We start from the raw sequence: 115,343 nt of genomic DNA on the forward strand, positions 1-115,343 counted from the left end.
AATAGATCAGCTGTCAGGGGAAATGATCGAGTCCGGGCCAGGCTCAGCAGCCAGTTTCAACCGGTCAGCTTTACTAATGTATTTAGACTTACTGGCCGGTGCCAATTTGGCACTGGCCTTTTTTGCGTGAGCCTTTAACAACTGCTGTATTTTTTTACGACGATTCATGTTTTCTGCTCGGTTTGTAAACTCTTCAATGATGGCAGAGGTTGGTGCACGAAGCCTAGGGCGTGAAACAGGGCTTCACTGCGTCTTCCATGACTAAGATGACATCGGCCAGCGAATATCCGCTGGCCCGATGGGGCTACGTACGTTCGAGCTTGTGTCTCTCAGGCAAACGCAGCCTCGACAAATGCCTCCAACGCCTTGTCTTCCAGGATCTCTATAGAGAAGTGCCCGAAGCGCTTGGGCAACCAGATGATGCGTGTCCCGGACGGGGATAGCAGGTTCTCGCGGGCCAACGGCGCTCCGTTTTCATCTTCTGGCTGAACGCCGGCGACCATCAATTCGTCATAGGCCTTCTCGATGTCCGGTGTCGAGTAGCAGTGGCGATAAATCATCCCCTCGCCCGAGGCGTCCAACAGTTCCTTCAGGTTCCCCGCCAACGGCTGAACCAACATGAAACGCTCTTGGCCGATCAGCGCAATCGCGTAGCGCACATGCAGACCACCTCGCTCCCAGACGAGCGTTTTGGAGATTCTGGCTTTCAGTATCTGTGCGTAGTAAGCACAGGCTTCCTCCAGATTCTTGACCAATATATCGACGTGACTGAACTTCAATTCCATTGCATGCCTCCTGCCGGCCCTGCGCCCTGTTGATCCATGGGTACTGATCCTGGGATTGCCCAGTCACAGACTGAGGTGAGCATGCCATTAACGCCCTCTCTTGCGTTGCAATGATCCTTTAAAAAATCGCAGCCTGGCGAGAGCAAGCGCCCTCGCCACAGAGTCAACGTCACGCGTAACTAGCAATCAGCTTCCAGCCTGTCTATTCAACGCCGCTTCCGCCGCCGCGATTTCAGCCTGACGCTTGATGATCATGTCGCCTATCGGCGGCCCCTGGAAGCGTCGCGTTTCAAACCCGAACCAGACAATCGCCGTCAGCACCAGAAAACCGAGGGTGATGTACAGCGCCCAATCGTTTGGTGGCTGGATACCGATGACGAAAATAATCACCATCGAGAGGATCGAGAGGAGGGCGAACACTGTGTACCAGAAGCGTCCCATGTTCCACGGCCCCATGGTCGGCCATTTCGAAGTCCCGTAGGTAAACAGGCCCAGCACGATGGGAATGATGAAAGAGAAGAACAGGAAGATCACTGTGCAAGACACCACGATGGTATAGACCGGCGTTTCACCGATGGATATCACTGACGATCCCCAGACAAACAACACCGCAAGCGTGGCACCGGTCCAGATTGCTGCCACCGGGCTGCGAAGGGTCGGCGAGACCGAGGACAGCGCTTTGGAGAAGGGCAGGCCGCCGTCCCGGGAGAACGCGAAGATCATGCGCGAGACCGAGGTCACGGTCGCCAACCCGCAAAGGAATTGCGAGATGAAAATCGCCACGTACAGCGCCACTTTTACCGTCGGATTGACCTGGGTGTCCATGGCCCAGAAGAACACGCTCCAGCCTTGCTTCGCCGCCTCGTCCATGCTCGGCAGCATCAGCACGAACGAACTGAGCATGACCCAGCCGAACAGCAACGACCAGACCACCGACATGACCATGCCGCGGGGCACCGACATGGCGGCATTTCGGGTCTCTTCCGAGGTATGCGCGGAGGCGTCATAGCCAGTGATGGTATAGATCGGCAAGAGCAGGCCGAGCATGAAAACCCAGCCGTTCGACACCTGTGGCCAAACGCTGCCGCCAGCCTCGCCGGAATAGTTGCTGAAGGTCCATAACCGGGCGAACTCATAGCTGGGCGCCGAGATCAGGCAGACGACAGTCAGCGCGAGCGCCGTGGCGAAGATCAGATAGCCCGAGAAATCGGTGAGCTTCGCCGTCAGGCCGATACCCAGGTGATTACACAAGGCCTGGATGCCGGTCAGGATCGCCAGGAAAATCACCCGGGTCGTGGTGGTGTCTTCCATTCCCAGGGCGGGTCCGAAGGCACCGAAAAAGAAGTAATAGGTGCCGACGTTGATTGCACCGAGCACGGTAATCAACCCGAGTAAGTTGAACCATGCGGTCAGCCAGCCGGTGAAGCGGTTACCGAGAATCGAACCCCAGTGATAGAGGCCGCCAGCGGTGGGGTAGGCCGAGGAAATCTGCGCCATGGCCATGGCGAAAAATCCGGAGATCAGGCAACCGATCGGCCAACCGATGCCGATTGACGCACCGCCTGCACCTGAGGTCCCCTGAGCGAGTGAGTTGATACCACCCGAGAGGATGCAGATGATCGAAAAGGAAATGGCAAAGTTGGAGAAAACGCCCATGCGTCGCGAGAGCTCCTGGGCATAACCCATGCTGTGCAGCAGCTTGACGTCATCGTCTTGCGGCGCGCTCGTGCCAGGCTGGCTTGTTGGCTTCATGTTGTGTGCCCCTTCAGGTTTTGATACGCATCCACCCAGGTTTTCGGTGCCGGATGGGCTGGCCTTCAACCCCTTGTCGTACTGCTCCTTTTTCTAACGGATAAACCCCGTCCATGCTGCGCGTTCGCACTTTGGCCATGGACGGACAACTGCTCCTACAAACGGCCGTGGTATGCCGCTTCGAAAATTTCTGCCGCGCCATTTCGGGTCAGGGGCAGCGGGTTGCCACTGGCGCAGGGGTCGACAATTGCCATGTCCGCGATCAGGTCGGCCTGCCGGTCATCCACTCCCAGCTCAATCAGCGTATGGGGCACACCGATGTCCTTGCGCAACTTGAGGACGAAGGCCAGAAAACTGTCGAAGCCGGGCGAGGGCAGACGCAAATAAGCCGCCAGGCGGGTGATGCGTTCCTCGATGGCCGGGCGATTGAATTTCAGGACATAAGGCATGAAGGTGGCGTTGGTCATGCCGTGATGGGTGTCGTACAGGGCGCCCACCGGATGTGAGAGGGCGTGCATCCCGCCCAGGCCTTTCTGGAAAGCGGTAGCACCCATCGCAGCAGCTGCGAGCATTTCCGCTCGCGCCTCCAGGTCCGAGGGTGTGTGTACGGCTCGCACCAAGGCGTTGGCGACCAGGCGCATGCCTTCCACCGCAATCCCTTCGGCCATGGGATGGAAGCCGGGGGCGCAGTACGATTCCAGGCAATGCGCAAACGCATCCATGCCGGTACCCGCGGTGACCTTGGCCGGCATGCCGACGGTCAGGGCCGGGTCGCTGATGACCACACGCGGCATCATCTTCGGGTGGAAGATGATGCGTTTGGTGTGCGTACGCTCATCGATGATCACCGCGGCACGGCCCACCTCGGAGCCGGTACCCGCCGTGGTCGGCACCGCGATGATCGGGGCGATGCTGCCTTCGTCGGCGCGGGTCCAGTAGTCGCCGATGTCTTCGAAATCCCACACGGGTCGGGTCTGGCCGCTCATGAAGGCAATGAGTTTGCCCATGTCCAGGCCGCTGCCGCCGCCGAAGGCGACCACGCCATCGTGTTTGCCGGCGCGCCAGGCGTCGAGTCCGCCCGCCAGGTTGGCTTCGACCGGATTGGGTTTAAGGTCGCAAAACAGCGCGACGCCCAGGCCGGCGGCGCGCAAGGCGTCCACTGCCGAGAGGGTGATCGGGGCACGCGCCAGGCCACTGTCGGTGACCAGCAACGGTCGCTGGATCCCTTGGCTGCGGCAGATCTCGGCAAGTTCGGCGATGCGGCCGACACCGAAGCGGATGCTTGTGGGGTAATTCCAGTTCGCGGTCAGGCTCATGGCTTAGATCTCATGGCGCAAATGGAAGGATTTCGCGCGGGTCAGATGTTCATAACCCAAGCGCGACAGCGTGACGCCGCGCCCGCTGTTCTTCACTCCGGTCCAGGCCAGGGCCGGGTCCAGGTAATCGCAGCGGTTCATGAACACGGTGCCGGTGTCGATCTCGTTGCCCAGGCGTTCGGCGGCGCCAAGGTCTTGCGTCCAGATGGAAGCACTGAGCCCGAATTCACTGTCGTTCATCAAGGCAATGGCTTCATCGTCGCTGGCCACCGGCATGATGCCGACCACGGGACCAAAGCTCTCCTCGCGCATCACCGACATTTGATGGGTGACGTCGACTAACACTTGCGGCGCGAGGTAGGCGCTGCCCGGTGCGTCGGCGGGAAAGGTCTTTGTGTCGATCAGGGCCGTTGCGCCTTTTGACAGCGCATCGGCGATCTGCCCGCGGACGAAATCAGCCGCGCCCGGATTCACCAGCGGGCCAAGGGTGGTGGCTTCGTCGAGGGGGTTGCCCAGCACGTATTGGCGAGTCAGCGCGACGAAGCGTTCGACAAACGCCGGGTATATTTTTTCATCGACATAGATGCGTTCAACTGCGCAGCAGCTTTGCCCGGAGTTGAAATAGCTGCCATCCACCAAGTTTTCCACTGCGTGTTCGAGGTTGGCGTCTGCCCGTACGTAGGCCGGGTCTTTGCCGCCGAGTTCCAGGCCCACGCCGAGGAACCCCCCGACGGCAGCATGTTCCATGGATTTACCGCCCTCGACCGAGCCGGTGAAGTTGACTTGCTGCACGCGTCCAGAGGCAATGATCGCTCCGGTATAGAGATGACTCAGCAGCAGGTTCTGGAACAACCCTTCGGGCAGATGGGCGCGGCGAAAGGCCTCGGCGAACCGTTCACCCACCAGCAGCGTTTGCGACGCGTGTTTGAGGATCACGCTGTTGCCGGCCATCAGCGCCGGGATAATCGTATTCACCGCCGTCAGATAGGGGTAATTCCAGGGGGCGACGACCAGCACCGTACCCAACGGTTCGCGTTTGATATGGCGTCGAAAACCGGCAATAGGCGTGGGTTCAATCGCTGCCAACGCTTCAGGCGCAATGGCGATCATATGCCGGGCACGCTCTTCGAAACCGCGCAGTTCGCCAGCACCAAAGCGCACCGGACGGCCCATCTGCCAGGCCAGTTCCGGCACGATGTCAGCCTTCATGGCCAACATCGCGTCCACCGCGGCGTTGCAAAAAGCCGCGCGTTCGCTCAGTGGCCGGCGTTTCCATTGCGCCTGGGCGGCTTCGGCCGCCGCCAGCGCCTGGTCGATTTGCGCTGCATCGGCGCAGCGGCGTTCGGCATAGACCCGGCCATCGACCGGTGAGATGAGTTGAATCGTTGAAGTCATGATGGCGGTCTCAGTAACGTTCAAACCCGCGCTGCAATTCCCAGTCGGTGATCCGCCGGTCGTACTCTTTCTGTTCCCATTCGGCGGTGTGCACGTAGTGGTCGATCACTTCATCGCCGAACGCTTCGCGCAACATGGTCGAGCCCTGAAGTGCGGCGCAGGCTTCGCGCAGGGTCTTCGATACTTCAGGCAAGTGTTCGTCGACGTAGGCATCGCCTTCGAAGGGCGGCGCAAGGCTGAGTTTTTCGTCAATACCGGCCAGCCCCGCAGCGATCAACGCGGCGAAGGCCAGGTAAGGGTTGAGGTCGGCGCCACCAATGCGACATTCGATGCGGATGGATTTGCTGCCTTCTGCGCACAAACGAAAGCCCGCGGTGCGATTGTCCCGACTCCACACGGCCCGGGTCGGGGCAAAGGTGCCAGCCTGGAAGCGCTTGTACGAATTGATATAAGGCGCGAGAAAGCAGGTGATGTCGTTGGCGTACTTGAGCTGCCCGGCCACCCAGGAGCGCATCAAATTCGACATGCCGAACTCGGCCTTGGTGTCGAAGAACAGCGGCTTTTTACCGTTCTTGTCCCACAGCGAATTGTGGATGTGGCTGCTGGAACCGGCAGCGTCATAGCGCCACTTGGCCATGAACGTGATCGCCTTGCCCTGCAATTGCGCGATCTCTTTGCAGGCGTGCTTGATGATGACGTGGTGGTCTGCCATGGTCAGCGCATCGGCGTAACGGATGTTGATCTCTTCCTGGCCCGGCCCCCATTCACCCTTGGAGTTTTCCACGGGAATGCCGCTGGCCTGCAGATGTTTGCGAATCGCCCGCAGCACTGGCTCTTCGCGGGTGGTCTGCAGGATGTTGTAGTCCTCGATGTAGTGACCGGCTGTTTTCGGCTTGTGGTAGTTGCGCTCGTGGATCGCCTCGTAGCTCTCGTCGAACAGATAGAACTCCAGCTCCGAGGCGAACATGCCGGTGTAGCCGCGCTCGCGCAGTCGCTCAACCTGCTTTTTCAGAATCGCCCGCGGGCTGTGCGGCAGGTCGCGCCGATGGTGATGATCGAGCACATCGCAGAGCACCAGCGCCGTGCACTCGAGCCAGGGCACCCGCCGCAACGTGGCCATGTCGGGTTTGAGCACAAAGTCGCCATAGCCTTTGCTCCAGCTGGCCGCGGCGTAACCCGGCACCGGCTCCATGTCGATGTCGTCGGCCAGCAGGTAATTGCAGCAATGGGTTTCTTCATGGCCGCTGTCGATGAAAAACTCGACCTGGAATCGTTTGCCGACCAGCCGGCCTTGCATGTCGACCATGCAGACCAGAACGGTATCGATCTCGCCAGACGCGGCGGCACGCTTGAGTTGATCAAAACTGAGGAGGGGCTCGGTCATCACGTAGTCCTGCGTGAATGGTTTGGACCTGTCTGAAATAGCTGTTGCAGACGCTCTCCAGAACCAACCAAAACCTGCAGACGCGAGCATCGTGTGCAATGAGCTGCTGTAAGCGTAGCCTACTGTTGCAGTGTGCAAGTTTCGCAAATCGCAGCCTGATGACTCGGGCGCACAGGCGAGAACTGATCGCCCTCCAACGCGAGGAAACAAACATGACAAAGAAGAAAGCGCACAACACCTACCAGCGTCTCGAACAGCAGTACCCGGATTACCTGGCCGCCGTGGAGGCCTTGGGTACGGCGGTGCGTCATACCGGCCCCCTGGAAGAGATCGTTGTCCAGCTGATCCAGCTCGGTGCCGCGGCGGCCATTCGCTCTGAGGGCGCGGTACACAGCCATACCCGACGGGCACTGGAGGCGGGGGCCACGCCAGAGCAGATCCGTCACACGCTGATCTCACTGACCAGCACGATCGGTTTTCCTACCGTCGTTGCGGCCATCAGTTGGGCGGATGATGTGATTGAGACGTGATGATCCTGCTCGACTGTTTGGTGCACCGCCAACTCTATTTGGCAACAGACGAGCAACCTCACTATCAAGCCAGGTACCGCCGAAACCACCCCAGCGTCCGGTCCCACGCCAGCTTGGCTGCGGCCTCATCGTATCGAGGCGTGGAGTCGTTATGAAAACCGTGATTAGCGCCGGGGTAGATGTACGCTTCATAGGCCTTGCCCGCGGCTTTCAGCGCCTTTTCATAGGCGGGCCAGCCTTCGTTGATGCGCGTATCCAGTTCACCGTAGTGCAGCATCACTGGCGCCTTGATTCGGGCGACATCCTTGGCTTCGGGCTGGCGACCATAAAAGGACACGGCAGCCCCCAGTTCCGGATAAGCCACGGCCGCCGCATTGGCGACACCACCGCCGTAGCAGAACCCGGTGATACCGACTTTTCCGCTGCTCGCGTCATGCTTCATCAACCACTCGATGGCGGCGAAAAAGTCGTTCATGAGCTTTTCCGGGTCGACGGTCGCCTGCAACTCCCGGCCTTTGTCATCGTTGCCGGGATAACCGCCCACCGAGGTCAGGCCATCCGGGGCTAGGGCGATGAAGCCTGCCTTGGCCACACGCCGCGCGACGTCTTCGATATACGGGTTGAGCCCGCGATTTTCATGCACGACCACCACCGCCGGCACCTTGCCGGTGGCTTTCGCCGGGCGCACCAGATAGCCACGGACCTGGCCGTTGCCCTTGGGGGATGGATAGGTGATGTACTCGGCAACGATGTCCGGGTCGGTAAATTCAACCTGCTCGGCGAGCGCATAATTCGGACTCAGGGCGGCGAGCAGCGCGCTGGCGGTCAAACCACCCAAGGTGAACAACGCCGCCCGATCCAGAAACTCACGCCGGTTGATTTTGCCGTGGGCGTAGTAGTCGTACAGTTCGAGCAGTTCCGGAGCAAAGTCTTTGGCAGTGAGACGGGCCATCTGTGCGCTTCCTCTTGGGCAGGTGGGTGAGCGATACCTATCGAGCGTAGCCGCTCACCAAAAAAAGAGGTCGGCGCCTAATGCCGGTCAGTTAAGTAATCTGCGCAACAACTCATTCTTGTAGCAGCTGGCGAAGCCTGCGTTCGGCTGCGGAGCAGTCGTAAATCCGACATCCACGGTCTGCCTGGCACACCATGTGTTCTGAATTTGCGACTGCTTCGCAGCCGAACGCAGGCTTCGCCAGCTGCTACGGATTGTGTTGTTTCTTAACTGACCGGTATCCGGGGGGCGTGTGACTCAAGCAAACGCCTGAGATGGTTTGGGGCGCTTGCTTTTGGGGTGGGCAGACGAAAGAAGCTTCCGGCAAATGGGTGCAATCAAACAATATGAAACAAATAGCCGGTTGAGTTGTGATGCTCAGTTCATTTCAAGCATTGCGCACCGGCCTTGGCCACTTGCGCATCCTGCTCGGCTTTGACCCCGGACACGCCAACCGCACCGATCACCTGACCGTCGACAATGATCGGCACCCCGCCCTCAAGGGACGTCAGCAATGGAGCGGACAAAAAGGCGTAGCGCCCGCCATTGACCATCTCTTCATAACCTTTGGATTCGCGCCGGCCGAGGGCCGAAGTGCGGGCCTTTTCGGTGGCGATGTAGGCGCCAATCGGAGCGCAGCCGTCGAGGCGTTCGAGGGCCAGGGGATGGCCGCCGTCATCGACAATCACGATGGTCACGGCCCATTGGTTTTTCTGTGCTTCGGTGCGTGCAGCCGCGAGGATTTGGCTGACTTCGGTCTGGCTCAGTACGGCTTTGCTTTTCATGGGGACTCTCCAGTACTCGGTTAGGGCAAGGCGGCTTCGACCAGTTCGATCCAGTGCCTGACAGGGGTTCGGCCCGCACCGTCGAGGTGGGACTGACAGCCGATATTGGCGGTGACAATGACTTCGGGGTGTCCGCTTTCCAGCGCATTGAGCTTGTTGTCGCGCAGTTGCCGGGACAGTTCCGGTTGGGTCAGCGAATAGGTGCCCGCCGAGCCGCAGCACAGGTGACTGTCGGCAACCGGCGTGAGGTTGAACCCAAGACTGGTCAGAATCGCTTCCACCGCACCGCCCAGTTTCTGCGCGTGCTGCAAGGTGCAGGGGCAATGGAAGGCCAGGCGTTGGGCGCTGTGGATGCCGAGTTTTTCCAGCGGTTCGTCGCGCAGCACTTCGACCAGATCCTTGGCCAGCGCACTGACCTTTTTCGCCTTCTCGGCATAGGCCGGGTCGGTGCGGAGCAAGTGACCGTAATCTTTGATGAAGGCGCCGCAACCGCTGGCGGTTTGCACGATGGCTTCGGCACCGCTTTCAATGCTCGGCCACCACGCGTCAATGTTGCGCCGGGCGCGATCCAGGCCGGCCGCCTGAGCATCGAGGTGATAATCCACCGCGCCGCAGCATCCGGCCTCGCGGGTTGCAATGACGCTGATCCCCAGTCGATCCAGTACCCGCGCGGCAGCCGCGTTGGTATTGGGTGACAGACTCGGTTGCACGCAGCCTTCGAGCATCAGCACTTGCCGGGCATGGCGAGTGACCGGGCGTGGCTTGGCCGGATAGATGCGGCGCGGCAACTTGATCTGCAAGGTGTTGGGCAACAACGCCCGGAACACCTGGCCACTGCTGACCAGCCCTTTGAACAATGCAGGATTGGGCACGACGCTGCGCAATCCCTCGCGCAACAAGCGCTGACCGAGCGGGCGCGGCACCGCCGCATCGACCACCGCCCGGCCGATGTCCAGCAAGTTGTGGTAATCGACACCGGAAGGGCAGGTGGTTTCGCAGTTACGGCACGACAGGCAGCGATCCAGGTGCTGTTGGGTCTTTTGCGTGACTTCATTGCCCTCCAGAACCTGTTTGATCAGGTAAATGCGGCCCCGCGGTCCGTCCAGTTCATCGCCGAGCAATTGATAGGTCGGGCAGGTGGCATTGCAGAAACCGCAGTGCACGCAGGTGCGCAGAATGCTTTCGGCTTCTTCGGCGCGGGGCAGGTGGCGGGCTTGTTCGCTCAAGGTGGTCTGCATGGGTCAAAGCTCCGCGTACAGGCGCCCGGGGTTGAAGATGCCCCGGGGATCGAGTTGTTGCTTCAGGCTCCGGTGGTAGCGCATCAATGCGCCAGGCAACGGTTGAAACGGACTGTCGATCAGGCCATGGGTGTAGCAGGTCACATGCCCGCCGACTTCTTCGACGATCGAGCGGATGAACGCTGCCTCCGCGTCGGATTTGAGCCAGCGCTGCGCGCCGCCCCAATCGAGTAGCTGACGGCCAGGCAGGGAAAGCCGAGGCGTGTTGTGAGGGACGGACAGGCGCCAAAGTGCCTGGTCCTCATCGAAGAAGCTCAATCGATGTTCGTTGAGATCATCCCAGTACGAGGCGTCGAGCAACTCGCCGCCCAGTCGGTCATGTGCCGCAGCCACCGAGCCTTCGCCACCCTCAAGTCGCAGGTGCAGGCGCTGCCCATCGTGGCACGCAGCACTGATCGGCAACGGCTGCTGGCCCCATTCGGCGAGGCGCAGCAAGGCGCGGTCACTGTCCATTTCCAGGCTGATGCTTAACGCTTGACGCGGCTTGGGCAGGACCTTGAGCGAGACTTCGGTGACCACGCCGAGCGAGCCGTAGCTGCCGGCCATCAAGCGCGACAGGTCGTAGCCGGCGACGTTTTTCATGACTTCGCCACCAAAGCGCAAATGCTTGCCGTGGCCTGTAATGACGCGGGTCCCGAGGACAAAGTCCCTGACGGAGCCCGACCAGGGACGCCGTGGACCCGACAGCCCGCTGGCGATCATGCCGCCGACCGTGGCGCCGTCGCCGAAGGAGGGCGGTTCGCAGGGCAGCATCTGCTGCGCCGCGTCCAGCACTTCGGCCAGTTCTGTCAAAGGAGTGCCGCAGCGGGCGGTGATCACCAATTCGGTCGGGTCGTAGCTGACGATGCCTCGGTGGCTGCGCGTGTCGAGCACTTCGCCCGCCACAATGCGCCCAAGAAACGCCTTGCTGTTGGAGCCTTGAATGCGCAACGGCGTGGCGTTTTGCAACGCCTGGTTGACTTGCTCCAGCAGCGAGGCGCTGTCGTCGTTATCGTGTTCGCTACGCATCAGAAACGCTCCAGTTCAGGGAAGGGCAACTGACCCATGTGAACGTGCATGGCGCCAAACTCGGCGCAGCGGTGCAGCGTCGGGATGTTCTTGCCGGGGTTGAGCAAACCACTCGGATCGAAGGCGGCTTTGACGGCATGGAACACGGTCAACTCATCGCTATTGAACTGCGCGCACATCTGATTGATTTTCTCCCGGCCCACGCCGTGTTCACCGGTGATGCTGCCACCAACCTTCACGCACAATTCGAGGATCTTGCCGCCCAGGGTTTCAGCGCGATCGAGCTCGCCCGGTTGATTGGCATCGAACAGAATCAGCGGGTGCATGTTGCCGTCACCGGCGTGAAAAACATTGGCCACCCGCAGGCCGTACTCGGCTGATAACGCGGCGATCGCCTGCAGCACGCCGGGCAACTCGCGGCGCGGGATCGTCCCGTCCATGCAGTAATAATCCGGCGAGAGGCGACCCACCGCCGGGAATGCATTCTTGCGCCCGGCCCAGAAACGCACGCGTTCGGCTTCATCGCGGGCCTGGCGCACTTCGGTGGCGCCGGCCTGTTCCAGCACTTGGCGCACGCGGTCGCAGTCATCATGAACGTCGGCTTCAACGCCATCGAGCTCGCACAGCAAAATGGCTTCGGCGTCGACCGGATAGCCAGCGTGGATAAAGTCTTCGGCGGCGCGAATGGCCAGGTTGTCCATCATCTCCAGGCCACCGGGGATGATGCCGGCGGCAATAATGTCACCCACCGCGCGGCCCGCCTTCTCGACGGAATCGAACGCCGCCAGCAGCACTTTAGCGGTCTGGGGTTTGGGCAGCAGTTTGACCGTGACCTCGGTGATGATACCGAGCATGCCTTCGGAGCCGGTGAACAACGCCAGCAGATCGAAGCCCGGAGAATCGAGCGCCTGGGAACCCAGGGGCAGGTGTTCGCCGTCGACGGTGAGGATGTCGACCTTAAGCAGGTTGTGCACGGTCAGCCCATATTTCAGGCAATGCACGCCACCGGCGTTTTCCGCCACATTGCCGCCGATTGAACAAGCGATCTGCGAGGAAGGGTCCGGCGCGTAATACAAGCCAAACGGCGCTGCAGCCTGGGAAATCGCCAGATTGCGCACCCCCGGCTGTACCCGAGCCGTACGGGCGGCGGGGTCGATGTGCAGAATAGAGTTGAAGCGCGCCATTACCAGCAGCACGCCTTTTTCCAGCGGCAAGGCCCCGCCGGACAAACCGGTGCCGGCACCGCGGGCGACCACCGCGACTTGCCGCTCATGGCAGAGTCGAAGCACACCTTGCACCTCGTCAACGTTGCGTGGCAGCACCACCAGCATGGGCGTGGTTCGGTAAGCAGAAAGCCCGTCGCATTCGTACGGTTTGAGTTCTTCCTGTTGATGCAGGACTTCCAGATCCGGCCACTGTGTTTGCAGGGCTTGCAGCAAGGCAGTTTTGTCGACATCGGGCAGGGCGCCATCGACGCGTTCATCGTAAAGAATGTTCATAGGCGGTTGACGACCCTCAGTTGTTTTTATAGGAGGTCTGTGTCCGTTTACCACTGACTTGCATCATTGGCCTGAGGCGCTCTACTGTCTATGTGTTGTTTGGCTGGTCGAACCAGTTTTTTATTCGATGGTTTTTTATTAAGTTAAAAAAGATGTTCTAAAACATAAATATAGCCTGGTGGTTGAACATCTGTTGTTTTGGCGGTGAGGCTGGTCATACCAGTTGGAGAGTCGATGGAAAGGGCAGAAACGAGCCGTAATCCACAAGTCGCAGACGTGGTCTGTGAGCGTATTGAGCGTCTGATCGTCGACGGGGTACTCAAGACCGGGCAATTGTTGCCGTCGGAACGTCGTCTGACCGAAAAACTTGGCGTTTCCCGCACGGCACTTCGCGAGGGCCTGAAGTTGTTGCGCGCTCGCGGGATTATCAAGACAGAACAGGGCAAAGGCTCTTTTGTGGCCGATCTTTCGGGACACGGTGCCGCGTCGCCGTTGATGCACTTGTTCAGCTCACAACCGCGCACACTCTACGATTTGTTCGAGGTCCGCAGCCTGCTCGAAGGCGAGTCCGCACGCCTGGCGGCGTTGCGCGGAACCGATGCCGATTTCGTCCTCATCACCCGCAGCTATGAGGCGTTGTGCAACGCCCATAGCCGTTCGCTGGAGGCGAGCGAACACGCCCGGCTCGATCACGCGTTCCACCTGGCGATTTGCGAGGCTTCGCACAACCCGGTGCTGGTGCAGACCTTGCGCTCGCTGACGGACTTGCTGCCGAGCACGGTGTTTGCCTCGGTCAATAACCTTTACCACCGCGAACCGCAAAAGCGTCAGATCGACCGTCAACATGCGCGGCTCTACAACGCCGTCACCGGCCGTATGCCCGAACAGGCGCGCAAGGCGGCCATCGCGCATATCCAGAGCATTTGCGAGAACCTCAAGGAAATCGAAAGCGAGGAACAACGTCTGGTCAGGGCCACGCTGCGACTTGAGGGATGGGCGTAAGGCCCGGGTCCCCCTTCGCGAGCAGGCTCGCTCCTACATTTGATCTGCGTTGACTTCAAACCATCAGTTCAGAGGCGTGATTCTGCCGAGCATCACTGGCAATCAGCTGCCCGATCTGTACAAACAACTCATCACTCTCTGCTTGCGTACAGTCCTCGCCATAACGCTTGCGCAACCCGTAATGGCTAAGAATCAGATGCACATCCGCGCGCAGGCCATGCTGCTTCAGGCAATTTTCAACACATTGCAACGGGCAACCATCCAACGCAAAAATCCGCCGCCCCGAACGTGCCTTGTTGACCAGCGCCGCCACATGCCCGCCGACCCCGACGATGCAGGACATTTCCGCCAGGCCGCTGCGATCCAGCCGCACGGCCAGGGTGTTGGCCAGTTGGGCGACGTTGGAGCAGCCTGAGCAGGAGTAAATCAGGGGCAAGGTTGAACGGGACATGAGCGCTCTCCATGGATGGACTTCTTCAGTGTGCAAGGCCGCTGGCATTGCGCATTGACTGCGGTCAATTCCGTCTATTGGAAGGCCGCGAGGTCCTCTTCGGCGAGGATGCTGATATTGCGCCGTTCCATGGCAATCAGGCCGCTGTCCACCAGACGGTGCAGGATCCGCGAAAAGGTTTCCGGCTGAATACCCAGCTTCGAGGCGACCAGGCGTTTGGACACCTGCAAGACAATCAAGCCGCTGACCGGGTTGCGTTCCTGGAACAGAAAATTGATCACCCGCCGGCTCGCACTGGCCATGGTCAAGGTGTCGATGTCGCGCAGACGCAGGTGCAAGTGCACGCTCATACTCGCGAGGATCGCCAGGCAAACTTTTGGCTGGTCTTCCAGGGCATTGCGGTAATGGCTGCCCTCGATACTCACCAGCACGCTGTCCTTCAGCGCAGTGGCGCTCACCGGGTAGAGACGGGCCTGGCTGAACAGCAAGGCTTCGGCAAAGGTCTGGCCGGGGTGAATGATCTCCACCAGGTTCTCCTGGCCTTCACCGGTCAGCCGGTACAACTTGATCTGGCCGCTGACCAGCAGAAAAAAACGCTTGGCCGGGTCGCCCTGGTGCATGAGCGTGCTGTGACAGGCCAGGCGCTTGAGCATGGCCAGGCCGCAGACTTCCTCGAAGATTTTCTCCGGCAACTGGCTGAACAGATGATGACGACGCAACGTTAAAACGATGGAAGGGTGGGTCAGCATGGCGTACCTCCGCTGACGCTCATAGTAGAGAGCGCCGGCCGGATGACCTATGCCTCTGCCGGCCTACCTCCAAAGAGGCATGCCTGTCAGCCGGCATTGCGCAGATGCTCCATGGCCCACACCGCCGCCTCGACCCGCGAGCGCAAACCGAGTTTGTGCAGCAGGTTTTTCACGTGAACCTTGACCGTGCCTTCGGTGATGCCCAGCTTGTGCCCGATGACCTTGTTGCTGAAACCGCTGGCGATGGTTTTCAGCACCTGACGCTCACGCTCGGTCAGTTCCACCACAGTTTGACGCTGCGGTGAGCGCAGGGCCTGGGCCATGACCTGGGTCAGCCCCGGGCTGATCACCAATTCGCCGTTCAAGGCATTGCGGATGTACTGAATCAACAGTTCGGGCTCCATGTCCTTGAGCAGGTAGCCGTCGGCATCCAGACGCAGTGCGTCGCGAATATCGTCTTCGGCATCCGAGACCGTAAACAGCAACACCTTGCCGGTGTAGTGCATCGCCCGTAATTGGCGCAGGGTTTCAATGCCATTCATCAGCGGCATGTTGTTATCGAGCAGCACCAGATCCGGTTGCAGCGGTTCGATCATGCTGAGTGCTTCTTCACCGTTATTGGCTTCGCCGACGATCAGGAAATCATCTTCAAGTTCGAGCATCTGACGGATGCCGTGACGCATCATCGGGTGGTCGTCGACCAGCAGGATGGTGTGTTGCAGGGACGGGTTCATGTGACGCTACCTTCTGTTTGCTGCCCGAGAAACTCCGGTTGGAATTCCAGTTGGACGCGGGTGCCTTGCGGCTCCCTGGACACTATTTCGAGTTGACCGCGCAGGCTGCGGGCGCGCTCATCCATGATTTTCAGACCGTGGTGTTCGCGTTGGTCGACGTTACCGCTGAAGCCACGCCCGTCGTCTTCGACGATAAGCCTGACGGTTTCACCGTCCTGACGCAGTTGCAGCCAGGCGTTTTGCGCATGGGCGTGGCGCAGGCAGTTGGAGAGCGCCTCGCGGGTGATCTGCAAAATGTGGATCTGTTCGCTGGCCGATAACTGAAAGGCCAGCGCGTCGACGTGCAGGTGCACCTGGAATTCCCCTCGTCGGGAAAACTCCTCGGCGGTGTCCTTGAGTTCCTGTACCAGCCCCGCATCGTGAATCTGCAAGCGAAAGGTGGTCAGCAATTCGCGTAACTGGCGATAGGCATTGTTCAGCCCTTCGCGCAGTTCGGCGGTGACGTTTTCCAGGGTCTCGACCGGTTCGCCACGGCGCATCAGGGTCTGCAGGCGGCTGACTTGCAGCTTCATGTAGGACAAGGCCTGGGCCAGTGAGTCGTGCAGCTCGCGGGCGATGATCGTGCGTTCTTCGAGAAGAAGCAGGCGATGATCCTGTTCCCGCTGGCGTTTGAGCGACAGCGAGGTACCAATCAGGTTGGCCAGGGCCTGGATCAGTTGGGTTTCCCAGGCTTGCGTCGGGTGCCCGTCGACAAAATGCGCCTTGAGTTCACCCAGTTCACTGCCCTGATTGCTGATGCTGAAGGTTTGCGGGCTGGCTTTATGGTGCTTCTGGCACGTGGCGCAATCGCTGCTGGCGCAGACTTCCCGGATGTTCGCGCCATGCAGGGCGAGCAACTGCTGGGACGGTGCCTGCATTTGTCCTTGCAGGCACAGCGACAAGCGCAAGCCGGGCAAGCGTTGCTGGAAGCGCCGGATCAACTCGTCCAGGCCTTCGGCATTGGCCAGGCGCGTGGCCAGGCTGCGACTGCTTTGGTACAGCAACTCAAGAGCGGCATTGGCTTGTTGCAGGTTCAGGGTTTTTTGCTGGACCTGACTCTCAAGGGTGCGATGGGAGTCTTCGATCGTCTCGGCCATGGCGTTGAAACTCATGGCCAACTGGCCCAGTTCATCCTGGGACTGATGGTTGACCCGCACCTTGAAATCGCCGCGACGAAAGCGCTGGGTCGCGTCCACCAACTCTTTCAAGGGCATGACGACCCCGTACTGCAACTCGTAGAGCCCAATCAGCAGGACGAACAGGGTGGTGAACAAGGCCAAGCCCTGGATCACCTGTTGCCAGCCTTGCTTCTGTTCGCTTTGGCGCTGCAACAGGTTGACGAACTGGTTCAGTCGTTCAATGAAGGGCAGGGCCTGGACCTGAAAATAGGCGGCATCGCCACGCTCCAGTGCCGGGCGCAAATCCTCCTTCCATTGTTGCTGGATTTGCTCGTAGCTGAGTTGCAGCGCGGTGGTCGGACCATCTTCCAGTACCGCCTTGAGTGACTGGCTGTTGAGCCGGGTTTGCAGGCTGTCGCTGACGGCGATGATTTCTTCGCCGGTTACCCCCGCGGCCAGTTTCCAGCTCAGGTGGTAGGTCTCCATGCGCACCGAGCCGGCGGTGTTGATGGCGGCCGCATCGCCTTGGCTGAACCAGGCGATCAGTCCGGCGCTCAACGAACTGGCGAGGGCGAGGACGGCGATCAGGATCACCGCCAGCCCGGCGCGAGCGGGCAGGGAGCTGCGCAACCAGCGGATCATCAGCGCAGGTCCCGGAAGAAATCAGCAAAACAGCACACGTGGAGCTCCAGGAAGGGGGTTTGCCGCCGATCCCGGGCGCGCTACCTCTAAAGAGTTGTCGACTGATCCTTGTCAGCAAAAACCTTTGAAGAAAACCTCAAGACACTGATAAATCAATGGTTTCAGGGTTTTCCTGTACTACCTCCTTAGAGGTAGACCGCGCAAGCATAGGCCTATGCCCCCCGGGGCTTCGTTGATATGGATCAAGTTTTTGCGGGGTTGGCCTCTCTAGTCTGCCGCCATGGCTAACTGACTGGAGAGCATTTGTGAACCAACCTCGTGTACGACAAGGCTTGGTGCTGGGCATGAGCACACTGGCCTTCACTGTGTGTTTCATGGTCTGGATGATGTTTGCCGTGCTCGGTGTACCGATCAAGGACCTGCTCCAGCTCAACGAAACCCAATTCGGTCTGCTGGCTGCGACCCCGGTGCTGACCGGCTCACTGGTGCGTTTGCCACTGGGTCTGCTGACCGACCGCTTTGGCGGGCGCAGCGTGTTCTTCCTGTTGATGCTGGCCTGTGTGGCGCCGCTGTACCTGATCAGTCACGCCACCGCCTACTGGCAGTTCCTGGGGCTGGGCTTGTTCGTCGGCCTGGCCGGCGGCTCGTTCTCGGTCGGGATTGCCTACGTCGCCAAATGGTTCGACAAGGAGAACCAGGGCTTCGCGATGGGCATCTTCGGTGCCGGTAACGCCGGGGCCGCGGTGACCAAGTTTCTCGCCCCGGCACTGATCGCTGCCGGCAGTTGGCAGTTGGTGCCGAAAGTCTTCAGCGCGATCCTCTTTATTACCGCGCTGCTGTTCTGGTTTCTCAGTGCCGAAAACAAGGACCACCGCAGTGCCTCCGGCGCTACCTTGCGTGAGCAATTGAGCTCGCTGAAGGACCCGGCAGTGTGGCGCTACTGCCAGTACTACTCGATCGTCTTCGGTGGCTACGTCGCCCTGGCCCTGTGGATGACCAAGTACTACGTGCAGGAATATGGTTTCAGCCTGCAAAGCGCGGCGCTGCTGGCGGCCTGTTTCTCCCTGCCCGGTGGTGTGCTGCGTGCGGTCGGCGGCTGGATGTCGGATCGCTGGGGTGCGCAAAGCGTGACCTGGTGGGTGTTGTGGGTCAGCTGGATCTGCCTGTTCCTGCTCTCGTATCCCCAGACCCAACTGCAAGTGCAGACCATCAACGGCCCGATAGATTTCCACATCGGCCTGAACCCGGCGCTGTTCACCGTGCTGCTGTTCGTCATGGGCATCGCCTTCGCGTTTGGCAAGGCCTCGGTCTTCAAATACATCGCCAACGACTACCCGAAAAACATGGGCGCGGTGTCCGGCATCGTCGGCCTCGCCGGTGGCCTGGGCGGTTTCGTGCTGCCGATCCTGTTCGGCGCCCTGGTGGACCTCACCGGCGTGCGCTCTTCCTGCTTCATGTTGATGTACGGCGTGGTCTGGGTCTCCCTCACCTGGATGTACTTCAGCGAAATACGCAAAAGCGCGGTGCTGGGTAAAACGCCGCTGCTGACCCCGTCCCCGATTTCCAGCATTGCCCTAGGAGAAGAACATGTCCGTTCTGCAAAAGCCTGACAAAGGCCCGGTCATTCATGACTGGCGCCCCGAGGACCCAGCATTCTGGGGAAGTAGCGGCAAACAGACCGCCACGCGCAACTTGTGGATTTCCATTCCTGCGCTGCTGTTGGCCTTCGCGGTGTGGATGGTCTGGAGCACGGTAATCGTGCGTTTGAACGCCATCGGCTTCACCTTCAGCACCGACCAGTTGTTCTGGCTGGCGGCGTTGCCGGGCCTGTCCGGGGCGACCTTGCGCGTCTTCTACTCCTTTATGGTGCCGATCTTCGGTGGCCGTCGCTGGACCGCCCTGAGCACCGCGTCACTGTTGTTGCCCTCGATCTGGATGGGCTTCGCCGTGCAGGACCCGAGCACCTCTTACGGCGTGTTCGTATTGATCGCCTTGCTCTGCGGTTTCGGTGGCGGCAACTTCGCCTCGAGCATGTCCAACATCAGTTTCTTCTATCCCAAGTCGCAGCAGGGCACGGCCCTTGGCCTCAACGCCGGGCTGGGTAACCTGGGCGTTTCGGTGATGCAGTTCTGTGTACCGCTGGTGATTACCTTCGGCGTGTTCGGCTTCATGGGCGGCTCGCCGCAAGCATTGCCGGATGGCGGCCAGTTGTGGCTGCAGAACGCAGGCTTCATTTGGGTACCGTTCATTGTCCTGGTGACGGTGCTGGCCTGGTTCGGCATGAATGACCTGTCCAGTGCCCGCGCTTCTTTCAGCGAGCAGGCGGTGATCTTCAAACGCAAACACAACTGGCTGATGTGCTGGTTGTACCTGGCGACTTTCGGTTCGTTCATCGGCTTCTCCGCCGCGTTTCCGCTGCTGATCAAAACCTCGTTCCCTGATGTTATCGCCTTGAAATTCGCCTTCCTCGGCCCATTGGTCGGTGCGCTGGTACGCCCATTGGGCGGCTGGCTGGCGGACAAGCTCGGCGGCGCGAAAGTGACCTTGTGGAACTTCGTGGCGATGATCGCGATGGTCTTCGCCGTGATGCACTTCCTGCCGCAAAACGGTCAGGGCGGCAACTTCTACGGCTTCCTCGGCATGTTCATGCTGCTGTTCATCACCACTGGCATCGGCAACGGCTCCACCTTTCGGATGATCCCGGTGATCTTCCGCACCCAGCATGAAAAAGCCTCGGTCGGAAAACCACCGGCCGTGCGCGAACAAGCGCTGAAAAATGCCGGCAAAGAGTCAGCCGCCGTCCTGGGCTTCAGTTCGGCCATGGGCGCCTTCGGTGCGTTCTTTATCCCCAAATCCTTCGGCTCTTCGATGGCCCTGACCGGCGGCCCGGAGATGGCCTTCTACATGTTCGTCGGCTTTTACCTGAGCTGCATCGTGGTGACCTGGTGGTGGTACGCGCGCAAAGGCGCCGCGACACCCTGCTGAGAAGGCCCGAATTCAATCATTGCGTGGGCGGGGCACAGACTCCGCGACAAAGCCTGAGAGGACTACACCGTGAGTCATTTACTGGATCAATTGCGGTTTTTCAATCGCAAGCAAAACGAGTTTTCAGACGGTCATGGCGAGACCCGCAAAGAGTCTCGCGATTGGGAGAACGTCTACCGTTCGCGCTGGCAGTACGACAAGATCGTGCGTTCCACCCACGGGGTGAACTGCACCGGGTCGTGCTCGTGGAAAATCTACGTCAAGAACGGCCTGATTACCTGGGAAACCCAGCAGACCGACTACCCGCGTACCCGTAACGACCTGCCGAACCATGAGCCCCGTGGCTGCCCGCGTGGTGCCAGTTACAGCTGGTACATCTACAGCGCCAACCGGCTCAAGTACCCGAAAATCCGCAAGCCGTTGCTCAAGCTCTGGCGCGATGCGCGGCAAACCATGGCGCCGGTCGAAGCCTGGGCCAGCATCGTCGAGGACAAGGCCAAGGCCGACTCCTATAAAAGCAAGCGCGGCATGGGTGGCTTCATTCGTTCCAACTGGGAAGAAGTCAACGAGATCATTGCCGCGGCCAACGTCTACACCATCAAGCAATACGGCCCGGACCGGATCGTCGGCTTCTCGCCGATCCCGGCCATGTCGATGGTCAGCTACGCGGCAGGCTCGCGTTACCTGTCGCTGATCGGCGGCGCCTGCCTGAGTTTCTACGACTGGTACTGCGACTTGCCACCCGCCTCGCCGATGGTCTGGGGCGAGCAGACCGACGTGCCGGAATCGGCCGACTGGTACAACTCCAACTACATCATTGCCTGGGGCTCCAACGTCCCGCAGACCCGTACCCCGGATGCGCACTTCTTTACCGAAGTCCGCTACAAGGGCACCAAGACTGTGGCGATCACTCCGGATTACTCGGAAGTCGCCAAGCTCACTGACCTGTGGCTGAACCCTAAACAAGGCACCGATGCGGCGCTGGCCCAGGCGTTCAACCATGTGATCTTCAAAGAATTCCACCTGGACAAACCGAGCGCCTATTTCACTGACTACGCCAAGCGCTTTACTGATTTGCCAGTGTTGGTGCTGCTCAAGCAAATGGTCGACAAGGCCCCAGGCGCCGGTTATCAGCCGGACCGCTTCCTGCGCGCCAGCGACCTGACCGACAACCTCGGCCAGGAAAACAACCCGGAATGGAAAACCATCGCCCTCGATGTCAGCGGTGAACTGGTGTCCCCTCAGGGTTCCATCGGTTATCGCTGGGGCGAGAAGGGCAAGTGGAACATCCTGCCTCGTGAAGGCGGCGAAGGCCGTGAGATCGATCTGAAGCTGAGCCTGATCGGTGACGACGTTGCCGAAGTGGCATTCCCGTATTTTGCCGGCGAATCCCACGAGCACTTCCAGCACGTGGCCGGCGATGCCGTGCAATACCGTCGCGTGCCGGTGCACAACGTGGTGCTGGCGGACGGCAGTGTGGCCAAAGTCGCCACCGTGTTCGACCTGTCGGCCGCCAACCTGGCGATCGATCGCGGCCTCGGCGGCGCAAACGTGGCCAAGGATTACAACGACGCCTCGGTGCCCGGCACCCCGGCGTGGCAAGAGCAGATCACCGGCGTCAGCCGTGAGAAAGCCATCCAGATTGCCCGTGAATTCGCCGACAACGCCGACAAGACCAAGGGTCGCTCGATGATCATCGTCGGCGCGGCGATGAACCACTGGTACCACATGGACATGAACTACCGCGGGCTGATCAACATGCTCATGCTCTGCGGGTGTGTCGGTCAGACCGGTGGCGGTTGGGCGCATTATGTCGGTCAGGAAAAACTCCGTCCGCAATGCGGCTGGCTGCCCCTGGCATTCGGCCTGGACTGGAACCGTCCGCCTCGTCAAATGAACGGCACCAGCTTCTTCTACGCCCACAGTTCGCAATGGCGCCACGAGAAGATGAGCATGCACGACGTGCTCTCGCCGCTGGCCGATAAATCGCAATTCCCCGAGCATGCCCTGGACTACAACATCCGCGCCGAACGCGCCGGCTGGTTGCCCAGCGCACCGCAACTCAACACCAACCCTTTGCACATTTGCCGCGACGCCGCTGCCGCCGGCATGGACCCGAAAGACTACGTGGTCAAGTCGCTGCAGGACGGTTCGCTGCGTTTCTCCTGCGAACAGCCGGACAGCCCGGTCAACTTCCCGCGCAACATGTTCATCTGGCGTTCCAACCTGCTGGGCTCCTCGGGCAAGGGCCACGAGTACATGCTCAAGTACCTGCTCGGCACCAAGAACGGGGTAATGAACGAAGACATCGGCCAGGTCGGCGACTGCAAACCCGAAGAAGCCGAATGGGTGGACGAGGGCGCCATCGGTAAGCTCGATCTGGTCACCACCCTGGACTTCCGCATGTCTTCGACCTGCGTCTATTCCGACATCGTGTTGCCGACTGCAACCTGGTACGAAAAAGACGACATGAACACCTCGGACATGCACCCATTCATTCACCCGTTGTCGGCCGCCATCGACCCGGCGTGGGAATCGCGTTCCGACTGGGAAATCTACAAAGGCATCGCCAAGGCGTTTTCCAGCATGGCCGAAGGGCACCTGGGCGTTGAAAAGGACCTGGTGACCATCCCGTTGATGCACGACAGCGTCGGTGAACTGGCCCAACCGTTTGGCGGCACCGACTGGAAAAGCGACGGCGTGGCACCGGTGCCGGGCAAGAACGCACCGAACCTGCATGTGGTGGAGCGTGACTACCCGAACATCTACAAGCAGTTCTCGTCCCTCGGGCCATTGCTGGAGAAAAACGGCAACGGCGGCAAAGGCATCAACTGGAACACCGAAGACGAAGTGAAATTCCTCGGTGAACTCAATCACAAGGAAGGTGACGCCGGCATCAGCCAGGGTCGGCCAAAAATCGACACGGCCATTGACGCTGCTGAAGTGATTCTGTCGCTGGCACCGGAAACCAACGGCCAGGTCGCCGTCAAGGCCTGGGCCGCACTGTCGGAATTCACCGGCATCGACCACAGCCACCTGGCGCTGTCCAAGGCCCACGAGGCCATCCGTTTTCGCGACATTCAGGCACAGCCGCGCAAGATCATTTCCAGCCCGACCTGGTCGGGTCTAGAAGACGATCACGTCAGCTACAACGCCGGCTACACCAACGTTCACGAAGGGATCCCATGGCGCACCATCACCGGTCGCCAGCAGTTCTACCAGGATCACCCGTGGATGCAGGCGTTCGGCGAGCAACTGATGAGTTATCGCCCGCCCGTCAACACCCGCACCATCGAAGGGGTGAAAGGCAAGCGCAGTAACGGCCACAAGGAAATCGTCCTGAACTGGATTACCCCGCACCAGAAGTGGGGCATCCACAGCACCTACAGCGACAACCTGCTGATGCTCACCCTCAGCCGTGGCGGGCCGATTGTCTGGCTCTCGGAGAACGACGCGAAAAGCGCCGACATCGAGGACAACGACTGGATCGAGTGCTTCAACGTCAACGGTGCACTGACCGCCCGTGCGGTGGTCAGCCAACGGGTCAAGGACGGCATGGTGATGATGTATCACGCACAGGAACGGATCGTGAACGTGCCCGGTTCGGAAACCACCAAGACCCGTGGCGGCCATCACAACTCGGTCACCCGCGTCGTGCTCAAGCCGACCCACATGATCGGCGGCTATGCCCAGCAGGCCTACGGTTTCAACTATTACGGCACCGTCGGTTGCAACCGCGATGAATTCGTCGTGGTGCGCAAAATGTCCAAAGTCGACTGGCTCGATGGTTCAAGTGGCGATGACCTGCCACGTCCGCTGCCGACCGATATCGAGGAAAACTGAGATGAAGATTCGCTCACAAATCGGCATGGTTCTGAACCTGGACAAATGCATCGGTTGCCACACCTGCTCGATCACCTGCAAAAACGTCTGGACCAGCCGCGAAGGCATGGAATACGCCTGGTTCAACAACGTCGAATCGAAACCCGGGATCGGCTACCCGAAAGAATGGGAAAACCAGGACAAGTGGAAGGGCGGCTGGATCCGCAACGCCAACGGCACGATCAACCCGCGCATCGGCGGTAAATTCCGCGTGTTGGCGAACATTTTCGCCAACCCGGACCTGCCGAGCCTCGACGACTACTACGAACCGTTCGACTTCGATTACCAGCACCTGCACACCGCACCGCTGGGCGAGCATCAACCCACCGCGCGTCCGCGTTCGCTGATCTCCGGCAAGCGCATGGAGAAAATCGAGTGGGGCCCGAACTGGGAAGAGATCCTCGGCACAGAATTCGCCAAGCGTCGCAAGGACAAGAACTTCGACAAGATCCAGGCGGACATTTACGGCGAGTACGAAAACACCTTCATGATGTATTTGCCGCGCCTGTGCGAGCACTGCCTCAACCCGACGTGCGCAGCGGCGTGCCCGAGCGGGGCGATCTACAAGCGTGAAGAAGACGGCATCGTCCTGATCGACCAGGAGAAATGCCGGGGCTGGCGGATGTGCATCAGCGGCTGCCCGTACAAGAAGATCTATTTCAACTGGAAGAGTGGCAAGTCCGAGAAGTGCATCTTCTGCTACCCGCGTATCGAAGCCGGGATGCCGACCGTTTGCGCGGAAACCTGCGTCGGGCGCATCCGTTACCTCGGTGTGCTGCTGTATGACGCCGACCGCATCAGCGAAGTGGCGAGCACCGCCAATGAGCAGGACCTGTACGAGAAACAACTGGAGATCTTCCTCGATCCGAATGACCCGGCAGTGATTCGTCAGGCCCTGGCCGATGGCGTACCGCAATCGGTGATTGATTCAGCCCAGCGTTCGCCGGTCTACAAAATGGCCGTGGACTGGAAACTCGCACTGCCGCTGCACCCGGAATACCGCACCTTGCCGATGGTTTGGTACGTACCGCCGCTGTCGCCGATCCAGAACGCTGCCACTGCCGGCACCGTCGGCATGAACGGAGTGATCCCGGACGTCGACAGCCTGCGTATTCCACTGAAGTACCTGGCCAACCTGCTGACGGCGGGCGATGAAAAACCGGTCAAGCGTGCGCTTAAGCGCTTGCTGGCGATGCGCGCCTACAAACGCTCCGAGCAAGTCGACGGCGTTCAGGATCTGCAAGTACTGAAGGATGTTGGCCTGAGCGTGGCCCAGGTCGAGGAGATGTATCGCTACCTGGCGATCGCCAACTATGAAGACCGCTTTGTGGTGCCGAGCGCGCACCGTGAAGACGCCATGAGCGACGCCTTCGCCGAACGCTCCGGTTGCGGCTTCAGTTTCGGCAGCGGCTGTAGCGGCAGTTCCGACACCAACATGTTTGGTGCCAAGAAAGCCAACCGCCGCGACATCCTGAAAACCGTGCAGTTGTGGGAGGAATGAGCATGCAAATTCTCAAAGTGATTTCGCTGCTGCTCGATTACCCGACCGAGACGCTGATTGGCGGTCGCGACGAACTGGAGCAAGCGATTATCCAGTCCCGGGAAATCAGCCCGACACAGCGCGGTGCGTTGTTCGAATTGCTCGAGCTGATCTGCGCCAATGACCTGATGGACGGGCAGGAGCACTACGGTGCGCTGTTCGGTCGGGGTCGCTCGCTGTCGCTGCTGTTGTTCGAACACGTGCACGGTGAATCCCGCGACCGTGGCCAGGCGATGGTCGACATGATGGCGCAGTACGAAGAAGCCGGTTTTGCCATCGGCGTCAAAGAGCTGCCGGACTATATCCCGCTGTACCTGGAGTTCCTCTCCACCCGCGAAGACATCGAGGCTCGCGAGGGCCTGGCGGATGTTTCGCACTTGCTGGCCTTGCTCGCCGCACGTCTGGAAGAGCGTGAAAGCGCCTATGCCAGCTGCTTCCGGGCGCTGCTGCAAATCGCCGGGGCCGAGCCGCATCAGGCGGTCGCCGACCTGCGGGCGCAGGTGGCGGCGGAACCGCGTGACGACTCCCTCGAAGCTCTCGACAAGATCTGGGAAGAGGAAGCCGTGGACTTTCTCCAGGCCGAACAGCAAGACCGTTGCAGTTCGCTGCCAAGCGCACCGGGCAAGGCCCGTGAGGAAAGCGCAGTGCCGTTGCACTGGGTGGATTTTCAGCATGAAGGGCTGGCCGCCGCGCCAGCCAAGGAGGTAGGCAATGTCTAAATGGAACCTGTTGTTGTTCGGGGTCTATCCCTATGTCGCTTTGGCCATTTGCCTGATCGGCAGTTGGGCGCGCTTCGACCTGTCGCAATACAGCTGGAAAGCAGGTTCGAGCCAGATGCTCAATCAGCGCGGCATGCGCGTGGCGAGCAACCTCTTCCACGTCGGTGTGTTGTTTGTGCTGGCCGGACACTTCGTCGGCCTGTTGACCCCGGCGTCGATTTATCACCACGTGATCAGCACTGAGAACAAACAGTTGCTGGCAATGGTCTCGGGCGGGTTCTTCGGCCTGCTGTGCCTGATCGGCCTGCTGATGCTGGTTAACCGGCGGCTCAACGACCCTCGGGTCCGCGCTACTTCCAGTCCTTCGGACATCCTGATTCTGCTGGTCCTGCTGGCGCAATTGCTGCTCGGTCTGCTGACCATCGTCGCGTCCACCGGCCACATGGACGGCTCGGTGATGGTGATGCTCGCCGATTGGGCGCAGAACACCGTGCTGTTGCGGCCAGTGGAAGCAGCGGCGGCCATCGCCCCGGTCGGGTTGATCTACAAGTTGCATGTGTTTCTCGGCTTGACCCTGTTTGTGCTGTTCCCCTTCACCCGTCTCGTACACATGATCAGCGCACCGATCTGGTACCTGGGGCGTCGTTATCAAATCGTTCGTCAGAAGTACTGAGGAGACAATCATGTCAGGTGGATGTGGATGTGGTGGCGGTAATGGGGGCAGCGGTGGCTGCGGTTCTTCAAAAAAGGCCGAGGCTGTTCTCGACATTGCGCCGGTCGCAGCGGCGCAGTTCGAAGCCCTGCCGGTTGAACCCGCAGGGGCCGATAACGCCCCGGCGCAGTTGATCGCCAGCAGTGAACAGGAGTGGCCGATCATCAGCGTCAACGAGGTCTCGATCACCCCGGAAGCGATGGCCCAGGAGCTGCAATATCACCCGGCCGAAAGCCGCGAGGAGGCAGTCTATCTGGCCGCCCGGGCGCTGGTGATCCGCGAATTATTGCAGCAGCGCATCGCCGAGCTCGGCGTGTCGCTGGAGATCAGCGCCGGTGAGAACGAAGAAGAAGCGGCCACGCGCTTGTTGCTCGAACGTGAGGTGAAAGTGCCGCAGTGCGACGAGGAAACCAGCCTGCGTTACTACGAAAACAATCGCGGACGCTTCCACAGCGCACCGTTGCTGGCGGTGCGGCACATCCTGCTCGAATGCGCGCCGGACGACGTTGAAGCCAGGGAACTTGCGCAGGGTCAGGCCGAAGTCCTGCTGCAGCAACTGGATGAATTCCCCGGCAGTTTCGCCGAGCTGGCCGTGAAGTATTCGGCCTGCCCGTCGAAGGCTCAAGGCGGTTCTTTGGGACAGATCAGCAAGGGCCAGACCGTGCCCGAACTGGAACGTCAGCTGTTCACCCTGGCACCGGGCCTGGCCAGCAAACCGCTGGAAAGTCGCTACGGCTGGCATGTGATCAGCGTCGATCAGCGGATCGAAGGCATGCCGTTGCCCTATGAAGTGGTGTCGACGGCGATTCGCACGCAGTTGCAGCAAGGCGTCTGGCAAAAAGCGCTGGTGCAGTACCTGCAAACCCTGATCGGTGCGGCGGATATTCGCGGTATCCACTTGCAGGGCGCCGACTCACCGCTGGTGCAGTGAGCCTCGAGGCAAACCGGGAGATGTGATGAACGCTGTAATGCAGGATGGCTTTGGACGGCAGATCGATTATCTGCGGATGTCGGTGACGGACCGCTGTGATTTTCGCTGTGTGTATTGCATGGCGAAAAACATGACGTTCCTGCCGCGTCAGCAGGTGCTCACCCTGGAAGAGTTGCAGCGTTTGGCGACGCTGTTCGTCGGGTTGGGCGTACGCAAGATCCGCCTGACCGGTGGTGAGCCGCTGATTCGTCCGGGCATTGTCGAACTGTGCCGCAACATCGCCGCGCTGCCCGGTTTGCGCGAACTGGTGATGACCAGCAACGGCTCGCAACTGAGCCGCCTGGCCCGGCCGTTGGTCGACGCCGGGGTCAAGCGGATGAACATCAGCCTCGATAGCCTGGACGGACAGAAATTTCGCGCGATCACCCGCATCGGCGATCTCGACCAGGTGCTTAACGGCATTGAAGCGGCGCGGGAGGCGGGGTTTGAGCGGATCAAACTCAATTGCGTGGTGATGAAGGGGCGCAACTTTGATGAGGTCCCGGCGTTGGTGCAGTACGCCATCGACCAACGTATCGACATCAGTTTCATCGAAGAAATGCCCTTGGGCGACGTCGGTCGTTCCCGGGGTGAATCGTTTTGTTCCAGCGACGAAGTGCGCACGCTGATCGCCAGCCAGCATCGATTGCTCGACAGCACCGAAAACAGCGGCGGACCGGCGCGCTACGTGCGCCTGGAACGTCATCCCGAGACACGGATCGGTTTCATTTCGCCCAACAGCCACAACTTTTGTGGCAGCTGTAATCGGGTGCGGATGACGGTTGAAGGGAAGTTGTTGCTGTGCCTGGGGCAGGACGATGCGCTGGATTTGCGTGGATTGCTGCGGCGATATCCGTTGGATGACCAACCGGTGATCAACGCGGTGCAGAAGGCCTTGCGCGGCAAGCCATTGCGCCACGATTTCAGCCCCGACCGGGAGGTACAGATTGTGCGGTTCATGAATATGAGTGGCGGTTGAACTGACCTTTAAAACACAGCAAATCCAATGTGGGAGCGGGCTTGCTCGCGAAGACGGAGTATCAGTCGACATCAATGTTGACTGGTAAACCGCCTTCGCGAGCAAGCCCGCTCCCACATTTAGATCTTCGCCGAATTCCGGCATTTTTTTCACCGGCAAATCTTGATATCGATCAATTGCAGATCAGCACTTTGTCCGTAGCCTTCACTGCATGTTGTGGTTTTAAGTTTATTTAAGTCTATATGTAGTGTCTGGAGGCCAAATGCAGAGCACGCTGATCGCAGTAGGAAGTAACCGCTTGCACAAGCGCGATGGCAGTCAGGTCGCCTTCGATGCCGACAAGATCCGTCAGGCATTGATCGCCGCCGGCAAGGCGACGGGGGAGTACGGTGAGGTTGAGGTTGAAGGCTTGCTAGACGCGGTATTGGCCAGGCTCGAAGGGTTGCCGAGGCTGCATGTCGAGCAAATCCAGGACCGTGTTGAACGGGTGTTGATGGACGCCGGTTTTTTCCTCGCGATGCGCGCCTACATCGTCTACCGCGAACAGCACGGGCGCTTGCGGCGTGACCGCCGGACCATGGTCGAAGTCGCGACCTCGATGAACGAATACCTGGACCGCGAAGACTGGCGGGTCCAGGCCAACGCCAATCAAGGCTACTCACTGGGCGGGCTGGTGTTGAACGTATCAGGCAAAGTCACCGCCAACTACTGGCTGGACGAGGTGTACAGCGAGGCCATCGGCCAGGCCCACCGCGAGGCGGATTTGCATGTGCACGATCTCGATATGCTCGCCGGTTACTGCGCCGGCTGGTCGCTGCGCACCCTGTTGCACGAAGGGCTCAACGGTGTGCCGGGGCGTGTCGAAGCCGGTCCGCCGAAGCACTTGAGCAGCGCCCTGGGGCAGATGGTGAATTTCCTCGGCACGTTGCAAAACGAATGGGCCGGCGCCCAGGCGTTCAGCTCGTTCGACACCTACCTGGCGCCCTATGTGCGCAAGGATCAACTGAGTTATCAGGAGGTGCGCCAGGCGATCCAGGAGTTCATCTACAACCTTAATGTTCCCTCGCGCTGGGGCACCCAGACGCCGTTCACCAACCTGACTTTCGACTGGGTGTGCCCGCAGGATTTGCGTGAGCAGATACCCGTCATCGGCGGTGAGGAAATGCCGTTCGCCTATGGCGATCTGCAAGTCGAAATGGAGCTGCTCAACCGCGCTTACATCGAAGTAATGCAGGCTGGCGATGCGAAAGGGCGGGTGTTCACCTTTCCGATCCCGACCTACAACATCACCCACGACTTTCCGTGGGACAGTGAAAACGCCGATCGCCTGTTCGAGATGACTGCGCGTTACGGCCTGCCGTATTTCCAGAACTTCCTCAATTCGGACCTGCAACCCAATCAGGTGCGCTCGATGTGCTGCCGTTTGCAGCTGGATGTCCGCGAGTTGCTCAAGCGTGGCGGCGGATTGTTCGGTTCAGCGGAGCAAACCGGATCGCTCGGCGTCGTCACCATCAACTGCGCGCGGTTGGGCTATGTGTTCAAGGGGAATACCAGCGGTTTGCTGCAGCGCCTGGACACGCTGATGGAACTGGCGATGGAAAGCCTGGAGGTCAAGCGCAAGGTGATTCAGCACCACATGGATGCCGGTTTGTACCCGTACACCAAGCGCTACCTCGGAACCCTGCGTAACCATTTCTCCACCATCGGCCTCAACGGCATGCATGAAATGCTGCGCAATTTCACCGGTGACGAGGAGGGCATGCACACCGAGAAGGGCCGGCAGTTTGGCCTGAAGATGCTCGATCACGTGCGCGCCACGTTGCTGCGATTCCAGGAAGAAACCGGCCACATGTACAACCTGGAAGCGACGCCGGCCGAGGGCACGACCTACCGCTTCGCCAAGGAAGATCTCAAGCGCTACCCCGACATTCTCCAGGCGGGCAGCGTGCAAGCGCCGTACTACACCAACTCCTCGCAACTGCCCGTGGGCTACACCGAAGACCCCTTCGAGGCCCTGGAACTTCAAGACGAATTGCAATGCAAGTACACCGGCGGCACGGTCTTGCACCTGTACATGGCCGAGCGGATTTCCTCGACCCAGGCCTGCAAGCAACTGGTGCGCAAAGCCCTTGGCCGCTTCCGCCTGCCGTACCTGACCGTGACCCCGACGTTCTCCATTTGTCCGGTGCACGGCTACCTCGATGGCGAGCATGAATTTTGCCCCAAGTGTGACGAGGCACTGCTGCTGAAAGAGCAAAAGCTCGGCAGCGTTCATTGATTTCGATCCACTCAACCGCAAGGAGCTTCACCATGACTGCATCGCAAACACTGCCCCAGGCTCAACGTCAACGCTGCGAAGTCTGGACCCGGGTAATGGGTTATCACCGCCCTGTGTCGGCGTTCAATCCGGGTAAACAATCGGAACACCGCGAGCGGGTGCACTTCACTGAAAGCGCGGCACTGGCCGGGCGCCAATGAGTCGAACGCTTCGGGTCGGGGGCATGGTGCCCCTGACCACTATCGACTATCCGGGACAGCTCGCCTGCGTGCTGTTTTGCCAGGGTTGCGCCTGGCGTTGTCGTTACTGCCATAACCCGCAGTTGATCCCGCCTCGTGGCACAGACGAAGTGGATTGGCGGCGGGTGTTGGCGTTTCTGCAACGGCGTCAGGACCTGCTCGATGCGGTGGTGTTCAGCGGCGGTGAGCCGACCTTGCAGGACGGTTTGCTCGGCGCCATGGATGAAGTGCGGGCGATGGGATTTCGCATCGGTTTGCACAGCGCCGGGATCAAGCCTGCTGCATTTGCCAAGGCGCTGACCGGGGCCGATTGGGTCGGTTTCGATGTCAAGGCGTTGCCCGAGGATTGCCAGGCGATCACCCGGGTCGAAGGCAGCGGAACAGCCAACTGGCGCAGCCTTGAGCATCTGCTGGCCAGCGGTGTCGACTACGAATGTCGCACCACCGTGCATTGGCATCTGTTCGAGCCGGCGCGACTGCTGATCCTCGCCACGCGCTTGAGCGAACTTGGCGTCAAACGATTCGCCGTGCAACTGGTTCGCACCGAGCGGATGTTCGATCCGTTGCTGCCAAGTGTTTCGGCACAAGCCTTGCTTCCTGAGTTATGGGATGCCATGCGCGAGTTGTTTCCAGCCTTTGTATTACGGGGGTAACCGAGGCTGAGGTTTAACGTTTGACAGGGATATCCAACATTAGGTTTTCAAATGCGCTGCCAATCGGCAGGTATCAAACGGGGAGCATTTGATATGGCCAAATTAACCACGGCACAACGTATCGTCATCGGCTTTGCAATCGCGCCGCTGGCCTTGATGGGCATGGCGTTTTACGCGTTGCACGATCTGGCGACGCTCAAGGAACAGGCGGTCGTCATCGTCAAGCAGGACTGGCCGAAGATCGACCCGATCATGGTCATCGCCACCGGTGTGCGCGATAACGCCCGGAACACCCGGGATTTGCTGATCGATAAAGACAATCAGCAAGTGCAGCAGTCAATCGACGCCACCAAGAAACGCATCACCCAGGCACTCGAAACGCTTGAACCTTTGTTCTATTTGCCGGAGGGCAAAAGCGCTTATGCCGCGCTGAAGAAGAATCGCGAAGCCTACGTGGCGGCGTTCACTCAAGTGCAGGTGCTGATCCGGCAAGGTGCTTTCGATGACGCCATGGCACAGCTGAAGCAAAAGGTCGTGCCGGCCGAGCGCGAGGTTTATGCCAGCCTGGACCAGTTGATGGCGCTGCAAGGCAAAATATTCGCCGACCGGGAACAGTCGGCTCAGGAACTGTACAGCGATGCCCGGCGCAACATGCTCGGGTTGTTTTTGTTCTGTGTGGCACTGGTCATCGCCGCGGCGGTGATCGTCACGCGCAGTGTGACCCGGCCATTGGGCGGCGAGCCGGATGATGCCGCACGATTCTTGAGTCAGATCGCTCAGGGCGACCTGACGATTCAGGTGCCTGTGAGCTCAAGTGCCGGCGGCAGCGTGATGATGAACATGCACCAGATGCAGCAAAGTCTGAATGCCATGGTCAAGCACATCGCGACGTCGGTGGACCAGGTGGCCAGTTCCTCCGAAGAGCTAAGTGCGGTCAGCAGCCAGACCAGCAGCAACCTGCAATTGCAGGGGCTGGAGATCGAACAGGCAGCCACCGCGGTGAACCAGATGACCGCGGCGGTCGACGAAGTGGCGCGCAATGCGGTCAGCACTTCCGAGGCCTCGCGGCAGTCCGAGCAAACCGCACAGCGCGGGCGTGAACAGGTTCAGGAAACCGTGGTTTCAATCGGCGCATTGGCCGATGGCGTCACCGACACCTCACAGCGCATCGAGCAACTGGCGGGCCGGGTGCAGGACATCAGCAAGGTGCTGGACGTGATTCGCAGCATCGCCGAGCAGACCAATTTGCTGGCCCTCAACGCGGCCATTGAAGCGGCCCGTGCCGGGGATGCCGGACGCGGTTTTGCCGTGGTCGCCGATGAAGTGCGCGCCCTGGCCCATCGCACGCAAGAGTCCACCCAGGAAATCGAGCAGATGATAGGCAACATTCGTCTCGATACCGGCCATGCCGTGACGGCCATGCAAAGCAGCAGCAACCTGGTCCGGGCCACCCTTGAAGTGGCGCAACGCTCGGGCGATGCATTGGACGAAATCACCCGGTCGATCTCGCAGATCAACGAGCGCAACATGATGATTGCCAGCGCCACTGAAGAGCAGGCGTTGGTGGCGCGGGAGGTGGATCGTAACCTGATGGGGATTCGCAACTTGTCCGAGCAGGTCTTGCTGGGTGCCCAACATACTCACACGGCGGGCCACGACTTGGCGCAGATGGCCGGGGCGCTGCACCAGACGGTGGCGCGGTTCAAGGTCTAGTTGATCCGCTGGTGGTTGCGTCGGGGGCTCAGTTCCAGCCCCAGAACTGCAACCACCAGCCGAAGCCTACCAAGCCGATGGCGAGTAACAGGCAAGTGCTGCCCAACCCGCGCCGCGCCAGGGAAAGGCCTTCGCGGTCTAGCCGTTTCCATCCCAGCAACAGGCTCCAGCCAATCGCGGCCACTAACAGACAGGCCCTGGCGGGTTGTACCCATTCCAGCAACAGCCCTTCGTAGCGCAGCAATTTCACCGTTGTGGCCGACAGCCCGAGAAACAATCCTGCACCACCCAAGGGCGTGAGTGTCAGCGCCAGGGGCCAATACAGGGCAGGATCTTGCGCCAGTCGCGCTGTCAGGCGCAGAAGGATCATCAGCGCCGTGCCCAACACCATCGAACTCAAACCCAGATAAACGACGATGCTGAAACCGTCGAGCCAGCTGAAACTGTCGTTGAGCTGTGGGTAATGGGTGAGCAGCCACCAGGGCGCGTTGTCCTCCAGGGCCCAGAGTTGGTCGTGCTCGACCAGCCATTGGGCGAGGGTTTGTTTGAGGGCGACGAACCATGGGCTGACCGTCCACTGAAACGCGCCCATGGCCAGGCCGATCACGCCGAACAGCAATAAGCGCGCGTCCCACGGTGAAAGTGTCTGCGCCGTCGCGTGAAGAATTTCCTGATTGCTGGAGCGAGCGATCAGCTGAACTGCGCCGCGTTGTCCGCTGCAGCGTCCGCAGGCATGACAGTCACTGGCACCTTGCATGCGACGGATATCGAGCAAAGGCGCGCAGTTGGGCGGCGGCAGGCGCGGTGCGGAGTTTTCAATCCAGCGTTGTTCGTCGACCTGAAAATGTACGGGAGCCAGGCGAGCGAGCAGGGCGAAGACGCCGCTGACCGGGCACAGGTAACGGCACCAGATCCGCTTGCCCCGGGCGAACAGCAACCCGACAACGACCGCGGCGACGGTCGAGCCGCCCAGAATCAACAGCGCCGCTTGGGCGTAGTCATAGACGCTGATCAACTGGCCGTAGAGGGTCGTCACGCAGAACGCGAGGGTTGGCCAGCCGCCCCAGCGCAACCAGCGCGGCACACCCAAACCTTTGCCGTAATGGCTGGCCCATTCGCTGAGTGAACCTTCCGGACAGAGAACCCCACACCAGAGGCGGCCGAACAGCACGATCGACAGCAGCACGAACGGCCACCAGATCCCCCAAAACAAAAACTGCGCGAACAGAGTCAGGTTATCGAGCATCCGTGCCTGGCTGTCCGGCAGCGGCAACACCGCCGGTACCACCAACAGCAACGCATAGAACAGTACAACGGCCCACTGCACAGCGCGAATGACGGGAGCATGGCGGCGCATGCCGTCGCCCAGGCGCTGCAGCCATCGATTGTGCCGACTCAGTTCAGGCATGGGACTTTTTCCGCAGCACGTTGACGCAGCCATCCGCCGACGGTCAGCCAATAACCTGCCAGCACCAGTAATGTGATGCCGCTGGGCGTCGCGCGATAACCGGCAAAACCGGCAAGGAAACCACCCAGTCCATGGCTGTCGCTGAGCACGGCACTGCTGTCCCAAAGCGCATCACCAACGAGGCTGTACATCACTTCCGGCAAATCCATGGCGAGTAATTGACCGCCGATTCTCTCGGTGCCACTGACCAGCATTGCCGCGCCGAGCAACAGCAAAACGGCTTCGCTGATGGCGAAGAATCGCTGCCACGAAATGAACTGTCGACTGCTGTGCAGCAGGGCAATGGTCAGTACCGACAGCACCAGTCCCATTGCTCCGCCAATGGCGAACAAGCCGAGTTGCGGCCCTCGTAACTGAGCACCGGCGCCATAGAGAAACACCACCGTTTCACTGCCTTCGCGGCTGACGGCAAGCATGGCTAGCAGCAACAGGCCTGCACCGCCTTGCCGGGCCAGGTGGCTATCGGCGTGTCGCTGCAAATCGTGCTTGAGGGTGCGCCCGTGGCGATGCATCCAGCCGACCATTTGCACGATCAGCAGGCTGGCCACCAGCGCGAGTGCGGCCTGGAACCACTCGCTGGCTGAACCGCTCATCGCCTCACCGGCAAACAGAATCAACACTGCCAGCAGGCCCGAGAGCACCAACCCCAGCACGACGCCTGCCCACAAGTATTTCGCCAGTCGATCAGCCTGAGGCTGCTGGCTGACCCAGGCCTGGAGAATGCCGATCACCAGCAGCGCCTCGACGCTTTCGCGCCAGACAATGAACATTGATTGATTCATGAAAACTCCGTGTTGGAACGGGTTATTTCGCGAGGATGCCGCCCTCGGGCAGTTGCGGATTGAACTCGTCGAAGAAGGGGTAGTGGCCGGGCCTGAGCGGGTGAATGACCACGAAGGTTGTCACGCCCGGCGACAGTACTTTTTCAACCCGCAAGGGCGTGCTCTCGAATTCGGCCGGGCCTTGGCCGATATTTTTCAGGATGATCTTGAAGCGCTGACCGGCCGGAACCTCCAGCAAGGCAGGGGAGAAGTGGCCATCGCGCAGGCTCAGTTCATAGCTCGGTAATTCGGCATAGGCTGTGAACGGTGCTACTGCTCCGGCAAGCATCAGCCAGGCAATCCGCAAACGCTTCATTCAATAGCCGCCTTTTTTACCGATACCGGCGTAGATGAACTCGTAGTGCAATTCGCAGCGTTCAAACCAGGGGGCTACGCCGGTTTCCTTATCGGTATGGCGGCCAAGGGAACCATGACCGCCGGGTGGCTGGACGGTGAAGGTCAGCTGATATTTGCCGGGGCCGAGCAGCTTTACATTGTCGCCATAGTGCGGGCCGTCATTGGCGACCATGGCGTGGAAATCGCCTTTGAGTTCGTTTTCGTTGCCCTGTTTTTTCAGGTTGAACGAGACATTGAGGTAAGGCACGAAACTGCCTTCCTGAAAGCCCTGCCGATTGTCCGCCGTGGCGCGAATGTCGGCTTCCAGGTGCACATCGGAATCCGCGGTGGCCCGCATCATGCCGGCAGGCGCCATCTCGATCGGCTGCAAATACACCGCCCCGACTTCCAGCCCCGGACACAGTTGAGGTTCCCCGATCGGGTATTCCTTGGCCTGAGCCAGCGGTGTGAGCAAGAGCAAGGCGAGTGACAGCGAAAAGGTCGTACGCATGATGTCTTCCTGGGCACTAACGAGTGGGAGCCCGAGTGTAGGAAGCTTTCCTGCGAATAATAATGATTGTTATCAAGTTTGCAGTGATTAAGCCTGGGACGACGGGGAGCGCTTTCGAAATCGCTCGGCACGGTCGACGCAATCGTTCATCTGCGCCGCCGCGTGAATCGTCAGAGGATGCTGGGTGAAGCCGGGCCGGGGTGAAATGTAGGCGGCCATTTCGCGGGCGACGGCCAATTGTTGGTCCGAACCTTGTGTCAGTAACGCGATGACCAGGTTTTCCAGGGCAATCACCCGGACACGAAGGTGGACCAGTTCTGCATTGGTCAATTCGGGGGAGAGGCAAATGCTTCTGCATCGAGTGATTTTTCCGTGACTTCATCATCCCAGGTCGACAATTGGACAGGGCTTTGGTCTTCGGCAGGTGTTTTTTTACCAGGCATAAGAAGCTTCTCCAGGTGTTTTTATTGGCCGCCCAAGGGGGGAAAGCGGCTGATTCCCCAGCAGAGCAAAGCTTAGCCATACCTTGATCCGTATCAAGGTCGTTTTTGCGCGAGCGATGTAGGTTGGGGGCACATCCTACAGGCAAGCCGGGGATCGACATGGCCAAGAATTTTCCCATCAGCCCCAAGCACCCCGAGCGCATTTGCTGGGGCTGTGACAGGTACTGTCCAGCAAACTCCCTGGCGTGCGGCAACGGCTCCGACCGCACAATGCATCCGGCTGAAATGATTGGAGACGATTGGTATCTGCATGGCGACTGGGGCATTGATCCGTTGATCGCGGTAAAAGACGTGACAGACGAACCCGGCCTGAAGGGTTGAGCACCCCTTTAAACATCGAAACCACCTGACGGAATTTTTTTTGAAATCAAGGGGTTGCCAGCCTCGGGAAATCAGTACATAATTCACGCCATCGAAAGCACTGATCGCTGAAAAAGCTCAATGTTTTCAAGGAGTTAGATCACGAATCTTACTCCAAGTTTGTACGCGTTTGATGTTGTGCTACATGACATCAGATGTTTGAGGCCGAGTAGCAAAATGGTTATGCAGTGGATTGCAAATCCACCTACGCCGGTTCGATTCCGACCTCGGCCTCCACTTTAAACAAGCTCCGTAGATCTATGATTTACGGAGCTTTTTTATTTGCACTGTCCGGCAAGATTTAATCTTGAAAGGGCAGTCGCGAACCTGCTTCACCGGAGCGGGAGTTTCTCCAGCACCCATCTGCGCACGCTTCCCCCCTCCGTAAAATATTTTCAAAGTCCCCCCAAATCAACGCTTGGGAGCTAATTGTGAGCCGCAGCTCTCAATAGACCCATCTCCCGCAAGCTCTGCACCGCCTTGCCAAACTCTCGTCAAGAATTACTCGAATAGCGATTTGCACAACCGAATGTCGCATTTCAAATGCGAATGCAAATACGTATTAAAAGCGTATTTTTTTGTATACCATGCGCGTCGATTTGTTGGCATGTATGTCATCCCATTTGGCTATTTTCTCAAGGTTTCTTCGATGCGTCGTACTCTGGTTTCTATCTGTGTGCTTCAGGCGTTTTCCGTTTCTTCCTGGGCTGAGGAAGCGACAATCGATAAAGCCAGCCTGGAGCTGCAAGCGACCGACATCGTTGGCACTGCTGATTTTGAAACGGCCTTGGGGCCGGTGGATGGGTATCGTGCGACGCGTTCGGCCAGTGCGACGCGTACCGACACGTCGATCCACGAAACACCACAATCCATAACTGTGGTGCCCAAGGATGTGGTAGAGGACATCAGTGCCACCCGGCTGCAGGACGCGCTCGACTATGCCGGCGGCGTCGGGCGGGCCAACAACTTCGGTGGCCAGGGTTTGACTACTTTCACGGTGCGTGGATTTACCACCGGCGAGTTCTACCGCAACGGCTTTCCGATCAACCGTGGTTATCCGAACATGCCGGATGCGAACACCATCGAGCGGCTTGAAGTGTTGCGAGGGCCGGCGACCATGCTCTATGGCCGAGGCGACCCAGGTGGCACATTCAACGTCATTTCCAAACAACCCCTGGCCGTGCCCGTTGTGACCTTGGGTAGCCAACTCGATGACCAGGGAATGAAGCGTGGCACGCTGGACGCCTCCGGCCCGCTGGATGATGAAGGCCGCCTGGCCTATCGCCTGAATGTGGTAGGTGAGGGCGGCGATACCTTCCGTGATCATGTTGAAACCGAGCGCTACGGCGTAGCGCCGGTACTAAGCTGGCAGGTCACCGATGAGACCAAAGTGATCTTCGAAGGTGATTTCATGCGCAACAACCACCCGCTTGATCGCGGCGTGACGCGCTATCCGAATCAGATTGGCACCGCGTCTCGCGATACCTTCTTCGGCGAAAAAGACGTTGGCAAGTTGCACAACGACAACAACATGGCGCAGCTGCGTTTCGAGCACCTGCTAAGCGATAACTGGACGTTGGGTGGTGGTTTCCAATGGCTCGATGGCACTCTTGAAGGCAATGCCGTTGAGGCCAATGGTGTCGCGGCCGACGGTCGCACCTTGGGCCGCAACTTTAACTACCGCAAGCTGGAATGGACGGATAAAGACACTCAGCTCAACCTCACCGGACATTTCACGGCGGGCGGTTTTGATCACACCTTGCTGACCGGTGTCGAATTCGAAGACTACGACTACAAGTCGATCATTCAGCGCTCCAGCGGCGCGGTGAGTGCGTACCCGATTGATATCTTCAATCCGGTGTATGGCCAGCCTCGACCAGCCTTGACCCGAACCCCGACCAACGATCAAGAAAACCTCAAGACCTACGCCGCTTTCCTCCAGGATCAAGTGGCATTGACCGAGCGCTTGAAACTCCTGGCCGGTGCCCGCTTCGAGCGCTTCGAACATGACTACGAAACCTTTGTACCGGGCGGTAAAAGCTGGGAAGCCAGCGACAATGCCGTGACCCCGCGCATAGGGCTGACCTACGATCTCACCGACACCGTGGCGATCTATGCCAATACGGCTCGCTCGTTCAAGCCCAACACGGGTGCCAGTCGTCAAGGCGGTGGTTTCGAACCGGAAAAAGGCAAATCCTATGAGTTGGGTTTCAAGTGGGAAGCGCTGGACAGTCAATTGAGTGTCGACGCGGCGATCTACCAGATTGAAAAGCGCAACGTACTCACCACCGATCCTGTGGACTCTACCTTCAGTGTGGCGGCAGGCGAGGTGCGCAGCCGTGGTTTCGACCTGAACGTTGCCGGCAACCTGACTCCGCAATGGCGGGTGATTGGCGGTTACGCCTATGTCGATGCGGAAGTGACCAAGGACAACGTCATCAAGTCCGGCACCCGACTGATGAACATTCCGCAGAACAGCTTCAGCCTGCTCAACGTCTACGAGTTCCAGGATGGCGTATTTAAGGGCTTGGGTCTGGGCACAGGTCTGAAGTACGTAGATGAGCGCGAAGGGCAGACAGCCAACACAGCATTTTCAATGGGCAGCTACACCGTCGTCGACCTACTCAGCTATTACAAGGTCAACGAAAGGATCAGGATCAACCTGGATGTGAAAAATCTAACTGACGAAGACTATGAGGAAGGAGCGTTTGGTAACGTTTACGCCTATCCAGGGGCCCCAAGAACGGTACAGGTCGGCATTTCATACACGTTGTAATCCAGTTGAATGTCCAAACCTTCAAAAACGGAAGGCTCAGTACGGCTCCGCGACCATTGAGTCCTGGCTGACAAAGTGATTTTGGTTTGAGTACAAAAGGGCCGTTGAAGGGCCCTTTTTATTTGCAGATATCGACCTCAGTAACCAAATCCTCAACAGTTGATTCCGACTATCTGCTACATCTCCATTATGCATTTCGCAAACCTTCAAAAGGGCCAGGACGATGAATTCAAGTTGGGCAGGGCAGGTGGCGCTTGTGAGCGGTGCGGGCAGTCAGATCGGAATCGGTATGGCAATTGCCCATCGTCTTGGGGCTCAAGGGGCCAAGCTGATCGTCACGGCAAGCAGCGCACGCATCACTGAGCGGGTTGCGGAGTTACGTGCCGCCGGCTTCGAAGCAGAGGGTCGACCGGTAGACTTAACTCAGGAAACCCAGGTTAGTGAGTTCGTCGCTTGGGCTGAGGCCGTCTGGGGCCGCATCGATATTCTTGTAAATAATGCCGGTATGGCGATGCAAGGGAGTCCTGAACCGTTCGCCGAGTTCACGAATACGAGCCTCGAAACCTGGAATCTTTCCATCGCTAGAAATCTGACTACTGCGTTCCTGTTAACTCAAGGGGTGTTGCCTGGGATGCGGGCTAGAGGATATGGCCGCATAGTGAACATCAGCTCAACTACAGGCACCCGAGCCAGTAATCCAGGAGAGGCTGCTTATAGTGCAGCTAAGGCCGGAATGGTAGGGATGAACATGAGCCTTGCCCTTGAGGTTGCTCAATTTGGTATCACGGTGAATTCGGTTGCGCCGGGTTGGATTGCTACAGGATCGAGCACTCCTGATGAAATCAGAGCAGCACGCTCTACACCCCTTGGAAGGGCGGGTCGGCCAGAGGAAGTGGCCGCTGCCGTTGTATTCTTGGCTTCACCTGAAGCGAGTTACATCACAGGTGAGTTGCTCGTGGTGGATGGAGGCAATTGCTTGGTTGAGAACAAAGCTTATTAAGACTTTTTTAATCCCTTCTGCGACCGTTGACTCCTGCGCTGGACAATATTGTCTCAACTCAAAAAAGCAGGAAGATTGAGGTCATTTCTCCCATTGCTCCAGCAGTATTGAGACGAATTTTTCTGCTGCTGGAGAGAGTGAGGCGCCTCTTCGATAAACCAGTCCCAACGATCGGTTCACAATAGGCTCTATCAAAGGAACGCTCACCAATGTTGGATGATCCACAGCAGGCATTGCGAGGCTCGGCATTGCCGAAACGCCTAAGCCAGCTTCCACCAGGCCCAGCGATGTAGATAGGTGTTGCACCTCATAGAACCATTGCGGACGCCAGCTCAAGCCGGACAAAGCGTGGTCAAGCAGCATGCGGTTACCGCTTAGGCGACCGACCCCGATAAGGCGGTAGTTGCTAAGTTCAGACCAGGTTACCTCGCTACGCTCGGCCAGTTCATGATCGCGTCGACAAGCCAAAACAAAAGGCTCGTTGACCAACGGCACGAACTCTATGTCTGGGTGTTGGCCGCTCATCATGTTGATGCCAAAGTCGGCTTCGCCACGCAGTACAGCCTCCAGTCCTTCGTTCGCACTGAGATCAAGCAAGCGAATGCGAATTTGTGGATAGCGCTCGTTGTAGAGGCGGATTACTGAAGGGAGGAAGTAAAAGGCTGCGGTGGGGATACAGGCAAGGGTTACACGGCCGCTCTGCCGCTCCGCCAGCTCTCGGATGTTAAGTATCGAGTCGTCGAAGTCATCCAGTAAGCGTCGCGCCTTGGGCAGGAAGTCTCGCCCAACGCTGGTGAGGCTTACCCTTCTTGTCGTGCGATCCAGAAGCGCTGTCCCCAATCCCTCTTCAAGCTTTTTCATTCTCCGACTCAATGCGGGTTGAGAAAGATGCAATGCATCGGCAGCTTCATGGAAGCTTCCAAGTTCTGCGATCTTCACGAAAGATCGGATGTCATTGAGCTCATAATTCACTTTTTCGTCTCACAATCCGAGAGTTGTTAAGCCCAGTCAGCCTAAATCCATCATTCGTGAAACGCAATAATCAGGCTGATATTTGCATTGGAAACAATTTTTAAAGCCTGCGACTCTTGCTCACAAGACATCAATTACCCCGATTGATCAACAAGAGTCAGTATTCATGCAACGAATTCCCTGTGTGCTAATGCGCGGTGGTACTTCCAAAGGCCCAGTGTTCCTTGCCTGGGATCTACCTGTTGCGATCGAAGACCGTGACGAACTGCTGCTCAACGTTATGGGTTCTGGCCATGAGCTGGAAATTGACGGTATCGGTGGCGGTAGCCCGCAAACCAGCAAGGTGGCGATCGTTAGCCCGTCGCTGCATCCTGAGGCGGATGTCGACTATCTGTTCGTCCAAGTCATGGTTTCCCAGCGTCGAGTCGACACCGCGCCTAATTGCGGCAACATGCTTTGCGCCGTTGGCCCGTTCGCCATTGAGCAGGGGCTGGTAAAAGCTTCCAAAGACCTGACCCGTGTGCGTATTCGTAACCTCAACACGGGGACTTTTGTGAACGCCGAGGTACAGACGCCCGGTGGGAAGGTCAGCTATGAAGGTGACACCGCCATCGATGGCGTGCCGGGTACCGCCGCTCCTGTGCAACTGACCTTCCTGGATGCTGCGGGCAGCAAGACCGGCAAACTTTTCCCTACTGGGCAAACGCAGGATTTGATCGACGGTATTCCAGTAACCTGCATCGACATGGCGATGCCGATGATGATCGTCGAAGCCGGCCAACTGGGTAAGCGCGGCGATGAAAGTCCTGCTGAACTGGATGCCGACAAAGAGTTCCTGCGTCGCCTGGAGTCCTTGCGACTGCAAGCCGGCTTGGTAATGGGCCTGGGTGACGTCAGCGACAAAGTGATTCCCAAGCCAGTACTAGTGTCACCGGCCAAGGCTGGCGGCACAATCCAGGTGCGCTATTTCATGCCACACAACTGCCATCGGGCCTTGGCGATCACCGGTTCCATCGGCCTAGCCACCGCTTGTGTCACTGAAGACAGTGTGGTCGCGCAATTGCTCGGCGGGATTAGCGAGCCGCGCATGAAGCAAGTACGCATTGAACATCCAAGTGGCGGGATAGATGTCGTACTGTCCTACACCGGCGCTCAGGGTGAGACAATTCGTGCCTCAGTGGTGCGTACATCGCGCAGGCTGTTCTCCGGTTTTGTCTACGCCACGGCTTCCCAACGACTTGCCGGATAATCTCCCCTGGTCATTGCCGTTCTTGCATCAGCACAATTCTAAAAATGGGTGATGCCATGAAAGTTGTAAAATCGCTCTACTTCCAGATTCTCCTCGCCGTGCTGTTGGGTGTGCTGGTCGGGCATTTTTGGTCGCAACAGGCCATAGCCTTGAAACCGCTTGGTGACGCCTTCATCAAGTTGATCAAGATGATGATCGCTCCGGTAGTGTTCTGCACGATCGTCACCGGTATCGCCGGCATGAGCGACAAACGCTCACTCGGGCGTCTGTTGAGCAAGACCATGCTGCTGTTCCTGGCGCTGACCGTGATCAGCCTGATCATCGGCCTGGTATCGGTCTACCTGTTCAAACCCGGTGTGGGCATGAACATTGACCCTGCCCACTTGAGCACCGAGGGACTGTCGCAGTACACCGATTCCGCCGCGAAGCTGGGAGTGGTCGAGTTTTTCATGCACATCATCCCGGAAACCTTCATTGGTGCTTTCAATAAGGGTGAAGTGCTGCCGGTGTTGTTCATCGCGGTGCTTTGCGGTTTTGCGCTGTCGGCCATCGGCGAGCGCGGCAAGCCGGTACTGGATGTACTGGAATCTGCCTCGCACATGGTGTTCAAAATATTCTCCTATCTGATGCGCTTCGCTCCGATCGGTGCATTTGGCGCTTTGGCGTTCACCGTAGGCCAGTACGGTATTACATCGTTGGGCTCCTTGGCCAAGCTGATCATGACCTTGTATGTAGCCTGTGCCTTCTTCGTCTTTGTGGTGCTGGGAAGCATTTGCCGGGCCAATGGCTTCAGTCTCTGGAAGTTGCTGCGCTACTTGCGCGAAGAGTTCCTGGTAGTGCTCGGGACTTCCTCCACCGAGCCGGTGATGCCGCGTATGTTGGAAAAGCTGCAAGCCCTGGGTTGCAAGAAAGGCGTGGTGGGGTTGGTGCTGCCAACGGGATACTCGTTTAACCTCGACGGTACGGCGATCTACCTCTCCCTCGCAGCGGTATTCATTGCTCAGGCCTGCAACATCGAGCTAAGCCTGACACAGACCGTGACCATGCTGGCCATCATGCTGTTGTCCTCGAAAGGGGCCGCAGGTGTGACCGGAGCCGGTTTTGTCGCACTGGCTTCGACACTGACTGTGATCCATGACATTCCCTTGGCCGGCCTTGCCTTGCTGATCGGAATCGACCGCTTCATGTCGGAAGCCCGGGCCTTGACCAGTCTGGCAAGCAATGCGGTGGCTACCGTGGTGATGTCCATCTCGGAGAACGCTTGCGATCGCGAGACACTGATGCGGACTCTTGACGGCGAACCGTCGTCCGCCCTGGCCCAGACCCAGTGTGAAAACTGGGATGGTCGCAAGATCACAGAACACGTCTGACCGGACACGGCTAAAAAACCCAGCAATTATTTCATTCAATTCCCCGCCAGGTTGATCCTCCCGTCTGGCGGGTTCGAGGCCGTGCGCCTGCGCATCGGCCACGCTACTGATAAGAACAAGAGAACTGACCTATGCTCGCATTTCTTGGTTTGGCCATGGTGGTGGTTTTCACCTACCTGATAATGTCGAAACGCCTATCGCCGATTGTCGCCCTGACTGTTGTGCCGATTGTGTTTGCGGTGATTGGCGGTTTTGGCGGCACTACGGGCAAGATGATGCTCGACGGCCTGAAGATGGTTGCGCCTTCGGCTGCGCTTCTGCTGTTCGCCATTCTGTTCTTCGGACTGATGATTGATGCCGGGTTGTTCGACCCGTTGATTCGCAAAATCCTCAAGCGTGTAAACGGCGATCCAATGAAAATCGCTATCGGCACCGCGCTGCTGTCACTGGTGGTCGCCCTCGACGGCGACGGCACAACCACCTACATGATCACCTGCGCGGCAATGCTGCCGTTGTATAAGCGTATCGGCATGAACCCGATGATTCTGGCGACCATCGCCATGTTGTCCTTGAGCATCATGAGTGGCATGACCCCATGGGGTGGGCCCGCAACAAGGGCGATCGCGGCGCTGGGCCTGGATGCCGGCGAGTACTTCGTTCCCTTGCTGCCGACCATGATCGGCGGCGCGATGTGGGTGGTGTTCACTGCTTTCCTCCTGGGCCGTGCCGAGCGTAAACGCATCGGCAATGTGCAGCTACAGAGCGGTGGCGGTAATTGCTACATCGACGCGATCCTGGGCGATACCCCACACAAGCGGCCTAAACTTGCATACGTGAACCTGTTGCTGGTGATCGCGGTCATGGTCGCGCTGGTAATGGGGCTCATGCACTCGGCGATCCTGTTCCTGATCGGCTTTGTGCTGGCACTGATGATCAACTACCCGCAACTGGATATTCAGAAAGAGCGCATTCTCGCCCATTCGGGCAACGCCATGACCGTCGTACTTTTGGTGTTTGCTGCCGGTATCTTTGCCGGGATCTTCTCGGGCACCAAGATGGTCGACTCCCTGGCGCAAACGCTGGTGGACTGGATTCCGCCATCCTGGGGTCACCTGTTCCCACTGGTGGTGGCGATCACCAGCATGCCGTTGACCTTTGTTCTTTCCAACGATGCTTACTACTTTGGGGTGGTACCGATTCTGGCTAACGCGGCCGCAGCCTATGGCATCGACCCGGTTGAAATCGCCCGGGCCTCGATACTCGGACAACCTGTGCACCTGATGAGCCCTCTCGTGGCTTCGACGCTGTTGCTGGTGGGGATGGTTGATCGCGATATCGGCGATTTCCAGAAAGCCACCGTCAAATGGGCTGTGCTGACTTCCCTGGTGATCACGGCGCTAGCTCTATTGACCGGTGCGATTAGTCTCTTCACCTGATTCAACCACGCCACCTGTTTCTCCTGACGCGCCTCACCAGTGAGGCGTGCGCTGTTCTGCACTCCAAATAACAACAATGAGTAGTTCGCTATGACCACTTTGTTTACCCAACGGGCGCTGTTTTCCTTTCTCGGTTTGTTGCCGCTGACCAGCGCCAGTGCAGAAGGGTTTATCGATGACAGCAAGCTTAAGCTGCAATTGCGCAACGTCTACTTCAATGAGAATTTCCGCGACGAGCATGGTTTAAGTCCCAGATCAGCAAGGACGGCGAAGAGCGAACGAACCGAGTGGGCCCAGGGATTTCTGTTGGATTACCAGTCGGGATTTACGCCTGGCACTATCGGGTTTGGTGTTGATGCCCTCGGCCTGCTCGGGGTCAAGCTCGATTCCGGCCGTGGTCGCAGTGGCACTGGCTTGTTGCCCGTGCATGATGACGGTCGTGCGGCTGACGAATTCGCAAGTCTGGGTATGACTGCCAAAGCCCAATTGGCCAAGACCACGGTTAAATACGGCACCTTGTTACCCAAGACACCAGTGCTGATCTACAACGATGCGCGTCTGTTGCCGCAAACGTACCAAGGCACACAGATCAGTAGCGTCGACATCGAAAACCTCACCCTCACCGGGGGCTACCTGGATCGATTCAAACTGCGAGATTCCAGCGACAGCATGCCGATTGTGCCCGACGGTTACGGCGGAGATAAATCAGGCGACTTCAGCTATGCAGGCGCCGAATACAAGCTGGGGAAGAGCATTCGTTTGAGTTACTTCTACGGCGAACTGGAAAACTTTTACCGACAGAATTTCGCAGGTATCCAGCACGACCTACCCCTGGGAGGCGGCGTACTGACCAGTGACTTGCGCTATTTCAACAGTGTCGATACCGGCTCTGCCTACGGTGGCAAGATCGACAACAACATGCTGAGCGGGCAGCTGTCCTACGCCATCTCTGGTCATACCTTCGGTGGCGGATACCAGACCCTCGATGGCGACGCCAGTTTGCCCTATATCAGCGGTGCAACGGTTTACTCGTTCAGCAACGCCGGTATAGGCAAGTTCATCGAGGAGGACGAGAAGACATGGATGCTCAACTACGGCTACAACTTTGTCGCTCTGGGCGTACCCGGTTTGACGTTTTCCACCCGGTATCTGAGCGGCAACGACGGTAAGTCCACCACCACGGTAAAAGAATGGGAACGTGACGCCGAACTGGCTTACGTCGTGCAACAAGGCACCTTCAAAGGTCTGGGTGTGCGGTTGCGTAACTACGTTTACCGCTCTGAGTATTCCCGTGGCCGAGATAGCAACCGGATCTACTTTACCTATGACATCGCCCTCTGGTGATCCCCTGATTGCTGCCTCCCGATTTTCCCAGGCCGCCTTTTCAGTGGCGGCTTCATAGGATTGGGTGAAGAGGGTCGGCTTTGCGGTCCGGACACCTCAGATCGTACAACGTGGACTTGGTAAAATTGATTTTCATGGCCATAAGGGTGCCTCATTTCCTAAGTGATTGATTCTGGTTTTGTTTTAGGGTTAAATCGGCGCCTGCTTTTGCATTTCCCATGCCCCGATGGTGAAATTGGTAGACACATCAGACTTAAAATCTGCCGCCGCAGGGCGTGCCGGTTCGATTCCGGCTCGGGGCACCACTTCAAAATCCGCTGCATTTTTCCAATCCCATCCCTGTCACTAGCGTCTAACCGACTCTGGTGTTTTTTTGCTGCGGTCTGAACGGAATCAAAGAGCGCGAGGGATTTTACTACGTTTATCCTGCCGCCACCGTTCTGGTGGTTGATGACACGCCAGACAATCTACTTACTCTGGATCTTGATCGACGGTCACTTCCTTCCAACTGTTATCCGGATCAAACAGCTTCATCGATTTCGCCAGCTTGTCACTGTCGGGGCCTAGGTCCTTCTCGAACACTTGGCCTTCATGGCTGATCAGGAAGCTCATCACGCCGGTGTCATCGTATTTCGCCGGCCAGGCGACCAGCGCGAAGCCGCGGCTCATTTTGTCCCCGATCATATAGCTGTAGGCACCCCCCGGCGCCGAGGGGCCTTGTCCCTTGAGAATGCGAAAGTGGTAACCGTGCCAGTCGTCACCGCCGGCGGCCTCGCCGAACAATGGGCCAAGCGGGCTGACCTGACCACTATCGTCGTCCGCCCAATAGAGTCCGTCGTGTGTGCCGGGTGTACTCAGGATGTTCTGTGCGTATTCGAGCGCACCGTCATCGTCATTGTCCACCGACGCATAGTCCATCTGGGCATCGTGATAGGTCAGCACAGATTGCACCGTGTAGAGTTCGTTACGGCCGATACGGCGTGCGCGGATTTCATTGCTGCCGGCCTTCATGTCGAACTGCCAACCGTTTGCCCCTTTGACCAGGGGGATAGGCAGGGTCCAGCGGTCACTGCCGACCGACAGAATTGCCTTGCGGTCATTGGTTTTTTCGATGCGGTGTTGCTCGTGATACTGCTTCAAAAACTCATCGACATCGCTGCGTTGTACACCTTCGCGGGGAATAACCAGGCGCCAGTCTTTTCCCAGCAACTCTGTCAGGCGTACCTGATCGGCCTTTTCCTTTCCCAGTGCCATGACGAACGCTTCAACAGCCTTTTCCGGCGTTGAGAATGCCTGCTGCGCCGTCGCCATGCACGACCACGCCAAGCCCGCGATGATCGCCAAAGCCGAAGGCAACAGATTCATGAGTACTCTTCCTCGACGTTGGCTTTTCACCGACGACCCCCCCTCGAACGCGCTGGACTGGATGGCCGACTGATTTGATTGCCGGCAGAACGCATGCTGCTCGGGCGCTGAGCGGAAGCCTGGCTAGTGCGCCCACGAGAGGCTTGGGCATTGGACTGGGACGGTGAACGCACCCCAGCGAATGCATTGTTTTTGGCACTGCCTGGGCTGGCAGCCGGTCGTTTTGTCGTACTCTGACGCGCCTGGGAGGTGTCCTGCCTACGTTGATTCACTTGGGCAGTCTGTTTGCGAGGCTGCTCGTTTTCGCGGATATTTCTGGCGTTACCCTGGCTTCTGTCAGCCGTTTTCGGTCTGTCCGCGCCTGCCTGCGTTCGATTGCCTGCCGAGATTCCCGATTGCGCCTGGCGTGCTTGTTCACGGGCTTGTCGGTTGCTGGTGGCGGGTCTCTCGACACCGCTCCTGTCCATGGCGCTACGCGCATTCTCACGGGCCTGGGCGCGCTGGGCATCGTCCCCCCGATAAGCCTGGCGCTGGTTGGCACCGTTGAGTTGACGACCATATTCCTGCCGGCTTCTGTTGTCTCGATAGGGAACGCCATCGCGATGCACTGCGTTGTGCTGCCACTTGTTCTGATTGTTGGTTATCTGGTTGTTGCGATTGATGTTGTTGTATCGATCGACGTCGATGTCGATGTCGTTATTGCCCCAGTCACAGTCACCCCATAGCGAGCCGATTATCGCTACGCCGGTGCCGAACGCCAACCCGGCCAGCAAAGCCGAGCCCGGGTAGTAGGCGGGTGGCGGTGGATAGTAGACAGGTGGCGATGCTGGATAAGCCCAAGTGCCGTAGGTGGTTGTCGGGTTGTAAGTGGGAACGTACACCACCTGCGGATCTGCGGGCTGGATGATGATGGTGGAGGAAGCGCTGGCCGGGGCCGAGGATGCGGCCGTCGATGGCGATGCAGTTGTTGGGGCGGGAGCGGTCACATTTTGAACAGTCACATTCTGATACTGATTGCTCTGCAGGTTGCCGGCGGCCTGCGCTTGACGCCGCAAGCGTTGCACGCCCTCCATCACCTCATCGGGCTGCGCCAGAAAAGCATCGCCCAGTCGCTGAACCCAGACAAGATCCTGCCCCACGGTCGCCAGCAATTGGGGGAAGGCGACCAGCGCTTGAACGCTTGGGTCCCAGGGTTGGGTTGCCACTTGTTTGACCGCATCATCGCCTTTGGCTTCAGGATGCGCTTTAGACCAGTTAACGGCCTCGGCGACCTCCCCAGGGTAGGTGCTGGCCATCAGCATCTGTGCAAGAAGCGGGTCCGGATAAAGCGCAATGGGGGCCAGCATCTGATCCAGTTGCTCTTGAGTAAAGACTGCGTCCTTGACTGCCGCTGCAGCGGGTGGCGTTTGGGCAGCGGTGGCATTCGATGGCTGCGCCTGGGCGGCAGAACCATGCAAAAACAGTACAGCTGACATCGCGTAAAACAGAGGAATGCGCATTGCGCCCTCCATGTGCCAGACAGGCTGGCGAAGATCGGATTAGGCTGCGTCATCATCAAAAAGACAGATATTGTCATTTGATCTGTCATCTCGAACTGAAGCCCTGTTTTTCGAGGCCAAGGCTTATCCGCGTATACCGCTTGGTTTCATAGCGTTGCGTTCCTTGAATAGTTGTATACGAGCCAAGGCTGTTGTGGGTCCTGGGAGTCCCGTACTTTTCGGCAGTTATTGATCCTGGCTGCTAATTCCTGGATTTGCGCCGCGTCGATCTTCGCCTGAAGGGTTGCCGATATTGAGAAGGCGTCTCTCGACCAAGACATTTTGGAGGGCCTGGCGGGCTTCAGCGTCCAGCTGGTGCTCTCTCTCCTTGAGTTCAAGCAGGATTGGGCTGGACCAGGTGCGATAGGTTTTCTCGGTCTTGCGAATTGATGTCATCTGTCCCCTCCTTGATGAGTGCCCGCCAACACCGTTGGTGTAATTTGGATTCGATAGAATCCTAGTTGAAGAATCTGTTCGCCGCCAAAAAATAGCAGAGCGATGTAAAGCCCCCATCGCTGGCATCGCTATTATTCTTATCGTTAAAAAATATATTGATCAGTTCGGGAAGAACTATTCTTAAATGTTGCGTTGCCTGTATATAAGCAATTATCAGTGGCGGCCATTGCTATACGTTCTTTCTGGACGCCAATGCCCCATGCCTGCCTGCCTGCCGGGCGAAGCGATTGCAGGGAGGACATTCATCAGGTGTTGAAGGGGCGTGATCTCAACAGGGAAATCGTCAAAGACAAGCCGCTCTAGGAAATATTGAGTGCTGGCAGAGCAGTGTTAATAAAAAACCGCTAACTACAAATGTTTAGAATAATTGTAAGTTGCAGGTGATGTGATCTACGTCACCTATAAAGCGAGGGGAAGTCATGCGCAGTGACGGGGTTTCAGTTTGTCTTGCAGATCAATTACTAAGACAACTAACAATAAACTCAGTATCCAATGTCTATTTCTTGTGCGCCCGAGGCAGGGTTAATTCTCGTCGAAGCTTTCAAGTGTTGGATGTCATGCGCCAGCGGCTGGCCCGAATGACTTCGATTCAGCCGCCGATGCTGTCAGCTAAACGAAAGGCTGACCGGTAAAACCACGAGGCAATCGTTGCAGTCCTTTCATGGCAGTGAGCCGTTCGACCCAGGCCGCTCGCCAGTCATTGGCGCTATGCGTAACTTTGGCTTTGCGTGCGGCGCGGCGTGCAGCGTTGCGCTGGTCTTTGCGTGCATCCTTGAACGCATCGGTGTTGCGGCAGCTTCTGCATTTCACCCGGGTCAGTTCGCTGGTTGAAACGAGTTTGCTGCCTTTGTGACCGCAGGCCAAATGCCCGCCTACTTTGAAGTGAGTAACCATCAGACGCCTCCTTGGTGACGTGTGATCATTTGACCTCAAGCGTACGGTGACGTTCGTTGCCTGCGCAATGAGCAAAAAAAAGGCCCGCGTGCGGGCGGGCCAGGGGATTCTTCAAAGGAGTCCGGTCAATGTAAAGCCTGAGATGTGAATGCCGTGTGAAATGGATTGCCCAGGCATAAAAAAACCCGGCGCCAGGCTGGGTTGGGGATGTAGCAAGAAACGCTCAGGCAAGGACGCACCCGGTGACGATAAGGTCGCCGTTCATGCGTCCTGAAGCAGGCCGTGTCCTTGAGGATGTCCAGATCGAATCATCTGAACCGCGGCAGGGGGCGGTCGACAGGTTTGAGCGACGACAGCGTATTGCGAATCAGTGGTGTGTCCTTCTCGATGTCGTTCAGGCGATCACGGATTCTGAGGGCTGTCGGGTGCCCGCCTTGATGATCGACCCAGTCGGCGATTTCCTTGCATGCCGCTGCCAGGCGAACCTGACGGGAGTCGAGCAGGGTGAGCAGGGTGGTGATGGACTCTTTTTCGGACATGGCAAACACCTCCGTTCAAGAAACCTGTTACTGGCAGCAAAAAGCCCGCAGGGGAGCGAGCTGTTTGCTGATGGGGTCGCTGATCCTTCAGCTGTTTTTCAGTATAGACCCGCGCAAGGCAGGTAGCATCAGCCTTCCCGGGCCGTCACTTGCGATCTGGCATTCAGCTGCCGGCATTCGCGCCGGGCGTCTTCTTCACGATCGAAACCGTCGCCGATGAAGCCGCGGGTTCGAGTATCGGCGATGCGATACCAGACGGCGGCGGCAGGTGGTGGATGATCGGTTTCTCCGGCTCGGCGACCATGGATGATGATCTTGTTGCATCGTTTCACAACGAAAATGTCTTCCATGGCGTCACCGTAGCTAATTCAGGTTCACAACAACTATAGAAGCCATTTGCGATCGTGCAAAAAATAGACAGGTCAGTTCGTCGCTTCAACGCTAGCGATCATCTTCTCCAAAAACACCGCGAGCCCGACTTCCTCCGCCTTGAGCCCTTTACGCGCTCGAGGTCTGGGCAGGTCAGCCAACGCTCCCAAAAGAAAACCATCGAGCACCGCCGGGTGGATGTAGCACTTGCGGCAAACGGCCGGGGTGTTACCCAGTTGTTTTGCGACGTTCTTGACCATCTCCACCACATGCCGCTTCGCGTCCGACTCGGACTCCCACTGCAGTTCCCGCAGAACCGCCAGAGCCAACGCGCTGCCGGCCCAGGTTCGGTAGTCCTTGGCGGTGAAGTCGGCACCGGTGAGTGTCTTCAGGTAGGCGTTGACGTCGGAGGAACTGACGGTGTGTCGCTCGCCGTTTTCATCCAGGTACTGAAACAGGTTTTGCCCGGGAATTTCCAGGCAGCGTTTGATGACCCGCGCCAGGCGTCGGTCTTTTACGGTGATCTGGTGCTCGACACCGCTCTTGCCACGGAACTGGAACTGGATTGCGTTGCCGTTGATCTCGACGTGACGGTTACGCAGGGTGGTCAAACCGTAAGACCGATTGTCCCGAGCGTATTGGGAGTTGCCGACCCGGATCAGCGTCGCATCGAGCAAGGTGATGACCGTGGCCATGACTTTGTCGCGACTGAAGCCGGGAGCCGCCAACAGCGTTTCAAGCTGTTTGCGCAGTTTCGGTAGCGCTAACCCAAAGTCCCGCAAACGTGAATATTTGTCGGCATCGCGCACTTCTCGCCAGCGCGGATGATAACGGTATTGCTTGCGACCTCGGGCATCACGACCGGTAGCTTGCAGATGGCCGCGCGGGTCGGCGCAGATCCATACATCCGTGTAGGCCGGGGGCACCGCGAGGGCATTGATGCGGTTGATCTCATCCTGATCGGTAATGCGCTGGCCCGAAGGGTCGAAATAGCAGAACTTGCCGCGCGGTTTCTTGCGGGTGATGCCGGGCTGGGTGTCATCGACGTAATGCAGGTCGGATGGCAGCACATCGGGCAGCGCGCTATCGGGCATGGCAATAGTCCTTGGCGGGGGATCAGGGGCCGTTACAGCCATTGACCGCACGTTGTTGCAGTCGTGCCAGCGGATTTACGCCAGTACCGCCACTGCCTTGATCTGTGCCCAGAGCTGCTGGCCAGGGTGCACGCCCAATTGGTCCCGGGAGTAGCGGGTGATCCGCGCCAGCAGCGGTGTGCCGGCAGCGTCCAGGCGGATCAGCGCGTGGGCGGCGTTGTCCGCTCCCATTTCACTGATCACGGTGACCGGCAGGCGATTGAGGATGCTGCTTTGCTCGACACTTTGCAGGCTCAGGCTGACATCCCGCGCCTGAACCTTGCAGCGCAGCGCCTGACCCGGGGTCATCAGTGAGTGAGCCACGCGAATGTTCAGGGTCGTGTTCGGCAGTTGCAGGGTCAGCAACTGATAGTCGGCGTCATAGGCAATGACGTGCCCCTCGATCACCACGCCGGCGTCGTCGCCCAGCGCCAGGGGCAAGTCGAGGCGCGCCAGCGTTTCGCCGATAGCGCCGCTGGCCAGTGCCTTGCCATTGCTGAGCAGAACAAGGTGATCGGCCAGCCGCGCGACTTCATCCTGCGAGTGGCTGACGTACAACACCGGGATGTCCAATTCATCATGCAGACGTTGCAAATAAGGCAGGATTTCGTTTTTGCGCTGGCTGTCCAACGCCGCCAGCGGCTCGTCCATCAGCAACAGCTTCGGGCTGGTGAGCAGGGCACGAGCGATGCCGACCCGCTGCCGTTCACCGCCGGAAAGGTGCTGCGGGTGGCGATCCAGCAAATGGCCGATTCCGAGCAGTTCAGTCACGTGTGCCATGTCGACCCGCCGCTGGTGGCGAGGAGTGCGCTTGAGGCCGAACTGCAGATTAGCCAGCACCGACAGATGGGGAAACAGGCTGGCTTCCTGAAAGACGTAACCCAGCGCCCGCTTGTGTGGCGGCACGAAAATCTTCCTGTCGCTGTCCTGCCAGATCTCATCGTTGACCTGGATGAAGCCCTCATCGGCCTTCTCCAGGCCGGCAATGCAGCGCAGGCAGGTGGTCTTGCCCGAACCGGAATGACCGTAAAGAGCAGTGACACCGCGGCCGGGCAATTGCAGGTCCACCTCCAGGGCGAACCCTGAGTACTTCAGTTTCAGACGCGTATGAATCATCGGTCAGCTCCAGCCTGCTTTGGTTTTACGGCTGGAGTAGAGCGCCAGCAACACAATAAAAGAGAACACCAGCATCGCCCCGGCCAGCCAATGAGCCTGGGCGTATTCCATGGCTTCGACGTGATCGTAGATCTGCACCGAGACCACCCGGGTCTTGTCGGGAATGTTGCCGCCGATCATCAGCACCACACCGAATTCCCCGACGGTGTGGGCGAAACCGAGAATGGCAGCGGTGATGAACCCAGGGCGGGCCAGCGGCAGGATCACGCTGAAAAACGTGTCCCAGGGATTGGCACGCAAGGTCGCAGCCACCTCCAAGGGGCGAGTGCCGATGGCAGAAAAAGCATTTTGCAGCGGCTGGACCACGAACGGCATCGAGTAGAGCACCGAGCCGATCACCAGCCCCGCAAAACTGAAGGTCAGGGTCCCGAGCCCCAGTGATTGGGTGAAGTGGCCGACAAACCCGTTAGGGCCGAGCGCCAGCAACAGATAGAAGCCAATCACCGTCGGCGGCAGCACCAGGGGCAGGGCGACGATCGCCCCGACCGGGCCGCGCAACCACGAGCGGGTGCGCGATAGCCATAACGCAATCGGAGCGCCGATGACCAGCAGGATAACTGTAGTCAGGGACGCCAGTTTCAGGGTCAGCCAAATGGCGGAAAAGTCGGCACTCGATAGCGTCATTAGAGTTGGTAACCGTAGGATTTGATGACAGCGGCGGCTTTCGGACCTTTGAGGTAGTCAACCAGCGCCTTGGCAGCCGGATTGTCCTTGCCTTTATTGAGGATCACCGCGTCTTGTTTGATCGGATCGTGCATGTCGGCTGGAACGATCCAGGCCGAGCCGCCGGTGACTTTGCCGTCTTTGTAGATCTGCGACAAGGCCACAAAACCGAGTTCGGCATTACCGGTGGAGACGAACTGGTAGGCCTGGGTGATGTTCTGGCCTTCAACGATCTTGGTCTTGACCTTGTCGGTCAGGTCCAGCGTGGCCAGCACCTGCGTGGCGGCGAGACCGTAAGGCGCGGCTTTCGGGTTGGCGATGGACAGGTGCTGATACTGGTTGTCGCTCAGCACTTTGCCCTTTGCATCGACATAACCTTCTTTCGCCGACCACAGGGCCAGGGTGCCGATGGCGTAAGTGAAGCGCGAGCCTTTGACGGTGTCGCCTTCGGTTTCGAGTTTTTGCGTGGTGGTGTCGTCCGCCGAGAGGAACACTTCGAACGGTGCGCCGTTCTTGATCTGGGTGTAGAACTGGCCGGTTGCACCAAAAGATGTCACCAGTTTATGCCCGGTGTCTTTTTCGAAATCAGCGGCGATCGCCTGAATCGGTGCCGAGAAGTTGGCGGCGACAGCGACCTGGACTTCGCCCGCCTGGGCGGACACGAAAGCGAACACTGCGAGCAGGGTTGCCAGGCAGGTGGGGGCAAAACGTGAGGCACGAATGATCATGAAACGGCTCCGTTGTAGGCAGGTGCAACGAGGAGGGAAAACGCTATATAACAGAATATATAGCGAAATGCCTGCAAACGGAACGTGTTGAATGCGCGTTATTGAGGACACGCAGGTGAGTGCGTTACCGACGAACTAACCTGGCCAATCCTTCCTCAGCCAGCTTCCGCGTCAATTCAGCCGTGGTCATTTCAACACCCAGCGTAAATGCCTGACCCGCCCAGAGATTGCTGAAATCCGCTTCTCCCTTGGCGCGCAACGGCATCAGCGCACCACCCGCCAGCGGGAAGGCTGGTGCATTGGCGCTCATAGGCCCGAGTTCGCGCATTACCCGATTGAGAATTCCGCGTGCCGGGCGCCCGGTAAAAATGTTAGTGATGGCCGTTTCACTTTCCTTGGCCGTACGCAACGCCTTGTGGTGAGACGCGCTGACCTTGGCCTCCGGTGTGAACAAGTACGCCGTGCCCACTTGCACCGCCGAAGCCCCCAACAGGAATGCCGCCGCGACGCCTCGTGCATCGGCAATCCCGCCGGCAGCAATCACCGGCACTTTCACCGCATCGACGATCTGCGGCACCAACGCAAAGATCCCTACCTGGGTGCTCAGATCATCACTGAGAAACATGCCCCGATGGCCACCGGCTTCATACCCCATGGCAATGATTGCGTCACAACCGTGCTGTTCGAGCCAAATGGCCTCTTCAACCGTGGTAGCCGAAGAGAGCACTTTCGCTCCAGTGGCTTTCACGCGGTCCAGCAGGGATTTTTCCGGCAGGCCGAAGTGGAAACTCACGACCTCAGGGCGAAACTCTTCGACCACTTCGCAGGCCGCATTATCGAAGGGGGCTCGATTGGACACCGGCGTGGGCGCGTCGAAGTCCACGCCAAGTTCCCGATAGTAGGGCTCCAGCAGATTCTTCCAGTCTTGAGCGCGTTGCTCATCGGCGGCGGGTGGCTGATGGCAGAAGTAGTTGACGTTGATCGGGCGTTGAGTGTGTTGACGAATCATTTTCAGCTCTTCGCGCAACTGATCGATGCTCAACATGGCTGCCGGCATCGAGCCCAGGCCTCCGGCGTTGCTGGCGGCGATAACCATGGCCGAGTTGGTCGCGCCGGCCATGGGCGCCTGGATGATCGGCAGCTCAATGCCGAGTAGGTCAAGAATGCGGGTATCTGGCCATTTGCTCATTTGAAGGGTTCTCCGACGTCATAACAGGGCAGGGACGGTAGGACCGATTTTGTAACAGCTATGCCTGACATAAGGCCAGTCGAGTTTTTGTTCCATGTGCCACTCTTGGCTTAAAGTCGAGTACGGTGAAATATTGCTGTGTGGTATTTCAACTGCACGACAACTGAGATGATTCCATCTGGAGGCAGCAATGTTCCAAGGCATTTTGATCGACAAAGACGACAGCGGTTACCGGGCCACACTGCAAGAGATCAATGACGATCAACTGCCCGAGGGCGATGTGACAGTGCGTGTTGCGTACAGCACGCTGAACTTCAAGGATGGCCTGGCGATCACCGGCAGCAGCCCGGTGGTGCGAAAGTTCCCGATGGTGCCGGGGATCGATCTGGCAGGCACTGTCGAATCCAGTGAGCATCCGGATTACAAGGTCGGCGATCAGGTCGTACTCAATGGCTGGGGTGTTGGCGAAGGGCATTGGGGCGGACTGGCGCAGAAGGCTCGCTTGAACGGCGACTGGTTGATTCCGCTACCCAAAGAGTTCTCTGCGGCGCAAGCGATGGCCATCGGCACGGCGGGTTACACGGCGATGCTGAGCATCCTGGCGCTGGAACATAATGGCGTGACGCCTGATCAGGGCGACGTATTGGTCACCGGCGCCAATGGCGGTGTAGGCAGTTTCGCCATTGCACTGCTGAATAAGCTCGGCTATCGAGTGGTCGCGTCCACCGGCCGCACCTCCGAACACGATTACCTCAAGCAACTGGGCGCCAGCGAAATCATCGACCGCGCCACGCTGTCCGAGCCGGGCAAACCCTTGGCCAAGGAGCGCTGGGCGGCGGTCATCGACTCGGTCGGCAGCCACACGTTGGCCAACGCCTGTGCCAGCACCAAGGCCAACGGCACTGTCGCCGCGTGTGGCCTGGCGCAAGGCATGGACTTCCCGGCTTCAGTCGCACCGTTCATTTTGCGCGGCGTGACCCTGGCCGGGATCAACAGCGTGACTCAGCCCAAAGCCAAGCGGATACTGGCCTGGAATCGTCTGGCCAAGGATCTCGACTTCGCCTTGCTGCCGTTGATCAGTCACGAAATCGGTTTGAGTGAAACGATCGAGGCCGCACCGCGTTTGCTCGCTGGTCAGTTACGTGGTCGGGTGGTGGTCGACGTCAATCGTTAACTGTTCACCCATAATTCAAACAGACAAATGACAGAGACAAGGACTATTGACCATGGATGTAAAGCAGCGTGAAGTGCGCCCCTTTAGCGTCTCGGGCCTGCAAGTGCGCACCTGCAATGCCTCAGAGCAGCAGCCAGGCACTGCGCGCATCGGCCCGATGTGGGAACGATTTTTCGTTGAGGACATCTTCGACAAGATCCCCCACAAAAAGCCGGATTCCTTCATGTACGGCGTCTATTCAAACTACGAGTCCGACGCTTCTGGCCACTTCGATGTGACCGCGGGTGCGGCGGTCACCGCGCCCTCGGAGGACTTTGCGCAGATTCAAGTGGAGGGAGGCGACTACCTGGTGTTCAGTGCGAAAGGGGCGATGCCGGACTGTGTCATTCAGGCATGGGGCCTGATCTGGGCTTACTTTAAGGACAACCCGCAGGTTTGCCGCTCGTTCGCCACAGACTTCGAGGTCTATACCAGCCCGGATTCAGTGTCGGTCTATATCGGCATTCAGGACTCAGACGGGTTTTCGCGCTCAAGCAATTGACGCTTGCGCTCCACACCCCAGCGATAGCCCGACAGATTGCCGTCGCTGCGCACCACGCGGTGGCACGGAATCGCCACCGCCAGGTTGTTCGCGCCGCAAGCTTGAGCCACGGCGCGCATCGCTTTTGGCGCGCCGATTCGTTGAGCGATATCGGCATAGCTGGCGGTGCAGCCGACGGGAATTTCCCGCAGGGCTTGCCAGACACGTTCCTGAAAAGCGGTGCCACGAACATCCAGCGGCAAGTCGAGGCCAAGGGCCGGCGCTTCGATAAAACCAACCACCTTGGCGATCAGTTGCTCGAACGCTTGGTCGGCGCCAATCAGATTGGCACGCCGAAATTTGTCCTGTAGATCGCAAACCAGTTGGTGCGGGTCATCGCCCAGCAGGATCGCGCAAACACCCCGTTCACTCTGCGCGACCAGAATCGCTCCCAGGGAACATTGGCCGACGGCAAAACGAATGTCGTTGTTCTGACCGGCGGCGCGGTAATCACCGGGTTTCATGCCCAATAGCTGATCGGCGGCTTCATAGAAACGGCTGTTTGAGTTGAAGCCGGCGTCATACAGCGCATCGGTCACTGAGTCTCCGTCCGCGAGGCGCTCACGGACCCTGCGTGAACGATGGGCCGCAGCGTAACCTTTAGGCGTCAGACCGGTAATCGCTTTGAACACCCGATGGAAGTGAAAGCTGCTGAGGCCCGCGGCAACAGCCAGTTCGCTCAGGACAGGCAGACTCTCCGCGGTTTCGATCTGGCGGCAAGCGGCCGCCACGGTCGCAGCATGTTGCGCGGCGATGTCGCTTTGATCCTTCGCGGCGCGTTTGCTGGGGCGATAACCCGCCGCCTGGGCCTGCTCGGCGGTGTCGAAGAACTCGACGTTCTGTGGTTTTGGCAAACGCGCCAGGCTGCTGGGGCGGCAGTAAATGCCGGTGGTTTTCACGGCATATACAAACTGCCCGTCTGCCCGGGGATCACGCGCGATAACGGCGGCCCAGCGAGGGTCGTTCTCGGTGGCAATCTTAGTCGAATGGCTTGTCATGGCTTCATGTCCGTTGATCCGTTTCATGCAGATTAACCAGCCGACAGGGGCGCCGCACTCCGGGTCTTGCGGTCGAATTCGAAGGCTTCATCCGGCGGTGCGAAAGGTGAAGTTGATCCGCTGTTCGCCCAGTCGCGGGTGTTGGCCATCCTTGATCGGCAGGACCCCGTGATAACGCAAACGATCCACGCCACCCCAGACCACGATGTCGCCATGCAACAGCGGCACGCGTTGGCTTTTATCGCTGCGCTCGAAGCCGCCGAACAGGAACATCGCCGGCAGTCCAAGGGACACTGAAACAATGGGCGCTGCGTAGGAAACTTCGTTTTTGTCCTGATGCAACGACATCTTGGCTCCGGGAACATAGCGGTTGATCAGGCAGGAATCCGGCAGGAAATCCGCAAACCCCGCTTCCCGCGCCGCCGCTTGTGCCAGTTCAAGAAACACCTCGGGCATTTTCGGCCAGGGTTGCCCGGTCAGCGGATCCTCGCGGGTATAGCGATAACCGCTGCGGTCGGTGGTCCAGCCCAGCAATCCGCAACTGCTCAAGGCGACCGACATGGTAAAGCCCCCGGGCGTGATCATCTGCCGAAACGGTGCGGCCGCCAGAACCGCGTCCAGCGCGGGCAGCAACTGATCCAGCCAGGGCAGGGCAAAGCCTCTGAGGACGCAGGACTGGTCGCCGATACGATCGAGCCTGGGTTGCTGCTCGGGTTCCGCGTCGGCAAACAAGTCGAAGGTGGTCGGGTTCATGGGGTCATAACGCGTCGTGAAAGATGATTCCAAGGGTATGCCGTATTCCGCTGTGCAGGCGACTCACGCCGTGGCGCAGGGTCACTCGGTAATAGCCACGAACGCCTTTGACCGGTCGTTGGTTGACGGCAAAGATCAGAGCATCGCCTTTCTTCAGGCCGATGACTTGGGGGCGCGACTGCATTCGCGGGCGCTGCTCCGTCAGCACGAACTCGCCGCCGGTGAAGTCGTCTTCCGGCTCTGACAGCAGAATCGCCACTTGCAGCGGGAACACGTGTTCACCGTACAGGTCCTGATGCAAGCAGTTGTAGTCCTGCGGTCCATATTGCAGCAACAGCGGCGTCGGGCGTTCCTGACCGGCGGCATGACAGCGGTCGAGAAATGCTTCATGGGTTTGCGGGAAACGGGTTGGCAGGTTCATGTGCTCGTACCAGCGATTGGCAATGGGCACCAATCGAGGATAGAGCGCACTGCGCAAACGGGCGACGACATTTGGTAACGGGTATTTGAAGTATTTGTACTCGCCACGGCCAAAGCCGTGACGCGCCATGATTACTTGCGAGCGAAACGGTTCGGAACGGGCATACAGAGCGCTGATTTCATCGCAGGTCTGATGGCTTACAAGCGACTTGATAACCGCGCAGCCATCCTGATCGAGCTGCTGCTCTAGCATGACCCAGTCCAGTCCATCGAGAGAGCGCTCGCTCATCGCTGCGCCTCACGATCCAGCAATTGCCGTTTACGCTCCAGCCCCCAACGGTAGCCGCCAAGGCTGCCAGCCGAAAGATCGCGCTCCAGCATTGTGAGGTCATCACCGATCAGCAGCGCACACAAACCCTCGGCGCTGAACGCCAGCAGCAAGACGCCAAGGCTGGAAGTGCCGCTGATGAAGCGAATCGAGGAAGTAGGCATGTTCTGACTCCTTAACCAAAGGTTGAGGTGGCCAGTCTGGGGAGCTGGGATTGCGTTGACACTCCGGCGCTTGCGGTTGAATTCCGGAGGCAGGAGCAGACGTCCATGTTGTCGCTCCGGATCCCGTTACAGCGCTTTGCTGACGTTGATGTCGCTAATGACATCGTCGCTCGAACCATGAAGAGCATTCAGCGCAGCCTTGGCTTCTTCTTCGGTGCCGTTTTCAAGCTGGGCAAATTCGAAGCGGCGCTCACCGTTGAGTTTGTATTTGATGACGTACTTGGTCGTTTGGGCCACGGTCATACCTGCTTTTCCTGGTGTCTGGATGTCACTCAGCTCAGTTTCGTGCTGGAGCGGCGGATGATCTTGATGGTGTGAGTCAGGGTCGGTTTGCGAGTAACGCTGATCGGCCGACGGTTCACCGTGTCGATGGTGATGTTCCAGAAGCCGGTGCTCGGCGCGGTAATCCGGGCCGGGAAGGTGTCGAACGCACCGCCGTGGTAAGTGTGGCGGCCGCCATTCTTGAAGCTGCGAAAATTGGCGTCGTTCATCAAACGGATGTTGCATGTTTGGGAGCATTGAATGACGACGATGTCGTCTTCGTTGAGGTGCTCGCGCTGGTGGATAAATTTCATGAGGCGCCTCCAGAAGGGCTTTTTCTACAAAATCAAAACGATAGCATGTGCGATTGGCGCAGTTTATCAGCCCGAACGGGTTATTATCCGGCCGTCGAGGTCTGGTTTGACAATTAAAAACAGTTATACGGAATTCTATGAGCGATAAACGCAGCATGCCTCGGAGAAAAACAGCATTTGGACTGTCGGAGTGTCTTTATCGGAGGTGTTGTATGAAGTGGGGTGTGCTGTTCCTGCCTATGGCGATAGCGATGAGTGGTTGTGCGAATGTCTCGGAGATCAATGAGTCACTACCGACCATGAGCGTGATTTCTGGCAAGAAGCCTCACGAGTACGCGCAATGCCTCACCGAAAAACTGTCCAGCAGCCGGGGAGCGCTGCAAGTCGAGCCGCACAAGGACGGTGTGCGAGTCATCGTGCCGCAGAAATTCTCCTCGGGGCCGGCCGCGGTATTTGATATTGAAGACCGCTCCACTGGCAGCAGCATCAAGTTGCACGAGCGCATTTCCAATGTGCCGTTGCGCCCCATGGATGTACGCAATGCCGCTACGGCGTGCATTTCTGGCTGATAGACTGTCGCCCGTCAGCACCGATGCCGCCAAAGCAGCGCTTTGGCGGCATTGTCATTTCTGGAGTCGAGCATGAAGCGAGAGCAGGTACAGGAGCGCCATGCAGAGGGTCACATCTCTGCCACCCACGTGATTCAGAATCCGGCGAATCCGGGAGAGTGGATCGTGTTTTTCAAGAAAAGCGCCGGGCGCAGTTATTTTCTGGTCGATGAGAATGATGAAGTCGAATCCTTCAGCAGCCTCGACGATTTGATCGAGACGGTACGCGGCCTCGGGATCAAGTTCGCCGAAATTCACATGTAGGGCAGGGCGCCTTACTTGCAGACCACCACGACGCTGCGGTTCTTGAAGTTGCCGACGTCAACGCCCAGGGTCTTGTCGCTTTCCTTGGTCGACGGTGTTCCGTCGGTACCTACGATCCGATAGCCGGTGCCAGCGCAAGAGGCATCGGCTTTTTCGTAGCAGGTGGCCCAGGAGTTGGCTTCCCCGGAACAGTCGATGGCCAGGCCTTGCTCGCCGTTGTTCAGGTAGGTCGTTTCGGAAGTGGCGCAGCCGCTCAGGGCCAATGCCGCAATCAGGGGCAAAAATTTATTCATGTCGTTGTCGTCGTCAGGATGAGGGGGCTGAGCCTATGACAGCGCTGGCATCAAAAGGTTATAGCGAATGGCCACTTCGTGGCAGGAAATCACAAAAAAGCCCTGCGCAAGGCAGGGCTTGGGTCGAGTCCGGTGCTTCTCAGGACTTGTCCTTGCCGCGACGCTTCGGGGCGGGGTGTTCGAGCTCCAGAACGGATGCCACTTCAATCGCCGACGCTTCGGTGGGAAAAGGCCCGGCGATATTTTCGCCGCCTGCACTGTCTACCCACCACTGACCGTCTTTCGCCTGATTGATCAGGAACCCATTGACACTTTTTGCTTCCGACATCTATCTGCCTCGTTGACTGGTTCAATCGCGCAATGATAGCGCCAAATGCACTCAACGGGTGCTGATGGTGTAGGATTCGCAGCCGTGCAGAACTGATGGTCTGTGCTATCTATAAGGCTGCGGAGTTATCTCGGGAACTATCCGCGAGAATATTTCTCTATGATGGCATCGGTTAGCCAGCGCGGGGCATTGTAAGGTGCACGCCGCCTGATTAGACTGCGCCGAAACTCGTACACACAGCCCTATCAAGGACTTTTATGATCAAGAAATGCTTGTTCCCAGCAGCCGGTTACGGTACTCGCTTCCTGCCAGCGACTAAAGCCATGCCCAAAGAAATGCTGCCGGTGGTAAACAAGCCACTGATCCAGTACGGCGTCGAAGAAGCACTGGACGCAGGGTTGACCGAAATTTCCATCGTTACCGGTCGCGGCAAACGCGCTCTTGAAGACCACTTCGACATCAGCTACGAGCTGGAAAACCAGATCAAAGGCACCGACAAGGAAAAATACCTGGTCGGTATCCGCAAACTGTTGGACGAGTGCTCGTTTTCCTACACCCGCCAGACCGAAATGAAAGGCCTGGGCCACGCTATCCTGACTGGCCGTCCACTGATCGGTGACGAACCGTTCGCGGTAGTGCTTGCGGACGACTTGTGCGTCAACCTCGAAGGCGACGGCGTCCTGACCCAGATGGTCAAGCTGTACGAGCAATACCGCTGCACCATCGTTGCGATCCAGGAAGTGGATCCGATGGAAACCAACAAGTACGGCGTGATCGCCGGCGAGCTGATCGCTGATGATTTGTACCGCGTTCGCAACATGGTCGAAAAACCAGCTCCGGAAGACGCACCGTCGAACCTCGCGATCATCGGTCGTTACATCCTGACGCCGGATATTTTCGAGCTGATCAAGCAAACCGAGCCAGGCAAAGGCGGCGAGATTCAAATCACCGACGCCCTGATGAAGCAGGCGAAAAACGGTTGCGTGATTGCCTACAAGTTCAAGGGGCAGCGTTTTGACTGCGGTGGCGCTGAAGGCTACATCGAGGCGACCAACTTCTGCTTCGAGAACTTCTACAAGACTGGCAAGGCTTACTAATAGCCTCTGACCCACTTGTATTGAAAAGCCACCTTCGGGTGGCTTTTTCATTTTCCGTCCCCATATCGTTCGCAGCGCTTGCCCAACGGACGTCTGCGGGTATGCTTGTGGACTGCCGAGGAGATTGAAAATGGCCTACGATTTTGACCTTTATGTGATTGGCGCCGGTTCCGGCGGTGTGCGGGCTGCGCGTTTTGCTGCCGGTTTTGGCGCGAAAGTGGCTGTGGCCGAGAGCCGCTACCTGGGCGGCACTTGTGTGAATGTTGGCTGTGTGCCGAAGAAACTGCTGGTCTACGGCGCGCATTTCGCCGAAGACTTCGAGCAGTCGCAAGGTTTTGGCTGGACGCCGGGCGAAGCGAAGTTCGATTGGGCGACACTGATCGCCAACAAGGATCGCGAGATCAATCGCCTGAACGGCATCTATCGCAATCTGCTGGTTAACAGTGGCGTGACCTTGCATGAGGGGCACGCCAAAATCGTTGATCCGCATCAGGTCGAGATCAATGGCGAGCGCTACACCGCCAAAAACATCCTGATTGCTACGGGTGGCTGGCCACAGATTCCGGAAGTTCCGGGACATGAGCATGCAATCAGTTCCAACCAGGCGTTCTTCCTTAAAGAGTTGCCCAAGCGCGTTCTGGTGGTAGGCGGTGGTTACATCGCCGTCGAATTCGCCGGGATCTTCCACGGTCTGGGCGCTGAAACCACGTTGCTGTATCGCGGTGAGCTGTTCCTGCGCGGCTTCGACGGTGCGGTGCGTAAACATCTGCATGAGGAGTTGACCAAGCGCGGCATGAACCTGCAATTCAACGCCGACATCGAGCGTATCGACAAGCAGTCCGATGGCAGCCTGAAGGTGAGCCTCAAAGACGGCCGTGAGCTGGAGGCGGATTGTGTGTTCTACGCCACCGGTCGACGTCCGATGCTCGACAATCTTGGGCTGGAAAACACCGGCGTCAAACTCGACAAGAAAGGTTTTGTCGAAGTTGACGAGCAGTATCAGACGGCTGAACCGTCGATCCTGGCGCTTGGCGATGTAATCGGTCGGGTTCAGCTGACGCCGGTCGCGCTGGCCGAAGGCATGGCCGTGGCGCGACGTTTGTTCAAGCCTGAGCAGTATCGCCCGGTGGATTACAAGATGATCCCGACCGCGGTATTCAGCTTGCCGAACATCGGCACGGTCGGTTTCACCGAGGAAGAGGCCCGGGAGGCCGGTCACGATGTGGTGATCTTCGAAAGCCGCTTCCGTCCAATGAAGCTGACCCTGACCGAATGCCAGGAGCGCACCCTGATGAAGCTGGTGGTGGATGCCAAGACCGACAAGGTTCTGGGCTGTCACATGGTTGGTCCGGATGCTGGAGAAATTGTGCAGGGCTTGGCAATCGCCTTGAAGGCGGGTGCCACCAAACGCGATTTCGATGAAACCATCGGCGTGCATCCAACTGCCGCCGAAGAGTTCGTCACCATGCGCACGCCGGTCGCGGGTTAATCGTCCTTTTGAGGCTCTGATGCGTCTGGCGCTGTCGCAACGACGGCTGCCAGGCGCACGGTCTCATCAAGGCTCGCCTGAGTCTTGATCAGCTCAATTTCCAGCGCTTTGTTTATCTGCGACTGTTCATCGACGTTCTGTTTCAGTGACTGGCTTTCCAGCAGGGCAGCGCGCAAGCGTTCCTGGAGGAGGGTGCGTTCGCTGTCGATGCGGTTGACCTGTTCCAGCAGCTGATCCTGTCGAGCGTTGGTTTGCTTGAGTTGATCTTGCAGCAGGCTCAACTCTCTCAGGGTGCCACGGTTCTCCGTCAACAAACGTTCGTTGTCGCGGTGCAGTTGCGTGATCTCATCCTGGCGCACCAATGCGCTTTGCTGGGCCTGGCGCAACTCCATTTGAATCTGCTGCACCTGGCTTTCGTGGCGGCGCTGCTCCTGCTCGCGCTGTTCTTTGACGGCATTGCGGTAATGCTCCAGGGCATCGCGAGCGTGCAGGTGCTTTTCTTCCAATGAGCGGATCTGCTCATCCTTGTCTTGCAAGCGTAATTCGAAATCGGCCAGCGCCTGGTTCAGTCCGGCGTTGCGGGTTTGTTCGGTCTGCAGCATGGCGCCGGTTTCTTGCAGGGCCTCGGACTCTTGCGTCAGTGCCAGGCTTTGAATCTCGTACTGCTGCTGCAATTGCGTGTTGGCCTGCTGGGCTTCATGCAGCTGCGTATCCAGCGCTTTCTTTTGTTTGTCGAACTGCTCGCGAGCCTGATCGATGGGCTCCTGAGCCTGCTCCTTGAGTCTTTGTGCCAGCCGCGAGACCAGACCCGCCAGCTCGTCATCAATGGGTTCTGGCGGCACTTCGGCGCGTTCGGCGCCGTCATCCAGCTCCTTCAAATAGCGATGAATCGTGGTTTTCGAGCCCGTGTTGCCCATCTCGATCCGTACTGCATCGATGCTTGGGTTTTCACCGCGCGCCAGAATTGCCAGGCGCGCCGCTTGCACCACCGCTTTGTTTACACCGCCACGAGCCATGAGTTCTCCTACGATTTCGTGCTGTGGTACATGCCACCTAAGTACATAATGTACCACGCCACAAAAAAACTTAAAATACGACAAGTATTCATGCGGGATATACTGGTATTACCCCGTGTGATGAGCCCTGTGGTGCGTTTTCACCCGCCAAAGCGGTACGTTTTAGAGAGTTGAGCCCATGACTGAGCTGGATCGTTACCTGCAAGCCGCCACCCGCGACAACACCCGTCGCAGCTATCGGGCGGCCATCGAGCATTTTGAAGTCAGTTGGGGCGGTTTCTTGCCGGCGACCAGTGACAGTGTGGCGCGCTACCTCGTTGCTCATGCGGGAGTGCTGTCGATCAACACTTTGAAGTTGCGTCTGTCAGCGCTGGCGCAATGGCACAACAGTCAGGGGTTTCCTGACCCCACCAAGGCGCCGGTGGTGCGCAAGGTATTCAAGGGCATTCGCGCGCTACACCCGGCTCAAGAAAAACAGGCCGAGCCTTTGCAGCTTCAACATCTGGAGCAAGTGGTTGCCTGGCTGGAGCAAGAAGCGCAAACCGCAAAATCTGAACAGGATCAACCTGCTCTGTCGCGGGCCAGGCGCGACAAGGCGTTGATTCTCTTGGGCTTCTGGCGCGGTTTTCGTAGTGATGAGTTGTGCCGGTTACAGATCGAGCACGTGCAAGCGGCTGCCGGCTCAGGCATCACGCTCTATTTGCCGCGAACCAAGAGTGACCGCGAAAACCTTGGCAAGACTTACCAGACGCCAGCGTTGCAGCGCCTGTGCCCGGTGCAGGCGTACATCGACTGGATCACCGAAGCCGCGCTGGTTCGCGGGCCGGTATTCCGGGGCATCGACCGTTGGGGCCACCTGAGCGAGGAGGGGCTGCACGCCAACAGCGTGATCCCGTTGCTGCGCCAGGCGCTGGAGCGCGCCGGCATCCCGGCCGAGCATTACACCAGTCACTCCTTGCGGCGCGGCTTTGCCACGTGGGCGCATCAGAGCGGGTGGGACTTGAAGTCGTTGATGAGTTACGTGGGCTGGAAGGATATGAAGTCCGCCATGCGCTATGTTGAAGCCAGCCCGTTTCTCGGGATGACACCGCTCGCGGAAAAAACCATTGGCGCTGCTAAGTAAGTTTTCTTCTATTAATACGTTCGGCTAATAGCGAAAAACAATGAGCAGCATGAGCTTTGCCAATGAGCCATCTGGCAATCGAGTCGGTAGGATTCACGCCATCAACTTCTCAACCAAACTTTTCAACCCTGACGGAGAGTCATCGATGCCTATCATCAACAGCCAAGTTAAACCGTTCAAAGCTACCGCCTACAAAAATGGCGACTTCGTACAAGTGTCGGACGCTGACCTGAAAGGCAAGTGGTCTGTCGTGTTCTTCTACCCAGCCGACTTCACCTTCGTTTGCCCGACCGAACTGGAAGACCTGGCTGACAACTACGACGCGTTCCAGAAGCTGGGCGTCGAGATCTACAGCGTTTCCACCGATACCCACTTTGCCCACGCTGCCTGGCATAACACTTCGCCAGCCATCGGCAAAATCCAGTACACCATGATCGGCGACCCGACTCACGCCATCTCCCGCAACTTCGACGTGCTGATCGAAGAAGCTGGTCTGGCTGACCGTGGCACCTTCGTGATCAACCCTGAAGGCCAGATCAAAATCGTTGAGCTGAACGATGGCGGCGTTGGCCGTGACGCTTCCGAGCTGCTGCGCAAAATCAAGGCTGCTCAGTACGTCGCCGCTCACCCAGGCCAGGTTTGCCCAGCCAAGTGGAAAGAAGGCGAGGCCACTCTGGCTCCGTCCCTGGACCTGGTCGGCAAGATCTAAGTCTGTGGATCGCATCATCAGGGCGGGTTTCCGCACCTAAGTAAGCTGCAACCGCCCAATAAAAACGCCCGGGCGAGATTCGCTCGGGCGTTTTTTTTACGAAATGAAAAAAGGAAATCGCCCGTATGTTGGACGCCAATCTTAAAGCCCAGTTGAAGTCGTACCTGGAACGGGTCACCCAGCCGATCGAGATCATCGCCTCCCTCGACGACGGTGCGAAATCCCAGGAAATGCTCGCTCTTCTGGAAGACGTTGCCAGTCTTTCCAGTCAAATTACCTTGCTCGATAACGGTGACGATGCACGTAAACCATCGTTCTCGATCAACCGTCCGGGTGCCGATATCAGCCTGCGTTTCGCCGGCATCCCGATGGGTCACGAATTCACATCCCTGGTGCTGGCCTTGCTGCAAGTCGGCGGTCACCCTTCGAAAGCCAGCGTTGAAGTGATCGAACAGATTCGCTCGCTCAAAGGCGAGTTCAGCTTCGAGACTTACTTCTCGCTGTCCTGCCAGAACTGCCCGGACGTGGTCCAGGCACTGAACCTGATGGCCGTGCTGAACCCGAACATCCGCCACGTCGCCATTGACGGCGCGCTGTTCCAGGCTGAAGTCGATGACCGTCAGATCATGGCCGTGCCAAGCGTTTACCTGAACGGCGTGAACTTTGGCCAGGGTCGTATGGGCCTGGAAGAAATTCTCGCCAAGATCGACACCAGCGGCATCGAGCGTCAGGCCGAGAAAATCAGTGCCAAAGAAGCCTTTGACGTGCTGGTCGTCGGCGGTGGCCCGGCCGGTGCTTCCGCCGCGATCTACGCTGCCCGCAAAGGCATTCGTACCGGTGTGGCGGCTGAACGTTTTGGTGGGCAGGTGCTCGACACCATGGCCATCGAGAACTTCATCTCCGTGCAGGAAACCGAAGGGCCGAAACTGGCTGTGGCGTTGGAAGAACACGTCAAGCAATACGACGTCGACATCATGAACCTGCAACGCGCCGACAAGTTGCTGCCGGGCAAAAATGGTGAGTTGCACGAAGTCCACTTCGCCAGCGGCGCGACCCTGAAAGCCAAGACCGTGATCCTGGCGACCGGTGCGCGGTGGCGTGAAATGAACGTCCCGGGAGAGCAGCAATACCGCAACAAAGGCGTGGCGTACTGCCCGCACTGCGACGGTCCGTTGTTCAAAGGCAAGCGCGTGGCGGTGATTGGTGGCGGTAACTCCGGCGTCGAAGCCGCTATCGACCTGGCGGGCATCGTGTCCCACGTAACGCTGCTGGAGTTCGACGTGCAACTGCGCGCCGATGCGGTCTTGCAGCGCAAGTTGCACAGCTTGCCGAACGTCACCGTGATCACCAGTGCGCAAACCACTGAAGTGTTGGGCGACGGCCAGAAGGTCAACGGCTTGCGTTACAAGGATCGTCAGTCGGACGAGTCGCGTACCGTCGAGCTGGAAGGGATCTTCGTGCAGATCGGTTTGTTGCCCAACACCGACTGGCTCAAAGGCACCATCGAGTTGTCGCCTCGCGGCGAGATCATCGTCGATGCCCGCGGTGAAACGTCGATGCCGGGCGTGTTCGCTGCCGGTGACGTGACCACCGTGCCGTACAAGCAGATCGTGATTGCAGTGGGCGAGGGCGCAAAGGCTTCCCTGAGCGCATTCGATCACCTGATCCGGACCTCGGCTCCGGCATAAAACCTCGGTGCTGAAAACACAAAAACCCCATGAGCGATCATGGGGTTTTTTGTGTCTTGCACATTCCCAATGTGGGAGCGGGCTTGCTCGCGAATGCGGTTTGTCATTCAGCAGTGATGTCGCCTGACAGTCCGCATTCGCGAGCAAGCCCGCTCCCACAGGGGGTCTGCAGTGGGGCTTACATCGGTGCGGGCTGGATGATCTCGACCCAGTACGCATCCGGGTCTTTGATGAACGCCAGGCTCTTCATACGGCCGTCATTCAGGCGTTTCTGGAAGTCGCAGCCCAGCGCTTCGAAACGCTCGCATGCAGCGACGATGTCCGGCACCGAGATGCAAATGTGGCCAAAACCACGTGGGTCGGTGTTGCCGTTGTGGTAAGCGAAATCCGCGTCGTTCTCGGTGCCGTGGTTGTGGGTCAACTCGAGAATGCCGGGAATCGACTTCATCCACTCGGTGCGAGCAGCAGCGTCGGCCGGGATCTGGTTTTTATCAACCAGCGCCAGGAAGTACAGGCTGAACTCGGCTTCCGGGAAGTCGCGTTTCTCCACCAGCGAGAAACCCAAAATGCGCGTGTAGAAATCCAGGGACTTGGTGATGTCCTTGACTCGCAACATGGTGTGGTTGAAGACGAACTTCTGGGTGGCGGTGTCAGGTTGTGCAGTCACGCCTGGGAAGGTGTTCAGTTCGTGCAGGCTCATGGGCCCTCCGGAAAATATGTGGGGCTAACGAATGGCGACAATGATACGCAAGGGCTCTGACATCACCAAACCCAAACAGTCGGCTCTTGCCTGACCGACGGGCGAGGCTCAGACTTTGCGGTTCAATCCGTGAGTGTTCATTGCAATGATGCGTATCTGTAAATCGATGTTCGTCCTGATCTGCGTGCTTGCAGGTGTTAACAGCGCTCAAGCAGACGAGCCAATCATGACCTGGCCCGACGGCTGGGAGGTTGAAGCTGTCCCGCAAGATGTCGCCAATGCCCAGGTATCCCGTCAGCGCGCGGTGAAAAACGATCAGGGCGGCACGCCGGTGATGGTGATGGAGTTGACCATGTCTCGGGTGGAAAGCGGTCATCAGGTGAATCTACAAGGCGTGTTGCTGGAGATACGCAAGTCGGTGCAAAAGGATTTCTTTCAAGGCGGTTATCAAAGTGTCTGCAACAAGATTCACCCGGCGACCTTGAGTCGCTTATCAGCGCTGGAAACTACCTGCACGATCACACAGAACGGAAGGCATGTGCTCTCTCAAACATTGGTTGCCGCCGTGGACGGCGATAAGGCCTATGTTCTTTCCTACGCGGGGCAGGCAGAGGTTTATAAGGCAAGTCAGGATGAAATAGAGGCGGCCCGTAACAGCCTGAAACTTTAGTTAAAGATTTCAATGGCTGCCGCTTTCAGCACATTCGGAAATTTTTAGATACCCAAACGGATTAAGCACAAAGTTATTCAACAAGTAGCGAGTTGATCGACGCCAATCGTTGCATTTAGAAGGCGTCCATGAAAAAGCCCTGCATTGGCAGGGCTTTTTTGTCACCGCGAGTGCTTAGCCACGCAGCCAGGAATCAACGGTAGCTGCACCGTACTGTTCCTTCCAGGCTTTCAGGCCGCGGTGGTTGCCACCCTTGGTTTCAATCAGTTCACCGGTGTGCGGGTTCTGATAAACCTTTACCACGCGAGCGCGGCGGGTTTTGGGTGTTGCCTGTTGCAGACCGGATTTTGCCGGGTTCGGATCGAGAATGGCGATGATGTCGCGCAGGCTCTTGCCGTAGGTTTTCATCAGCCCCTGGAGCTTTTCTTCGAATTCGATTTCTTTCTTGAGCCCGGCATCATTCTTCAGGGTTTCCAGCTGTTTTAGCTGCTCTTGAAGGGCCTTTTCAGCTGCACGAAATTCAGCGAGTCTGGACAATATCTTTACTCCAATAGTGTGTTTGGCTGATACCAACCGCAAACAAAGCTATAAGCCAAGAGCCTTGAAGCGACCCGGTGATAATGGCTCACCTGCCAATCTAGCGCAGGCATGAAAAATTGTAGTAGTTAATTGGCCAAGAGTAAATCCTGTCTTTTTCTTCATGTAACAACAGTAGTCTTTTGATTCAAATTGGTGCGTGATTTCTTGTCAGCGTCGCTGAGCGCCACTAGTTAATGGTGACTTAATGCGTTAATGAAGACCGTGCCAGCATCGGCCGGCCGAACAGATAACCTTGCAAGAAGTTCACGCGGTGAGCGGTCAGATAATCGGCAGGACCGGACGCCTTCCAAAAAGAGTTCAGGTAGAGGCCATGATAGTTGGCCCTCGGTAAGTGTGCCGCTTAGCGGTAGTTCAGACGTTCGGCCAGCTTGATGAAAGCCAGCGCCGCAGGGGATGACTGGCGTTGATCGAGGACTGCCAGACCGACCTGACGGGCGACCGCTGGCGACAGCGGTTTTTTCACGTAGCGATTGTCGCGGTCGTCCGGCAATGAGCTTTCGGCGACGACCGTCAGCGCGTCACCTCGCCCAACGGTATCCAGCGTGCTCAGTAGCTGTGAGCAGCGATAACGGATGTTCGGTGTCAGCCGCGCGGCACTGAATAGCCGCGATACCAGTTCCGACGAACCGGCCTCGGTCAAGACAAAGGGGTCGTTGCACAAATCGCTCAAGCTCAGGCTGTCGTGGTGGGCCAGCGGATGATCGGCGGGCAGCAGCGCGACCATCTGGTCCTCGATCAGCGCAAAGGTGTCGAACCGTTCCTCGGGCAATACCACGAAGCCGATATCGATACGCCGCTCCTCCAGCCATTGGATCACCTGCCGGTCCGGGCCTTCATCTATATGGACCTCGATGCCCGGGTGAGCCGCGCGATAGTGCTGCAGGATCTGCGGCAGCAGTTTGATCGATGAGGTCGGGCCGAACGAGCCGATACGCAACGTGCCGCGTTTCATTCCGCGTGCATCAGCCGCTTCCTGACGCAAGGTATTGGCCAGGCCCAGCATCGCCCGGGCGCGCAGCAAAAGCTGTTGGCCGATGTCGCTGAGTTCGACCCGGGACTGATGTCGGCGCAGCAGCTCGACGCCCAGTTCCTGTTCCAGAGACTTGAGGGCGTGAGAGACCGCGGATTGGGAAATCCCCAAGCGATTGGCTGCAGCGGTAAAACCGTTCAGCTCGGCGACCAGGGAAAATATCTCCAGTTGAGTAAGGGTCATGAGTTTTTACTCATTTTACGATGAGAGGGTATTAGTCGAATGATACGTCATCTCTCCCAATTCTCCGTCCTGGAAACTTATGACGACTTATGAGCAAAGCTTGTCCAACCCGTCGGACATCCCGGTTTATCTGAAACTGGCTGCCGTCACCATGATCTGGGGCGGCACCTTTGTCGCCGGGCGGTTTCTGGCCGACAGCCTCAGCCCCTTGTTTGCCGCCAGCCTGCGATTCTTGCTGGCCAGCGGGGCGTTGCTGGTGTTTCTGCTATTGGCCCGGGTGCCACTTGCAAGGCCCGCCCCCAGGCAATGGCTGCAATTGGCGCTGCTGGGGTTCTTCGGGATCTTTTTCTACAACCTGTGCTTCTTTTATGGCCTGCATTACATCAATGCTTCACGGGCGTCGTTGATTGTGGCGTTGAACCCAGCCGTGATCGGGCTGGCGTCGTGGCTGTTGTTCAAGGAACGCTTGAGTCGCATAAAGGTTTTCGGAATCGTGATCTGTATTGCCGGGGCGAGCCTGGTGATCGTCAGCCGTAACCCGCAATTGTTGGCCGGCAACCCCGACGCGTGGATAGGCGATCTGTCGATCTTCGGCTGCGTGCTTGGCTGGGGCGTTTATTCGCTGTTCTCCAAAGATTTGAATCAAACCCTGGGACCGGTGCAAACGGTGACGTACTCGATTCTATTGGGCACGCTGATGCTGTGGGTGACCAGTGCGGTTCGCGGTGAGTTGAGTGTGGCTGCACTCACCAGTCTCGGACCAACCCAATGGATGAGCCTGATGTACCTGGGCGTGTTGGGTTCGGCGCTGGCCTATATCGGCTATTACGACGGCATTCGCAAAATCGGCGCGACGCGTTCAGGCGTGTTCATCGCCCTGAACCCGCTGACGGCGGTGATCCTCGGTGCACTGTTGTTAGGCGAGCAGTTGACCCTGGCGATGTGCCTGGGGGGAGGGCTGATCCTCGTGGGGATTTTCCTGTGCAACAAACCCCTTGCGCGAGCAGGGAAAAAGGGGATTTGATACAGAAGGCGGACAAACCTATTTACGCTGTGTAGAATCGGGTTACGCATATAAGAATAATCGTCTTCTGCAAAGCAGAAGCCTCGCCCGCAAGAGCCTTGGGTCGACAATGAAGAGTTTTGGGTTTCAATTGATCTACGGTGACTTCCTCGCCCGCAGCGTGCGGGGCATCTCCTGCGCGCCACCCGCCGGTCTCAGCATTGCTAGCAACTAACGATCCGTTAATTGACAAGAAAATGATGAGGCGCCAACCATGGCAGATTTATACGAAAACCCAATGGGCCTGATGGGCTTTGAATTCATCGAATTCGCATCGCCAACCCCGAACACCCTGGAGCCGATCTTCGAGATCATGGGCTTCACCAAAGTTGCGACCCACCGTTCCAAAGATGTGCACCTGTATCGCCAGGGCCAGATCAACCTGATCCTCAACAACGAACCCCACAGCGTCGCTTCGTACTTCGCGGCCGAGCACGGTCCGTCCGTGTGCGGCATGGCATTTCGCGTCAAGAATGCCCAGCAGGCGTTTGCCCGGGCCCTGGAACTGGGCGCCCAGCCGATTCACATCGAAACCGGCCCGATGGAACTGAACCTGCCCGCGATCAAGGGCATCGGCGGCGCGCCGCTGTACCTGATCGACCGTTTCGGCGAAGGCAGCTCAATCTACGACATCGACTTCGTGTTCATCGAAGGTGTCGACCGCAACCCGGTCGGGGCTGGCCTGAAGATCATCGACCACCTGACCCACAACGTTTATCGCGGTCGCATGGCCTACTGGGCCAACTTCTACGAGAAGCTGTTTAACTTCCGCGAAATCCGTTACTTCGACATCAAGGGCGAATACACCGGCCTGACCTCCAAGGCCATGACCGCGCCAGACGGCATGATCCGCATCCCGTTGAACGAAGAATCGTCCAAGGGCGCCGGGCAGATCGAAGAGTTCCTCATGCAGTTCAACGGCGAGGGCATCCAGCACGTTGCCTTCCTGTCCGATGACCTGATCAAGACCTGGGATCATCTGAAAAGCATCGGCATGCGCTTCATGACCGCGCCACCGGAAACCTATTACGAAATGCTCGAAGGTCGTTTGCCGAACCACGGTGAGCCGGTTGATCAACTGCAATCGCGCGGCATTCTGCTGGACGGTTCGTCCGAATCAGGCGACAAGCGTCTGCTGTTGCAGATCTTCTCGGAAACCCTGATGGGCCCGGTGTTCTTCGAATTCATCCAGCGTAAAGGCGACGATGGCTTCGGCGAAGGCAACTTCAAGGCGCTGTTCGAATCCATCGAGCGCGATCAGGTTCGTCGTGGTGTACTCTCCACCGACTAAGCCGCACAGATGTAAAAAAGCCCGGTCAGCAGCAATGCTGGCCGGGCTTTTTCGTGTCGGTTCTACATCGATTTCCGTCGATGCCGGACCAGATGCTTGAACCCTTCAAACACCAGCACAACCACCGCCAACCAGATCGGAATGTAGGTCAGCCACTCACCGGGCTTGATGCTTTCCCCTAGTAGCAACGCGACGCCGAGCAACAGTACCGGCTCGACGTAACTCAACAACCCGAACAGGCTGAACGGCAACAACCGGCTGGCGATGATGTAAACCACCAGCGCCGAAGCACTGATGATGCCAAGCACCGGGATCAGCAGCGAGAGCCACGGGTATTGATCGAACACGTTGAAACCCTGTTCACCGCCCTGAACGAACCAGAGCGCCACCGGCAACATCAAGGCCATGTCCATCCACAAACCGCCGAGGTTGTCGGTCGCCAGTCGTTTGCGCAGGATGAAATAGAGCGGATAACCGATGACGACCAGCAAGGTCGCCCAGGAAAAACTGCCGACCTGATACAACTCGTTGAGCACCCCGAGGGACGCAAAAAACACGGCAACTTTTTGCAGGTAAGACAGGCGCTCGCCATAGGCGAACCGCCCGGTCAGCACCATGGACAGCGGCAACAGGAAGTAGCCCAGGGACACGTCGAGGCTATAGCCATTGAGCGGCGCCCACATGAACAGCCAAAGTTGCAGGCCCAGCAGGGTCGCGGAAACGATCAGGCCGGCAAGCAATTTTGGTTGAGCAACCAGCCGCCGGAAAAGGGCGACTACGAGTTTCCATTCACCGGAGACCACCATGAACACTGTCATGCAAGGCAGGGTCAGGAGCATTCGCCAACCGAAGATTTCCACGCCGCTCAAAGGCGTGAGCAACGACGTGAAGTAATACATGACGGCAAACAGCACCGAGGCTGAAACCGATAGAGCGATACCTTTAGACAAACTGTCCTCGCGAAGTTGAACGTGAAACGGCTGCGGAGGATACGTGGTTTTCGAGTTGAATATTGATCAACAGAGCCTGATCGTTCCCACGCTCTGCGTGGGAATGCAGCCCGGGACGCTCCGCGTCCCTTTCGAGAACTGGAACGCAGAGCGTCCCTTGAGGCATTCCCACGCAGAGCGTGGGAACGATCAAGCGATCAAGGGATAAATCTCAAGCCAGGTGTGATTTGCGTCCCGACACAAAGTGGCTCACATCATTAAACCCTGGCGTCGACGCATGCCCAGGCACAACCAGCGAATCAATGAACGCTTCATCCTCAGCCGTAATCTTCACCGCTTGCGCCTTGGTGTAGGCATCCCATTGTTCTTCAGTGCGCGGCCCTACGATGGCCGAGGTGACAGCGCTGTTATTCAGCACCCAGGCGATGGCGAATTCGACGATGCCCACGCCGCGATCCTGGGTGTATTGCTGGATCTGCTGAGCAATGTGCAGGGACTCGACGCGCCATTCGGTTTCCAGAATGCGCTTATCGGCGCGGCCGGCGCGACTGTTGACGTCTGGCTTCACGTCCGGCGCGTATTTACCGCTGAGCACGCCACGCGCCAGCGGGCTGTAAGGCACCACGCCCAGGCCATAGTTTTGCGCGGCGGTGATCTGCTCGGTTTCCGCCTGACGGTTGACGATGTTGTACAGCGGCTGACTGATCACCGGCCGATCGACACCCAGGTGATCGGCCACACGAATCACCTCGGCGATGCGCCAGCCACGGTAATTCGACAAACCCCAATAGCGAATCTTGCCCTGGCGGATCAAGTCGCCGATGGCCGACACCGTGACTTCCAGCGGCGTGTTGTGGTCTTCGCGGTGCAAGTAATAGATGTCGAGATAGTCGGTGCCCAGGCGCGTCAGGCTGGCGTCGATGCCATTGAACAGGTGCTTGCGGCTCAGGCCGCTGCGGTTCGGAACGCCGTCCACCGGGCCGAAACCGACCTTGGTCGCCAGCACCCATTCGTGACGGTTACCGGCAATCGCTTCGCCGACGATCTCTTCGGAGCGGCCGTTGGTGTAAACGTCCGCGGTGTCGATGAAATTGATGCCCTGGTCCCAGGCCTTGTCGATGATTCGCAGGGAATCTTCGGTGTTGGTCTGTTCGCCGAACATCATGGTACCCAGGGTCAGGGTGGAAACCTGTAAACCCGAATGACCCAGCGTGCGGTAGCTCATGACGAAATCCTTTTACCGGTGGGAGAAAGGCTCAATCAAATACCAGAACGACTGTCCAGAGCAAACGCAAATCTCGAACATCCGGTGCCGATCGTTCCCACGCTCTGCGTGGGAATGCCTCAAGGGACGCTCCGCGTTTCAGCTCTCGAAAGGGACGCAGAGCGTCCCGGGCTGCATTCCCACGCAGAGCGTGGGAACGATCAGCGTGGGAACGATTAAACCTTAAACCCGCAACGTACGGGTCATGCGTAGCGCCAACAAGCTCCCGCAAACAATGACGCCCGCCAGCAGGTAAAGCGCGGCATCGGTCGAGCCGGTGCTGTCCTTGACCCAACCCACCAGATACGGACTCAGGAACCCGGCCATCTGCCCCATGGAGTTGATCAGCGCCAGTCCACCCGCCGCAGCGCCCGCGCTCAGCAGCGCAGTCGGCACCGGCCAGAACATCGGCAGGCCGGTGAGGGCGCCCATGGTGGCGATGGTCAGGCCAAGGATGGCGATGGCTGGCGTAGTGGCAAAGTTCACCGCGATCAGCAAACCCACCGCGCCCATCAGCATCGGCACCACCAAGTGCCAGCGACGTTCTTTGCGCAGGTCCGCCGAGCGGCCGACCATCAACATGAACAGCGCTGCCAGCAGGTACGGAATTGCACTGAGCCAGCCGATCACCAGGTTATCGCTGAAGCCCAGGTTTTTGATGATCGACGGCAGCCAGAAGTTGATCGCATAGACGCCGCTCTGGATGCAGAAGTAGATCAGACCGAAGGCCCAGATAGCGGGATTCTTGAACACGGCCAGCAGCGAGTCGGTAGTGGTTTTCGGTTTATTGGCGAGGTCGATAGCGTGGTCGGCTTCCAGCACGGAGCGCTCGAACGGTGTGAGCCATTTGGCGTTGGCGTAACTGTCGCTGAGCAGGAAGTAGGCGAGGGCACCGAGGATCACGGTCGGAATGCCTTGCAGCAGGAACATCCACTGCCAACCTGCCAAACCACCTTGGCCAGCAGCGAAGTGGTTGAGAATCCAGCCGGAAAACGGGCTGCCGAGCAGGCCGGACACTGGGATCGCGGACATGAACAGCGCCATGATGCGGCCACGGCGGAAGGTCGGGAACCACTGCGAAAGGTAGAGCACCACGCCCGGGAAGAACCCGGCTTCAGCCGCGCCCGTAAACAGACGCAAGGTGTAGAACTCGGTCGGGGTGGTGACGAACAGCAAGCAAGTCGAGAGCGAGCCCCAGACGATCATCATCAGCGCGATCCAGCGTCGCGGGCCGAATCTGGTCAGGGCCAGGTTGCTGGGGACGCCGCACAACACGTAACCGATAAAGAAGATCCCGGCCCCGAGGCCGTACACGGTTTCGCTGAATTTCAGCGCATCGAGCATCTGCAGCTTGGCAAATCCAACGTTCACCCGGTCGAGGTAGTTGAACAGATAGCAGATGAAGATGAAGGGGATCAAACGCAGGGTAATGCGTTTGTAGACGGCGTTTTTTTCGTCAACGATGGCCTGGGTAGCGGCGGCGCTCTGTGACATGGCGGGCTCTCTCTTTATTATGATTTTTTGCGATGCAAGGGTAACGTTGACCGCCCGGTGAGTCTCGACCACCGCTTGGGTCATTGTCTTTGTGCCTGAGCACAGGGTTTGCCACCAAGGCCTGTGCGGGTGAACAATCCGCTCCATCACGCTTTCAAGGATCCGCGCTATGTTCGAACTCGATCACGACCTGGCCCAGGACATCGTCGACCGGGCGATGGCCATCCTGCCGTACAACGTCAACGTCATGGACAGCCAGGGCCTGATTCTTGGCAGCGGCGAGCCGGAGCGGGTCAACACCCGGCATGAAGGCGCGCAACTGGTGCTGGCCAATGGGCGAGTAGTGGAAATCGACGCCCAGACGGCGATTCATTTGAAAGGCGTGCAACCGGGCATCAACCTGCCGCTGTTGCTCGATCAGCGTTTGATTGGCGTGCTGGGCATCACCGGTGAACCCGAGCAATTGCGCACCTACGCCGAACTGGTGCGGATGACCGCCGAGATGCTGGTCGGCCAGCGCAATCAGCAGGCCGAACAGCAATGGCGGCGCCAGCGATGCGACGATCTGCTGGCATTGCTGCTCAGCGAGGCCGGGGATTCGCCACGGTTGATCGATGAAGCGCAGCAGCTGGGGCTCAAGCCGCAGATGACGCGGGTGCCTTATCTGTTCGAGTTAGGGATGGAGCATGGTCCGGGGCAAACCGTCGAGGCACTCAGCGCCTGGCTGACCTCGCGCTACCCGGACAGTTGGTGCGTGAGTTCGGCCAAGTCATCGTTGCTCTGGTGCCGACCGGCGGCGCAGACGATCGAGAATGACCGACTGCTGGAAAAACTCGACGGTCTCGGCTGGAACATTCTGCGCATCGCCGTAGGCGGGCAGGCGGATGGATTGTCCGGGCTGCGTCGTTGCTATCGACGCGTCGGCGACTTGCTGGCCTATGGGCGAGAGGTGTTGCCGCACTCCCGTTTGCTGACGCTCAACCGTTATCGGTTGCCGGTAATGCTCTGGCGCCACCGTAACGACGACGCGCTGGACGAGTTGCTCAAACCGCTGCGCAAAGTCATCGCCAAGGATGGCAACGGCCAACTGCTGGCGACTTTGCGCTGTTGGTGCGATCACGATGGCCAGAGCCAGGCCTGTGCCGATGCGCTGGGCATCCATCGCAACAGTTTGCGTTACCGGATGGAGCGGATTGCCGAGCTCAGTGGTGTTGATCCGCTAAGACTCGACGGGATGCTTGCGCTCTACCTAGGTGTCCAGCTACTCCCACAAACCGACGCACCGAACACCAATCTGTAGCAGCTGCCGTTGTGGCGAGGGGGCTTGCCCCCGTTCGGCTGCGAAGCAGTCGTAAAACCTGAACGCACGATCTATTTGATACACCGCGTCGTCTGAATTTACGACTGCTGCGCAGCCGAACGGGGGCAAGCCCCCTCCCCACAACGGCAGCTGCTACAAGGAATGTGTAGGGACAGATAGGTTTTGTGGAAATGAACAATAAACGCCACACCGGCTTGTGCAGCGGACCGGCGTTATTGTTCTTGCCTGCTGGCAGCATGGAACGCATTGGAACTGGAGAATTCGCATGAAAATCGTCATCGCCCCCGATTCGTTCAAGGACAGCCTGAGTGCCCAGGGTGTGGCAGATGCCATTGCGCTGGGGTTGGCGCAGGTTTGGCCCGACGCGCTCCTGGTCAAATGCCCAATGGCGGACGGCGGGGAGGGAACCGTCGAGTCAATACTGGCGGCGTGCGAGGGCGAACGGCGCCGCACCCAAGTCTGTGGGCCGCTCGGCGCAACGGTTGAGGCCGCTTGGGGCTGGTTGCCCCAGAGCCGTACCGCGATCATCGAAATGGCCGAGGCCAGTGGACTGCAACTGGTTCCGCCGGGCAAGCGTGATGCCTGCATCAGCAGCACGTACGGCACCGGCGAGTTGATCCGCGCGGCACTCGATGCTGGGGCGCAACGGGTCATTCTGGCGATTGGCGGCAGCGCCACCAACGATGGCGGGGCGGGAGCGATGCAAGCCTTGGGCGTCAAACTGTTGGACGCCCAGGGCCAAAAACTGGCACCGGGCGGCTTGGCCCTCGCGCAACTCGCGCGAATCGACATGCGTGAAATCGATCCGCGTCTGGCCGAGGTGCAATTCGACATCGCCGCCGACGTCAACAATCCACTGTGCGGCCCTCACGGTGCCTCAGCGATTTTCGGTCCGCAAAAAGGCGCATCGCCCGAGCAAGTCCAACAACTGGATCGCGCCCTCGGGCACTTTGCCGAACGCTGCGCTCAAGTCTTGTACAAAGACGTCCATGACGAACCGGGTAGCGGTGCGGCAGGCGGTCTGGGGTTTGCTGCCAAGGCGTTTCTGGGGGCGCAGTTCAAGGCCGGGATCGAAGTGGTCGCCGAACTGGTTGGCCTGAACGATGCGGTCAAGGGCGCCGACCTGGTGATCACTGGCGAAGGACGTTTCGATGCCCAGACCTTGCGTGGCAAGACGCCGTTTGGTGTGGCGCGTATTGCTCGGCAGCACGGCGTGCCGGTGATCGTCCTCGCGGGGACCCTGGGCGAGGGTTATCAGGCGCTGTACGAACATGGCATCGATGCCGCGTTTGCCTTGGCCAGTGGGCCGATGACGCTGGAGCAGGCATGTGCCGAGGCGCCACGGTTGTTGCGGGAGCGGGCGAGTGATGTAGCGCGGGTCTGGCAAGTGGCCGCTCGCAAAACCTGAAGCAAACACTCTGGTAGGAAAGCTTCTGTGGCGAGGGGATAAATCCCCTCGCCACAACGCAGCTGCTACATGGCGCTAGAGTGTTTCACCGCTGAAACACTCGCAACCTCCTGAAATTTATTTCTCAACGCCCCGCAGGAAACCGAATCCTCCGCCGATACAGCCTATAGGCCCACACAAACCTATTCCAACAGTGGCGCCAAACTGAACGCGGGTGCGTCGCCGCCTGCCCTTCAGCGATCACGCAAGGATGCTCGTAGCCTCATCACCCGAGAATCATCCTATGTCACTGCGTAATCTGAATATCGCGCCTCGAGCTTTCCTGGGTTTTGCCTTCATTGCCTTGCTCGTCATCGTGCTGGGTGTGTTTGCCGTGAACCGCATGACGAGCATCCACCAAGCCTCCATCGACATGGAAACCACGCAACTGCCCAGCGTCGGGTTTCTCGGAAACCTGACGGAAAACGTCCTGCGCATGCGCATTCTCTCGTTCCGGGTGTTGGTCAACCGTGATCCGGCCGCGTTGCAGGAAGCCCAGACGCGTATCGGCGTGCTGGTCGACAAGGTTCGCAGCGCCCAAGCCAGTTATGCCGCGTTGTCGGCCACCCCGGAAGAAGCCGCGCTGTACAAGACCTTCACGGTAACGCTGGACAACTACATGCAAGCCCAGAACCAGATGCTGGAGCTGTCGCGGCAGAACAAGCTCGACGAGATGCGCACGCTGATCAACACCCGGATCAAGGAAGGTACGGACCAGATGGGCGAGCAGTTGAACAAACTGGTGGCGCTGAATAATTCCGATGCGAAAACCGCATCGGCCGCAGCGGGCGATCTGTACCGCAGCGCGATTACCGGCATCGTCGCCGTGGCGGTCATCGCGGCGCTGATGACCGTGCTGCTGGCCTGGCTGCTGACCCGCAGCATCGTCACGCCGCTGAACCGTGCGTTGCTGGCGGCGCAAACCATTGCCGGCGGCAACCTGACCAACGTCATCGAGGTCGACGGCACCGACGAACCGGCCCGCTTGCTCAATGCCTTGTCCGCGATGCAGGCCAGCCTGCGCAAAACCATCGAACAGATTGCCGGTTCCGCCACCCAATTGGGTGCCGCCGCTGAAGAACTCAGTACGGTCACCCAGGAAGCGTCCCGCGGTCTGCAACAGCAGACCAACGAAATCGAACAGGCCGCCACAGCGGTCAACGAAATGACCGCCGCCGTGGAAGAAGTGGCGCGCAACGCGGTGTCGACGTCCGAAGCCTCGAACCAGTCGACCCAGGCCGCCCGCGAAGGTCGCGACCGTGTGGTGGAAACCGTCGGCGCGATCCAGACCATGACCCACGATGTGCAAAACACCTCGGTGATGATCGAAGGCCTGGCCGCTCAGGGGCGCGACATCGGCAAGGTGCTGGACGTGATCCGCGCCATCGCCGAGCAAACCAACCTGCTCGCACTGAACGCCGCCATCGAAGCCGCCCGTGCCGGTGAAGCCGGGCGCGGTTTTGCGGTGGTGGCGGACGAGGTCCGGGCGCTGGCCCATCGCACCGCGCAATCGACCCAGGAAATTGAAAAAATGGTCGCCGGCATTCAGAACGGCACCGGCCAGGCCGTCTCGTCGATGCAACAAAGCAATCAACGCACTCAAAGCACCCTGGAAATGGCCCGCGCCGCGGGTGTGGCGCTGGAGCAGATCACTCAGTCGATCCAATTGATCAACGAACGCAACCTGGTGATCGCCAGCGCGTCCGAAGAACAGGCCCAGGTATCCCGCGAAGTCGACCGCAACCTGGTGAACATTCGCGACCTCGCTACCCAGTCCGCCACTGGCGCCAACCAGACCAGCGCCGCCACGCACGAACTGTCGCGCCTGGCCGTGGATTTAAATGCCATGGTGGCGCGTTTCGTGATTTGAGATAGGGTTGTGGCTTGGAACCCGCGCGACTGGAGAATTACATGCGCTATTCAGCCTTGACCAAACGAATCGCCGGTGACGGCGCTGCGGCCTGGCAGATTCATGATCGAGCACTGGAATTAATTGAGCAGGGTGTTGATGTGCTGTTGCTATCGATCGGCGATCCCGACTTCGATACGCCGCAGCCCATCGTTCAGAAGTGCATCGATAGCTTGTTGGCCGGTGACACCCACTACCCGTCAGTACGTGGCAGTCGGGGCTTGCGCGACAGCATTGCCAATCGTCATCGACGTCGCAGTGGTCAAGCGGTGGAGGCCGATCATGTGATCGTGTTGCCGGGCGCGCAGTGTGCGGTGTATTCGGTCGCGCAGTGCCTGCTCGATCCGGGCGATGAAGTGATCGTCGCCGAGCCGATGTACGTGACTTATGAAGGCGTGTTCGGTGCCTGCGGCGCCAAAGTGGTGCCGGTGGCGGTGCGCCCCGAGAATGGCTTTCGGGTCGATCCGGCGGATGTCGCAGCGCTGATCACACCCAAGACCCGCGTCATTTTGCTCAACAGTCCAAACAATCCTTCCGGCGCCAGTTTGCCGCTGATGGTCTGGCAGGAACTCGCATCGCTGTGTGTTCGTCACGACCTGTGGCTGATCAGCGACGAGGTCTACAGCGATCTGTTGTACGAAGGCGAGCACATCAGCCCGGCGAGCCTGCCGGGCATGGCTGAGCGCACGGCGACCATCAATAGCCTGTCCAAATCCCACGCCATGAGCGGTTGGCGCGTGGGATGGGTGATCGGGCCGAAACCTTTGGCCGAACACTTGGTGCACCTGTCGTTGTGCATGCTGTTTGGCATTCCGGATTTCATCCAGAACGCCGCGCAATTGGCGCTGGACGAAGATCTGCCGGAAGTGGCGTTGATGCGCGAGGAGTATCGCCAGCGTCGCGACCTGGTGTGCGCGAGCCTGAGCGATTGCCCGGGCATCCGGCCGATCCGGCCTGATGGCGGGATGTTCGTGATGATCGATGTACGCCAGACCGGGTTGTGTGCCCAGGGTTTTTCCGAGCGGCTGCTGGAAGGTTATGGTGTGTCGGTGCTGGCGGGTGAAGCGTTCGGCCCGAGTGCGGCGGGGCATATTCGATTGGGGTTGGTGGTGGATCAACTGAAACTGGCGGATGCGTGCCGGCGGATTGCGTTGTGTGCAGCGGACTTGCTGGAGGCGCGTCGGGCCTGAAAGTCTGTGTTGCCATTGCCGGCCTCTTCGCGAGCAAGCCCGCTCCCACAGGGATCTCTGGCGTTCACAAAACCCTGTGGGAGCGGGCTTGCCCGCGAAGGCTGCCTGACAGGCGCCGAATTTCTTAAGCCTTCCACGCCCCGACATTCACCAGATTCTTCGGCCGCTCACCCGCCAGCGCCGCCAGTAGATTGTCCACCGCGCACGTGGCCATCGCCTCTCGCGTCTCATGGGTCGCCGAACCAATGTGCGGCGTCGCCACCACATTGTTCAGCTGCAACAGCGGCGAGTCGGCGTTAAGCGGCTCGCGTTCGAACACATCCAGCCCCGCAGCGCGAATCTGCCCCTCACGCAAGGCCTGGATCAGCGCCGACTCATCCACCACCTTGCCCCGTGAAATGTTGATAAAGATGGCTTCGGGGCGCATCAGGGCGAATTGCTCAGCGCCAATCAGCCCTTCGGTTTCAGCGGTCAGCGGCAAGGTCAGGCAAACGAAATCCGCCTGGTGCAACAGCTCAGGCAAGCTTCGGTATTGCGCATTGAAGCGTTGTTCCACCGCCGGTTTCGGCGAGTGGCTGTGATAGATAACCGGCATGCCAAACCCGAAATGTCCACGCTGGGCCAGGGCCTCGCCGATCCGCCCCATGCCAATGATGCCCAGGGTTTTACCGTGCACATCGGTACCGAATTGCGCTGGACCGACATTGCGCTTCCACTGGCCGGCGCGAACCATGTTCGCCAGTTCCACTACGCGCCGGGCGGTTGCCAGGATCAGCGCGAAACCGGTATCGGCGGTGGTTTCGGTGAGCACGTCCGGGGTGTTGCTGAGCAGGATCCGTCGTTCGGTCAGGTAGTCGATGTCGTAGTTGTCGACCCCAACGGAGACGCTGGCGATGGCTTCCAGCCCGGGGGCCAGATCCAACAATCCGGCATCCAGTTTCAGGCTCGCACCGAGCAACCCGTGGGCGCGGGGCAGGGCTTCGCGCAGCGTTGCCAGGCCATCGGCATTGAGGTTGTCGATCAGCGTGACCTCGGTCTGCTCGTGCAGGCGAGCCATCAGCAGCGGCGAGAGTTTCTTGTACAGCACAACCTGCTTTTTCATCGTCATCATCTCAACTTCAATTCAGGAATGAGCGGCCGTAGACCGTTGCACAGCGGCCTTGGCCACGACCCGGTCACTGGCGCCGGGCTTGAGGAAAATCGTCAGCACCACCGAGAGCATCAAGGCGCCGCTCATCAACAGATAAGAAGCCCCCGGCGAGCCGGTGGAGCTGTTCAGGTAACCGACCAGATACGAACCACCAAACGAACCGAGCGCGCCCATGCTGTTGATCAGCGCCATGGCACCCCCGGCCACGTTGGCTGGAAGGATTTCCGGAATGATTGCGAAGAACGGACCGTAAGGCGCGTACATGCAGGCGCCAGCGATCACCAAAAGGGTGTAGGACCACCAGAAGTGTTCAGCGCCCAAGGCGTAGGAGCCATAGAAAGCAATCGAGGCGATCAGCAGCGGCGGCCAGACGAAGCGTTTGCGCTTCTGCATTTTGTCCGAGCCCCAGGACACCAGCAGCATGCCAATCACCGCCGCCAGATACGGCAGCGCCGATAGCCAACCGGCTTCGATCATGTCCATCTGTGCGCCAGCCTTGAGGATCGACGGCAGCCACAACACGAAGCCATAGACGCCGATGCTCCAGCAGAAAAACTGCAAGGCCAGGATGATCACCTTGGGCGAACGGAAGGCCTCGGCGTAGTTCTTCACCGCTTTGATGCCGACCTGTTCGGCGGCCAGGGCGCTTTCCAGATCGTGCTTTTCCTGGTCGCTCAGCCACTTGGCCTGGGCGGGACGGTCATCGGCCAGACGCCACCAGATAAACGCCCAGAGCACCGCCGGCAAACCTTCGATGATGAACATCCAGCGCCAGCTGTAATGCTGCACCAGATACCCCGAGACCACCGACATCCAGAGCATGGTCACCGGGTTGCCGAGGATCAGGAAGGTGTTGGCGCGCGAGCGTTCGGCACGGGTGAACCAGTGGCACAGATAGATCAGCATCGCCGGCATCACCGCGGCTTCGACCACGCCGAGCATGAAGCGAATGACGATCAGCCAGTAGGCGTTGGAGACGATCCCGGTCAACGTGGCCAGGCCACCCCAGAGAATCAGGCTGACGAAAATCAGCTTCTTGACGCTGTGTTTCTGGGCGTAGATCGCGCCCGGCACCTGGAAGAAGAAGTAGCCGAGGAAGAACAGTGCGCCGAGCATCGACGACAGGCCCGGTGTGATCATCAGGTCGGCGGCCATCCCGGAGGCGGCAGCAAACCCGTAGTTGGCGCGGTCCAGGTACGCCAGGCTGTAGGTGATGAACACGATCGGCATGATGTACCACCAGCGGCGGGCGGCGAGTGTTGCGGTTTTCATAGTGGTGCTCCTGAGCTTGTTGTTTTTGTCGCAGCAGGTAACGGTATTCAGTGATCGTTCCCACGCTCCGCGTGGGAATGCCTCTAGGGACGCTCCGCGTCCCCTGTGACGCGGAGCGTCACGGGCTGCATTCCCACGCAGGAGCGAGGGAACGATCGGTTAAGGGGAGTGGCAGTTCTTCCCGGGTCGGCAACCCCTCCATATCCCCACGGCTCTGCACCGCGCGGCTGCCAATCCAGTTGGCACGCTTCACGGCGTCGGCAAAGCTGTGGTTTTCCAGCAGGGCGCTGATCATGCCGACGGCAAAACCATCGCCGGCACCGACGGTGTCGACCACCGTTTTCACCGGCACGCCCGCCACGAAACCCTGGTCCAGATGGGTGCGGTAATACGCACCGTGCGGGCCCAGTTTGATCGCCACGGCTTCGGCGCCTTGGTCGAGGTAGAACGCTGCGATGTCGGCCGGGTCTTCGAAACCGGTCAGCAAACGGCCTTCACTCAACCCCGGCAGCACCCAGTGGGCGAGGGCGGCGAGGCGGTTGATCTCGCTAATCATCTGTTGTTGGCTGGCCCACAGGCTTGGGCGCAGGTTCGGGTCGAAGGACACGCTGCGCCCGGCATTGCGCATGCGGGTCATCAATTCGACAGACATTTCCCGAGCCGTTTCGGACAGCGCCGGGGGAATGCCGGTGGCATGCAAATGCCGGGCGTTCAGTAATTCTGGCGCGATCGATTGCCGCGACAGATGACTCGCCGCCGACCCACGGCGGAAATACTCGACCACCGGATCGCTGCCATCGTCGGTGCGCGACTTGAGTTGAAAACCGGTGGGGTGCGCGGTATCGATGGCGACGTTGCTGCAATCCAGGCCTTCTTTTTCCAGGGTGTCAATCACGAACCGTCCCAGCGAATCAGCGCCCACCCGGCTCAACCAGGCCACGTTGAAACCCAGCCGCGACAAGCCAATCGCGACATTGCTGTCGGCCCCGGCAATGCGTTTGTGGAAGTGGCCGACGTCGGCCAAATCACCGTTCTGCTCAGCGACGAACATGGCCATGGTTTCGCCGAACGACAGGATATCGATCTCAGACATGAGCGCTCTCCAACCGGGTTTGACCGAGGCGGGCGAGGGTGGCGACGTGCTCGGTGGTCAGCTGCACCAGGTCGTCGCCTTGCAGCGGATATTCCGCCGCCCGCATCACGCCTTGGGCCATGTGCCGCAGCAGTTGCTCCCACAGATGCAGGTCACTGACGGCCGGCGGTATGGCGACCAGTTTGCCGTCCGCCCGGCGCGTCACGGCTTTGCAGTGCACATAACCGACGTGGCGACCGAGCAACCGCGCGGCACTGGCGGCGGACTGGTCTTGCCAATGCCAGTTGCCGATGTCGAAGGTCATTTTGACCGGCAGCTTATGTTGCTCGATGTCAGTGAAAAAACGCTGGAACGGTTCGATGCGGCCGCCGTGCAAGGATTGATCGTTTTCCACCAGCAACTGCACCGAACTTTTGCCCAGTACGCGGGACAAGGTCTGGAGGTCGCTGTTGTCGGTGAAATAACCCAGGGACACTTTCAGCCATTTGGCACCGAATGCCTGGGCGCGCTGGAGCGCAGAGATCAGTTCGGGATTGGGTCTGGACTGGCCGGCCAGCCACAATTCCATCGGTGAGGAATACACGCTTTCGAGGCCTTGGGCCTGAGAAGCTTCGGCCAGTTGGGCGGGATCTTCGACGGTCAGCAGCTCTTCGCGCCATTCGATACGCGTGGCGCCCGCGGCGGCTAACACGTCGATAAACGATCCCTGGCCGCGTTGGCGAACAAGGTCGGCGCCGTAGCTCGACAGGCTGATGGAAACGGGTGGTTTATTCATTGTTGTATACCTCTGAAACCGGTTTCATTTTTGTTCAAAAAAATAGGCTTTCTGTGGGGTGCGGTGTTCTTGAGGGCCTCTTCGCGAGCAAGCCCGCTCCCACATTTGAAATGCGTACCCCTGTGGGAGCGGGCTTGCTCGCGAAGAGGCCAGTCCAGTCACCGAGAATTTCCAAGGGTCGACCCCCGCACAATCAACCGTGCCGAAAAATCCAGGGTCCGCACCGGCCAGTCATCACCACGCAAGCGCTTGAGCAAACACTCAAACGCACTGGCGCCAATTTCAGCCGTCGGCTGGGCGAGGGCGGTGATGCCGCTGCCTACCAACGGATACCAATCCAGATCATCGAGGGCGATCAGGCCGACGTCCTCGAACAGGTTGCACTTCAGTTCACGCAACGAATGGGTGCTGGCCAGCGCGGCGATTCCGTTGGCGCAGAACAGCGCTTTCGGGCCGGGGCCGGGTGTGTCGAGGAAGGTTTTCAAACGTGTGCTCAGATCGCTGCCGGTCTCGGCGATGGTCCCTTGAAGCGTCGGACGTTGCTCGATCTGCGCCTTGAAACTGCTGACCCGCTCGATCCGCGAACTGGTGCCGTCAAACGGCTCGGTCACCAACAACACATCGCGATAGCCGCGTTCTTGCAAATGAGCGAGGGCCATTTCAACGGCGGCCGGATTGTCCAGGCCGACCAGATCACTCTCCAGCTGCTCGACCTTGCGATCCACCAGCACCAGCGGCATTTCCCGGTGCAGTTCAAGTAATTCGTCGCGGTGATGGCCGAGGGTGTTCACGATCAAGCCTTCGATGTTGTACGAGCGTAACAACGCCAGGTGCTGACGCTCTTGCTCGTCATCGCGATCGGTGTTGCACACCACCAGGCTGTAGCCGTGCTGACGGCAGGCGGTTTCCACCCCGTGCATCACGGCAATCGAATAAGGGTTACGGATATCGGCCACCAGCATGCCGATCAGGCGGGTTCGCCCGCGCTTCAGGCCGCGGGCCATCTGGTTCGGGCGATAACCCAGCTCGGCAATCGCCTGCTCGATGCGCAGGGCAATGGCATCGGAGAGCAGGGCACGGTCATCACCGATGAAGCGCGAGACGCTGGCCTTGGAGACCTTGGCGTGTTCGGCGACGTCGAGCATGGTCACGCGGCTGCGTTGGGCGGCGGAGAAATCGTTCATGGCGTTGATTTTCTTATTGTCGGAGTCAGTTGCGTAAATTCATGAAACCGGTTTCAGGAAACATCAATCCACACATCGCCGTCAAGAAGCATTTGATGTGGGAATGGACAAAAGCTCGTTCAAAAACCGACGAACGGTATCTTTACCTGTCACATTTGACAGTAGGCAAGTGCATCGTCTAAGCGCTTAATCTCCCCAGAAGCATCTCAAATCTTCCGCGTAATTAAAGTGAACGGGCGAGTACATCATGACGATGAAGACGGCGACCGATAGAAGTATAGGGATTCTAGCGAGCCCGCTATCGGTGGAAGGTATTGATGATAATGATCTCGACGGATACGTGCCGCGCAATATTTTGCTTAATGGTACTCGAATCATTATTCCTTACTGGCCAGGCCCGGAGCCACAGGACGAACTTTGGATTGACCTGAATCAGGGTGGCACTGTTACAAGGATCTACGAAGAATTCTACAGTCCACCACAACCATCTTTTCTCTATTTCAATTTGACCCCGGCGCACCTCGCAACTGACGGCGTTGCGCTTTTGTCCTACGTGATTTGGAAAGGAGGTGGGGGCATCCCGGAACCTTCACCAGAAAGAAAACTGACGATAGATCACGCGCCCATTCTTGTTCTGAATGAACCTACGTTTCCCCATGCAACGGTTTGGGGTTACTTGAATAACAAGACAGTACCGCCATTGACCTCGGGAGCAACCGTTTTGATACCTACAGTCAATAGCCCTGCGGCAGTTGGTGATAAAGCCAAATTATATTGGCAAGGGTATTCAAGTTTGAATGGAAGTGGTCCGCCAGTGCCGGATACTTACGGTGACTGGGAAATAACGCTGGAGCAGAAACATATGAATGGACATTGGCTGTTTGTTGTTCCGTTTGACCCCAATGTCAGACCACTTATTGATAATGCTTCAGCTATTGCACACTGGCAGTTGTTCAAAGGTGGGCGACTTTTCGGCGAGTCGAAAAAAGGTTTGGTGAAAATAGACAGGGTAACACCTGGCGAAAGTGGCCCTTTTGGCCTGAATACACAAGGAGATGGAAACATGGCTATAAAAATCGTACCGAGAACTCCAAGACCTGAATTCAACGGCATCAAGAATATTGGCCCCATGGCTGATGTTGCGATAGACACACTTGCGGACGGTCTGATCGCTAAAAGCGTGCTGGATACCGGGTTTGTGACGATCAACTTTACTCGCACTGCAGAAGAGTTTGACGAGGATGAACTGGAACTGGAATACGGTGTTAAAGGCCAGACACTGACATTGTGGGAAAACAAAATTGAACTTGGTCCGGTTGCTGCCAGGCCGAATGGGACTATACCGATCCAGTTGCCAGCAAGCTTGTTTCCAGAACTTCCAGCACCGGCAACGCCCACCACTTATGAAGTTGAGTTTCAACTCTACAAAGCGGGGGGGGATTAATGAACCCACCAATAGGTTGGAGTTTGTTATCGACAAGACTGCACCGTTTGGTTCAAAAAGGTCAGATAACGCTGGGAATACCGTGGTCACGCTCGTCGTACCAACGCCAACCCCCCAGTTCGTTAATCCACCCTCGGATGCGCAACGCACAATTACCGAAGCCTGGTTGGCGGAGCCGGCTAACGCCAACCTGAATTTCACCGTGAACGTTGGTTATCCGCTGCGTCGTCTTGACGATAATCTTCGCGTCTGGTTGATTTCTGGCGCTCAGCGAGTCGAGGTATGGAACGCCGCGGTACCCGCTAGCGGCGCATTTACTATCGCCAACACCGTGTTACGCACATTTCCAAACGGCCGCGTCAAAATTCAGTATCAATGGAAAGATCTGCCTGGTAATGAAAGTCGGGAGTCTGCCGCAAGTGACGTACTGACATTGGCATTGGCACAACCTCCAGTTTCAACAAAAGGTCCATTGGTTCCGAAAACCGATCCGAACTATACCACGGCACTTTATCTGGACGATTTTGCCGGTGGAATAACCGCGATCGTTGAAAGCGCTTTCATCACGAACGCAGAGCCAGGTGATGAAATTTTCATTACCATTGAAGACGCCACTGACGCAACTAACTATGTAAATCTCACTTCCCAACCGTGGGTCGCCAATACCAATTTAACGTTTGCCCTGACATACACGGATCTCTCCCAAATATTTAACGATGCCGATGAGCCTAAAATGGCCAATATCTGGTATGAGATCGTTCGACCCGGTATTCCAAACGCTGAATCTCCCATTCAACTCATCACGTTGGCATTCGACTATGCGGGACCCACGAACCCGGATCTTCCAGATCTTACCAACAGAGATATCGTGTTGCCTGTAGTGACAGGTGACTCGAATACGGCTAACAACTTGCGGCCCGGTGACAGAAATAGTCCGGGAAAATTTAAAGTTACCCTTGCAATCGGTCAGCCTCCTATTACTTCGGCCGAGTTAGCGAAGTGTTACATTAATGGTCAGTTCGTAGGTGAGTTAACTCCATCTGTAGATGTGGTTGAATTTGAAGTTTCTGTTTCGGCAGATATCATATCCAGTTTGCCCATTGGCACAGTAGATGCTTACTGGACCATTCAGAAGACAGGCAGTGATAAAAACGTAATGAAATCCCGTATACAACCGGTGACCGTTGCTGGTGCAGCAATACCTTTACCTCTACCTACAATCCGGGTCCGCAGTCCGGCCTTGCGCGATTACATCGAATGTTACGGCATGATCAGTCCAACCAGTAACATGGTTCTAGGCTTGCAAATTAAAAAAGACTCGCTTCTACCTCCAGGCAAAACGATTACAGCACATTTCGCAGCTTACAGGGATCAGGCGGGGACTGATCTAATTCCTGGTACTGAAGACTCGAAAGATTATGTGATCAAAGCCGCAGATGTCCCTGATGTCGCGCCTGTGGCCAGTGCTGCCATCTTCAAATTGGCGCAACCTTTCATCGGAGCAATAGCGTACGGCAAATATTGGTACACGACCGATATCAATGGACAGCAATCGTCTGAGCCAGTAATCAAACGGGTAGACAATATCACCAGCAATTTTAACTATTGCGATTTGACACCTGCTCCGGCTCCTTAGTTGGTGTATTAGCTGATCGGTGTTGCGAGAGAGACACGGATGTTTCTTTCGCGATTCCCCGTGTTAACGGCAAGGGAACGGTAAACACACTACAGTCGGCGAGGATAATTCCTCTTTTATTGGAGATTTTTCCTACATAAAAGTCTCGATTTTCTCATTAGGGTGTCGAACGTTTTTTTGGTGGGAGCTTTCAATACTGCCAAAAAGCAATGTCAGTAGTTGCGCAGTTTGAGGAATTCCCCATGCATTTTTGTTTTAAATCTCCGCCCTCTGTGACTTTTCAGAAGTTAGTGATTGCTGCGGCACTTCTATCCTCCAGCGAGGCCTTCAGTCGAACGCTAAATCCAGGTGAGAGCGCAGTCGTCACGAACCCACCCGCACCGGAAGCCTGGGTGGTGTCCCAAGGGGGCACACTAACCATTGATAACGCACAGGCGCTGACCATCTCGTCATCAAATGCCAACGTCGTTTTCAATGGCGGTCAAAGCGCCCGTATCGATGCCAACATTTCAGTGGTAAACCTCTCTGGTGCGACTGTAAACAGCGCGGCTGGCAGGGGGGCGATACAACTGATCGACAGCAGCGCCATCATCGACAACAGCACCATCATCAGTACCAACAGTTTCGGTCTTCTCTTGGGTCGCAATACCACTACCCCGGCGTCTTCGAGCGCGACGGTCAAAGGAGGAAGCACGATCATCGGCCTGAATGGCGCGGATGCGGTGGGTTTTGCCGTATTAAACGTCGAGAACTCCACCATCCGAGGTACAGGTTCGGACAGTTATGGTGTGAGGCTTGGTGGGGCGACGCTTTCGGCCAACGGCAGCGTTCTGTCCGGAGAGAAGAACGGCCTGCAAATCAACACTGATTTAACCGGTGTCAATGCCAACACTGTGACGTTGAACAGTACCCGTGTAACGGGGGGAACAGGGTCAGCCATCTTATTGGGCTCTTCGGGTGCTGCCGGTACAGTTGCGAATATCAATATTTCTGGCATCAGTGAGCTGATCGGTGGAAACGGTAACCTGTTGCAAGCGACCAATCGCTCCACCGCCAATCTCACCATTGACGGCAGTGCTCTGGATGGCAATGTCGTTGCCGATACCGGAAGCACCGTTGCGCTGTTGATGAAAAACGCAGCCTCCATCAATGGCAATTTGCAGAATGTCACTCAGGTCAGCCTTGATTCCAACAGCACATTGAATGGCAATGTGCAGGCTGTTGCAGGTACCGCTGCGACAGTGAAACTGGATAATGGTGCGGCGATCAATGGCAATGCTGTCAATGTTGCTACTGTCTCGCTGGATAACAATTCAGCCTTGAATGGCAACGTTGAAAATGTTTCCAGTCTGGTATTGAACAACGGCAGTCGTCTGACCGGTGATGTATCGGGCGCGGCCAATGGCAACGTATCAATGGACAACGGCTCGGTGTTAACCGGGCAAATCAATAACACTCCCAACGTGTCCATCAGCAATATGGCGCAATGGCAGATGACCACGGATAGCACCGTACAGCGCCTTGCTCTGGATAACGGCGTTGTTCGCATGGGCACGAACGAGCAGTACCAGCAACTGAATGTCGGCGATCTTTCCGGTCGCGGTACGTTTGTGATGGGCACCGATCTGGGCAACGGCAACACCGATTTCCTGAACGTCACCGGCAATGCGAGCGGGCAACACCAGCTGCAAATCACCGCTACCGGTACGACGCCTGTCACGGCCGAAGCGGTGAAGGTCGGTAATATCGCCGCTGGCGACGCGAGCTTCTCGCTGGGCGGTCGTGAAACCGTAGACGCAGGTACGTTTGTGTACCGATTGGCCAAGGAAGGTCAGGGTTTGTACCTGAATCCAGATAAGGAAACGGTCAGTACCTCAAGTAATACTGCGTTGGCCCTGGCCGGCAGTGCACGCAGTGTGCTGAATGCTGAAGCGGCCATGCTCAGCGATCAATTGGGGGACCGGAGCCTGAGCGTCCGACCGGAAGCATCGATGCGCTCGATGAACGACAGTTCGGTCAAAAACCTCAGCAACAGTGTCTGGGTTCGCACTTATGGTAACCAGTACAACGTCGATAATGCCTACGGTGATGGCTACACCCAGAACCAGACGGGTATAACTGGCGGGGCCGACACAATGGTGGATCTGGGCGGCAGGTCGTGGGTGGTGGGCGGATTCGTCGGGTCAAGCCACACCAAAATGGATCTCAAGTACGGCTCCAGCGCCACGGTTGACAGTCTGAATGCCGGTGTCTACGGCAGCACCTTCGATGTCGAGAGCGGGGTGTTCGTTAATGTCATGGCCAAGATCAACCAGTTCGATAACAAGGCCAAAGTCACCATGAGCGATGCACACGCACCAAAGGCGATTACAAGGCCTTGGGCGCCAGTGGCTCGGTGGCCGTGGGCAAGCATATTCGCTTGAAGAACGACTATTTTGTTGAACCTCAAGTGCAGGTATCGACTGGTGTCATCCAAAGCGACAAGTACCGGCTCGACAACGGCCTGGAAGTGAAAAGCGACACTATGCGTTCCGTGCAGGGCAAGGTGGGGGTCAGAGGCGGGCGTGTCATCAGCCTCGACAACGGCAGCCTGCTGGAGCCCAGCCTGATGACGGCGGTCAATCACGAATTTGTGAAAACCAATGAGGTCAAGATTAACGACGACAGCTTCGATGATGATCGCGCCAGCAGTTCTATCGAATATGGCGCCGGCTTGAAGTGGACACCGGCGCAACGCAACTGGCAGGTTTCCGGTCAGGTGGGTGGCAGCAAAGGTACAACGGTTAGCCAGGATTGGAGCGGGAGCTTGAGGCTGAGTTACTTCTTCTAATAGAGGGAGCGTCTTTCCAGTCATTCAACACGAAAATGCCCCGAATGTTTCGGGGCATTTTTGTACCTGTTGTGCAGACGCAGGGCGTCAAGTCAGCGTGAACCAGGCAGAACCGAATAGCAGCAGTGCCATTGCCTGATGAAAACGCTGGATAGCTTTTGCCGAACCAAACCACCTCTTTGCTCCCTTTCCCAGCAATGCCCAAACACCCAGGCACGGCAGCGAGACCAGGAAGAATGCCAGCGACAGGCAGACAATTTGAAGTTGACGATTATCGCCGGATCCGGCAAATACGCCGACCACGGCAAAGGCCATCATCCAGGTCTTGGGATTGACCAGTTGTAAGCCTGCGGCCGCCCATAATCCAAACCTTTGCTTGCCACCTTCATCAACATCGAAGGTCGTGACTGGTGCATGAAATATTTGCCAGGCCAAGTAGCTAAGCCAAGCGATTCCGCACCATTGCATCAGCGATTGCACCCTTGGTAGCCCGGCAAGCGACTGACCCACACCGCTGCCTACTAACAACACAATCAATGCCGCGCTCGTGCAGGCGCCAAAAATGATTGGCAATGCGGCTTTGAAGCCGTACCTCGCGCTGTTGCTCAGCACCAGAATATTGGTCGGCCCCGGCGTGATGGAGGCGACGAAAGCGAACAGCAAAAATGGCAGCAACGTGGGAAAGGTGGACAACATGGCAGCGGACTCCGTGAATGATCTCAGGAGCCGATCCTCACAAAGTCCGGGTCATGCGTCTGGAAGATTTGAGCAGCGCTTGCGATACAACGCCGGCGTCAAACCATAAGCGCGGACAAACCAGCGGCCCAGGTGACTCTGATCGGCAAACCCCAGTTCCATCGCCACCGTCGCCGGTTGCTCGCCACGGGCCAGCATTCGGCGGGCGGTCGCCAGGCGCAATTGCACGAGGTAAGCGTGCGGTGCGATGCCATAGGCGGCCTTGAAGGCGCGGGTCAGGCGGAAGCGATCAACGCCCGTTGCTGCGGCCAGGTGGTCGAGGCCGATGTCGTATTGTGCGTTGGCGTGCAGGTACTCCCGCGCCTTCTGCGCCACCAGCGGCAGGCGCGGGTCTTCGCCATAGCGGGCGCGCCAGTGCAGGTGACTGGTCAGGCGTTCGAGCAAACCGTCGAGGGCGGTCTGGCGGACGATTTTCAGCTCGCCGTGATGCAGGGTTTGAAACGCCAGGCTGGTGGCGTGGGCGAGTCGCGAGTCGCTGGCCAGGGTGTTGGCGAAACTCAGTTCACTGTTGTCGGGGGCATTGTCGAATACGGCACTGAGTTCACGTTTCAGCCACTGCGGGTCGAGGTACAGCATGCGGTAGGTGAAACCGTCTTCGGTCGGTGCTTCGCCGTCGTGGATGTCGCCCGGTTCGAGCAGAAACACCTTGCCCGGCGTGCTTTGGTGCTTCGCCCGGCGGCAATTGAACTGCTGAACCCCTTGTTCGGTGACGCCCACCAGATAGCTGTCATGCCAGTGCGGGTCGTAGGCATGGCCTTCGAAATGCGCGCGCAGGGTCTCGATGCCGGTGTCGGCGTCCTGGGCCAGGTCGATCCAGTTGTGAGAAGTCATGCTGCACCTGCGAGACGGGTTACTGACTTATTTAACGCCGCACCAATGGGGATGACTAGAACGTTTGTGCAGGGGTCAATTGAACAGTCCCGCGGCGATGTTGATCGAGAACCCCAGAATGGCCGTGTTGAACAGGAAACCGATCAGCGTCTGCGCCAGGACAATCTTGCGCAAATCCCGGGTCGCCACGCCGACATCGGACGTCTGGACCGCCGCGCTGATGGTGAAAGAGAAATACAGGAAGTCCCAGTAGTTGGGCGTTGTCAGATTTTCAGCAAAACGCAGCGCAGGGTCTTCGCCGGCCCAGGTGTAGAACAGACGGGCGTAGTGCACGCTGAAAATCACCCCGATCAGCAGCCATGAGCCGATTACGGTCAATGCCGTAAAGCCGTAGTGCAACAGTTTGCGGGTGGTTTCCAGTTCTCTGCTGCCGGCCAGTTCAATGGCGATGGTCGCCAGGCTCGCAATCGCGGCGATGCATACAATAAACAGCACCAACCCGGCGTTTTCGTCTTCGACCTCGGCAATGCGTTTCACATCCGGCGCTTTGGCACGCGCGGTGAGCCAGGACATCAGGACCAGGTAAATCCAGACCCCGGCGTTCCAGCCGAAGAGGATTTTGCTGATGACCGAGTCGGACGGCGCCAGGATGCCCACGGCAATGCCAAGCGCGGCGGCAGAGGTGAGGCGAGGGTGGGTGCGGGCGAGGAAGAACATGGAGGCTCGATGCGTCAGGGCTTTGCAAACACCTTAGCCCAGCGCGTCCTGTTGTGACCATCAAGGTGAGATCGAATGTGAGCAAGCTTGTTCGCGATGGCGGCCTTAATCGCAGCAACGGATTTACACCCCCATCGAAATCACCCCTGCGAATGCCTTTTCATTCACCCACACCCGTTATCCCCTCAGTTAACAAAACATAACGTGGCGTCGATTGTCAGACCTTTCCAAACCCCGATAGGATAAGCCCAGCTTCCGAAGTGGCTCTAGATTGCGTATTTCAGGACTATGCTTCAGAAAGGGCAATCTAAAACAGCAGCCCTTACGGCGCCCAGAAAGGTTGAACGACCTAACAATAATAATGGGGGAAGGTCTATGAGTGAGCCTGTCATGGGTGTGGGTATCTGCCGCCCGCCGGCATTACGCAAATTCGCGTTGCTGGCTACAGCGCTCTCGCTGTTGGGCTGTGCCATGCTGTCGGCACCTGTGCTGGCCGCTGCTGCGCCAGCATCCGACATTGTCTATTCCGTTGAGTCTGCCAAAGCCAGCAAAAGCCTGATGCTCGACGTCGTGCACGCCGGCAAGCGTCTGGTGGCGGTCGGTGATCGCGGGCACATTTTGTATTCCGATGACCAGGGCGCGACCTGGACCCAGGCCAAGGTGCCGACGCGGCAACTGCTGACGTCGGTGTATTTCGTCGACGACAAGCACGGTTGGGCCGTCGGCCATGATGCGCAGATCCTCGCAAGCGAGGACGGCGGCGTCACCTGGACCAAGCAATTCGAAGACCTGAAACGCGAATCGCCGCTGCTCGACGTCTGGTTCCAGGACGTCAACAGCGGCTTTGCCGTAGGCGCTTACGGCGCGTTGTTGGCCACCACCGACGGTGGCAAGAACTGGGAAGATGTCAGCGATCGCCTCGACAACGAAGACCAGTACCACCTCAACGCCATCGCCGCGGTCAAGGATTCCGGTCTGTTCATCGTTGGCGAGCAGGGCAGCATGTTCCGCTCCGCCGACTGGGGCCAGACCTGGGAGAAGCTTGAAGGTCCCTATGAGGGCTCACTGTTTGGCGTGATCGGCACCGCTCAAGCCAATACGCTGCTGGCCTACGGGCTGCGGGGCAATCTGTTTCGCTCCACCGATTTCGGTACCACCTGGGAGCCGATTGAGCTCCAGGCCGCTCGCGGCGCACTGGAATTCGGTCTGTCTGGTGCGACGCTGCTCGACGACGGTTCCATCGTGATCGTCGGCAACGGTGGCTCGGTGATCCGCAGCAACGACGACGGCGAAACCTTCAGCGTGTTCAACCGACCGGATCGCATTTCCGTTTCGGCAGTCACCGCAGCGGGCAACGGTAATCTGATCCTGGCAGGACAGGGTGGCGTTCGCGTCACTTCGCCAACCGGCGCCGGCGCAGAGAACGGAAAAAATGGGTCGTCCAAATGAGCCGGGCAAATAATAAGAAGGCGGGTCTATGACATCCTTGAGCACTCATCATCAAGACAAGGCGACGTTTCTCGAACGCCTGATTTTCAACAACCGCCCGGCAGTGATTTTCATCTGCCTGCTGGTCAGCATCTTCCTGTTCTGGCAAGCGACGCTGATCCGGCCGTCCACCAGTTTCGAAAAAATGATTCCGCTCGAGCATCCGTTCATTCAAAAGATGATGGAGCATCGCAACGATCTGGCGAACCTGGGCAACACGGTGCGCATCTCGGTGGAAGCCACTGATGGCGACATCTTCTCCAAGGAGTACATGGAGACTCTGCGTCAGATCAATGACGAGGTGTTCTACATTTCCGGTGTTGACCGTTCCGGTCTCAAGTCGCTGTGGAGCCCGAGCGTACGCTGGACTGAAGTGACAGAGGAGGGCTTCGCCGGTGGCGAAGTGATTCCGCAGAGCTACAACGGCTCCCAGCAAAGCCTCGACCTGTTGCGCAACAACGTGCTCAAGTCCGGTCAGGTCGGGCGTCTGGTGGCCAACGACTTCAAGTCGAGCATTGTCGATATCCCGCTGCTGGAGTCCTACCCGGACCCGCAGGACCAAGGCAAGTTGCTGGCGCTGGACTATCGCAAGTTCTCTCACGAACTCGAAGACAAGATCCGCAACAAGTTCGAAGCCCAGAACCCTAACGTGAAGATCCACATCGTCGGTTTCGCCAAGAAAGTCGGCGACCTGATCGATGGGCTGGTCATGGTGGTGATGTTCTTCGGCGTCGCCTTCGTCATCACGTTGGTCCTGCTCTACTGGTTCACCAACTGCATGCGCAGCACCGTGGCGGTGTTGAGCACCACGCTGGTGGCGGTGGTCTGGCAGCTCGGTTTGATGCATTTCTTTGGTTTCGGGCTCGATCCCTACTCGATGCTGGTGCCGTTCCTGATCTTCGCCATTGGTATTTCCCATGGTGTGCAGAAGATCAACGGTATCGCCTTGCAGTCCAGCGAGGCAGAAAACGCCTTGACTGCGGCGCGGCGCACGTTCCGTCAGCTGTTCCTGCCCGGCATGATTGCGATCCTTGCGGATGCGGTAGGTTTCATCACGCTGCTGATCATCGACATCGGCGTGATTCGTGAACTGGCCATCGGCGCGTCGATCGGCGTGGCGGTCATCGTGTTCACCAACCTGATTCTGCTGCCTGTAGCGATTTCCTACGTCGGCATCAGCAAACGCGCAGTCGAACGCAGCAAGAAAGACGCGCACCGCGAACACCCGTTCTGGCGCCTGCTGTCGAATTTTGCCAGCCCGAAAGTGGCGCCGGTGTCGATCATCCTGGCCTTGTTGGCCTTCAGCGGCGGCCTCTGGTACAGCCAGAACCTGAAAATCGGTGACCTGGACCAGGGCGCTCCGGAACTGCGTCCGGACTCGCGCTACAACAAGGACAACAACTTCATCATCAGCAATTACTCCACCAGTTCCGACGTGCTGGTGGTGATGGTCAAGACCAAGTCCGAAGGATGCTCGCGCTACGAGGCCATGGCGCCGATCGACGAGCTGATGTGGAAGATGCAGAACACCGAGGGCGTGCAGTCGGCGATCTCGCTGGTGACCGTGTCCAAGCAGATGATCAAGGGCATGAACGAAGGCAACCTGAAATGGGAAACCTTGTCGCGTAACCCGGACGTGCTGAACAACTCGATCGCTCGGGCTGATGGTTTGTACAACAACAGTTGCTCCCTGGCGCCGGTGCTGGTGTTCCTCAACGATCACAAGGCCGCCACGCTGGATCGCGCCGTGCATGCGGTGCAAGACTTCGCCAAGGAGAACAACAAGGAAGGCCTGGAATTCATCCTGGCGGCCGGTAACGCCGGGATCGAAGCGGCCACCAACGAGGTGATCAAGGAATCCGAGCTGACCATCCTGATCCTGGTGTACATCTGCGTGGCGACCATGTGCATGATCACCTTCCGTTCCTGGGCCGCGACCTTGTGCATCGTGCTGCCGCTGGTCCTGACTTCGGTACTCGGCAACGCCCTCATGGCCTTCATGGGCATCGGCGTGAAAGTCGCGACCTTGCCTGTCGTGGCGCTCGGGGTGGGGATTGGCGTGGACTACGGGATCTACATCTACAGTCGCCTGGAAAGCTTCCTGCGTGCTGGTCTGCCGTTGCAAGAGGCGTACTACCAGACGCTGAAGTCCACCGGTAAAGCCGTGCTGTTCACCGGCCTGTGCCTGGCGATCGGCGTGTGCACCTGGATCTTCTCGGCCATCAAGTTCCAGGCCGACATGGGCCTGATGTTGACCTTCATGCTGCTGTGGAACATGTTCGGCGCGCTGTGGCTTTTGCCGGCGCTGGCACGCTTCCTGATCAAACCGGAGAAACTGGCGGGGCAGAAAGGCAACTCGCTGTTCGCTCACTGATTCCAGGCTGTAATAGAAAAGCCGCAACCTCAGGGTTGCGGCTTTTTTATGGGTGCCAAACGCGGATCAGCGTGGTTCCAAGGGTAGAAAACTCTGCTCGGCCAAGGATTTAGTGATGAATCCATGATGGATTTCGATCTTTTGTTTCGGGTCCTTGGCCTTCGCCAAGGCCGATTCATAGGTTTCGTAGCGTTGCTCCCTGGTTTTCAAGTGTGCCTGGGTGTAGTTCGCCTTGGCATCGTTGGCCTTTGCGTAGTGAAAATGACCATACCACCAGGGTTGGTTTTCACGGTTGAGCAAGACGTACTCCTGCACGAAATCCTTGCGCCCGGTTTTCAGCTGAACCCGTGCGCCAATGATTCGCGCGTAAAGTTGGTTGTGATGTTGCAGGTATTCCAGCCCCTCGCTGGTGGGAGCCTGGTACAACGTCATGCGGGTGCGCAGTTCCGTCGCCTTGTTCTCCAGAACCCGGGCCTTGTCCCGCAGTTCGGTGAGAAGTGAGGCGTCTTTTTCGCCGGTTGACGGGGCGTGCTCATGGTTTTCCAGCTTGTCGGCGAAATGCATGAGCTTTTGCGCTTCACGTTGCAACTGCTCTTCGATTTCCTTGGGTGAGCTTGCACGTTGTGCGTAGCCCTCGATCTTCCTGACCTGCTCATCGACTTTCGCCAACGCTTTGCGGGCGTCGCCCTTGAGTTGCGGGTAGGGGCGGGAGGTGGCTTTGGGTTCCGGTGTTTTGGCTGCAACCATTTCGACCCAGACATCGGGCGAGTCTTCACGGAAAGACGTCAAGGGGCTGTCTTCCATAGGCCCTTTTATGTCAACGATTTCGCCGCCCTGATTGTCGGTGTTCGGGCGAACGTCGCCAATCAACATACCTTTGGACGTTTTGATCACCTTTTTCCGGCTGGCCGTGGAAGGCTTCCTGCCACCGGCTGTTCCTTTCGAAGTACCCGCTTCTTGCGTGGATGATTGCGCCTGTGCGGGTGACGACCTTTGAAGTTCATCGGCCAGGCGCTGCTCGGCATCGACGCGCAATTGCTCGATGATCTCGCGCAAGCGGTTGAACGCCGGCATATGCAACTCATCGGCGCTGAAGATTTCGATACTCCCCAGGGCGTCCTGCGCCTTGTTGTAGCGGTCGACCAGGTTGTCGAGCACAGCGATGCGGTCCGAGGATTCATAAACATGGGCAGACTGTATTTCCGCATGGGACCGGGACAGCATCACCAAGGGGTCGATGGCTGCTTCCAGGGCGGTGGTGGTGTCGCTCAGGAGTGTCTGGACGCTGAGGATTCGCAGGGTAATCAGTTGAAAAATCTTGACCCTTAGGGCTGTCAGCTCGTTTTCCGGTCGACGCTTGTTCAACTCTTCCAGCGCTTGCGCACCCAGCTGGGGGATCTGCTCAAGTTCTTGCAGCCGCTTGTCCACCTCTTCATAGGACTTGATCATGACTTCATTGATTTCGCTGGTTGTGCGTACAAAGTCGAGGTAGCGATCCCAGAGTCCTTCGTCCCCGGTACTCAGCGCCTCATAAAGTCGCCCCGCGGTGCTGAACTCAGAGGAGTTCGCGTTGGCGGCTTCACGATCATGGTCAGCCATGACAATCCGTTTACGTTCATTTTTGATGATGTTGCCAAGCAATACGCAGCGCATTTGTTCGTCGACAGGTATGCCCGTCAAGGCGCTTTTTTCCTTGATGCCGGCGATTAGCGTTACGTAGCTTTGAGTCTGGATGTCCAGCTCCTGGACGTACCGCTGGCGGAAAGTGGAGCGCTCTTGCTCAGTGCTGGAAGGGCTCTTGAGTTTCAACTGTGCCAGGTTGTCGGCAATGTCGACGCGTCTTACCGTGCGATCCTGCTGATCGAGAAAGTCCTGAAACTGCTGCTCCAGCTCCCCGATTCGCTGTTGTTGTTGCTCGCGAAGCGCATCGATTCTTTTCTTGCGGCCACCGCCGACCAGTTTCAGCCCTTGGTCCAGGGTCCATCTGCCCTGGCCATCGGACTTCAGTTTGAAACCGGGATGATCAGGATGTTCAGGGTGTACCAGATAGACCTCGCCAAATCCCGGTACGATGCTCACGCGAAAAAACAGGGCTGCGACGGTGGCGTGCCATTTGTCGTTGATTCGGTACAGCCCTTTGAATGGGCCGGAGGCAATCGGGTCTGGCAGCTTAGCCGGCCACGGAACCCGCACGGCCTTGAGTTTTTCGAACAATCGGGCCGAGGCTGAATCGCGAGCGGTGGACAGGTTGAAGTCCAGCAGGGTGTTGCCACTGCCCGGTGGCTCGGAGGGTAACCCCGGCGAAGCCTCGGTGATTTCAGCCCTGGTTGTATCGAAGGGTTGCGCGGTGGGCTGACGCAATGGGGCCAACACCTGCGCAAACTCTGGGGCAGCGTTGGGGGGAGTGCGTTGGGGCTGGCTTCGCGAAGTGGCGCATGCAGCAGTAACAGCCCAATGTTGAGCAACACATCGACCCAGGCTTGCTCCCGCGACACGGCGTCATCGCTGTCCAGCGCTGGCAGGTCCTGGATCAGGCTATGGGTAATTTGCAGCATCCAGCCCACCAGCATGGCGGGGCCGCGCGCCAGGGGTAAAAGCAGGTTGTTGAACAGCAGCCAGCCACCTTCGAGGATGATCGCCCAGCGGCTCTCCGCATTGGACACCGATTGCCGGTCAGCCAGTTCGACCAATGCACGGGCATTACTATCGAACAGTTGCATTAGCAACCGACCGTGTTCCAGCGCCGCGATCCAGTCGGCGGCGGCTTCGTTGCCTGCCAGAATCGCCGGCTTCGGCTTTTGAAGTGGTACGAAATCATCGCCAATGTGGAAGTGAATAATGTGTGGTTCGTTGAATCCGTTGTTGTCGTAGACAGGTCGTGCACGGTCCGTCAGCCACGTCAGTACGCTGCTCTGCAATTGACCCGGTTGCGCAATGGCGCGCCACAGGGCCTGGCGGGTCGGGAATTGCTGGAGCGCCGGAACATACAGCGGCCGGTAGAGGATGTGCGGACCATCGGCGCGCAGATCACGGGGCTCGATGATGAACATGTTGCTGACCACGTCGCATTCGGCCTGTGGCTTTCTTTGGAAAGCCAGGGGGCGCAGGACAACTTCCTGCTCGTCCACGAATCGCTCAGCCGTGGTGCCGTGCATCAACGCTTCGACGTAGCGATAGCCCTGACGAGTGAAGCCTTGTTCAGCCTTGATCGCCTGTTCCAGGGCCAACATCGGCAAGTGAACGGCAAGCTCCAGGCCGAACAGTCGCTGGCGTTCCCGCGCTTGCGGGGTGTCGTCAAGCAATTGGGCCTGAATTAACTCAGGGTACTGTTTGCCAACATTCACCCGGTTGACCAGATCCAACAGATAAGCCTCGGTGACCCAGTCTTGAATCACCAGGCCTGCGGTGTGACGGATGGTTATTCGGCCATTGGGTCTACTGGCCAGGTTATTGATTGCCAGTTGGGTCAACGACATTTTGGTCCGGTGAATATAACCGCTGCCCAAGTCGCCGACGGGTACATGGAAGGTGAGCTCCAGCTGATCGGCGTCATAGTCGGGGGCGGTGGGTCGATCTTCGCTCATCTGTTGACGCAGGGCTTTTTTGGCGAAGGTATGAAGGTCGTCGATACCCGTCTGAAACGAGCGGCCTGCCGCCTGTTGCTTGAGGCTTGCGAGGGCCAGCACCTGTTTGCGATAGGCCATGCGGTCGGTAGCTTTGGCCTTTTGCAACCACTGGGGAATCGTTTCCTGTATCAGGGGAAGGTGAGTGAGGTCTGTTCCAATGCTCGCCTGGGCGCCAATGAATCGCGTGGCCGGATCGGTGATGGCCTCGTAGCGTTTTTCCAGGTCGTCCAGGCTAGTGCGTGCCGGCAGCGTCAGCGCGGCCAGGTCTTCGAGCTGTTGGTTCAGCAGCAGGGCAGCCTGGGTGTCGAAAAGGTTGCCGTCAGGTTCGTAACGTTTCCAGGTAATGGCATCGGCCATCAGGCCCGGTTCAAACCGTGTGCACCAGGCCCGCCCGAACGCCTCAAGGGACGGAAATGATTCGATGTCACCGGACACGCTGCACAGCAGACGGGTTTCACCGCAGATCAGCAAAATGTCAGGACTTTGCAGGCTGACCGACAGCTGATCTTTGCTCAACGTGGTTTCGATGAAGCAGGCGTGGATCCTGCCTTTGGACCCGGGAGCCTCAAGGCGCTGCTGTTTATCGGGGTTGTTGCAGAGCTCGGTGAGGAGGTCGGCTTGCAGGCTGTTGGTTGACGAGTGGCGAACAGAGGAGGTTTTCAGCACGCCGGCCAGCAAATCAGCAATCCATTGCCAGCGACTGACGCTATTGTCGGTCGCTGCGTTCCAATAGGCACTGAGGTCTTCCTGGAAGCCGATATGAACAGTGGCGGTCAATTCAGCCATGATGCCCGCGATAATTTGCATATCAGGTTCGCGACGGCGGGTGCTATCGACCGACAGGCGCACGGGTGCTTTGTTGGTTAGAAAACACTGGCGACCGTACTGTTCGTCCAGCCGCGGTGCAGTGCCGCTCGCCAGGTAGTTGAGCGCCACGTCGAGCAACAGGGTGAGCGTCCAGCCGCCCCCGGAGAACGGCTGTGCGAGACGAGTGCGCTCGGGATCGAAATCCAGTGACGGATATTTTTCCAGCAGGCTGCTCTGGAGCAGGCGGGCGGTTACCGAGCGTAAGGTCGGACGAGTGCCAAACTGTGCACTGACCGCGCGGGCTGTGACGTCGGTATACGCCGTGGTGTCCGGCGATGGAGCTGTAGGCATGATGCAATCCTTTGCATGATTGGAATCATGAGCCTACGGGACAGGCGATTGCCGGGTGCGGTAGCCGGATACCGCACCCTCATTGGTTGAACAGGGTAGTGCCCTGACTGCTGATTACTCGGGATCAGCGCCCAGCACCGCGTTTAACGCACTCCGCGCATCATCCAGCTGCACCAACGTCGCATGCCGCGCACCCAGCGCATCCCGGTTTTCGATCGCCGTCAGAATCGCCTTGTGCCGGGGCAATGCCAGCTCATGCAGATTCGGTCGCTGATTGGAATGCTTCAAGGCTTCGGCAATCGCCACGGACAGCATGTTGCACAGGTTGGCCAGCAAGTCGTTATGGGTCGCATCGGCAATCCGGCTATGGAAATCCAGGTCCGGTTGCAGCAGCGCTTCCGGCGTCGGCGCCGCTTCCATGCGTTGGTAGGCTTCACCGATGGAGGCGATGTCCGCGTCCGTGGCGAACTGCGCGGCGAGGGCGGCCGCTGCGGGTTCAATGATGCTGCGTACGCTGGTCAACAGGTCGAAGAATTCATTTTGCGGGCTGCTTTGCATCAGCCAGTGCAGCACATCCGGATCGAGCATGTGCCATTCCTTGCGCTGCTTGACCACCGTGCCCACGCGCGGACGGGAATACACCAGGCCCTTGGCGACCAAAACCCGGGTGGCTTCGCGCAGGACTGGGCGACTGACCGCGTACTCTTCGCATAACAAGGCTTCGGCGGGCAGTTTGTCGCACGGTTTGAAGCGTCCGGAAACGATCTGCATGCCCAGTTCCTGGACGATGCGCGAGTGCATGCTTTTGCGGTCGGAGGGTTTGCGGTAATCCATGGGGAGCGGCGCGATCCTGTGGGGTGGGGTGCCGCGCATGATAACAGGCGCGGCGAGGACGGTCGCCAGAGCAAGCACAGTCCTGAATCAGATGAAGATCAAAATGTGGGAGCGGGCTTGCTCGCGAAGAGGCCAGCACATGCGACATTGTTGTCGCATGAGCTAACCGCCTTCGCGAGCAAGCCCGCTCCCACATTAGATTGGTGGTGTTAGTGGGAGTGGCGCGGGACTTCAGAGCCACGACAGCCGACCAGGAAGTCGAAATCGCAACCCTGATCCGCCTGCAGCACATGATCGATGTACAGCTGACGATAACCGCCCACGATCAGTTGCTGCGGCGGTTGCAGATCGGCCATGCGCGCGGCCAGTTCGGCGTCGGGAATGTCCAGGTGCAGACGACCGTTGGCGCAATCGAGTTCGATCCAGTCACCTTCTTTCACCGTCGCCAAAGGTCCGCCAGCGGCCGCTTCCGGGGCCACGTGCAGAACGACAGTGCCGTACGCCGTGCCGCTCATGCGCGCATCGGAAATGCGCACCATGTCCGTCACACCCTGGGCCAGCAATTTGGCCGGCAAACCCATGTTGCCGACTTCGGCCATGCCCGGATAACCCTTCGGGCCGCAGTTCTTCATCACCAGAATCGAGCTGGCATCCACCTCCAGCTCCGGATCGTTGATCCGCGCCTTGTACATGTCGAAGTTCTCGAACACCACCGCACGCCCGCGATGTTGCATCAGTTCGGCGCTGGCGGCTGAAGGCTTGAGCACCGCACCCAGTGGTGCGAGGTTACCGCGCAACACACAAATGCCGCCGTCGGCGCGGATCGGGTTGTCGAGGGTGCGGATCACTTCGTCCTGGCCATAGATCGGCGCGTCCTTGGTGTTCTCGCCGAGGGTCTTGCCGTTGACAGTCAAGGCATTCGGATTCGGAATCAGGTTGGCTTCACCCAGACGACGCAGCACCGCTGGCAGGCCGCCGGCGTAGTAAAACTCTTCCATCAGGAAACGCCCGGACGGTTGCAGGTCGACGATGGTCGGCATACCACGACCGATGCGGGTCCAGTCATCCAGATCCAGCTCGACACCGATGCGCCCGGCAATGGCTTTCAAATGGATCACGGCGTTGGTCGAACCACCAATGGCAGCGTTCACGCGAATGGCGTTTTCGAAGGCTTCTTTGGTGAGGATTTTCGACAGCTTCAAGTCTTCGCGAACCATCTCCACGGCGCGCATGCCGGACATGTGCGCCAGTACATAACGACGCGCATCAACCGCTGGAATCGCCGCGTTGTGGGGCAGGGAAGTGCCCAGTGCTTCGGCCATGCAGGCCATGGTCGACGCGGTGCCCATGGTGTTGCACGTGCCGGCCGAGCGGGACATGCCACCTTCGGCCGCAAGGAAATCGTCAATGGTGATGGTGCCCGCTTTTACTTGTTCGCTGAGCTGCCAGACCACGGTGCCCGAGCCGATGTCCTGGCCCTTGTGTTTGCCATTGAGCATCGGCCCGCCGGTGACGACGATCGCCGGCACATCGCAACTGGCCGCGCCCATCAATAACGCCGGGGTGGTTTTGTCGCAGCCGGTCAGCAGCACGACACCGTCAATCGGGTTGCCGCGAATCGCTTCTTCGACGTCCATGCTCGCCAGGTTGCGGGTGAGCATGGCGGTCGGACGCAGGTTCGATTCGCCGTTGGAGAACACCGGGAATTCCACGGGAAAGCCCCCAGCTTCGATCACCCCACGTTTGACGTGCTCCGCAATCTGGCGGAAATGCGCGTTGCACGGGGTCAGTTCCGACCAGGTGTTGCAGATGCCGATGATCGGCTTGCCATGGAACTGGTGGTCGGCGATGCCCTGATTCTTCATCCAGCTGCGGTACATGAAGCCGTTCTTGTCGGCAGTGCCAAACCATTGGGCGGAGCGCAGGGTGGGTTTCTTATCAGTCATGGTCGGTTCTCTTATTGTATGACTATATTGTTCGAGCTGAGGCGTAACATAAGCGTAAATTCGCCTGTTTGGAAGTGTTGTTGCGTAAATAGTATTACTATATAGTCCGGTTCAACGGAGGGATTGCCCTGGCGGTTTTCCGCGAGAGGCGTCCCCCGAGGTTCTATAACAACAACAATCGGAGACCGATCTCATGAGCCAGGAACTGCGGCTTATTCGTCGCATCACGCTAAAACTCATTCCTTTCCTGATCCTGCTGTACCTGATCGCCTATGTGGATCGCTCTGCCGTAGGCTTCGCCAAGCTGCACATGGGCGCCGACCTCGGCATCGGTGACGCCGCTTACGGGCTGGGTGCCGGGCTGTTTTTCATTGGCTATTTCCTGCTGGAAATCCCCAGCAACCTGATGCTCGAACGCTTCGGCGCACGGCGCTGGTTCGCGCGGATCATGGTCACTTGGGGCGCCATCACCATCGGTATGGCCTTCGTCCAGGGGCCGCACAGTTTCTATGTGATGCGCTTTCTGCTCGGCGCGGCGGAAGCCGGGTTCTTCCCGGGCGTTCTCTACTACATCACCCAGTGGTTCCCGGTGCGCCATCGCGGCAAGATCCTCGGGCTGTTCATCCTGTCGCAACCGATCGCCATGTTGATCACCGGCCCGGTGTCCGGCGGTCTGCTCGGCATGGACGGGATTCTTGGCCTGCATGGCTGGCAGTGGCTGTTCATCGTCATCGGCGCCCCGGCGATCCTGTTGACCTGGCCAGTGCTGCGTTGGCTGCCGGACGGTCCGAAACAGGTGAAGTGGATGGACCAGGCTGAAAAGGACTGGCTGACCGGCGAACTGAAAAAGGATCTTGAAGAATACGGCCAGACCCGCCACGGCAATCCGTTGCACGCCCTCAAGGACAAACGCGTGTTGCTGCTGGCGTTGTTCTATCTGCCGGTGACGCTGAGCATCTACGGCCTGGGCTTGTGGCTGCCGACCTTGATCAAGCAGTTCGGTGGTACGGATCTGGTGACCGGTTTCGTGTCGTCGGTGCCGTACATCTTCGGGATCATCGGGTTGCTGATCATTCCGCGCAGTTCCGACCGCTTGAATGATCGCTACGGCCATTTGGCGGTGCTTTATGTATTGGGTGCCATCGGCCTGTTCCTCAGCGCCTGGCTGACCGTGCCGGTGCTGCAACTGGCGGCGTTGTGCCTGGTGGCCTTCGCGCTGTTTTCCTGCACCGCAGTGTTCTGGACTTTGCCGGGTCGCTTCTTTGCCGGCGCCAGTGCGGCGGCCGGAATCGCGTTGATCAATTCGGTGGGTAACCTCGGTGGCTATATCGGTCCGTTCGTGATCGGCGCGCTCAAGGAATACACCGGCAACCTGGCTTCGGGTCTGTATTTCCTGTCGGGTGTGATGGTGTTCGGGTTGGTGTTGACCGGTGTGGTTTATCGCCTGCTGGAGCGCAAGCACGTATTGCCGGCCGATCAGTTCGCCGCCAGCGCCCGTGGTGCAACCCGCACCTGAGCCATCACCCAAATCCCACTGTGGGAGCGGGCTTGCTCGCGAAGGGGCCATCACATTCAACATTTATGGCGACTGACACACCGCCTTCGCGAGCAAGCCCGCTCCCACAGGGTTCTGCGGTGTTTTGAAGAATTGTTTACAGGAGAATATCCATGCGTTTAGTTCAGTTCGAATTGAGTAACGGCGAGCGCCGGGTGGGCGTGGTCGAAGACGGTCGGGTGCGCGAAGTGCAAGACGCGCGCACCGTTCGCGACCTGGCGTTGGCTGCGATCGAGGCCGGGGTCAATCTTGAGCAGCAGGTGAAAACCCTGGGCCTGGGCATCAGCCATGACTATGCCGAACTGCTGGCCAAGTTGCGCATCCTGCCGCCGCTGGATCATCCGGACCCGGCGCACATGCTGGTCAGCGGCACGGGCCTGACCCATCTGGGCAGCGCGTCGGCCCGGGACAAGATGCATAAGCAAGTCGGCGATGAAGCCGCGATGACCGACACCATGCGCATCTTCAAATGGGGCGTTGAGGGCGGCAAACCGACAGCGGGGCAGGCCGGCGTACAACCGGAATGGTTCTACAAGGGCGACGGCAGCATCGTCGTGCGTCCGGGCCAACCGTTCCCGTTGCCACCGTTCGCCGAAGACGCGGGGGAGGAACCAGAGCTCAGCGGGCTCTACGTCATCGGCCACGACGGCAAACCGTATCGACTCGGCTTTGCCGTGGGCAACGAGTTCTCCGATCACGTGATGGAACGCAAGAATTACCTGTACCTGGCCCACTCCAAATTGCGCAGCTGCAGTTACGGACCGGAACTTCGCGTCGGTGAATTGCCGGAGCATCTGGCAGGCACCAGCCGCATCCTGCGTGACGGCGAAGTGCTGTGGCAGAACGAGTTTCTCAGTGGCGAGGCCAACATGTGCCACAGCCTGGAAAACCTTGAGTACCACCATTTCAAGTACAGTCAATTCCTGCGCCCGGGCGATGTGCACATTCATTTCTTCGGCACCGCGACGCTGTCCTTTGCCGACGGCATTCGCACCCGGCCGGGTGACGTGTTCGAGATCAGTCAGGCCGAGTTCGGTGCACCGTTGATCAACGGGATTGCACCGGTTGAAGCAGCGTTCGAGCCCGGCACCGTTAGCCCCCTTTAAGGAGATAGGCATGACCCGAATTCTTGGTCACAACTACATCGGCGGTCAGCGCAGTGCGGCCGGCCAGCTCAAACTACAGAGCGTCGACGCCAGCACGGGCGAAGCCCTGCCGTACGATTTCTCCCAGGCGACGCCGGAAGAAGTCGATGCCGCCGCCAAGGCTGCCGCCGCGGCTTACCCGGCCTATCGCAGCCTGAGCGCCGAACGTCGGGCGCAATTTCTCGACGCGATTGCCGATGAACTGGACGCGCTGGGCGATGACTTTGTGGCGCTGGTCTGCCGCGAAACCGCGCTGCCTGCGGCACGGATTCAAGGCGAACGCGGTCGCACCAGCGGCCAGATGCGTCTGTTCGCCAAAGTGCTGCGTCGCGGTGATTTCTACGGGGCGCGGATCGATCTGGCGTTGCCAGAGCGCAAGCCCTTGCCGCGTCCGGATCTGCGTCAG

General features: G+C 58.5%; 102 protein-coding genes, 2 tRNA genes and 3 pseudogenes (1 of these 107 running past the window's edge). 48 read left to right on the top strand and 59 right to left on the bottom strand.

Going from position 1 to position 115,343, the window contains the following annotated elements; genetic code table 11:
• Positions 1-6: 6 nt before the first annotated feature.
• The 6 genes from PFAS1_RS24990 to PFAS1_RS25015 form a co-directional block, all read right to left on the bottom strand.
• Complete coding sequence (locus PFAS1_RS24990) at positions 7-168, bottom strand: DUF2986 domain-containing protein (RefSeq protein ID WP_074877181.1); 162 nt, start codon at positions 166-168, stop codon at positions 7-9.
• A gap of 161 nt (positions 169-329) precedes the next feature.
• Positions 330-785, bottom strand: coding sequence for a VOC family protein (locus tag PFAS1_RS24995; RefSeq protein ID WP_076030932.1), 456 nt, complete (start codon positions 783-785; stop codon positions 330-332).
• Between the two features lie 186 nt (positions 786-971).
• Complete coding sequence (locus PFAS1_RS25000; protein WP_076030933.1) at positions 972-2,537, bottom strand: amino acid permease; 1,566 nt, start codon at positions 2,535-2,537, stop codon at positions 972-974.
• A 155-nt stretch (positions 2,538-2,692) separates the two neighbouring features.
• Positions 2,693-3,853, bottom strand: a complete 1,161-nt coding sequence (locus tag PFAS1_RS25005; protein ID WP_076030934.1) for an iron-containing alcohol dehydrogenase — start codon at positions 3,851-3,853, stop codon at positions 2,693-2,695.
• 3 nt (positions 3,854-3,856) lie between these two features.
• Positions 3,857-5,248 (bottom strand): aldehyde dehydrogenase family protein, encoded by a 1,392-nt coding sequence (locus PFAS1_RS25010; protein ID WP_076030935.1) that lies wholly within the window; start codon positions 5,246-5,248, stop codon positions 3,857-3,859.
• 10 nt (positions 5,249-5,258) lie between these two features.
• Positions 5,259-6,632 carry a glutamine synthetase family protein gene (locus PFAS1_RS25015; RefSeq protein ID WP_076030936.1) on the bottom strand — a complete coding sequence of 458 codons (1,374 nt, stop codon included), beginning with the start codon at positions 6,630-6,632 and terminating at the stop codon, positions 5,259-5,261.
• A gap of 212 nt (positions 6,633-6,844) precedes the next feature.
• On the opposite strand from PFAS1_RS25015, the gene PFAS1_RS25020 reads away from it, so the two are divergent.
• Positions 6,845-7,162 carry a carboxymuconolactone decarboxylase family protein gene (locus PFAS1_RS25020; protein ID WP_008157167.1) on the top strand — a complete coding sequence of 106 codons (318 nt, stop codon included), beginning with the start codon at positions 6,845-6,847 and terminating at the stop codon, positions 7,160-7,162.
• Between the two features lie 64 nt (positions 7,163-7,226).
• On the opposite strand, the gene yghX is transcribed toward PFAS1_RS25020, so the two are convergent.
• The 5 genes from yghX to glcD all read right to left on the bottom strand — a co-directional run bounded on the left by yghX (position 7,227) and on the right by glcD (position 12,743).
• Positions 7,227-8,114 carry a YghX family hydrolase gene (gene yghX, locus PFAS1_RS25025; protein WP_076030937.1) on the bottom strand — a complete coding sequence of 296 codons (888 nt, stop codon included), beginning with the start codon at positions 8,112-8,114 and terminating at the stop codon, positions 7,227-7,229.
• A gap of 422 nt (positions 8,115-8,536) precedes the next feature.
• A complete protein-coding gene (locus tag PFAS1_RS25030; protein ID WP_074877152.1) occupies positions 8,537-8,938 on the bottom strand; it encodes a heme-binding protein in 402 nt (133 codons plus the stop codon).
• A gap of 20 nt (positions 8,939-8,958) precedes the next feature.
• Positions 8,959-10,176: a glycolate oxidase subunit GlcF gene (gene glcF / locus PFAS1_RS25035; RefSeq protein ID WP_076030938.1), complete on the bottom strand. Its 1,218-nt coding sequence runs from the start codon at positions 10,174-10,176 to the stop codon at positions 8,959-8,961.
• Positions 10,177-10,179: 3 nt separating this feature from the next.
• Positions 10,180-11,244, bottom strand: coding sequence for a glycolate oxidase subunit GlcE (glcE, locus tag PFAS1_RS25040; RefSeq protein WP_076030939.1), 1,065 nt, complete (start codon positions 11,242-11,244; stop codon positions 10,180-10,182).
• Positions 11,244-12,743: a glycolate oxidase subunit GlcD gene (gene glcD / locus PFAS1_RS25045; RefSeq protein WP_076030940.1), complete on the bottom strand. Its 1,500-nt coding sequence runs from the start codon at positions 12,741-12,743 to the stop codon at positions 11,244-11,246. The genes glcE and glcD overlap by 1 nt, the downstream gene beginning before the upstream one ends.
• Positions 12,744-12,977: 234 nt before the next feature.
• On the opposite strand from glcD, the gene glcC reads away from it, so the two are divergent.
• On the top strand, positions 12,978-13,745 hold the full coding sequence (gene glcC / locus PFAS1_RS25050; RefSeq protein ID WP_076030941.1) for a transcriptional regulator GlcC: 768 nt from the start codon (positions 12,978-12,980) through the stop codon (positions 13,743-13,745).
• Positions 13,746-13,800: 55 nt separating this feature from the next.
• Here glcC and PFAS1_RS25055 read toward each other — a convergent pair whose 3' ends face one another.
• The 4 genes from PFAS1_RS25055 to PFAS1_RS25070 form a co-directional block, all read right to left on the bottom strand.
• The gene (locus PFAS1_RS25055; RefSeq protein ID WP_076030942.1) at positions 13,801-14,196 is read right to left on the bottom strand and encodes a putative zinc-binding protein; all 396 of its coding nucleotides are present in this window, start codon (positions 14,194-14,196) and stop codon (positions 13,801-13,803) included.
• 74 nt (positions 14,197-14,270) lie between these two features.
• Entirely contained in the window at positions 14,271-14,945 is a 675-nt protein-coding gene (locus PFAS1_RS25060; RefSeq protein WP_074877141.1) for a Crp/Fnr family transcriptional regulator, read from the bottom strand.
• A gap of 86 nt (positions 14,946-15,031) precedes the next feature.
• On the bottom strand, positions 15,032-15,679 hold the full coding sequence (narL, locus tag PFAS1_RS25065; protein WP_076030943.1) for a two-component system response regulator NarL: 648 nt from the start codon (positions 15,677-15,679) through the stop codon (positions 15,032-15,034).
• On the bottom strand, positions 15,676-17,478 hold the full coding sequence (locus PFAS1_RS25070; RefSeq protein ID WP_076030944.1) for a HAMP domain-containing protein: 1,803 nt from the start codon (positions 17,476-17,478) through the stop codon (positions 15,676-15,678). Before PFAS1_RS25070 ends, narL begins: the two co-directional genes overlap by 4 nt.
• Before the next feature lie 305 nt (positions 17,479-17,783).
• Between PFAS1_RS25070 and PFAS1_RS25075 the strand changes: the two genes are divergently transcribed.
• The 13 genes and pseudogenes from PFAS1_RS25075 (at position 17,784) to PFAS1_RS25130 (ending at position 34,148) form a co-directional block, all read left to right on the top strand.
• Positions 17,784-19,088 carry an MFS transporter gene (locus tag PFAS1_RS25075; RefSeq protein ID WP_076030945.1) on the top strand — a complete coding sequence of 435 codons (1,305 nt, stop codon included), beginning with the start codon at positions 17,784-17,786 and terminating at the stop codon, positions 19,086-19,088.
• Entirely contained in the window at positions 19,066-20,463 is a 1,398-nt protein-coding gene (locus PFAS1_RS25080) for a NarK family nitrate/nitrite MFS transporter (RefSeq protein WP_076030946.1), read from the top strand. The genes PFAS1_RS25075 and PFAS1_RS25080 overlap by 23 nt, the downstream gene beginning before the upstream one ends.
• A 69-nt stretch (positions 20,464-20,532) precedes the next feature.
• Positions 20,533-24,306: a nitrate reductase subunit alpha gene (locus tag PFAS1_RS25085; RefSeq protein WP_076030947.1), complete on the top strand. Its 3,774-nt coding sequence runs from the start codon at positions 20,533-20,535 to the stop codon at positions 24,304-24,306.
• A gap of 1 nt (position 24,307) precedes the next feature.
• Positions 24,308-25,846 carry a nitrate reductase subunit beta gene (gene narH / locus PFAS1_RS25090; protein WP_033059086.1) on the top strand — a complete coding sequence of 513 codons (1,539 nt, stop codon included), beginning with the start codon at positions 24,308-24,310 and terminating at the stop codon, positions 25,844-25,846.
• A 2-nt stretch (positions 25,847-25,848) separates the two neighbouring features.
• Complete coding sequence (gene narJ / locus PFAS1_RS25095) at positions 25,849-26,604, top strand: nitrate reductase molybdenum cofactor assembly chaperone (RefSeq protein ID WP_074877128.1); 756 nt, start codon at positions 25,849-25,851, stop codon at positions 26,602-26,604.
• Entirely contained in the window at positions 26,597-27,277 is a 681-nt protein-coding gene (narI, locus tag PFAS1_RS25100; protein WP_074877127.1) for a respiratory nitrate reductase subunit gamma, read from the top strand. Before narJ ends, narI begins: the two co-directional genes overlap by 8 nt.
• Before the next feature lie 10 nt (positions 27,278-27,287).
• The gene (locus PFAS1_RS25105; RefSeq protein ID WP_076030948.1) at positions 27,288-28,247 is read left to right on the top strand and encodes a peptidylprolyl isomerase; all 960 of its coding nucleotides are present in this window, start codon (positions 27,288-27,290) and stop codon (positions 28,245-28,247) included.
• Between the two features lie 25 nt (positions 28,248-28,272).
• Positions 28,273-29,265 carry a GTP 3',8-cyclase MoaA gene (moaA, locus tag PFAS1_RS25110; RefSeq protein WP_076030949.1) on the top strand — a complete coding sequence of 331 codons (993 nt, stop codon included), beginning with the start codon at positions 28,273-28,275 and terminating at the stop codon, positions 29,263-29,265.
• A 262-nt stretch (positions 29,266-29,527) separates the two neighbouring features.
• A complete protein-coding gene (locus PFAS1_RS25115; protein ID WP_076030950.1) occupies positions 29,528-31,543 on the top strand; it encodes a ribonucleoside triphosphate reductase in 2,016 nt (671 codons plus the stop codon).
• Between the two features lie 32 nt (positions 31,544-31,575).
• Positions 31,576-31,743: an anaerobic ribonucleoside-triphosphate reductase gene (nrdD, locus tag PFAS1_RS30150; protein WP_017338867.1), complete on the top strand. Its 168-nt coding sequence runs from the start codon at positions 31,576-31,578 to the stop codon at positions 31,741-31,743.
• Positions 31,740-32,435: an anaerobic ribonucleoside-triphosphate reductase activating protein gene (locus tag PFAS1_RS25125; protein ID WP_076030951.1), complete on the top strand. Its 696-nt coding sequence runs from the start codon at positions 31,740-31,742 to the stop codon at positions 32,433-32,435. Before nrdD ends, PFAS1_RS25125 begins: the two co-directional genes overlap by 4 nt.
• 162 nt (positions 32,436-32,597) lie before the next feature.
• Positions 32,598-33,002 (top strand): annotated as a pseudogene (locus PFAS1_RS30475) (MCP four helix bundle domain-containing protein); the annotation flags it as partial.
• Positions 33,003-33,011: 9 nt separating this feature from the next.
• Entirely contained in the window at positions 33,012-34,148 is a 1,137-nt protein-coding gene (locus PFAS1_RS25130) for a methyl-accepting chemotaxis protein (protein WP_418329262.1), read from the top strand.
• A gap of 28 nt (positions 34,149-34,176) precedes the next feature.
• Here PFAS1_RS25130 and PFAS1_RS25135 read toward each other — a convergent pair whose 3' ends face one another.
• From PFAS1_RS25135 to PFAS1_RS25155, 5 genes and pseudogenes are all read right to left on the bottom strand, one after another.
• The gene (locus tag PFAS1_RS25135) at positions 34,177-35,556 is read right to left on the bottom strand and encodes a 4Fe-4S binding protein (protein WP_076030953.1); all 1,380 of its coding nucleotides are present in this window, start codon (positions 35,554-35,556) and stop codon (positions 34,177-34,179) included.
• Positions 35,544-36,398 carry an FTR1 family iron permease gene (locus PFAS1_RS25140; RefSeq protein ID WP_076030954.1) on the bottom strand — a complete coding sequence of 285 codons (855 nt, stop codon included), beginning with the start codon at positions 36,396-36,398 and terminating at the stop codon, positions 35,544-35,546. The genes PFAS1_RS25135 and PFAS1_RS25140 overlap by 13 nt, the downstream gene beginning before the upstream one ends.
• A gap of 22 nt (positions 36,399-36,420) precedes the next feature.
• Entirely contained in the window at positions 36,421-36,753 is a 333-nt protein-coding gene (locus PFAS1_RS25145; protein ID WP_076030955.1) for a cupredoxin domain-containing protein, read from the bottom strand.
• A complete protein-coding gene (locus PFAS1_RS25150) occupies positions 36,754-37,284 on the bottom strand; it encodes an iron transporter (RefSeq protein ID WP_076030956.1) in 531 nt (176 codons plus the stop codon).
• An 87-nt stretch (positions 37,285-37,371) separates the two neighbouring features.
• Positions 37,372-37,727 (bottom strand): annotated as a pseudogene (locus tag PFAS1_RS25155) (hypothetical protein).
• 159 nt (positions 37,728-37,886) lie between these two features.
• Between PFAS1_RS25155 and PFAS1_RS25160 the strand changes: the two are divergent.
• The 4 genes from PFAS1_RS25160 to PFAS1_RS25175 all read left to right on the top strand — a co-directional run bounded on the left by PFAS1_RS25160 (position 37,887) and on the right by PFAS1_RS25175 (position 41,923).
• Positions 37,887-38,108, top strand: coding sequence for a DUF3079 domain-containing protein (locus PFAS1_RS25160; protein ID WP_008153606.1), 222 nt, complete (start codon positions 37,887-37,889; stop codon positions 38,106-38,108).
• Between the two features lie 202 nt (positions 38,109-38,310).
• Positions 38,311-38,384, top strand: a tRNA-Cys gene (locus tag PFAS1_RS25165).
• 412 nt (positions 38,385-38,796) lie between these two features.
• On the top strand, positions 38,797-40,923 hold the full coding sequence (locus tag PFAS1_RS25170) for a TonB-dependent siderophore receptor (protein ID WP_076031601.1): 2,127 nt from the start codon (positions 38,797-38,799) through the stop codon (positions 40,921-40,923).
• A gap of 223 nt (positions 40,924-41,146) precedes the next feature.
• The gene (locus PFAS1_RS25175; RefSeq protein ID WP_076030957.1) at positions 41,147-41,923 is read left to right on the top strand and encodes an SDR family NAD(P)-dependent oxidoreductase; all 777 of its coding nucleotides are present in this window, start codon (positions 41,147-41,149) and stop codon (positions 41,921-41,923) included.
• Between the two features lie 81 nt (positions 41,924-42,004).
• Here PFAS1_RS25175 and PFAS1_RS25180 read toward each other — a convergent pair whose 3' ends face one another.
• On the bottom strand, positions 42,005-42,895 hold the full coding sequence (locus PFAS1_RS25180; protein WP_074876985.1) for a LysR family transcriptional regulator: 891 nt from the start codon (positions 42,893-42,895) through the stop codon (positions 42,005-42,007).
• A gap of 166 nt (positions 42,896-43,061) precedes the next feature.
• Between PFAS1_RS25180 and PFAS1_RS25185 the strand changes: the two genes are divergently transcribed.
• From PFAS1_RS25185 to PFAS1_RS25205, 5 genes are all read left to right on the top strand, one after another.
• Positions 43,062-44,144, top strand: coding sequence for a 4-oxalomesaconate tautomerase (locus PFAS1_RS25185; RefSeq protein WP_074876984.1), 1,083 nt, complete (start codon positions 43,062-43,064; stop codon positions 44,142-44,144).
• Between the two features lie 44 nt (positions 44,145-44,188).
• Positions 44,189-45,514: a C4-dicarboxylate transporter DctA gene (gene dctA / locus PFAS1_RS25190; protein WP_076030958.1), complete on the top strand. Its 1,326-nt coding sequence runs from the start codon at positions 44,189-44,191 to the stop codon at positions 45,512-45,514.
• Between the two features lie 131 nt (positions 45,515-45,645).
• The gene (locus tag PFAS1_RS25195) at positions 45,646-46,950 is read left to right on the top strand and encodes a CitMHS family transporter (RefSeq protein ID WP_076030959.1); all 1,305 of its coding nucleotides are present in this window, start codon (positions 45,646-45,648) and stop codon (positions 46,948-46,950) included.
• A gap of 90 nt (positions 46,951-47,040) precedes the next feature.
• On the top strand, positions 47,041-48,294 hold the full coding sequence (locus tag PFAS1_RS25200) for an OprD family porin (RefSeq protein WP_076030960.1): 1,254 nt from the start codon (positions 47,041-47,043) through the stop codon (positions 48,292-48,294).
• A gap of 220 nt (positions 48,295-48,514) precedes the next feature.
• A tRNA-Leu gene (locus PFAS1_RS25205) sits at positions 48,515-48,599 on the top strand.
• 166 nt (positions 48,600-48,765) lie between these two features.
• Here PFAS1_RS25205 and PFAS1_RS25210 read toward each other — a convergent pair.
• The 11 genes from PFAS1_RS25210 to PFAS1_RS25260 form a co-directional block, all read right to left on the bottom strand.
• Complete coding sequence (locus PFAS1_RS25210; protein WP_076030961.1) at positions 48,766-49,659, bottom strand: DUF2950 domain-containing protein; 894 nt, start codon at positions 49,657-49,659, stop codon at positions 48,766-48,768.
• 26 nt (positions 49,660-49,685) lie between these two features.
• The gene (locus PFAS1_RS25215; protein ID WP_076030962.1) at positions 49,686-51,158 is read right to left on the bottom strand and encodes a DUF3300 domain-containing protein; all 1,473 of its coding nucleotides are present in this window, start codon (positions 51,156-51,158) and stop codon (positions 49,686-49,688) included.
• Positions 51,159-51,383: 225 nt separating this feature from the next.
• Positions 51,384-51,593: a hypothetical protein gene (locus tag PFAS1_RS25220; RefSeq protein ID WP_076030963.1), complete on the bottom strand. Its 210-nt coding sequence runs from the start codon at positions 51,591-51,593 to the stop codon at positions 51,384-51,386.
• 669 nt (positions 51,594-52,262) lie between these two features.
• Positions 52,263-52,547, bottom strand: coding sequence for a hypothetical protein (locus PFAS1_RS25225; protein WP_074876967.1), 285 nt, complete (start codon positions 52,545-52,547; stop codon positions 52,263-52,265).
• A gap of 308 nt (positions 52,548-52,855) precedes the next feature.
• Positions 52,856-53,086, bottom strand: coding sequence for a hypothetical protein (locus tag PFAS1_RS25230; RefSeq protein ID WP_056852777.1), 231 nt, complete (start codon positions 53,084-53,086; stop codon positions 52,856-52,858).
• Positions 53,087-53,214: 128 nt separating this feature from the next.
• Positions 53,215-53,436 (bottom strand): hypothetical protein, encoded by a 222-nt coding sequence (locus PFAS1_RS25235; protein WP_074876965.1) that lies wholly within the window; start codon positions 53,434-53,436, stop codon positions 53,215-53,217.
• 72 nt (positions 53,437-53,508) lie between these two features.
• Positions 53,509-54,549 (bottom strand): DNA topoisomerase IB, encoded by a 1,041-nt coding sequence (locus PFAS1_RS25240; protein ID WP_076030964.1) that lies wholly within the window; start codon positions 54,547-54,549, stop codon positions 53,509-53,511.
• 75 nt (positions 54,550-54,624) lie between these two features.
• Positions 54,625-55,704, bottom strand: coding sequence for a molybdenum ABC transporter ATP-binding protein (modC, locus tag PFAS1_RS25245; RefSeq protein WP_076030965.1), 1,080 nt, complete (start codon positions 55,702-55,704; stop codon positions 54,625-54,627).
• A 3-nt stretch (positions 55,705-55,707) separates the two neighbouring features.
• Complete coding sequence (gene modB / locus PFAS1_RS25250; RefSeq protein WP_076030966.1) at positions 55,708-56,388, bottom strand: molybdate ABC transporter permease subunit; 681 nt, start codon at positions 56,386-56,388, stop codon at positions 55,708-55,710.
• Entirely contained in the window at positions 56,388-57,155 is a 768-nt protein-coding gene (gene modA / locus PFAS1_RS25255) for a molybdate ABC transporter substrate-binding protein (protein WP_076030967.1), read from the bottom strand. Before modA ends, modB begins: the two co-directional genes overlap by 1 nt.
• Before the next feature lie 124 nt (positions 57,156-57,279).
• Complete coding sequence (locus PFAS1_RS25260) at positions 57,280-58,344, bottom strand: NAD(P)H-dependent flavin oxidoreductase (RefSeq protein WP_076030968.1); 1,065 nt, start codon at positions 58,342-58,344, stop codon at positions 57,280-57,282.
• Positions 58,345-58,534: 190 nt separating this feature from the next.
• Between PFAS1_RS25260 and acuI the strand changes: the two genes are divergently transcribed.
• Both acuI and PFAS1_RS25270 read left to right on the top strand, forming a co-directional pair.
• Positions 58,535-59,518, top strand: coding sequence for an acrylyl-CoA reductase (NADPH) (gene acuI, locus PFAS1_RS25265; RefSeq protein ID WP_076030969.1), 984 nt, complete (start codon positions 58,535-58,537; stop codon positions 59,516-59,518).
• 52 nt (positions 59,519-59,570) lie between these two features.
• Positions 59,571-60,059 (top strand): GyrI-like domain-containing protein, encoded by a 489-nt coding sequence (locus tag PFAS1_RS25270; protein WP_076030970.1) that lies wholly within the window; start codon positions 59,571-59,573, stop codon positions 60,057-60,059.
• Here PFAS1_RS25270 and ada read toward each other — a convergent pair.
• From ada to PFAS1_RS25295, 6 genes are all read right to left on the bottom strand, one after another.
• A complete protein-coding gene (gene ada / locus PFAS1_RS25275) occupies positions 60,023-61,096 on the bottom strand; it encodes a bifunctional DNA-binding transcriptional regulator/O6-methylguanine-DNA methyltransferase Ada (RefSeq protein WP_076031602.1) in 1,074 nt (357 codons plus the stop codon). The genes PFAS1_RS25270 and ada overlap by 37 nt on opposite strands.
• A gap of 87 nt (positions 61,097-61,183) precedes the next feature.
• Entirely contained in the window at positions 61,184-61,849 is a 666-nt protein-coding gene (alkB, locus tag PFAS1_RS25280) for a DNA oxidative demethylase AlkB (protein WP_076030971.1), read from the bottom strand.
• 4 nt (positions 61,850-61,853) lie between these two features.
• Entirely contained in the window at positions 61,854-62,558 is a 705-nt protein-coding gene (locus tag PFAS1_RS25285) for a 2OG-Fe(II) oxygenase (protein ID WP_076030972.1), read from the bottom strand.
• The gene (locus PFAS1_RS25290; protein WP_076030973.1) at positions 62,555-62,761 is read right to left on the bottom strand and encodes an MGMT family protein; all 207 of its coding nucleotides are present in this window, start codon (positions 62,759-62,761) and stop codon (positions 62,555-62,557) included. The genes PFAS1_RS25285 and PFAS1_RS25290 overlap by 4 nt, the downstream gene beginning before the upstream one ends.
• Positions 62,762-62,887: 126 nt before the next feature.
• Positions 62,888-63,064 carry a hypothetical protein gene (locus PFAS1_RS29640; RefSeq protein ID WP_156886756.1) on the bottom strand — a complete coding sequence of 59 codons (177 nt, stop codon included), beginning with the start codon at positions 63,062-63,064 and terminating at the stop codon, positions 62,888-62,890.
• 29 nt (positions 63,065-63,093) lie between these two features.
• On the bottom strand, positions 63,094-63,396 hold the full coding sequence (locus PFAS1_RS25295) for a DUF1883 domain-containing protein (protein WP_024164534.1): 303 nt from the start codon (positions 63,394-63,396) through the stop codon (positions 63,094-63,096).
• A gap of 212 nt (positions 63,397-63,608) precedes the next feature.
• Here PFAS1_RS25295 and PFAS1_RS25300 point away from each other — a divergent pair, with 212 nt between their 5' ends.
• On the top strand, positions 63,609-63,965 hold the full coding sequence (locus PFAS1_RS25300) for a hypothetical protein (RefSeq protein ID WP_076030974.1): 357 nt from the start codon (positions 63,609-63,611) through the stop codon (positions 63,963-63,965).
• Positions 63,966-64,037: 72 nt separating this feature from the next.
• Complete coding sequence (locus PFAS1_RS25305) at positions 64,038-64,268, top strand: hypothetical protein (protein WP_076030975.1); 231 nt, start codon at positions 64,038-64,040, stop codon at positions 64,266-64,268.
• An 11-nt stretch (positions 64,269-64,279) separates the two neighbouring features.
• On the opposite strand, the gene PFAS1_RS25310 is transcribed toward PFAS1_RS25305, so the two are convergent.
• Together PFAS1_RS25310 and PFAS1_RS25315 are read right to left on the bottom strand one after the other, a co-directional pair.
• Positions 64,280-64,561 (bottom strand): hypothetical protein, encoded by a 282-nt coding sequence (locus PFAS1_RS25310; protein ID WP_076030976.1) that lies wholly within the window; start codon positions 64,559-64,561, stop codon positions 64,280-64,282.
• A gap of 139 nt (positions 64,562-64,700) precedes the next feature.
• Complete coding sequence (locus tag PFAS1_RS25315) at positions 64,701-64,889, bottom strand: hypothetical protein (protein ID WP_074876938.1); 189 nt, start codon at positions 64,887-64,889, stop codon at positions 64,701-64,703.
• A gap of 257 nt (positions 64,890-65,146) precedes the next feature.
• Here PFAS1_RS25315 and galU point away from each other — a divergent pair, with 257 nt between their 5' ends.
• Together galU and gorA are read left to right on the top strand one after the other, a co-directional pair.
• The gene (gene galU / locus PFAS1_RS25320) at positions 65,147-65,986 is read left to right on the top strand and encodes a UTP--glucose-1-phosphate uridylyltransferase GalU (protein ID WP_076030977.1); all 840 of its coding nucleotides are present in this window, start codon (positions 65,147-65,149) and stop codon (positions 65,984-65,986) included.
• 130 nt (positions 65,987-66,116) lie between these two features.
• Positions 66,117-67,475, top strand: coding sequence for a glutathione-disulfide reductase (gorA, locus tag PFAS1_RS25325; RefSeq protein WP_076030978.1), 1,359 nt, complete (start codon positions 66,117-66,119; stop codon positions 67,473-67,475).
• On the opposite strand, the gene PFAS1_RS25330 is transcribed toward gorA, so the two are convergent.
• A complete protein-coding gene (locus PFAS1_RS25330; RefSeq protein WP_076030979.1) occupies positions 67,472-68,491 on the bottom strand; it encodes a DNA-binding protein in 1,020 nt (339 codons plus the stop codon). The two genes, gorA and PFAS1_RS25330, sit on opposite strands and share 4 nt — an antisense overlap.
• Positions 68,492-68,669: 178 nt before the next feature.
• On the opposite strand from PFAS1_RS25330, the gene PFAS1_RS25335 reads away from it, so the two are divergent.
• The 3 genes from PFAS1_RS25335 to ahpF all read left to right on the top strand — a co-directional run bounded on the left by PFAS1_RS25335 (position 68,670) and on the right by ahpF (position 72,011).
• Positions 68,670-69,614: a site-specific integrase gene (locus PFAS1_RS25335; RefSeq protein WP_076030980.1), complete on the top strand. Its 945-nt coding sequence runs from the start codon at positions 68,670-68,672 to the stop codon at positions 69,612-69,614.
• Positions 69,615-69,759: 145 nt separating this feature from the next.
• On the top strand, positions 69,760-70,323 hold the full coding sequence (gene ahpC, locus PFAS1_RS25340) for an alkyl hydroperoxide reductase subunit C (protein WP_008155117.1): 564 nt from the start codon (positions 69,760-69,762) through the stop codon (positions 70,321-70,323).
• A 125-nt stretch (positions 70,324-70,448) separates the two neighbouring features.
• Positions 70,449-72,011 carry an alkyl hydroperoxide reductase subunit F gene (gene ahpF / locus PFAS1_RS25345; protein WP_076030981.1) on the top strand — a complete coding sequence of 521 codons (1,563 nt, stop codon included), beginning with the start codon at positions 70,449-70,451 and terminating at the stop codon, positions 72,009-72,011.
• A gap of 178 nt (positions 72,012-72,189) precedes the next feature.
• On the opposite strand, the gene gloA is transcribed toward ahpF, so the two are convergent.
• A complete protein-coding gene (gene gloA, locus PFAS1_RS25350; RefSeq protein WP_033055156.1) occupies positions 72,190-72,711 on the bottom strand; it encodes a lactoylglutathione lyase in 522 nt (173 codons plus the stop codon).
• A 145-nt stretch (positions 72,712-72,856) separates the two neighbouring features.
• On the opposite strand from gloA, the gene PFAS1_RS25355 reads away from it, so the two are divergent.
• Positions 72,857-73,381 (top strand): DUF4946 domain-containing protein, encoded by a 525-nt coding sequence (locus PFAS1_RS25355; RefSeq protein WP_076030982.1) that lies wholly within the window; start codon positions 72,857-72,859, stop codon positions 73,379-73,381.
• A gap of 174 nt (positions 73,382-73,555) precedes the next feature.
• Here the strand turns inward: PFAS1_RS25355 and PFAS1_RS25360 are convergent, their stop codons facing one another.
• Positions 73,556-73,918 (bottom strand): histone-like nucleoid-structuring protein, MvaT/MvaU family, encoded by a 363-nt coding sequence (locus PFAS1_RS25360; protein ID WP_008155126.1) that lies wholly within the window; start codon positions 73,916-73,918, stop codon positions 73,556-73,558.
• Between the two features lie 403 nt (positions 73,919-74,321).
• Positions 74,322-75,194, bottom strand: a complete 873-nt coding sequence (locus tag PFAS1_RS25365; RefSeq protein ID WP_074876927.1) for a LysR family transcriptional regulator — start codon at positions 75,192-75,194, stop codon at positions 74,322-74,324.
• Between the two features lie 79 nt (positions 75,195-75,273).
• On the opposite strand from PFAS1_RS25365, the gene PFAS1_RS25370 reads away from it, so the two are divergent.
• Both PFAS1_RS25370 and hppD read left to right on the top strand, forming a co-directional pair.
• Positions 75,274-76,218, top strand: coding sequence for a DMT family transporter (locus tag PFAS1_RS25370; RefSeq protein ID WP_076030983.1), 945 nt, complete (start codon positions 75,274-75,276; stop codon positions 76,216-76,218).
• 253 nt (positions 76,219-76,471) lie between these two features.
• Positions 76,472-77,548 carry a 4-hydroxyphenylpyruvate dioxygenase gene (gene hppD, locus PFAS1_RS25375; RefSeq protein ID WP_046054072.1) on the top strand — a complete coding sequence of 359 codons (1,077 nt, stop codon included), beginning with the start codon at positions 76,472-76,474 and terminating at the stop codon, positions 77,546-77,548.
• A gap of 62 nt (positions 77,549-77,610) precedes the next feature.
• Here the strand turns inward: hppD and rarD are convergent, their stop codons facing one another.
• The 3 genes from rarD to PFAS1_RS25395 all read right to left on the bottom strand — a co-directional run bounded on the left by rarD (position 77,611) and on the right by PFAS1_RS25395 (position 81,256).
• Complete coding sequence (gene rarD / locus PFAS1_RS25380; RefSeq protein ID WP_076030984.1) at positions 77,611-78,498, bottom strand: EamA family transporter RarD; 888 nt, start codon at positions 78,496-78,498, stop codon at positions 77,611-77,613.
• A 211-nt stretch (positions 78,499-78,709) separates the two neighbouring features.
• Complete coding sequence (locus tag PFAS1_RS25385; RefSeq protein ID WP_076030985.1) at positions 78,710-79,723, bottom strand: aldo/keto reductase; 1,014 nt, start codon at positions 79,721-79,723, stop codon at positions 78,710-78,712.
• Positions 79,724-79,945: 222 nt separating this feature from the next.
• On the bottom strand, positions 79,946-81,256 hold the full coding sequence (locus PFAS1_RS25395; protein ID WP_074876919.1) for an MFS transporter: 1,311 nt from the start codon (positions 81,254-81,256) through the stop codon (positions 79,946-79,948).
• A 169-nt stretch (positions 81,257-81,425) separates the two neighbouring features.
• On the opposite strand from PFAS1_RS25395, the gene PFAS1_RS25400 reads away from it, so the two are divergent.
• The 4 genes from PFAS1_RS25400 (at position 81,426) to PFAS1_RS25415 (ending at position 87,123) form a co-directional block, all read left to right on the top strand.
• Positions 81,426-82,556 (top strand): sugar diacid recognition domain-containing protein, encoded by a 1,131-nt coding sequence (locus PFAS1_RS25400; protein ID WP_076030987.1) that lies wholly within the window; start codon positions 81,426-81,428, stop codon positions 82,554-82,556.
• 286 nt (positions 82,557-82,842) lie between these two features.
• Positions 82,843-83,985 carry a glycerate kinase gene (locus tag PFAS1_RS25405; RefSeq protein ID WP_076030988.1) on the top strand — a complete coding sequence of 381 codons (1,143 nt, stop codon included), beginning with the start codon at positions 82,843-82,845 and terminating at the stop codon, positions 83,983-83,985.
• 283 nt (positions 83,986-84,268) lie between these two features.
• Positions 84,269-85,894, top strand: a complete 1,626-nt coding sequence (locus tag PFAS1_RS25410; protein ID WP_076030989.1) for a methyl-accepting chemotaxis protein — start codon at positions 84,269-84,271, stop codon at positions 85,892-85,894.
• Positions 85,895-85,935: 41 nt separating this feature from the next.
• Positions 85,936-87,123: a pyridoxal phosphate-dependent aminotransferase gene (locus PFAS1_RS25415; RefSeq protein WP_076030990.1), complete on the top strand. Its 1,188-nt coding sequence runs from the start codon at positions 85,936-85,938 to the stop codon at positions 87,121-87,123.
• A gap of 124 nt (positions 87,124-87,247) precedes the next feature.
• Here the strand turns inward: PFAS1_RS25415 and PFAS1_RS25420 are convergent, their stop codons facing one another.
• The 5 genes from PFAS1_RS25420 to PFAS1_RS25440 form a co-directional block, all read right to left on the bottom strand.
• On the bottom strand, positions 87,248-88,225 hold the full coding sequence (locus PFAS1_RS25420) for a 2-hydroxyacid dehydrogenase (protein ID WP_076031603.1): 978 nt from the start codon (positions 88,223-88,225) through the stop codon (positions 87,248-87,250).
• A gap of 21 nt (positions 88,226-88,246) precedes the next feature.
• Positions 88,247-89,545, bottom strand: a complete 1,299-nt coding sequence (locus PFAS1_RS25425; RefSeq protein ID WP_074876907.1) for an MFS transporter — start codon at positions 89,543-89,545, stop codon at positions 88,247-88,249.
• Between the two features lie 118 nt (positions 89,546-89,663).
• The gene (locus tag PFAS1_RS25430) at positions 89,664-90,638 is read right to left on the bottom strand and encodes a sugar kinase (protein ID WP_076030991.1); all 975 of its coding nucleotides are present in this window, start codon (positions 90,636-90,638) and stop codon (positions 89,664-89,666) included.
• Complete coding sequence (locus PFAS1_RS25435; protein WP_076030992.1) at positions 90,631-91,413, bottom strand: sugar phosphate isomerase/epimerase family protein; 783 nt, start codon at positions 91,411-91,413, stop codon at positions 90,631-90,633. The genes PFAS1_RS25430 and PFAS1_RS25435 overlap by 8 nt, the downstream gene beginning before the upstream one ends.
• A gap of 158 nt (positions 91,414-91,571) precedes the next feature.
• A complete protein-coding gene (locus PFAS1_RS25440) occupies positions 91,572-92,597 on the bottom strand; it encodes a LacI family DNA-binding transcriptional regulator (protein ID WP_076030993.1) in 1,026 nt (341 codons plus the stop codon).
• Positions 92,598-92,844: 247 nt separating this feature from the next.
• On the opposite strand from PFAS1_RS25440, the gene PFAS1_RS29800 reads away from it, so the two are divergent.
• The 3 genes and pseudogenes from PFAS1_RS29800 (at position 92,845) to PFAS1_RS30085 (ending at position 98,507) form a co-directional block, all read left to right on the top strand.
• The gene (locus PFAS1_RS29800) at positions 92,845-94,041 is read left to right on the top strand and encodes a hypothetical protein (RefSeq protein WP_198044932.1); all 1,197 of its coding nucleotides are present in this window, start codon (positions 92,845-92,847) and stop codon (positions 94,039-94,041) included.
• Entirely contained in the window at positions 94,001-95,677 is a 1,677-nt protein-coding gene (locus PFAS1_RS25445) for a hypothetical protein (RefSeq protein WP_198044933.1), read from the top strand. The genes PFAS1_RS29800 and PFAS1_RS25445 overlap by 41 nt, the downstream gene beginning before the upstream one ends.
• A gap of 1,547 nt (positions 95,678-97,224) precedes the next feature.
• A pseudogene (locus PFAS1_RS30085) lies at positions 97,225-98,507 on the top strand (autotransporter outer membrane beta-barrel domain-containing protein).
• Between the two features lie 87 nt (positions 98,508-98,594).
• Here the strand turns inward: PFAS1_RS30085 and PFAS1_RS25455 are convergent.
• From PFAS1_RS25455 to PFAS1_RS25465, 3 genes are all read right to left on the bottom strand, one after another.
• Positions 98,595-99,203, bottom strand: a complete 609-nt coding sequence (locus PFAS1_RS25455) for a LysE family translocator (RefSeq protein ID WP_076030994.1) — start codon at positions 99,201-99,203, stop codon at positions 98,595-98,597.
• A gap of 51 nt (positions 99,204-99,254) precedes the next feature.
• Positions 99,255-100,094: an AraC family transcriptional regulator gene (locus PFAS1_RS25460; protein WP_074876897.1), complete on the bottom strand. Its 840-nt coding sequence runs from the start codon at positions 100,092-100,094 to the stop codon at positions 99,255-99,257.
• Between the two features lie 75 nt (positions 100,095-100,169).
• Positions 100,170-100,811 carry a DUF1345 domain-containing protein gene (locus PFAS1_RS25465; RefSeq protein ID WP_076030995.1) on the bottom strand — a complete coding sequence of 214 codons (642 nt, stop codon included), beginning with the start codon at positions 100,809-100,811 and terminating at the stop codon, positions 100,170-100,172.
• A gap of 375 nt (positions 100,812-101,186) precedes the next feature.
• On the opposite strand from PFAS1_RS25465, the gene PFAS1_RS25470 reads away from it, so the two are divergent.
• Together PFAS1_RS25470 and PFAS1_RS25475 are read left to right on the top strand one after the other, a co-directional pair.
• On the top strand, positions 101,187-102,260 hold the full coding sequence (locus PFAS1_RS25470; protein WP_076030996.1) for a WD40/YVTN/BNR-like repeat-containing protein: 1,074 nt from the start codon (positions 101,187-101,189) through the stop codon (positions 102,258-102,260).
• Between the two features lie 28 nt (positions 102,261-102,288).
• Positions 102,289-104,673 carry an efflux RND transporter permease subunit gene (locus PFAS1_RS25475; RefSeq protein WP_074876892.1) on the top strand — a complete coding sequence of 795 codons (2,385 nt, stop codon included), beginning with the start codon at positions 102,289-102,291 and terminating at the stop codon, positions 104,671-104,673.
• Positions 104,674-104,739: 66 nt separating this feature from the next.
• Here PFAS1_RS25475 and PFAS1_RS30090 read toward each other — a convergent pair whose 3' ends face one another.
• From PFAS1_RS30090 to PFAS1_RS25490, 4 genes are all read right to left on the bottom strand, one after another.
• Entirely contained in the window at positions 104,740-106,752 is a 2,013-nt protein-coding gene (locus tag PFAS1_RS30090; protein WP_232252172.1) for a hypothetical protein, read from the bottom strand.
• A complete protein-coding gene (locus PFAS1_RS30095; RefSeq protein ID WP_232252173.1) occupies positions 106,749-109,457 on the bottom strand; it encodes a dermonecrotic toxin domain-containing protein in 2,709 nt (902 codons plus the stop codon). Before PFAS1_RS30095 ends, PFAS1_RS30090 begins: the two co-directional genes overlap by 4 nt.
• 114 nt (positions 109,458-109,571) lie before the next feature.
• Complete coding sequence (locus PFAS1_RS25485) at positions 109,572-110,291, bottom strand: FadR/GntR family transcriptional regulator (protein ID WP_156886757.1); 720 nt, start codon at positions 110,289-110,291, stop codon at positions 109,572-109,574.
• Positions 110,292-110,500: 209 nt separating this feature from the next.
• Positions 110,501-112,237 carry an IlvD/Edd family dehydratase gene (locus PFAS1_RS25490; protein ID WP_076030997.1) on the bottom strand — a complete coding sequence of 579 codons (1,737 nt, stop codon included), beginning with the start codon at positions 112,235-112,237 and terminating at the stop codon, positions 110,501-110,503.
• Positions 112,238-112,430: 193 nt separating this feature from the next.
• Here PFAS1_RS25490 and PFAS1_RS25495 point away from each other — a divergent pair, with 193 nt between their 5' ends.
• From PFAS1_RS25495 to PFAS1_RS25505, 3 genes are all read left to right on the top strand, one after another.
• Complete coding sequence (locus tag PFAS1_RS25495) at positions 112,431-113,753, top strand: MFS transporter (RefSeq protein WP_076030998.1); 1,323 nt, start codon at positions 112,431-112,433, stop codon at positions 113,751-113,753.
• Between the two features lie 152 nt (positions 113,754-113,905).
• Complete coding sequence (araD1, locus tag PFAS1_RS25500; protein ID WP_076030999.1) at positions 113,906-114,898, top strand: AraD1 family protein; 993 nt, start codon at positions 113,906-113,908, stop codon at positions 114,896-114,898.
• A gap of 10 nt (positions 114,899-114,908) precedes the next feature.
• Positions 114,909-115,343, top strand: the beginning of a protein-coding gene (locus tag PFAS1_RS25505) for an aldehyde dehydrogenase (NADP(+)) (RefSeq protein ID WP_076031000.1). Its footprint extends 1,146 nt past the window's final position; only the first 435 of its 1,581 coding nucleotides appear in the window; the start codon lies at positions 114,909-114,911; its stop codon lies off the right edge, out of view.

The sequence above is a fragment of the Pseudomonas frederiksbergensis genome (assembly GCF_001952935.1).
GTDB classification, from domain to species: Bacteria; Pseudomonadota; Gammaproteobacteria; order Pseudomonadales; family Pseudomonadaceae; genus Aquipseudomonas; species Aquipseudomonas frederiksbergensis.

Coding starts and splice junctions, on each gene's coding strand:
- PFAS1_RS24990 (WP_074877181.1), bottom strand. CDS start 168: ATGAATCGTCGTAAAAAAATACAGCAGTTGTTAAAGGCTCACGCAAAA.
- PFAS1_RS24995 (WP_076030932.1), bottom strand. CDS start 785: ATGGAATTGAAGTTCAGTCACGTCGATATATTGGTCAAGAATCTGGAG.
- PFAS1_RS25000 (WP_076030933.1), bottom strand. CDS start 2,537: ATGAAGCCAACAAGCCAGCCTGGCACGAGCGCGCCGCAAGACGATGAC.
- PFAS1_RS25005 (WP_076030934.1), bottom strand. CDS start 3,853: ATGAGCCTGACCGCGAACTGGAATTACCCCACAAGCATCCGCTTCGGT.
- PFAS1_RS25010 (WP_076030935.1), bottom strand. CDS start 5,248: ATGACTTCAACGATTCAACTCATCTCACCGGTCGATGGCCGGGTCTAT.
- PFAS1_RS25015 (WP_076030936.1), bottom strand. CDS start 6,632: ATGACCGAGCCCCTCCTCAGTTTTGATCAACTCAAGCGTGCCGCCGCG.
- PFAS1_RS25020 (WP_008157167.1), top strand. CDS start 6,845: ATGACAAAGAAGAAAGCGCACAACACCTACCAGCGTCTCGAACAGCAG.
- yghX (WP_076030937.1), bottom strand. CDS start 8,114: ATGGCCCGTCTCACTGCCAAAGACTTTGCTCCGGAACTGCTCGAACTG.
- PFAS1_RS25030 (WP_074877152.1), bottom strand. CDS start 8,938: ATGAAAAGCAAAGCCGTACTGAGCCAGACCGAAGTCAGCCAAATCCTC.
- glcF (WP_076030938.1), bottom strand. CDS start 10,176: ATGCAGACCACCTTGAGCGAACAAGCCCGCCACCTGCCCCGCGCCGAA.
- glcE (WP_076030939.1), bottom strand. CDS start 11,244: ATGCGTAGCGAACACGATAACGACGACAGCGCCTCGCTGCTGGAGCAA.
- glcD (WP_076030940.1), bottom strand. CDS start 12,743: ATGAACATTCTTTACGATGAACGCGTCGATGGCGCCCTGCCCGATGTC.
- glcC (WP_076030941.1), top strand. CDS start 12,978: ATGGAAAGGGCAGAAACGAGCCGTAATCCACAAGTCGCAGACGTGGTC.
- PFAS1_RS25055 (WP_076030942.1), bottom strand. CDS start 14,196: ATGTCCCGTTCAACCTTGCCCCTGATTTACTCCTGCTCAGGCTGCTCC.
- PFAS1_RS25060 (WP_074877141.1), bottom strand. CDS start 14,945: ATGCTGACCCACCCTTCCATCGTTTTAACGTTGCGTCGTCATCATCTG.
- narL (WP_076030943.1), bottom strand. CDS start 15,679: ATGAACCCGTCCCTGCAACACACCATCCTGCTGGTCGACGACCACCCG.
- PFAS1_RS25070 (WP_076030944.1), bottom strand. CDS start 17,478: ATGATCCGCTGGTTGCGCAGCTCCCTGCCCGCTCGCGCCGGGCTGGCG.
- PFAS1_RS25080 (WP_076030946.1), top strand. CDS start 19,066: ATGTCCGTTCTGCAAAAGCCTGACAAAGGCCCGGTCATTCATGACTGG.
- narH (WP_033059086.1), top strand. CDS start 24,308: ATGAAGATTCGCTCACAAATCGGCATGGTTCTGAACCTGGACAAATGC.
- narJ (WP_074877128.1), top strand. CDS start 25,849: ATGCAAATTCTCAAAGTGATTTCGCTGCTGCTCGATTACCCGACCGAG.
- narI (WP_074877127.1), top strand. CDS start 26,597: ATGTCTAAATGGAACCTGTTGTTGTTCGGGGTCTATCCCTATGTCGCT.
- PFAS1_RS25105 (WP_076030948.1), top strand. CDS start 27,288: ATGTCAGGTGGATGTGGATGTGGTGGCGGTAATGGGGGCAGCGGTGGC.
- moaA (WP_076030949.1), top strand. CDS start 28,273: ATGAACGCTGTAATGCAGGATGGCTTTGGACGGCAGATCGATTATCTG.
- PFAS1_RS25115 (WP_076030950.1), top strand. CDS start 29,528: ATGCAGAGCACGCTGATCGCAGTAGGAAGTAACCGCTTGCACAAGCGC.
- nrdD (WP_017338867.1), top strand. CDS start 31,576: ATGACTGCATCGCAAACACTGCCCCAGGCTCAACGTCAACGCTGCGAA.
- PFAS1_RS25125 (WP_076030951.1), top strand. CDS start 31,740: ATGAGTCGAACGCTTCGGGTCGGGGGCATGGTGCCCCTGACCACTATC.
- PFAS1_RS25130 (WP_418329262.1), top strand. CDS start 33,012: ATGGCGCTGCAAGGCAAAATATTCGCCGACCGGGAACAGTCGGCTCAG.
- PFAS1_RS25135 (WP_076030953.1), bottom strand. CDS start 35,556: ATGCCTGAACTGAGTCGGCACAATCGATGGCTGCAGCGCCTGGGCGAC.
- PFAS1_RS25140 (WP_076030954.1), bottom strand. CDS start 36,398: ATGAATCAATCAATGTTCATTGTCTGGCGCGAAAGCGTCGAGGCGCTG.
- PFAS1_RS25145 (WP_076030955.1), bottom strand. CDS start 36,753: ATGAAGCGTTTGCGGATTGCCTGGCTGATGCTTGCCGGAGCAGTAGCA.
- PFAS1_RS25150 (WP_076030956.1), bottom strand. CDS start 37,284: ATGCGTACGACCTTTTCGCTGTCACTCGCCTTGCTCTTGCTCACACCG.
- PFAS1_RS25160 (WP_008153606.1), top strand. CDS start 37,887: ATGGCCAAGAATTTTCCCATCAGCCCCAAGCACCCCGAGCGCATTTGC.
- PFAS1_RS25170 (WP_076031601.1), top strand. CDS start 38,797: ATGCGTCGTACTCTGGTTTCTATCTGTGTGCTTCAGGCGTTTTCCGTT.
- PFAS1_RS25175 (WP_076030957.1), top strand. CDS start 41,147: ATGAATTCAAGTTGGGCAGGGCAGGTGGCGCTTGTGAGCGGTGCGGGC.
- PFAS1_RS25185 (WP_074876984.1), top strand. CDS start 43,062: ATGCAACGAATTCCCTGTGTGCTAATGCGCGGTGGTACTTCCAAAGGC.
- dctA (WP_076030958.1), top strand. CDS start 44,189: ATGGGTGATGCCATGAAAGTTGTAAAATCGCTCTACTTCCAGATTCTC.
- PFAS1_RS25195 (WP_076030959.1), top strand. CDS start 45,646: ATGCTCGCATTTCTTGGTTTGGCCATGGTGGTGGTTTTCACCTACCTG.
- PFAS1_RS25200 (WP_076030960.1), top strand. CDS start 47,041: ATGACCACTTTGTTTACCCAACGGGCGCTGTTTTCCTTTCTCGGTTTG.
- PFAS1_RS25210 (WP_076030961.1), bottom strand. CDS start 49,659: ATGAATCTGTTGCCTTCGGCTTTGGCGATCATCGCGGGCTTGGCGTGG.
- PFAS1_RS25215 (WP_076030962.1), bottom strand. CDS start 51,158: ATGCGCATTCCTCTGTTTTACGCGATGTCAGCTGTACTGTTTTTGCAT.
- PFAS1_RS25220 (WP_076030963.1), bottom strand. CDS start 51,593: ATGACATCAATTCGCAAGACCGAGAAAACCTATCGCACCTGGTCCAGC.
- PFAS1_RS25225 (WP_074876967.1), bottom strand. CDS start 52,547: ATGGTTACTCACTTCAAAGTAGGCGGGCATTTGGCCTGCGGTCACAAA.
- PFAS1_RS25230 (WP_056852777.1), bottom strand. CDS start 53,086: ATGTCCGAAAAAGAGTCCATCACCACCCTGCTCACCCTGCTCGACTCC.
- PFAS1_RS25235 (WP_074876965.1), bottom strand. CDS start 53,436: ATGGAAGACATTTTCGTTGTGAAACGATGCAACAAGATCATCATCCAT.
- PFAS1_RS25240 (WP_076030964.1), bottom strand. CDS start 54,549: ATGCCCGATAGCGCGCTGCCCGATGTGCTGCCATCCGACCTGCATTAC.
- modC (WP_076030965.1), bottom strand. CDS start 55,704: ATGATTCATACGCGTCTGAAACTGAAGTACTCAGGGTTCGCCCTGGAG.
- modB (WP_076030966.1), bottom strand. CDS start 56,388: ATGACGCTATCGAGTGCCGACTTTTCCGCCATTTGGCTGACCCTGAAA.
- modA (WP_076030967.1), bottom strand. CDS start 57,155: ATGATCATTCGTGCCTCACGTTTTGCCCCCACCTGCCTGGCAACCCTG.
- PFAS1_RS25260 (WP_076030968.1), bottom strand. CDS start 58,344: ATGAGCAAATGGCCAGATACCCGCATTCTTGACCTACTCGGCATTGAG.
- acuI (WP_076030969.1), top strand. CDS start 58,535: ATGTTCCAAGGCATTTTGATCGACAAAGACGACAGCGGTTACCGGGCC.
- PFAS1_RS25270 (WP_076030970.1), top strand. CDS start 59,571: ATGGATGTAAAGCAGCGTGAAGTGCGCCCCTTTAGCGTCTCGGGCCTG.
- ada (WP_076031602.1), bottom strand. CDS start 61,096: ATGACAAGCCATTCGACTAAGATTGCCACCGAGAACGACCCTCGCTGG.
- alkB (WP_076030971.1), bottom strand. CDS start 61,849: ATGAACCCGACCACCTTCGACTTGTTTGCCGACGCGGAACCCGAGCAG.
- PFAS1_RS25285 (WP_076030972.1), bottom strand. CDS start 62,558: ATGAGCGAGCGCTCTCTCGATGGACTGGACTGGGTCATGCTAGAGCAG.
- PFAS1_RS25290 (WP_076030973.1), bottom strand. CDS start 62,761: ATGCCTACTTCCTCGATTCGCTTCATCAGCGGCACTTCCAGCCTTGGC.
- PFAS1_RS29640 (WP_156886756.1), bottom strand. CDS start 63,064: ATGACCGTGGCCCAAACGACCAAGTACGTCATCAAATACAAACTCAAC.
- PFAS1_RS25295 (WP_024164534.1), bottom strand. CDS start 63,396: ATGAAATTTATCCACCAGCGCGAGCACCTCAACGAAGACGACATCGTC.
- PFAS1_RS25300 (WP_076030974.1), top strand. CDS start 63,609: ATGAAGTGGGGTGTGCTGTTCCTGCCTATGGCGATAGCGATGAGTGGT.
- PFAS1_RS25305 (WP_076030975.1), top strand. CDS start 64,038: ATGAAGCGAGAGCAGGTACAGGAGCGCCATGCAGAGGGTCACATCTCT.
- PFAS1_RS25310 (WP_076030976.1), bottom strand. CDS start 64,561: ATGAATAAATTTTTGCCCCTGATTGCGGCATTGGCCCTGAGCGGCTGC.
- PFAS1_RS25315 (WP_074876938.1), bottom strand. CDS start 64,889: ATGTCGGAAGCAAAAAGTGTCAATGGGTTCCTGATCAATCAGGCGAAA.
- galU (WP_076030977.1), top strand. CDS start 65,147: ATGATCAAGAAATGCTTGTTCCCAGCAGCCGGTTACGGTACTCGCTTC.
- gorA (WP_076030978.1), top strand. CDS start 66,117: ATGGCCTACGATTTTGACCTTTATGTGATTGGCGCCGGTTCCGGCGGT.
- PFAS1_RS25330 (WP_076030979.1), bottom strand. CDS start 68,491: ATGGCTCGTGGCGGTGTAAACAAAGCGGTGGTGCAAGCGGCGCGCCTG.
- PFAS1_RS25335 (WP_076030980.1), top strand. CDS start 68,670: ATGACTGAGCTGGATCGTTACCTGCAAGCCGCCACCCGCGACAACACC.
- ahpC (WP_008155117.1), top strand. CDS start 69,760: ATGCCTATCATCAACAGCCAAGTTAAACCGTTCAAAGCTACCGCCTAC.
- ahpF (WP_076030981.1), top strand. CDS start 70,449: ATGTTGGACGCCAATCTTAAAGCCCAGTTGAAGTCGTACCTGGAACGG.
- gloA (WP_033055156.1), bottom strand. CDS start 72,711: ATGAGCCTGCACGAACTGAACACCTTCCCAGGCGTGACTGCACAACCT.
- PFAS1_RS25355 (WP_076030982.1), top strand. CDS start 72,857: ATGATGCGTATCTGTAAATCGATGTTCGTCCTGATCTGCGTGCTTGCA.
- PFAS1_RS25365 (WP_074876927.1), bottom strand. CDS start 75,194: ATGACCCTTACTCAACTGGAGATATTTTCCCTGGTCGCCGAGCTGAAC.
- PFAS1_RS25370 (WP_076030983.1), top strand. CDS start 75,274: ATGACGACTTATGAGCAAAGCTTGTCCAACCCGTCGGACATCCCGGTT.
- hppD (WP_046054072.1), top strand. CDS start 76,472: ATGGCAGATTTATACGAAAACCCAATGGGCCTGATGGGCTTTGAATTC.
- PFAS1_RS25385 (WP_076030985.1), bottom strand. CDS start 79,723: ATGAGCTACCGCACGCTGGGTCATTCGGGTTTACAGGTTTCCACCCTG.
- PFAS1_RS25395 (WP_074876919.1), bottom strand. CDS start 81,256: ATGTCACAGAGCGCCGCCGCTACCCAGGCCATCGTTGACGAAAAAAAC.
- PFAS1_RS25400 (WP_076030987.1), top strand. CDS start 81,426: ATGTTCGAACTCGATCACGACCTGGCCCAGGACATCGTCGACCGGGCG.
- PFAS1_RS25405 (WP_076030988.1), top strand. CDS start 82,843: ATGAAAATCGTCATCGCCCCCGATTCGTTCAAGGACAGCCTGAGTGCC.
- PFAS1_RS25410 (WP_076030989.1), top strand. CDS start 84,269: ATGTCACTGCGTAATCTGAATATCGCGCCTCGAGCTTTCCTGGGTTTT.
- PFAS1_RS25415 (WP_076030990.1), top strand. CDS start 85,936: ATGCGCTATTCAGCCTTGACCAAACGAATCGCCGGTGACGGCGCTGCG.
- PFAS1_RS25420 (WP_076031603.1), bottom strand. CDS start 88,225: ATGAAAAAGCAGGTTGTGCTGTACAAGAAACTCTCGCCGCTGCTGATG.
- PFAS1_RS25425 (WP_074876907.1), bottom strand. CDS start 89,545: ATGAAAACCGCAACACTCGCCGCCCGCCGCTGGTGGTACATCATGCCG.
- PFAS1_RS25430 (WP_076030991.1), bottom strand. CDS start 90,638: ATGTCTGAGATCGATATCCTGTCGTTCGGCGAAACCATGGCCATGTTC.
- PFAS1_RS25435 (WP_076030992.1), bottom strand. CDS start 91,413: ATGAATAAACCACCCGTTTCCATCAGCCTGTCGAGCTACGGCGCCGAC.
- PFAS1_RS25440 (WP_076030993.1), bottom strand. CDS start 92,597: ATGAACGATTTCTCCGCCGCCCAACGCAGCCGCGTGACCATGCTCGAC.
- PFAS1_RS29800 (WP_198044932.1), top strand. CDS start 92,845: ATGACGATGAAGACGGCGACCGATAGAAGTATAGGGATTCTAGCGAGC.
- PFAS1_RS25445 (WP_198044933.1), top strand. CDS start 94,001: ATGAAGTTGAGTTTCAACTCTACAAAGCGGGGGGGGATTAATGAACCC.
- PFAS1_RS25455 (WP_076030994.1), bottom strand. CDS start 99,203: ATGTTGTCCACCTTTCCCACGTTGCTGCCATTTTTGCTGTTCGCTTTC.
- PFAS1_RS25460 (WP_074876897.1), bottom strand. CDS start 100,094: ATGACTTCTCACAACTGGATCGACCTGGCCCAGGACGCCGACACCGGC.
- PFAS1_RS25465 (WP_076030995.1), bottom strand. CDS start 100,811: ATGTTCTTCCTCGCCCGCACCCACCCTCGCCTCACCTCTGCCGCCGCG.
- PFAS1_RS25470 (WP_076030996.1), top strand. CDS start 101,187: ATGAGTGAGCCTGTCATGGGTGTGGGTATCTGCCGCCCGCCGGCATTA.
- PFAS1_RS25475 (WP_074876892.1), top strand. CDS start 102,289: ATGACATCCTTGAGCACTCATCATCAAGACAAGGCGACGTTTCTCGAA.
- PFAS1_RS30095 (WP_232252173.1), bottom strand. CDS start 109,457: ATGCCTACAGCTCCATCGCCGGACACCACGGCGTATACCGACGTCACA.
- PFAS1_RS25485 (WP_156886757.1), bottom strand. CDS start 110,291: ATGGATTACCGCAAACCCTCCGACCGCAAAAGCATGCACTCGCGCATC.
- PFAS1_RS25490 (WP_076030997.1), bottom strand. CDS start 112,237: ATGACTGATAAGAAACCCACCCTGCGCTCCGCCCAATGGTTTGGCACT.
- PFAS1_RS25495 (WP_076030998.1), top strand. CDS start 112,431: ATGAGCCAGGAACTGCGGCTTATTCGTCGCATCACGCTAAAACTCATT.
- araD1 (WP_076030999.1), top strand. CDS start 113,906: ATGCGTTTAGTTCAGTTCGAATTGAGTAACGGCGAGCGCCGGGTGGGC.